Annotated in this window: 109 protein-coding genes, 1 tRNA gene and 4 pseudogenes (2 of these 114 running past the window's edge); 64 read left to right on the top strand and 50 right to left on the bottom strand. The window is 69.9% G+C overall.

Annotated features, from left to right (window positions below; all coding sequences use genetic code 11):
- Positions 1–459, top strand: the 3' portion of a protein-coding gene (locus tag JOE46_RS12930) for a GPP34 family phosphoprotein (RefSeq protein WP_097213899.1). Its footprint begins 219 nt before the window's first position; only the last 459 of its 678 coding nucleotides appear in the window; its start codon lies off the left edge, out of view; the stop codon is at positions 457–459.
- The gene (locus tag JOE46_RS12925; RefSeq protein ID WP_209927485.1) at positions 459–1,358 is read left to right on the top strand and encodes an SDR family oxidoreductase; all 900 of its coding nucleotides are present in this window, start codon (positions 459–461) and stop codon (positions 1,356–1,358) included. The genes JOE46_RS12930 and JOE46_RS12925 overlap by 1 nt, the downstream gene beginning before the upstream one ends.
- A gap of 4 nt (positions 1,359–1,362) precedes the next feature.
- Here the strand turns inward: JOE46_RS12925 and JOE46_RS12920 are convergent, their stop codons facing one another.
- From JOE46_RS12920 to JOE46_RS12900, 5 genes are read right to left on the bottom strand one after another with little or no spacing between them, the layout of a single operon-like run.
- A complete protein-coding gene (locus JOE46_RS12920; RefSeq protein ID WP_097213901.1) occupies positions 1,363–2,856 on the bottom strand; it encodes a carboxyl transferase domain-containing protein in 1,494 nt (497 codons plus the stop codon).
- A 9-nt stretch (positions 2,857–2,865) separates the two neighbouring features.
- A complete protein-coding gene (locus tag JOE46_RS12915; protein WP_097213902.1) occupies positions 2,866–4,050 on the bottom strand; it encodes an ABC transporter permease in 1,185 nt (394 codons plus the stop codon).
- The gene (locus JOE46_RS12910; RefSeq protein WP_097213903.1) at positions 4,047–4,949 is read right to left on the bottom strand and encodes an ABC transporter ATP-binding protein; all 903 of its coding nucleotides are present in this window, start codon (positions 4,947–4,949) and stop codon (positions 4,047–4,049) included. Before JOE46_RS12910 ends, JOE46_RS12915 begins: the two co-directional genes overlap by 4 nt.
- Positions 4,946–5,500: a hypothetical protein gene (locus JOE46_RS12905; RefSeq protein ID WP_097213904.1), complete on the bottom strand. Its 555-nt coding sequence runs from the start codon at positions 5,498–5,500 to the stop codon at positions 4,946–4,948. The genes JOE46_RS12910 and JOE46_RS12905 overlap by 4 nt, the downstream gene beginning before the upstream one ends.
- Complete coding sequence (locus JOE46_RS12900) at positions 5,493–5,780, bottom strand: helix-turn-helix transcriptional regulator (RefSeq protein WP_097213905.1); 288 nt, start codon at positions 5,778–5,780, stop codon at positions 5,493–5,495. Before JOE46_RS12900 ends, JOE46_RS12905 begins: the two co-directional genes overlap by 8 nt.
- 88 nt (positions 5,781–5,868) lie before the next feature.
- Between JOE46_RS12900 and JOE46_RS12895 the strand changes: the two genes are divergently transcribed.
- From JOE46_RS12895 to JOE46_RS12875, 5 genes are all read left to right on the top strand, one after another.
- The gene (locus tag JOE46_RS12895; RefSeq protein ID WP_209927483.1) at positions 5,869–6,423 is read left to right on the top strand and encodes a hypothetical protein; all 555 of its coding nucleotides are present in this window, start codon (positions 5,869–5,871) and stop codon (positions 6,421–6,423) included.
- Between the two features lie 108 nt (positions 6,424–6,531).
- Complete coding sequence (locus tag JOE46_RS12890; protein ID WP_209927481.1) at positions 6,532–7,935, top strand: PepSY domain-containing protein; 1,404 nt, start codon at positions 6,532–6,534, stop codon at positions 7,933–7,935.
- The gene (locus tag JOE46_RS12885; protein WP_209927478.1) at positions 7,932–8,504 is read left to right on the top strand and encodes a copper resistance CopC family protein; all 573 of its coding nucleotides are present in this window, start codon (positions 7,932–7,934) and stop codon (positions 8,502–8,504) included. Before JOE46_RS12890 ends, JOE46_RS12885 begins: the two co-directional genes overlap by 4 nt.
- Entirely contained in the window at positions 8,501–9,025 is a 525-nt protein-coding gene (locus tag JOE46_RS12880; protein WP_097213909.1) for a copper chaperone PCu(A)C, read from the top strand. Before JOE46_RS12885 ends, JOE46_RS12880 begins: the two co-directional genes overlap by 4 nt.
- Entirely contained in the window at positions 9,018–10,229 is a 1,212-nt protein-coding gene (locus JOE46_RS12875) for a Dyp-type peroxidase (protein WP_097213910.1), read from the top strand. Before JOE46_RS12880 ends, JOE46_RS12875 begins: the two co-directional genes overlap by 8 nt.
- On the opposite strand, the gene JOE46_RS12870 is transcribed toward JOE46_RS12875, so the two are convergent.
- On the bottom strand, positions 10,230–11,870 hold the full coding sequence (locus JOE46_RS12870; protein WP_097213911.1) for an ABC-F family ATP-binding cassette domain-containing protein: 1,641 nt from the start codon (positions 11,868–11,870) through the stop codon (positions 10,230–10,232).
- 60 nt (positions 11,871–11,930) lie between these two features.
- Between JOE46_RS12870 and JOE46_RS12865 the strand changes: the two genes are divergently transcribed.
- Complete coding sequence (locus JOE46_RS12865) at positions 11,931–12,779, top strand: aldo/keto reductase (RefSeq protein ID WP_179800696.1); 849 nt, start codon at positions 11,931–11,933, stop codon at positions 12,777–12,779.
- 31 nt (positions 12,780–12,810) lie between these two features.
- On the opposite strand, the pseudogene yidC reads toward JOE46_RS12865, so the two are convergent.
- The 3 genes and pseudogenes from yidC to JOE46_RS12855 all read right to left on the bottom strand — a co-directional run.
- Positions 12,811–13,677: pseudogene (yidC, locus tag JOE46_RS12860) on the bottom strand (membrane protein insertase YidC); the annotation flags it as partial.
- Positions 13,678–13,790: 113 nt separating this feature from the next.
- Positions 13,791–14,039, bottom strand: a complete 249-nt coding sequence (locus tag JOE46_RS26460; protein WP_245221715.1) for a DUF6412 domain-containing protein — start codon at positions 14,037–14,039, stop codon at positions 13,791–13,793.
- A gap of 122 nt (positions 14,040–14,161) precedes the next feature.
- Positions 14,162–14,527 (bottom strand): hypothetical protein, encoded by a 366-nt coding sequence (locus JOE46_RS12855; protein ID WP_097213914.1) that lies wholly within the window; start codon positions 14,525–14,527, stop codon positions 14,162–14,164.
- A gap of 221 nt (positions 14,528–14,748) precedes the next feature.
- Between JOE46_RS12855 and JOE46_RS12850 the strand changes: the two genes are divergently transcribed.
- The 3 genes from JOE46_RS12850 (at position 14,749) to JOE46_RS12840 (ending at position 18,280) form a co-directional block, all read left to right on the top strand.
- Entirely contained in the window at positions 14,749–16,485 is a 1,737-nt protein-coding gene (locus tag JOE46_RS12850) for a hypothetical protein (protein WP_097213993.1), read from the top strand.
- A gap of 106 nt (positions 16,486–16,591) precedes the next feature.
- Positions 16,592–17,227 carry a relaxase domain-containing protein gene (locus JOE46_RS12845; protein WP_179800697.1) on the top strand — a complete coding sequence of 212 codons (636 nt, stop codon included), beginning with the start codon at positions 16,592–16,594 and terminating at the stop codon, positions 17,225–17,227.
- A 150-nt stretch (positions 17,228–17,377) separates the two neighbouring features.
- Positions 17,378–18,280 (top strand): helix-turn-helix domain-containing protein, encoded by a 903-nt coding sequence (locus JOE46_RS12840; protein ID WP_209927474.1) that lies wholly within the window; start codon positions 17,378–17,380, stop codon positions 18,278–18,280.
- A gap of 18 nt (positions 18,281–18,298) precedes the next feature.
- On the opposite strand, the gene JOE46_RS12835 is transcribed toward JOE46_RS12840, so the two are convergent.
- On the bottom strand, positions 18,299–19,387 hold the full coding sequence (locus JOE46_RS12835; RefSeq protein WP_097213994.1) for an NAD(P)-binding domain-containing protein: 1,089 nt from the start codon (positions 19,385–19,387) through the stop codon (positions 18,299–18,301).
- Between the two features lie 39 nt (positions 19,388–19,426).
- Between JOE46_RS12835 and JOE46_RS12830 the strand changes: the two genes are divergently transcribed.
- The 15 genes from JOE46_RS12830 (at position 19,427) to JOE46_RS12760 (ending at position 34,644) form a co-directional block, all read left to right on the top strand.
- Positions 19,427–20,158 (top strand): enoyl-CoA hydratase, encoded by a 732-nt coding sequence (locus JOE46_RS12830; protein WP_097213917.1) that lies wholly within the window; start codon positions 19,427–19,429, stop codon positions 20,156–20,158.
- On the top strand, positions 20,155–21,273 hold the full coding sequence (locus JOE46_RS12825) for an MBL fold metallo-hydrolase (protein WP_097213918.1): 1,119 nt from the start codon (positions 20,155–20,157) through the stop codon (positions 21,271–21,273). Before JOE46_RS12830 ends, JOE46_RS12825 begins: the two co-directional genes overlap by 4 nt.
- Before the next feature lie 44 nt (positions 21,274–21,317).
- Positions 21,318–23,810, top strand: coding sequence for an HAD-IC family P-type ATPase (locus tag JOE46_RS12820; RefSeq protein WP_209927472.1), 2,493 nt, complete (start codon positions 21,318–21,320; stop codon positions 23,808–23,810).
- Between the two features lie 87 nt (positions 23,811–23,897).
- A complete protein-coding gene (locus JOE46_RS12815; protein WP_209927469.1) occupies positions 23,898–24,086 on the top strand; it encodes an antitoxin in 189 nt (62 codons plus the stop codon).
- A 22-nt stretch (positions 24,087–24,108) separates the two neighbouring features.
- A complete protein-coding gene (locus JOE46_RS12810) occupies positions 24,109–24,492 on the top strand; it encodes a thiol-disulfide oxidoreductase DCC family protein (protein WP_209927467.1) in 384 nt (127 codons plus the stop codon).
- A gap of 4 nt (positions 24,493–24,496) precedes the next feature.
- On the top strand, positions 24,497–26,086 hold the full coding sequence (locus JOE46_RS12805; protein WP_209927465.1) for a Na+/H+ antiporter: 1,590 nt from the start codon (positions 24,497–24,499) through the stop codon (positions 26,084–26,086).
- Positions 26,087–26,118: 32 nt separating this feature from the next.
- Entirely contained in the window at positions 26,119–27,339 is a 1,221-nt protein-coding gene (locus JOE46_RS12800) for a lipase family protein (protein ID WP_209927463.1), read from the top strand.
- 44 nt (positions 27,340–27,383) lie between these two features.
- Positions 27,384–27,758 (top strand): MmcQ/YjbR family DNA-binding protein, encoded by a 375-nt coding sequence (locus tag JOE46_RS12795; RefSeq protein ID WP_077042704.1) that lies wholly within the window; start codon positions 27,384–27,386, stop codon positions 27,756–27,758.
- The gene (locus JOE46_RS12790) at positions 27,755–28,957 is read left to right on the top strand and encodes a sensor histidine kinase (protein ID WP_097213923.1); all 1,203 of its coding nucleotides are present in this window, start codon (positions 27,755–27,757) and stop codon (positions 28,955–28,957) included. Before JOE46_RS12795 ends, JOE46_RS12790 begins: the two co-directional genes overlap by 4 nt.
- Before the next feature lie 43 nt (positions 28,958–29,000).
- A complete protein-coding gene (locus JOE46_RS12785; protein ID WP_209927461.1) occupies positions 29,001–29,819 on the top strand; it encodes a LytTR family DNA-binding domain-containing protein in 819 nt (272 codons plus the stop codon).
- Positions 29,816–30,190: a hypothetical protein gene (locus JOE46_RS12780; RefSeq protein ID WP_373560293.1), complete on the top strand. Its 375-nt coding sequence runs from the start codon at positions 29,816–29,818 to the stop codon at positions 30,188–30,190. The genes JOE46_RS12785 and JOE46_RS12780 overlap by 4 nt, the downstream gene beginning before the upstream one ends.
- 18 nt (positions 30,191–30,208) lie before the next feature.
- Entirely contained in the window at positions 30,209–31,975 is a 1,767-nt protein-coding gene (locus JOE46_RS12775) for a cation acetate symporter (protein ID WP_269588956.1), read from the top strand.
- Positions 31,976–32,178: 203 nt separating this feature from the next.
- Entirely contained in the window at positions 32,179–32,541 is a 363-nt protein-coding gene (locus tag JOE46_RS12770) for a DUF485 domain-containing protein (RefSeq protein WP_097213925.1), read from the top strand.
- The gene (locus JOE46_RS12765; protein WP_097213926.1) at positions 32,538–34,172 is read left to right on the top strand and encodes a cation acetate symporter; all 1,635 of its coding nucleotides are present in this window, start codon (positions 32,538–32,540) and stop codon (positions 34,170–34,172) included. Before JOE46_RS12770 ends, JOE46_RS12765 begins: the two co-directional genes overlap by 4 nt.
- A gap of 31 nt (positions 34,173–34,203) precedes the next feature.
- The gene (locus JOE46_RS12760; protein WP_097213927.1) at positions 34,204–34,644 is read left to right on the top strand and encodes an SRPBCC family protein; all 441 of its coding nucleotides are present in this window, start codon (positions 34,204–34,206) and stop codon (positions 34,642–34,644) included.
- Here the strand turns inward: JOE46_RS12760 and JOE46_RS12755 are convergent.
- From JOE46_RS12755 to JOE46_RS12745, 3 genes are all read right to left on the bottom strand, one after another.
- Positions 34,641–35,462: a tyrosine-protein phosphatase gene (locus JOE46_RS12755; RefSeq protein ID WP_097213928.1), complete on the bottom strand. Its 822-nt coding sequence runs from the start codon at positions 35,460–35,462 to the stop codon at positions 34,641–34,643. The genes JOE46_RS12760 and JOE46_RS12755 overlap by 4 nt on opposite strands.
- Positions 35,463–35,570: 108 nt before the next feature.
- The gene (locus tag JOE46_RS12750; RefSeq protein ID WP_373560294.1) at positions 35,571–36,467 is read right to left on the bottom strand and encodes a transporter substrate-binding domain-containing protein; all 897 of its coding nucleotides are present in this window, start codon (positions 36,465–36,467) and stop codon (positions 35,571–35,573) included.
- 62 nt (positions 36,468–36,529) lie between these two features.
- Positions 36,530–37,030, bottom strand: a complete 501-nt coding sequence (locus JOE46_RS12745) for an esterase-like activity of phytase family protein (RefSeq protein ID WP_269588955.1) — start codon at positions 37,028–37,030, stop codon at positions 36,530–36,532.
- Between the two features lie 61 nt (positions 37,031–37,091).
- Here JOE46_RS12745 and JOE46_RS12740 point away from each other — a divergent pair, with 61 nt between their 5' ends.
- Positions 37,092–38,237 carry a serine hydrolase gene (locus JOE46_RS12740; protein WP_209927459.1) on the top strand — a complete coding sequence of 382 codons (1,146 nt, stop codon included), beginning with the start codon at positions 37,092–37,094 and terminating at the stop codon, positions 38,235–38,237.
- Between the two features lie 19 nt (positions 38,238–38,256).
- Here JOE46_RS12740 and JOE46_RS12735 read toward each other — a convergent pair.
- Positions 38,257–39,403, bottom strand: a pseudogene (locus tag JOE46_RS12735) (lipase family protein).
- 187 nt (positions 39,404–39,590) lie between these two features.
- On the opposite strand from JOE46_RS12735, the gene JOE46_RS26975 reads away from it, so the two are divergent.
- On the top strand, positions 39,591–40,574 hold the full coding sequence (locus tag JOE46_RS26975) for a TIGR03086 family metal-binding protein (RefSeq protein WP_209927458.1): 984 nt from the start codon (positions 39,591–39,593) through the stop codon (positions 40,572–40,574).
- 24 nt (positions 40,575–40,598) lie between these two features.
- Here the strand turns inward: JOE46_RS26975 and JOE46_RS12725 are convergent.
- Positions 40,599–40,674, bottom strand: a tRNA-Arg gene (locus JOE46_RS12725).
- Between the two features lie 66 nt (positions 40,675–40,740).
- A complete protein-coding gene (locus JOE46_RS12720; protein ID WP_280923598.1) occupies positions 40,741–41,136 on the bottom strand; it encodes a DUF6069 family protein in 396 nt (131 codons plus the stop codon).
- 50 nt (positions 41,137–41,186) lie between these two features.
- Here JOE46_RS12720 and JOE46_RS12715 point away from each other — a divergent pair, with 50 nt between their 5' ends.
- Entirely contained in the window at positions 41,187–42,134 is a 948-nt protein-coding gene (locus tag JOE46_RS12715; RefSeq protein WP_209927456.1) for an NADP-dependent oxidoreductase, read from the top strand.
- On the opposite strand, the gene JOE46_RS12710 is transcribed toward JOE46_RS12715, so the two are convergent.
- A complete protein-coding gene (locus tag JOE46_RS12710) occupies positions 42,118–42,765 on the bottom strand; it encodes an SDR family NAD(P)-dependent oxidoreductase (RefSeq protein WP_209927454.1) in 648 nt (215 codons plus the stop codon). The genes JOE46_RS12715 and JOE46_RS12710 overlap by 17 nt on opposite strands.
- Before the next feature lie 115 nt (positions 42,766–42,880).
- On the opposite strand from JOE46_RS12710, the gene JOE46_RS12705 reads away from it, so the two are divergent.
- The 5 genes from JOE46_RS12705 (at position 42,881) to JOE46_RS12685 (ending at position 47,903) form a co-directional block, all read left to right on the top strand.
- Complete coding sequence (locus JOE46_RS12705) at positions 42,881–43,921, top strand: LLM class F420-dependent oxidoreductase (protein WP_097213933.1); 1,041 nt, start codon at positions 42,881–42,883, stop codon at positions 43,919–43,921.
- A 102-nt stretch (positions 43,922–44,023) separates the two neighbouring features.
- On the top strand, positions 44,024–44,809 hold the full coding sequence (locus tag JOE46_RS12700) for a hypothetical protein (protein ID WP_143548517.1): 786 nt from the start codon (positions 44,024–44,026) through the stop codon (positions 44,807–44,809).
- An 87-nt stretch (positions 44,810–44,896) separates the two neighbouring features.
- Complete coding sequence (locus tag JOE46_RS12695) at positions 44,897–46,411, top strand: multicopper oxidase family protein (protein ID WP_245221037.1); 1,515 nt, start codon at positions 44,897–44,899, stop codon at positions 46,409–46,411.
- Between the two features lie 105 nt (positions 46,412–46,516).
- Positions 46,517–46,891: a glyoxalase superfamily protein gene (locus JOE46_RS12690; protein WP_097213936.1), complete on the top strand. Its 375-nt coding sequence runs from the start codon at positions 46,517–46,519 to the stop codon at positions 46,889–46,891.
- 109 nt (positions 46,892–47,000) lie between these two features.
- Positions 47,001–47,903: a universal stress protein gene (locus JOE46_RS12685; protein ID WP_097213937.1), complete on the top strand. Its 903-nt coding sequence runs from the start codon at positions 47,001–47,003 to the stop codon at positions 47,901–47,903.
- A gap of 25 nt (positions 47,904–47,928) precedes the next feature.
- On the opposite strand, the gene JOE46_RS12680 is transcribed toward JOE46_RS12685, so the two are convergent.
- Complete coding sequence (locus JOE46_RS12680) at positions 47,929–48,165, bottom strand: hypothetical protein (protein ID WP_097213938.1); 237 nt, start codon at positions 48,163–48,165, stop codon at positions 47,929–47,931.
- The gene (locus tag JOE46_RS12675) at positions 48,162–49,118 is read right to left on the bottom strand and encodes an acyl-ACP desaturase (protein ID WP_097213939.1); all 957 of its coding nucleotides are present in this window, start codon (positions 49,116–49,118) and stop codon (positions 48,162–48,164) included. The genes JOE46_RS12680 and JOE46_RS12675 overlap by 4 nt, the downstream gene beginning before the upstream one ends.
- Before the next feature lie 102 nt (positions 49,119–49,220).
- Here JOE46_RS12675 and JOE46_RS12670 point away from each other — a divergent pair, with 102 nt between their 5' ends.
- Positions 49,221–49,871 (top strand): response regulator transcription factor, encoded by a 651-nt coding sequence (locus JOE46_RS12670; RefSeq protein WP_097213940.1) that lies wholly within the window; start codon positions 49,221–49,223, stop codon positions 49,869–49,871.
- Here the strand turns inward: JOE46_RS12670 and JOE46_RS12665 are convergent.
- Positions 49,868–51,496 (bottom strand): GAF domain-containing protein, encoded by a 1,629-nt coding sequence (locus tag JOE46_RS12665; protein ID WP_209927452.1) that lies wholly within the window; start codon positions 51,494–51,496, stop codon positions 49,868–49,870. The genes JOE46_RS12670 and JOE46_RS12665 overlap by 4 nt on opposite strands.
- Before the next feature lie 80 nt (positions 51,497–51,576).
- On the opposite strand from JOE46_RS12665, the gene JOE46_RS12660 reads away from it, so the two are divergent.
- A complete protein-coding gene (locus JOE46_RS12660) occupies positions 51,577–52,215 on the top strand; it encodes a Tat pathway signal protein (protein ID WP_097213942.1) in 639 nt (212 codons plus the stop codon).
- On the opposite strand, the gene JOE46_RS12655 is transcribed toward JOE46_RS12660, so the two are convergent.
- Positions 52,212–52,940 (bottom strand): SRPBCC domain-containing protein, encoded by a 729-nt coding sequence (locus JOE46_RS12655; RefSeq protein WP_097213943.1) that lies wholly within the window; start codon positions 52,938–52,940, stop codon positions 52,212–52,214. The two genes, JOE46_RS12660 and JOE46_RS12655, sit on opposite strands and share 4 nt — an antisense overlap.
- A 413-nt stretch (positions 52,941–53,353) precedes the next feature.
- Here JOE46_RS12655 and JOE46_RS12650 point away from each other — a divergent pair, with 413 nt between their 5' ends.
- On the top strand, positions 53,354–55,183 hold the full coding sequence (locus JOE46_RS12650) for a 1-deoxy-D-xylulose-5-phosphate synthase (RefSeq protein ID WP_209929095.1): 1,830 nt from the start codon (positions 53,354–53,356) through the stop codon (positions 55,181–55,183).
- Positions 55,176–55,723 (top strand): annotated as a pseudogene (locus JOE46_RS12645) (NUDIX domain-containing protein). The gene JOE46_RS12650 and the pseudogene JOE46_RS12645 overlap by 8 nt, the downstream one beginning before the upstream one ends.
- Positions 55,724–55,729: 6 nt before the next feature.
- Here JOE46_RS12645 and JOE46_RS12640 read toward each other — a convergent pair.
- The gene (locus tag JOE46_RS12640) at positions 55,730–56,365 is read right to left on the bottom strand and encodes an alpha/beta fold hydrolase (RefSeq protein WP_209927450.1); all 636 of its coding nucleotides are present in this window, start codon (positions 56,363–56,365) and stop codon (positions 55,730–55,732) included.
- A 167-nt stretch (positions 56,366–56,532) separates the two neighbouring features.
- Between JOE46_RS12640 and JOE46_RS12635 the strand changes: the two genes are divergently transcribed.
- Together JOE46_RS12635 and JOE46_RS12630 are read left to right on the top strand one after the other, a co-directional pair.
- Positions 56,533–57,999 carry an APC family permease gene (locus JOE46_RS12635; protein ID WP_209927448.1) on the top strand — a complete coding sequence of 489 codons (1,467 nt, stop codon included), beginning with the start codon at positions 56,533–56,535 and terminating at the stop codon, positions 57,997–57,999.
- A 14-nt stretch (positions 58,000–58,013) separates the two neighbouring features.
- Entirely contained in the window at positions 58,014–59,351 is a 1,338-nt protein-coding gene (locus JOE46_RS12630) for an FAD-binding oxidoreductase (RefSeq protein ID WP_209927446.1), read from the top strand.
- Here JOE46_RS12630 and JOE46_RS12625 read toward each other — a convergent pair.
- On the bottom strand, positions 59,294–60,211 hold the full coding sequence (locus JOE46_RS12625) for a DUF4873 domain-containing protein (protein WP_209927444.1): 918 nt from the start codon (positions 60,209–60,211) through the stop codon (positions 59,294–59,296). The two genes, JOE46_RS12630 and JOE46_RS12625, sit on opposite strands and share 58 nt — an antisense overlap.
- Entirely contained in the window at positions 60,211–61,107 is an 897-nt protein-coding gene (locus JOE46_RS12620) for a diiron oxygenase (protein WP_209927442.1), read from the bottom strand. The genes JOE46_RS12625 and JOE46_RS12620 overlap by 1 nt, the downstream gene beginning before the upstream one ends.
- Before the next feature lie 194 nt (positions 61,108–61,301).
- Here JOE46_RS12620 and JOE46_RS12615 point away from each other — a divergent pair, with 194 nt between their 5' ends.
- The gene (locus JOE46_RS12615; protein ID WP_373560296.1) at positions 61,302–61,919 is read left to right on the top strand and encodes a TetR/AcrR family transcriptional regulator; all 618 of its coding nucleotides are present in this window, start codon (positions 61,302–61,304) and stop codon (positions 61,917–61,919) included.
- 19 nt (positions 61,920–61,938) lie between these two features.
- Here the strand turns inward: JOE46_RS12615 and JOE46_RS12610 are convergent, their stop codons facing one another.
- The 3 genes from JOE46_RS12610 to JOE46_RS12600 all read right to left on the bottom strand — a co-directional run bounded on the left by JOE46_RS12610 (position 61,939) and on the right by JOE46_RS12600 (position 63,602).
- A complete protein-coding gene (locus tag JOE46_RS12610; RefSeq protein ID WP_027500871.1) occupies positions 61,939–62,271 on the bottom strand; it encodes a cupin domain-containing protein in 333 nt (110 codons plus the stop codon).
- Between the two features lie 87 nt (positions 62,272–62,358).
- Positions 62,359–62,844 (bottom strand): dihydrofolate reductase, encoded by a 486-nt coding sequence (locus tag JOE46_RS12605; RefSeq protein ID WP_097213949.1) that lies wholly within the window; start codon positions 62,842–62,844, stop codon positions 62,359–62,361.
- Positions 62,844–63,602: a thymidylate synthase gene (locus tag JOE46_RS12600; RefSeq protein WP_245221699.1), complete on the bottom strand. Its 759-nt coding sequence runs from the start codon at positions 63,600–63,602 to the stop codon at positions 62,844–62,846. Before JOE46_RS12600 ends, JOE46_RS12605 begins: the two co-directional genes overlap by 1 nt.
- A gap of 123 nt (positions 63,603–63,725) precedes the next feature.
- On the opposite strand from JOE46_RS12600, the gene cobF reads away from it, so the two are divergent.
- Positions 63,726–64,466: a precorrin-6A synthase (deacetylating) gene (cobF, locus tag JOE46_RS12595; protein WP_209927440.1), complete on the top strand. Its 741-nt coding sequence runs from the start codon at positions 63,726–63,728 to the stop codon at positions 64,464–64,466.
- Positions 64,467–64,530: 64 nt separating this feature from the next.
- On the top strand, positions 64,531–65,409 hold the full coding sequence (locus JOE46_RS12590; RefSeq protein ID WP_077042675.1) for an Fpg/Nei family DNA glycosylase: 879 nt from the start codon (positions 64,531–64,533) through the stop codon (positions 65,407–65,409).
- A 13-nt stretch (positions 65,410–65,422) separates the two neighbouring features.
- Here JOE46_RS12590 and JOE46_RS12585 read toward each other — a convergent pair whose 3' ends face one another.
- Positions 65,423–66,913 carry a carboxylesterase/lipase family protein gene (locus tag JOE46_RS12585; RefSeq protein ID WP_209927438.1) on the bottom strand — a complete coding sequence of 497 codons (1,491 nt, stop codon included), beginning with the start codon at positions 66,911–66,913 and terminating at the stop codon, positions 65,423–65,425.
- The gene (locus JOE46_RS12580) at positions 66,906–68,378 is read right to left on the bottom strand and encodes an NAD(P)/FAD-dependent oxidoreductase (RefSeq protein WP_097213953.1); all 1,473 of its coding nucleotides are present in this window, start codon (positions 68,376–68,378) and stop codon (positions 66,906–66,908) included. The genes JOE46_RS12585 and JOE46_RS12580 overlap by 8 nt, the downstream gene beginning before the upstream one ends.
- A gap of 153 nt (positions 68,379–68,531) precedes the next feature.
- Between JOE46_RS12580 and JOE46_RS12575 the strand changes: the two genes are divergently transcribed.
- Both JOE46_RS12575 and JOE46_RS12570 read left to right on the top strand, forming a co-directional pair.
- Positions 68,532–69,008, top strand: a complete 477-nt coding sequence (locus JOE46_RS12575; protein WP_097213954.1) for a nuclear transport factor 2 family protein — start codon at positions 68,532–68,534, stop codon at positions 69,006–69,008.
- A gap of 31 nt (positions 69,009–69,039) precedes the next feature.
- Entirely contained in the window at positions 69,040–69,774 is a 735-nt protein-coding gene (locus JOE46_RS12570) for a Clp protease N-terminal domain-containing protein (RefSeq protein WP_209927424.1), read from the top strand.
- Between the two features lie 30 nt (positions 69,775–69,804).
- On the opposite strand, the gene JOE46_RS26455 is transcribed toward JOE46_RS12570, so the two are convergent.
- Both JOE46_RS26455 and JOE46_RS26450 read right to left on the bottom strand, forming a co-directional pair.
- Complete coding sequence (locus tag JOE46_RS26455; RefSeq protein ID WP_245221696.1) at positions 69,805–70,431, bottom strand: bifunctional 2-polyprenyl-6-hydroxyphenol methylase/3-demethylubiquinol 3-O-methyltransferase UbiG; 627 nt, start codon at positions 70,429–70,431, stop codon at positions 69,805–69,807.
- Between the two features lie 42 nt (positions 70,432–70,473).
- Positions 70,474–71,409 (bottom strand): annotated as a pseudogene (locus JOE46_RS26450) (NAD(P)/FAD-dependent oxidoreductase); the annotation flags it as partial.
- Positions 71,410–71,504: 95 nt separating this feature from the next.
- On the opposite strand from JOE46_RS26450, the gene JOE46_RS12560 reads away from it, so the two are divergent.
- Positions 71,505–72,089: a helix-turn-helix domain-containing protein gene (locus tag JOE46_RS12560; RefSeq protein ID WP_209927420.1), complete on the top strand. Its 585-nt coding sequence runs from the start codon at positions 71,505–71,507 to the stop codon at positions 72,087–72,089.
- Between the two features lie 28 nt (positions 72,090–72,117).
- Positions 72,118–72,882 (top strand): SDR family oxidoreductase, encoded by a 765-nt coding sequence (locus JOE46_RS12555; RefSeq protein WP_209927418.1) that lies wholly within the window; start codon positions 72,118–72,120, stop codon positions 72,880–72,882.
- A gap of 18 nt (positions 72,883–72,900) precedes the next feature.
- Here JOE46_RS12555 and JOE46_RS12550 read toward each other — a convergent pair whose 3' ends face one another.
- The 3 genes from JOE46_RS12550 to JOE46_RS12540 form a co-directional block, all read right to left on the bottom strand.
- Positions 72,901–73,146, bottom strand: coding sequence for a DUF2630 family protein (locus JOE46_RS12550; protein ID WP_097213959.1), 246 nt, complete (start codon positions 73,144–73,146; stop codon positions 72,901–72,903).
- Between the two features lie 81 nt (positions 73,147–73,227).
- Positions 73,228–74,958, bottom strand: coding sequence for an FAD-dependent oxidoreductase (locus JOE46_RS12545; RefSeq protein ID WP_209927417.1), 1,731 nt, complete (start codon positions 74,956–74,958; stop codon positions 73,228–73,230).
- 30 nt (positions 74,959–74,988) lie between these two features.
- On the bottom strand, positions 74,989–75,975 hold the full coding sequence (locus tag JOE46_RS12540) for a diiron oxygenase (protein ID WP_097213961.1): 987 nt from the start codon (positions 75,973–75,975) through the stop codon (positions 74,989–74,991).
- A 244-nt stretch (positions 75,976–76,219) separates the two neighbouring features.
- On the opposite strand from JOE46_RS12540, the gene JOE46_RS12535 reads away from it, so the two are divergent.
- Complete coding sequence (locus JOE46_RS12535) at positions 76,220–77,029, top strand: FAD:protein FMN transferase (protein WP_209927415.1); 810 nt, start codon at positions 76,220–76,222, stop codon at positions 77,027–77,029.
- A gap of 16 nt (positions 77,030–77,045) precedes the next feature.
- Here the strand turns inward: JOE46_RS12535 and pgi are convergent, their stop codons facing one another.
- On the bottom strand, positions 77,046–78,695 hold the full coding sequence (gene pgi, locus JOE46_RS12530) for a glucose-6-phosphate isomerase (RefSeq protein ID WP_209927409.1): 1,650 nt from the start codon (positions 78,693–78,695) through the stop codon (positions 77,046–77,048).
- Between the two features lie 184 nt (positions 78,696–78,879).
- On the opposite strand from pgi, the gene JOE46_RS12525 reads away from it, so the two are divergent.
- Positions 78,880–80,331 carry an NAD-dependent succinate-semialdehyde dehydrogenase gene (locus tag JOE46_RS12525; protein ID WP_209927408.1) on the top strand — a complete coding sequence of 484 codons (1,452 nt, stop codon included), beginning with the start codon at positions 78,880–78,882 and terminating at the stop codon, positions 80,329–80,331.
- 38 nt (positions 80,332–80,369) lie between these two features.
- Here JOE46_RS12525 and JOE46_RS12520 read toward each other — a convergent pair whose 3' ends face one another.
- Entirely contained in the window at positions 80,370–80,663 is a 294-nt protein-coding gene (locus JOE46_RS12520; RefSeq protein ID WP_077042663.1) for a chorismate mutase, read from the bottom strand.
- A gap of 127 nt (positions 80,664–80,790) precedes the next feature.
- On the opposite strand from JOE46_RS12520, the gene pcrA reads away from it, so the two are divergent.
- Positions 80,791–83,247 (top strand): DNA helicase PcrA, encoded by a 2,457-nt coding sequence (gene pcrA, locus JOE46_RS12515; RefSeq protein WP_097213965.1) that lies wholly within the window; start codon positions 80,791–80,793, stop codon positions 83,245–83,247.
- A 33-nt stretch (positions 83,248–83,280) separates the two neighbouring features.
- On the opposite strand, the gene JOE46_RS12510 is transcribed toward pcrA, so the two are convergent.
- Together JOE46_RS12510 and JOE46_RS12505 are read right to left on the bottom strand one after the other, a co-directional pair.
- On the bottom strand, positions 83,281–83,679 hold the full coding sequence (locus tag JOE46_RS12510) for a hypothetical protein (protein ID WP_209927407.1): 399 nt from the start codon (positions 83,677–83,679) through the stop codon (positions 83,281–83,283).
- A 100-nt stretch (positions 83,680–83,779) separates the two neighbouring features.
- A complete protein-coding gene (locus JOE46_RS12505; protein WP_097213967.1) occupies positions 83,780–84,658 on the bottom strand; it encodes a M23 family metallopeptidase in 879 nt (292 codons plus the stop codon).
- Between the two features lie 426 nt (positions 84,659–85,084).
- Here JOE46_RS12505 and JOE46_RS12500 point away from each other — a divergent pair, with 426 nt between their 5' ends.
- From JOE46_RS12500 to purH, 7 genes are all read left to right on the top strand, one after another.
- Positions 85,085–86,974, top strand: coding sequence for a hypothetical protein (locus JOE46_RS12500; protein WP_307861285.1), 1,890 nt, complete (start codon positions 85,085–85,087; stop codon positions 86,972–86,974).
- Between the two features lie 145 nt (positions 86,975–87,119).
- On the top strand, positions 87,120–88,289 hold the full coding sequence (sucC, locus tag JOE46_RS12495; protein ID WP_027500848.1) for an ADP-forming succinate--CoA ligase subunit beta: 1,170 nt from the start codon (positions 87,120–87,122) through the stop codon (positions 88,287–88,289).
- A 13-nt stretch (positions 88,290–88,302) separates the two neighbouring features.
- Positions 88,303–89,217: a succinate--CoA ligase subunit alpha gene (gene sucD / locus JOE46_RS12490; protein ID WP_097213968.1), complete on the top strand. Its 915-nt coding sequence runs from the start codon at positions 88,303–88,305 to the stop codon at positions 89,215–89,217.
- A 196-nt stretch (positions 89,218–89,413) separates the two neighbouring features.
- On the top strand, positions 89,414–90,328 hold the full coding sequence (locus tag JOE46_RS12485) for a DUF5336 domain-containing protein (protein ID WP_097213969.1): 915 nt from the start codon (positions 89,414–89,416) through the stop codon (positions 90,326–90,328).
- 107 nt (positions 90,329–90,435) lie between these two features.
- Positions 90,436–91,944 (top strand): DUF6350 family protein, encoded by a 1,509-nt coding sequence (locus tag JOE46_RS12480; RefSeq protein ID WP_219912807.1) that lies wholly within the window; start codon positions 90,436–90,438, stop codon positions 91,942–91,944.
- A gap of 56 nt (positions 91,945–92,000) precedes the next feature.
- Positions 92,001–92,642 carry a phosphoribosylglycinamide formyltransferase gene (gene purN, locus JOE46_RS12475; protein ID WP_077042660.1) on the top strand — a complete coding sequence of 214 codons (642 nt, stop codon included), beginning with the start codon at positions 92,001–92,003 and terminating at the stop codon, positions 92,640–92,642.
- Positions 92,639–94,192, top strand: a complete 1,554-nt coding sequence (gene purH / locus JOE46_RS12470; protein WP_097213970.1) for a bifunctional phosphoribosylaminoimidazolecarboxamide formyltransferase/IMP cyclohydrolase — start codon at positions 92,639–92,641, stop codon at positions 94,190–94,192. The genes purN and purH overlap by 4 nt, the downstream gene beginning before the upstream one ends.
- Positions 94,193–94,310: 118 nt before the next feature.
- Here the strand turns inward: purH and JOE46_RS12465 are convergent, their stop codons facing one another.
- The gene (locus JOE46_RS12465; protein ID WP_027500842.1) at positions 94,311–94,502 is read right to left on the bottom strand and encodes a hypothetical protein; all 192 of its coding nucleotides are present in this window, start codon (positions 94,500–94,502) and stop codon (positions 94,311–94,313) included.
- 333 nt (positions 94,503–94,835) lie between these two features.
- Complete coding sequence (locus JOE46_RS12460; protein ID WP_209927406.1) at positions 94,836–95,705, bottom strand: endonuclease domain-containing protein; 870 nt, start codon at positions 95,703–95,705, stop codon at positions 94,836–94,838.
- 233 nt (positions 95,706–95,938) lie between these two features.
- On the opposite strand from JOE46_RS12460, the gene JOE46_RS12455 reads away from it, so the two are divergent.
- Positions 95,939–96,445, top strand: a complete 507-nt coding sequence (locus JOE46_RS12455) for a DUF2004 domain-containing protein (protein ID WP_209927404.1) — start codon at positions 95,939–95,941, stop codon at positions 96,443–96,445.
- A gap of 48 nt (positions 96,446–96,493) precedes the next feature.
- Here the strand turns inward: JOE46_RS12455 and JOE46_RS12450 are convergent, their stop codons facing one another.
- On the bottom strand, positions 96,494–97,459 hold the full coding sequence (locus JOE46_RS12450) for a S9 family peptidase (protein ID WP_209927402.1): 966 nt from the start codon (positions 97,457–97,459) through the stop codon (positions 96,494–96,496).
- Between the two features lie 130 nt (positions 97,460–97,589).
- Between JOE46_RS12450 and JOE46_RS12445 the strand changes: the two genes are divergently transcribed.
- Positions 97,590–98,786, top strand: coding sequence for a helix-turn-helix domain-containing protein (locus JOE46_RS12445; RefSeq protein WP_209927400.1), 1,197 nt, complete (start codon positions 97,590–97,592; stop codon positions 98,784–98,786).
- A 203-nt stretch (positions 98,787–98,989) separates the two neighbouring features.
- Positions 98,990–99,850 carry an acetylxylan esterase gene (locus JOE46_RS12440; RefSeq protein ID WP_209927398.1) on the top strand — a complete coding sequence of 287 codons (861 nt, stop codon included), beginning with the start codon at positions 98,990–98,992 and terminating at the stop codon, positions 99,848–99,850.
- A gap of 30 nt (positions 99,851–99,880) precedes the next feature.
- Here the strand turns inward: JOE46_RS12440 and JOE46_RS12435 are convergent, their stop codons facing one another.
- Genes JOE46_RS12435 through JOE46_RS12425 form a run of 3 tightly spaced genes read right to left on the bottom strand, consistent with a single transcriptional unit; the run spans position 99,881 to position 102,455 of the window.
- Positions 99,881–100,453, bottom strand: a complete 573-nt coding sequence (locus tag JOE46_RS12435; protein ID WP_209927396.1) for a DUF4126 domain-containing protein — start codon at positions 100,451–100,453, stop codon at positions 99,881–99,883.
- A 47-nt stretch (positions 100,454–100,500) separates the two neighbouring features.
- Positions 100,501–102,165 (bottom strand): monocarboxylate uptake permease MctP, encoded by a 1,665-nt coding sequence (gene mctP / locus JOE46_RS12430; RefSeq protein WP_307861284.1) that lies wholly within the window; start codon positions 102,163–102,165, stop codon positions 100,501–100,503.
- Complete coding sequence (locus JOE46_RS12425) at positions 102,162–102,455, bottom strand: DUF3311 domain-containing protein (protein WP_097213978.1); 294 nt, start codon at positions 102,453–102,455, stop codon at positions 102,162–102,164. The genes mctP and JOE46_RS12425 overlap by 4 nt, the downstream gene beginning before the upstream one ends.
- Positions 102,456–102,650: 195 nt before the next feature.
- On the opposite strand from JOE46_RS12425, the gene JOE46_RS12420 reads away from it, so the two are divergent.
- Positions 102,651–104,036, top strand: coding sequence for a sigma 54-interacting transcriptional regulator (locus tag JOE46_RS12420; RefSeq protein ID WP_097213979.1), 1,386 nt, complete (start codon positions 102,651–102,653; stop codon positions 104,034–104,036).
- The gene (locus JOE46_RS12415; RefSeq protein WP_245221036.1) at positions 104,033–106,045 is read left to right on the top strand and encodes a VWA domain-containing protein; all 2,013 of its coding nucleotides are present in this window, start codon (positions 104,033–104,035) and stop codon (positions 106,043–106,045) included. Before JOE46_RS12420 ends, JOE46_RS12415 begins: the two co-directional genes overlap by 4 nt.
- A 15-nt stretch (positions 106,046–106,060) precedes the next feature.
- Here the strand turns inward: JOE46_RS12415 and JOE46_RS12410 are convergent, their stop codons facing one another.
- Positions 106,061–106,522, bottom strand: a complete 462-nt coding sequence (locus JOE46_RS12410) for a hypothetical protein (RefSeq protein ID WP_097213980.1) — start codon at positions 106,520–106,522, stop codon at positions 106,061–106,063.
- A 57-nt stretch (positions 106,523–106,579) separates the two neighbouring features.
- Positions 106,580–107,506, bottom strand: a complete 927-nt coding sequence (locus JOE46_RS12405; protein WP_209927393.1) for an AEC family transporter — start codon at positions 107,504–107,506, stop codon at positions 106,580–106,582.
- A 122-nt stretch (positions 107,507–107,628) separates the two neighbouring features.
- Here JOE46_RS12405 and JOE46_RS12400 point away from each other — a divergent pair, with 122 nt between their 5' ends.
- The gene (locus JOE46_RS12400) at positions 107,629–108,417 is read left to right on the top strand and encodes an RsiV family protein (protein WP_097213982.1); all 789 of its coding nucleotides are present in this window, start codon (positions 107,629–107,631) and stop codon (positions 108,415–108,417) included.
- A gap of 130 nt (positions 108,418–108,547) precedes the next feature.
- Here JOE46_RS12400 and rpsR read toward each other — a convergent pair whose 3' ends face one another.
- The 4 genes from rpsR to rpmB are packed head-to-tail and all read right to left on the bottom strand — an operon-like array spanning position 108,548 to position 109,540.
- Positions 108,548–108,811 carry a 30S ribosomal protein S18 gene (gene rpsR / locus JOE46_RS12395; protein WP_027500792.1) on the bottom strand — a complete coding sequence of 88 codons (264 nt, stop codon included), beginning with the start codon at positions 108,809–108,811 and terminating at the stop codon, positions 108,548–108,550.
- A 20-nt stretch (positions 108,812–108,831) separates the two neighbouring features.
- The gene (gene rpsN, locus JOE46_RS12390) at positions 108,832–109,137 is read right to left on the bottom strand and encodes a 30S ribosomal protein S14 (RefSeq protein WP_209927391.1); all 306 of its coding nucleotides are present in this window, start codon (positions 109,135–109,137) and stop codon (positions 108,832–108,834) included.
- A 2-nt stretch (positions 109,138–109,139) separates the two neighbouring features.
- Complete coding sequence (gene rpmG / locus JOE46_RS12385) at positions 109,140–109,304, bottom strand: 50S ribosomal protein L33 (protein ID WP_027500790.1); 165 nt, start codon at positions 109,302–109,304, stop codon at positions 109,140–109,142.
- Complete coding sequence (gene rpmB, locus JOE46_RS12380) at positions 109,304–109,540, bottom strand: 50S ribosomal protein L28 (RefSeq protein WP_209927389.1); 237 nt, start codon at positions 109,538–109,540, stop codon at positions 109,304–109,306. The genes rpmG and rpmB overlap by 1 nt, the downstream gene beginning before the upstream one ends.
- Before the next feature lie 84 nt (positions 109,541–109,624).
- Here rpmB and mrf point away from each other — a divergent pair, with 84 nt between their 5' ends.
- Positions 109,625–110,710, top strand: partial view of a ribosome hibernation factor-recruiting GTPase MRF gene (mrf, locus tag JOE46_RS12375; protein ID WP_209927387.1) — the 5' portion only. The gene runs 228 nt beyond the window's last position; only the first 1,086 of its 1,314 coding nucleotides appear in the window; the start codon lies at positions 109,625–109,627; its stop codon lies off the right edge, out of view.

Here is a 110,710-nt window from a genome sequence, read left to right as displayed (position 1 = left end):
GGCGCGGTCGCACGGATCCGGGAATCGAAGCCGCTCAAGCCGGAGCGTGCGATCGAGAAGATCGACCAGCGGCTCCGCGAGGCCCTTCTCCAACGGATCGTGGACAGGGGTTGGGTTCGTGAGTCGAAGGGGCGCCTGCTCGGGATCTTCCCGACCACGGTGTGGCCCGCGGTCGACGAGAGCCACGAGCGTGCGGTCCGCGACGAGCTGCGCGCGGCACTGGTGGACGGCGCCGCCCCGACCGAGCGGACTGCCGCGCTGATCTCGCTGCTCTCCGCCGTCGACGCGGCGGCCAAGGTCGTCACGGACGGTGACCGACGCGCAATCAAGAAGCGGGCCAAGGAGATCGCCGACGGTGAGTGGGCGGGGGCGGCCGTCCGCAGGACGGTCGAGGCCGTGAACGCCGCAATCGTGGTGGCGGTGATCATCCCCGCGACCGCGGCGGGCGGAGCTTCCTGATGCGGGGGAAGGTGGCATTGGTCGCGGGCGCGACCAGGGGCGCGGGCCGGGGGATCGCCACCGAGCTCGGTGCGGCGGGCGCAACCGTCTACGTCACCGGCCGCACCAGCGGGTCGCTGCGATCGGAGATGGACCGGCCGGAGACGATCGAGGAGACCGCGGCCTTGGTGGACGCCGCGGGTGGTCACGGGATCCCGGTCCGGGTGGACCACCTGGTGCCCGAGGAGGTGCGCGCACTGGTGGCGCGGATCCGGGACGAGCAGGGCGCCCTGCACGTGTTGGTCAACGACATCTGGGGAGCCACCGAGATGGAGTGGGACAAGACGGTGTGGGAGTCCTCCCTCGACGTTGGCCTGCGGTACCTGCGGCTCGGCGTAGACACCCACGCCATCACAAGCCATTTCGCGATCCCGCTCCTCCTGGAGACCCCGGGTGGCCTGGTCGTCGAGGTGACCGACGGGACCGACGAGTACAACGCCGCCAACTATCGGGTGTCCTTCTTCTACGACCTGGCCAAGGCCGCGGTGAGCCGGATGGCGTTCGGGCTGGCCCACGAGCTGGGCCCGCGCGGTGCGACCGCGGTCCTGGTCACTCCGGGCTGGTTGCGCTCGGAGATGATGCTCGACAACTTCGGGGTCACCGAAGCGAACTGGCGCGATGCCACCGAGCGGATCCCGCATTTCGCCATCTCGGAGAGCCCCAGCTACGTGGGCCGGGGCGTCGCGGCCCTCGCTCAGGATCTCGATGTCGCGCGCTGGAACGGGAGGTCGCTCTCCAGCGGGCAGCTGGCGCGGGAGTACGGCTTCACCGATCTCGACGGCAGCAGGCCCGATGCGTGGCGATACCTGGTCGAGGTCCAGGATCCCGGAAAACCGGCCGACACCACCGGATATCGCTGACGGTTCAGCGCGGCACGCCCAGGTTCCGATAGCGCGCGATCCGGGCCGCGTACCGATCCGCCGCGGGTTGATCGACCAGGCCGGACAGCTCCCTGGCGATCGCCTCGCCGACCCGCTTGGAGAACCCGATCGGCTCGTCCGCCGCGTCGGGCAACTCCGGGATGATCGCGTCGATGATGCCGTCCCGCAACAGGTCCAGTGAGCGGATGCCCTGAGCGGCGGCCATCTGCGGCGCGTGCGTGGTGTCGCGGTGCACGATGGCGCTCGCGCCCTCCGGGGGAAGCGGTGCGAGCCAACCGTTCTGCGCGGACAACACCCGGTCCGCGGGCAGCAGTGCGAGGGCGCCGCCGCCGGTGCCCTGCCCGAGCAGCACCGAGACGGTGGCCGTGTCGAGGGTGACCAGGTCCGCGAGGCAGCGCGCGATCTCCGGGGCCAGCCCCTTCTCCTCGGCCTCCTTCGACAGCGAGGCGCCGAGCGTGTCTATGACCAGCACCAGCGGGATCCGCAGTTCCTCGGCGAGTTTCATCGCCCGCCTCGCCTCGCGGAGCGCGGCCGGTCCCATCGTGTGTTCCGGGGACTGACCGCTGCGGTCCTGGCCGAACAGCACGCACGGCGCCCCCCGGAATCGCGCAAGCGACACCAGCACGGTCTGGTCGGCCTCGCCCTGCCCGGTGCCGCTGAGCGGGATCTGCTCGGTGGCCGCGTACCGCAGCAGTTGCCGGATGCCGGGACGGTCGGCCCGGCGCGAGAGCATCACCGACTGCCAGGCGGGCACGTCCGGAATGTCGGCGGGCTCGGGATGCGGGTCCTGCCACCGCCCGGTCTCGCCGGTCATCACCCGCAACGCGCGATGAACCAGGTGCCGCAACCACTCCGGTGCCACGACACCGTCGATGACGCCGCTGTTGTAGAGGTTCTCGGCGGTCTGCACGCCCTCGGGGAACTTCTCGCCGTACAGCGCCTGGTAGACCCGAGGGCCCAGGAAACCGATCAGCGCCCCCGGCTCGGCGACCGTGACGTGCCCGAGTGAACCCCAGGACGCGAACACCCCGCCGGTCGTCGGGTTGCGCAGGTACACCAGGTACGGCAGGTGTGCGGCCTTGTGCACTGTGACCGCCGCCGCGATCTTCACCATCTGCACGAAGGCGAGGGTGCCCTCCTGCATCCGGGTGCCGCCCGACGTCGGGGACGCCAGCAGCGGCAGCCGCTCGGCGGTCGCCCGCTCGATCGCGGTGACGATCCGCTCGGCGGCCGCGACGCCGATGGACCCGGCGAGGAATCCGAACTCGCAGGCGATCACCGCGACCCGGCGACCCCGAACCGTCCCGACCCCGGTGATCACGGACTCGTCCAAGCCGGTCTTGGCGGCGGCCGCGTCGAGGTCGGCGCGGTAGGAGGCGTTCGCTTCGACCGGCACGGGCGGCCGGTCCCAGGATTCGAAGCTCCCGGAATCGAGTACCAGGTCCAGGATCTGCTGGGCCGACAGGCGCACGGTCATGGCCCGACCCTATCGGCCGAACGCCTCCCGCCAGGACACCGTCTTGCCGACCCGCAGGATCGAGCGCTGGTAGATCTTCGCGGCGACGAGCGAGAGCGCCACGGTGACCACGGTCATCAGCGCGATGGTGCCGATCACCTGCACCGGGCCGGTCACCCCGGCCGCCATCCGCAGCGGCATCAGGATCGCCGAGAACGGCGGGATCCAGCTCAGCACGTTGCTCAGGGTGCCGTCCGGGTTGCCGACCGCGGAGAAGGCGGAGAAGAACATCGCCATGATCAGCAGCATCAGGGGCATCGTGGTGGAGTTCACGTCCTCCTGGCGCGAGACCATCGAGCCGGCCGCGGCGTAGAGCACCGCGAAGAACGTGAAGCCGAGGACAAACCAGCCGAGGGTGCCCGCGAACACGCCGAGCGCGGTGCCGGTGACGGTCAGGACGCCGGTCGCGAGTCCGGCGCCGACTCCCGCGACACCGTACGCCGCCAGCTGCACCAGCCCGACCGCGCCGATGCCGATGACCTTGCCCCACAACAGTTGCAGCGGGCGCAGGGTGGACAGCAGCAGCTCGACCACCCGGCTGGACTTCTCCTCCACGACGCCCATCGCGACATACATGCCGAAGCCGAGGATCTGCATGTACAGCAGGGTCACCGCGGCGATGGACATCGCGATGCGCTGGCCCTCCTCAGGATCGGGCGGATCGATCGTCTCCACCGTGACCACGGCCGCGCCCATGTCCGCGCTCAGCTGCTCGACGTCGACGCCTTGGGCCGTCAGCGCCCGCTGCTGTGCCTGGCCGGTGACCGCGATGTCGACGACGGTGCGCAGCCCGGCGTCGATCTCGGATTCGGTGACCGCGGTGGCGGATCCGTCCGGGTTCGGGATCAGAGCCACGTCCAGGTCGCCGCTGCCGACGCGGTCCCGGGCGGTCTGTTCGTCGGGGATCTCGGACACCTCAACCGACGTGCCCACCTGCTCTCCGGCGGCCACCAGGGCAGGGGACAGCGACTGGTCCCCGACCAGTCCGATGGCGGCGCGGTCGGCGTCGTCGCCGCCCGAGAAGATCGAGTACCCGACGATGCCGCCGACGATGGCGATCAGGATGACCACGTTGCTGATCAGGAAGCTCTTCTTGCGGACCTGGGTGAGGAACTCGCGCCTGGCGACCAGGCGTACTGCGCGGGCGGTGTTCATGCCGCGACCACCTCTCGGAACAGTTCGGTGAGGGACGGGCGGTGCAACGAGAACTCGTGCACCGGTCCGGTCTTCATGGCGGCGGCGAGGATCTCCTGGTCGTCGGCTCCTGGGTCGAGCGTCAGCACGGTGCGACCGTCGGAGTGGCTCACGGTGCTCACCCCCGCCAGATGCCGTGCCCAGTCCGCGGTCGCGCCGGGGGCGTGCACGACGAGCTGGGCGCTCTCGCCGCCACGCAGTTCGTCGACGGTGCCGATCGCGCGCATCTTGCCGTGCTTGATGATGCCGACGCGGTCGCACAGTCGCTGTACCAGGTCGAGCTGGTGGCTGGAGAAGATCACCGGCACCCCGGTCCTCGCCTTCTCGATCAGCACGTCGCTCATCACGTCCACCGCGACCGGGTCGAGACCGGAGAACGGCTCGTCCAGGACCAGCACCGCCGGGTCGTGCACCAGCGCCGCGGCCAACTGGACCCGCTGCTGGTTGCCCAGGCTCAGCGAGTCGACGGTGTCACCGACGCGTTCGGCGATCCCGAGCCGCTCGGTCCAGCGGGTCACCGCCGATCTCGCCTCGGCGCGCGAGAGTCCGTGCAGTTCGGCGAGGTACGAGAGCTGGGCGCCGACCTTCATCTTCGGGTAGAGGCCGCGCTCCTCGGGCATGTACCCGATGGTGCGACGCACGTCCAGGTCGACGGGTCGGCCGCCGAGCCGCACCTCGCCGGAATCGGCGGACAGCACCCCGAGCGCGATCCGCATCGTGGTGGTCTTGCCCGCGCCGTTGCTGCCTACGAAACCGAAGATCTCGCCCTGGCGCACCTCGAAGCTGAGGTCGTCGAGCGCGACCACGTCGCCGTAGCGCTTGGAGATGCGGTCGATGGTGAGGGTGTGGCTGTCGGTCACGCTGCCTCCATGGGGAATTCATCGGACTCGGGATCGGGGTCGGGGCGGCTCCAGGCCAGGATCATCGCGGGCAGGCAACCGCCGATCATCAGCATGGTGAGGGTGAGCAGCCCGCCCGTGTAGGCCATGGTCGTGTGGGTGCCGCCGGTGACGGCACTGCCGTAGGTCAGGTAGATCACGGGGATCATCACCAGCCACTGGGTGATGCTCAGGGAGATCGAACGGGCGCTGTTCTGCTGCTGGACCTCCCACTCGTCCAGGGCTCCGGCGGGCGCGTCGCCCTGACGGCCCGAGACGATGGCCAGCGACGGCCAGACTAGGAAGAACAGCAGGCAGGCGGGCAGCCACAGCAGCGGGGCCTGCTCGAAGAAGTGGCACAGCACCCCGACCACGAGCATGAAGGCGAAGGTCACGGCGAGCGCGACCACGAGGATGCGGCGTCGGCGCTGGGTCCGCCAGCCGGGCAGTAGGTGCCGCCACTTGTCGGAGTTCGCGAGGAACCGGCGCACTCGGTGCGCCTGATAACGCTCGACGAGGTTCATCTCAGGCATCTCGGTTCACTCCTGACTCGCGTGATCGGTAGAGCTCGGTGGACAGCGGCGTGAACTCGTTCCGCGAGAACACCGCCTCGATCGGCAGGCCGAACACCTCGCAGATCCGCATCGCCAGGTCGAGGCTCGGGTAGTGGTCGCCGCGTTCGAGCGCGCCCACGGTCTGCGGGTTCACCTCGATCAGTTCGGCCAGCCGGACCCGACTCAGCGAGCGCTCGGCCCGCAGCACCGCGATGCGGTTGAAGATGTGGCGCGATTCGCCGCGCCGTACCGGGCTCATGCATCAGATTGTTGGGAAAACACAACAGTCTGTCAAGTAGTCCCCATGGCCGTCGAATGAGTCCTACTCGATGTAGTACCGTTCGCCCATGCGTGTCGGCCCAGGTGAGAAGCTCTCTCGCCGTGTGCGCTGTGCGTCCGTCGGCTCGACCACCGCGGCCGTGGCCGTCGCCGCGCACGGCGTGGGCGGCGGCGGACTGCCCGCCGGGTCCACCCTCATGCTTCTCGTCGGATTCTCCGCGGTGCTGGTCGCCGTGATGGCCGCCGTCCCCGTGCTTCGCCGCGGTGGCCCGGCGCTGGTCCCGATCTTGGCGGTCGGGCAGCTCGGCGCCCACACCACGCTGGCGTTCGGCGGCGGCGGTCACCACGCGGACATGGCCTCGGGTCCGATCGGCGGCATGGGCCCGCAGATGCTCGCCGCGCACGCCGTCGCGATCGGCGTCTGTGCCGCACTCATCGCGGCGGCCGAACGGATCGGCCCGCGCACGGAGGCCGCGCTGCGCGCGGTCGTCGCCGCGGTCGTCGTCGCCATCCCCGTCCTCGAACGACCCCGCAGCTGGCGACCCGTCACCGAGGCGCACCCGCTCGTGTCCGCGCTCTGCCGCGTGTCGGTATCGCGTCGCGGCCCACCGCTTTTCGTCTGATCACACCTCACCCCACCGCGTAACCACGGCCGCCTCGGCCCGGGCGCGGTCTCTCGCGGTTCCCATGGGGTCCCGCGCACCCACAGTCTGATCGACGAAAGCGATGTCATGACCATCACCACCGAACCCGGCGTGCCCAAATCCACGCCGCCGGGCACCGAATCCCAGGCGCTGCGCAAGCTCCTGCTGCGGTTGCACTTCTACGCGGGCGTGTTCGTCGGCCCGTTCCTCCTCGTCGCTGCCCTGACGGGATTCATCTACGCGTTCGCGCCGACGCTGGAGAAGCTCGCCTACGGGAACTACCTCGAGGCGCCCGCCACGGATAGTCCGCTGCCCGCCTCCGAGCAGCTCCAGGCCGCTCTCGACGGCCGCGACCCGTCCACGCTGCTGTCGCTGCAGACCGCCGAGGCAGGAGGGTCGACGCGGGTGGTGTTCGCCGACCCGAGCGTCGGCTCGGGGGAGACCACCGTCTTCGTCGACCCGGACAGCGGCAAGGTGCTCGGCGCACTGGCGACGGACTCCGGTGACCTGCCGCTGCGTGCCTGGCTGTCGGCGTTGCACAAGAACCTGCACCTGGGCGAGGTCGGCAACCTCTACAGCGAGTTGGCCGCATCCTGGCTCGGCGTGATCGCGCTTGCCGGTCTGTACCTGTGGTGGACCAAGTACCGCCGCGATCGCGCGAACGGCGACCGGGGCCGGTTGCTGACGGTGGACCGGTCGGTGACCGGGCGGCGGAGCACGCTGAACTGGCACGGTGTCGTCGGTGCCTGCGCGGCCCTCGGCCTGCTCTTCCTCTCGATCACCGGACTGACCTGGTCGGACCATGCCGGCAAGAACGTGAAGACGGTCCGCACCGAGATGAGCTGGACCACCCCGAAGCTGGACACCACGCTCGGGTCCGTCCAGGCTGCGCCCGCGGGCGAGCACGCGGGGCACGGCGCACCGGCCGTCCCGGTCGCCGACGGCGCTCCCACGGACCCGTCGGCCGTGGACGGCGTGCTGGCGGTGGCTCGCGATCAGGGGATGACCGGATCGCTGTCCGCGACGATCCCGGCCAGCGCCTCGAAGGCCTGGACGGTGAAGGAGACCGCGACCGGCGGCGATTCGATCGCGGTCGACGCCGCGACGATGCAGGTCACCGACGAGCAGCGGTTCGCGGACTGGCCGCTGGCGGCCAAGCTGAGCCAGTGGGGGATCGCCGGCCACATGGGCACGCTGTTCGGCTTCGCCAACCAGCTGCTGCTCGGGGCGCTCGCGCTGTCGCTGATCACGCTGATCGTGACCGGCTACCGGATGTGGTGGCAGCGGCGTCCCCGCCGGTCGGAGGGCTTCGCGCTCGGCACCGTGCCGCGCCGCGGCGCCCTGCGGCGGCTGCCCTGGCCCGCCATCGGTGGCATCGCGGTGATCGCGGTTGCCGTCGGCATCTTCGTGCCGCTGCTCGGCCTCTCGCTGCTCGGCTTCCTGATCGTGGACGTGCTGCTGGGGCTGCGTTCGAGGCGGCAACCGGCATGAGGCGGGCGGCGATCGCCCTGCTGCTGGCACTGGGCGCGGTCGTGCTGACCGCACCGGTGGCGTCGGCGCACTCAGAGCTGCTGTCCACGTCTCCCGCGCGGGACGGCGTGCTGGCTGCGGCGCCCACCGAGGTGGTGTTGACCTTCTCCACGGCGGTACAGAAGACGGGCGCCGCGATCGTGGTCACCACCGCGGACGGGACCCGGCTCGACGACGGCCCGGTCACGCGCGACGGCGCCAGGATGATCCAGCGGGTGAAGGCCGGCTCCGGGTCCGTCAACGTCCGCTGGCGGGCGGTGTCCGACGACGGGCACCCGCTCACCGGGACGTTCGGCTACCAGGTGGGCGCGCCCTCCGGGGATGCGGGCGCCGCGACGACGCCGGCGCCGGTCTCCGCTGCGCGGGCGCCCGCCGAGCGGCCGCCTACCACGGAATCATCGCCGCTGTACCGCCGCCTGCTCGGGCCGGTCGCCCTGGTGATCGCCGGGCTCGCGCTCGGGATCGCCGCGTGGCGCTCCGGAAAACACTCCAAGACAAACGAACTCGTATCGAAGGAACATCAATCATGAGCAACAACATCTTCTCTCGCCGGCGGATGCTGGCCGCAGGCGCCGCTCTGTCCATGGGACTCGCAATCGCGGGCTGCTCGTCGGACTCCGACAACTCTGCCGACGAAGCGCGTCCGGCCGCCGAATCGGTGACCCTGACCGAGTCCTGGGTGAAGGCGGCCGACAGCGGGATGACCGCGGCCTTCGGCACCCTCGTCAACGGATCCGGGACCGACGCGACCCTGGTCGCGGTGAGCAGCCCGATCTCGCCTGCCGTCGAGGTGCACGAGATGGCGATGGGCCCCGACGGGACCATGGTGATGCAGAAGAAGGAGGGCGGGGTGACCATCCCCGCCTCGGGCACGCACAAGCTCGAGCCCGGTGCGGATCACATCATGTTCCTCCGCCTGCCCGCCCCCGTGAAGGCGGGCACCGACGTGCCGCTGACCCTCACCTTCGGCGACGGGTCCACCGCCGAGACCACCGTCCAGGTACGGGATTTCACCGGAGCCAACGAGAGCTACGAAGGGAATCATGGCTGAGCTGAGCCGGCGCCGCCTGCTCAGCGCCGGTGCCGTCGTTCTCGGCGGCACCGGCCTGGCCTGGGGCGCACGCGAGGTCACGCTCGACCAGGAGCCGCAGTCGGCGGGGCCTCCGGTGCCCACCGTGTCGGAGGTCGAGCCGTTCTACGGCACGCATCAGGCGGGCATCGCCACGGCGCCGCAGGCGCACTCGACGTTCGTCGCGCTCGATCTCCGACCGGAGGTGGACCGGGCCGCGCTGATCCGGTTGCTGAAGGTGTGGACCGAGGACGCGGCCCGGCTCACCGAGGGCCGGGCGGCGCTGGCGGACACCGAACCGGACCTGGCCACCGAGCCGACCCGGCTCACGGTGACGGTCGGTTTCGGTCCGGGCGTCTTCCGGCTCGGGAACGCCGAGCACCTGCGCCCTGCGTGGCTGCGGCCGCTGCCCCCGTTCGCGGTGGACCGGCTCGAGGACCGGTGGAGCGGTGGGGATCTTCTGCTCCAGGTTGGCGCGGAGGACCCGGTCACCGTGGCGCACGCGCTGCGGGTGCTGCTCAAGGGGTCCGCGGGTGTCGGCTCGGTGCGCTGGACCCAGCGCGGTTTCCGCCGGGCCCGCGGCACGCAGGCCCCCGGCACCACGATGCGGAACCTGTTCGGTCAGGTGGACGGCACGGTGAACCCGTCGCCCGGTACCGCGGATTTCGCGGACCTGGTCTGGGACACCGGATCCGGACAGGCCTGGATGGCAGGCGGAACCTCGGTGGTGATCCGGCGCACCCACCTCGACCTCGACGAGTGGGACAAGGTCGACCGGCCGGGACGCGAGCAATCGGTGGGGCGCAGGCTGTCGGACGGGGCTCCGCTGACCGGCGACTCGGAACACGACGAGCCCGATTTCGCCGCGGTGGGCGCGACCGGGTTTCCGGTGATCCCGGAGTTCTCGCACATCGCCAGGGCCAGGTCGGCGGACCCGCGGCAGCGGATCCACCGGCGCGGGTACAACTACGACGAGGCGCCGGCCGGGGGCGAGATCTCGGACTCGGGTCTGATCTTCGTCTGCTACCAGGCCGACGTCGATGCCCAGTTCGTGCCCATCCAGCAACGACTTTCGGAGCTGGACATGCTGAACCAGTGGACGACGCCGATCGGGTCCGCGGTGTTCGCGATCCCGCCCGGCTGTGCCAAGGGTGGCTACATCGGCCAGCAGCTCTTCGGTAGCTGATCAGGCCTCCGTGAGTTGACCGCCATCCATCCGCCACCGGCGGGTGCTGCGCATCGTGTCCAGCATCCGCCGGTCGTGGGTGACGAGGAGCAGAGTGCCCTCGTACTCGTCCATCGCGCGCTCGAGTTGCTCGATGGCGGGCAGATCCAGGTGGTTGGTCGGCTCGTCGAGGACGAGCAGGTTCACCCCGCGGGCCTGGAGCAGAGCCAGTGCGGCCCTGGTGCGTTCGCCGGGGGAGAGCGAGCTCGCCGACCGCAGCACGTGCGCGCCGCGCAGGCCGAACTTGGCCAGCAGGGTGCGTACCTCGGCGTCGGGCCAGTCGGGGACCTGGGCGCCGAACGCCGCCGCCAGCGCCTCGTCGCCCTCGAACAGTCCGCGGGCCTGGTCGACCTCACCGACCGCGACGCCGGACCCGAGCGCCGTGGTGCCCTCGTCGGGAACGAGCTTGCCGAGGAGCAGCCGAAGCAGTGTCGTCTTGCCAGAACCGTTCGGCCCGGTGATGAGAACCCGGTCGCCCCATTCGATCTGGGCACTGATCGGTCCGAGCCGGAATGTTTCACGCTGAACAACCGCGCCACTGACGGTGGCCACCACGGTGCCGCTTCGCGGGGCGTCCGCGATCTGCATCCGAAGCTCCCACTCCTTGCGGGGCTCCTCGACGACCTCGAGCCGCTCGATGCGGCGCTGCGTCTGCCTGGCCTTCGCGGCCTGCTTCTCGGTGGACTCGGAGCGGGCCTTGCGTCCCATCTTGTCGGAGTCGGCGCCCTTGGCCTTCCGTCGGGCGTTGCGGACACCGTGCTCGAGCCAATTGCGCTGCATCTGAGCGCGATCCTCGAGACCGGACTTGGTGTCGGCGTAGTCCTCGTAGCGTTCCCGCGCGTGCTGGCGGGCGATGGCCCGCTCCGCGAGGTAGGCCTCGTAGCCGCCGTCGTAGACCGCGATCTGCTGCTGGGCGAGATCGAGCTCGACGATTCCGGTCACGGTCCGCGCCAGGAACTCTCGATCGTGGCTGACCACCACGATGCCGGTGCGGGCCTCCTCGACGAACCGTTCGAGCCGCTCGAGGCCGTCGAGATCCAGGTCGTTGGTCGGTTCGTCGAGCAGAAGCACGTCGTATCGGGAGAGCAGTAGCGAGGCCAGGCCGGCACGCGCGGCCTGGCCGCCGGACAGTGCGGTCATCTCCGCGTCGAGCCCGACGTCCAGGCCGAGGTCGCTCAGCACCTTCTCGGCGCGCTCGGACAGGTCGGCCCCGCCGAGGCCGAGCCACCGTTCGAGCGCGTGTGAGTACCGGTCGTCGCCGCCGTCCTCCGCGAGCGCCTCCGCGGCCGCGTTCATCTCCTCCTCCGCCCCGGTGACGCCCGTGCGCCTGCCGAGGAATCCCTCGACACTCTCGCCTGCGAGGCGTTCGGGTTCCTGAGTGAGATAGCCCACGGTGGAGTGCGGCGGGCTGAGCGTCACCGCGCCCTCGATGTCGGCGGTGGTGTGTCCGGACAGGATGGAGAGCAGGGTCGACTTGCCCGCGCCGTTGGCGCCTACCAGCCCGATCACGTCGCCGGGGGCCACGACGAGGTCGAGCCCGGAGAAGAGGGTGCGCTCGCCGCGGGATGCGGACAGCCCGTCGGCGTGCAGTGTTGCGGTCATGGCGACGATTGTCTCAGTCGCGCGGGGAACAAGGCTCCGACGGCCGGAGTTGTGGGTTGCATGACCTCTCTGAGCCCTGTCCCGAATGTGACGTTGAACGACGGCAACACCATCCCGCAGCTCGGCTTCGGCGTGTGGCAGGTGCCCGACGACGAGAGCTATTCGGCCGTCATCAGCGCGTTGAGCATCGGTTACCGGAGCATCGACACCGCGGCCATCTATCGCAACGAGGTGGGCACCGGCCGGGCGATCGCGGACTCCGGGGTGGCTCGGGACGAGTTGTTCATCACCACCAAGCTGTGGAACGGCGCGGGGGAGACCTGGACGGCGGACTCGGTTCGCCGCGAGTTCGACGCCTCCCTCGAGCGGCTCGGCCTCGACTACCTCGACCTGTACCTGATCCACTGGCCTCGCGCGGCGCGCGAGGACTACATCGCGATCTGGCGTGCCTTCGCCGAGCTGAAGGCGGAGGGGCGGGTGCGCTCCATCGGGGTCTCCAACTTCCAGCCCGCTCAGCTGAGCCGCATCATCGACGAAACGTCCGTGATCCCTGCCGTCAACCAGATCGAGCTGCATCCCGACTTCGCGCAGCCGGAGCTGCGCGCGTTCCATGCCGAACACGGCATCGTCACCGAGGCATGGTCGCCCCTCGGCCAGGGCGGTGCGCTGCTCGACGACCCGGTGCTGGCCCGGATCGCCGAGAAGCATCAGCGGTCCACCGCGCAGGTGGTGCTGCGGTGGCACCTGCAGATCGGCAACGTCGTCATCCCGAAGTCCGTGACGCCGTACCGGATTCGGCAGAACATCGACGTCTTCGAATTCGCGCTCGACGCGGATGACCTCGTCGCGATCGCCGGCCTGGACGCCGGCAACCGGCTGGGACCGGACCCGGACGAGTTCGACATGTGAGTCACCCCGAGGCGGCCCGGCGTCAGCGACGGCGTTTGGGCCGCCCTGCGTCTTGCTTGGCATTCTCCTCGGCGTCGATCCGGCGGAAGATGAGATGCTGCTGCCCGTAGGTCCAGAGGTTGTTGCTCACCCAATAGATCAGGATCGCGATGGGTAGGAATGGCCCGCCGACGAGGACACCGAGCGGAAAAACCCAGAGCATCAATCTGTTCATGATCGCGGCCTGCGGGTTCTCCTGTGCCGCCTGGCTCTGTCGCCGAATCGAGGCGCGGGCATTCGCATGGGTGGCGATGCATGCAGCGACCATCAGCGGGATCGCTACTGCCGCGATGCTCGCGATGGATGGGATCCCGCCGAACGGAGCGAACGCCTCGAGAGCTTCTCTCGGCTGGGTGATCCATGCCGAGATCGGGGCCCCGAACACGCGTGCCGAGAGGAACGACTGAACCTCGTCGACGCTGAAGAAATAGTTCGGGGTGCTCGCATTGGCCTCGGGCGACATACCGAGTTGCCCGAATCCGTCGCCGGTCCGATTGAACGACCGGAGGACGTGGAGAAGGCCGATGAAGACCGGTGCCTGCACCAGGATCGGCAGGCAACCCATGAGTGGGTTGAACCCGTGTTCTTTCTGTAGCTTCTGGATTTCGAGGGCTTGCCGCTGGCGATCACCCTGATACTTCTTCTGAAGGGCCTTGATCTGCGGCTGTAATTCCTGCATTTGCCGCGCGGTGCGTATTTGTCTGACCGCGGGCGCGTACAGCAGTGCGCGCAGGGTGAAGACGAGAAACGTGACGGCAAGGACCCAGGTGAGTCCGCTGTCCGGGCCGAAAGCGAACCCGAAGACGGCGTGCCAGATCCACAGGATTCCCGACACCGGGTAGTAGATGAAATCGAGCATGAGTGAACACCTCACTGCGAGGCGCGCTCTACGAGTGCAGGTGGGAATTGCGGCGCTTGGCCGTCGATTGCTCAACGCTGCACTGGAGCGCGCAGGGAAAGGGCAAGAAAGAGCTACGCGAGTGAGAGGTGAGTTCCGGGAGCCCGGGGCTGCGGCTTCCCCGGTGTATCGGGGCTGCTCTGGCGGCGGAATGAGCCACGCCGGCGTTGTTCATCGCGCGCGGGCCCTGTCGAGGGCGCGAAAAGGAGGCAAAGCGGTTCGATCGCGCTGCGACCGGCAATCGCGAGAAGGGCGAGAACCGTCACTGTCGCGCCGATTGCGGTCGCGGGGCCGTTCGGGGCGAAGGCCGGGGCGATCAGCATCGCAATGGTGGAAATGAGGAGCAGGTGCCGGAGATGCAGCGACCGCATCGGCCCGACCTCATTCCACGTCACCCGCCCGACGATACCCGGCGGTCAGAAGGGTGGGGGTTGGTGCCGGACGGTCAGTAGTTCATTGTCAGGTTGTGTCGACCGGATTTCACCCAGCCGGTGACGACGGCCCGCTCCGCCTGCTCGGCTGTTCCCCCGCACCCGACGACGAGTCGGAATCGCTCGGCGTCATAGGCCGTGTACGAATACTCGCGCACCGATCCGCGGGCGCCGACTGGGTTGTCGAGTTCCGCCCACCCGGATTCGCCCTTCTCGGCGACCACCCACACCGCCACCGGTGGCGAACTCCGCGGACCCTGTTTGCAGGTCACCGTCCCGAAGACGGTCCGAGGGGTCAGGGCCTGTGCGGCTGGTGCCGCGAGGGCGGCGGGCACGGCGATGAGTGCGGCGGCAGTGGCGGCAAGCTTGAGGAAACGCATTCGGGTCCTCTCGGTCGCACGGGACTCTCGGCAACACCGAACACTGATCCTAGCCAGCGTCCGCACGAATGCGGGCTCAATCGACTCGAGCCACTAGGGTCGGTGCAACCATGCGCGCAGAAATGCTCGTCCCCGCGGACCCGGCGTCCGCCTCGGGGTCGGCCACCGACGGGCGGCCGGCCAGGGCGCCTCGCTGGTGGCAACTGTGCGGCCGTCGCGTCATGCAGATCGCGCTGGCGCTGATCGCGCTGCAGCTGGTGGTGCGGGGCCTGGTCCTGAGTCGCGGCTACTTCTACTGGGACGACCTGATCCTGACCGGCCGGTCCGGATCGATGTCGCTGCTGTCGTCGCAGTTTCTGTTCTACGACCACGACGGTCACTTCATGCCTGCGGCATTCCTCGTCGCCGGGATCGCGACGAGGCTGGCGCCGTACAACTGGCCGGTGGCGGCGCTGATGCTGCTGGTGCTCCAGGCGCTGGCCTCGTTGGCCGTACTGCGGCTGCTCCGTCTGATCCTCGGTCGCCGCCCGGCCATCCTGATCCCGTTGGTGTTCTACCTCTTCTCGCCGCTGACCCTGCCCGCCTTCGCCTGGTGGGCCGCTGGGCTCAATGCGTTGCCGCTGCAGATCGGCCTCGCCTGGGTGGCGGGGGACGCGATTCGGTTGTGCCGCACCGGCAGTGCGCGCTACGCGATCTCCGGGTTCCTGGTGTTCGCGGTGTCGCTGCAGTTCTTCGAGAAGGCGGTGCTGGTGCCGCTGGTGGCCTTCGCCGCGGTCGCACTGATCTACCGGGTCGACGGTCGGGCGCAACCGATTCGCGCCGCGACCGCCAGGGGGGCGCTCCTCTGGGCGCCCACGCTGCTCCTGGCGGTCGTGTGGTCGCTCATCTACCGACTCACCGTCACCGTGGATTTCGCGGAATACGACGGTGCGTCGGCGGTCGAGATGGTCAAGCACGCGACGTCGAAAGGGCTGCTGCCGACGCTCTTCGGCGGGCCTTGGACCTGGGACCGCTGGCCACCGAGTCCGCCGTGGGCGGAGCCACCCGGGGTGCTCATCGCCGCGAGCGGGGTCCTCGCCGCCGCGGTTGTCGTCGCCACGATTGTCTGGAAGCGGCGGGTCGCGTGGGTGTGGATCGCGGTGGGGGCCTATGTGTTCGCCTCGGTCGCGGCGATGGTCGTCACCAGATCGGGCGCGGAGACGACCTTCGAGCTCGGGCAGACGCTGCGTTACCTGACCGACAGCGCCGTCATCATCGCCATCGCGCTTGCCGTCATCCTGCGTGCCCCCGCCCGAACCGCGGGGGCGGGTTCCGTGCGCGGACCGGCGGTGGCGGTGGCACTGATGTCCGCGTTCGTCGCGGGCAGTCTCGTCTCGACCGCGACCTTTGCCGACAGCTGGCGGGACGACACGACACGTGACTACCTGGCCAACGCGCGGTCGGCGCTCGCGGCGCATCCCGATGTGCCGCTGTTGGAGCAGCCGGCGTCGATCTGGGTGCTGCTGCCGGTCGCTCACCCCCACAACCTGGTCAGTCACGTCCTAGGGCCGCTGCCGGATCGCCCGGAGTTCGCGGCGTCCACCCCGGAGCTGCGCATGCTCGACGATGACGGCCGACTTGTCGACGCGCAGGTGACATGGGTTCGGGCCATCGATCCGGGCCCGGAGCCGGGCTGCGGGCACCGCATCGGAACGGACGTCTCCGAGCTGCCGCTCGACGGACCGCTGGCCGGCTGGGAGTGGACCGTTCGGCTGAACTATCTGGCCTCGGCTGACGGCGAGATCACGGTGTCGCTCCAGCAAGGGGAGCCGGTGACGGTTCCGGTTCGGCGCGGCGCGAACAGTGTTTTCGTGCGCCTGACGGGTGGCGGTGGGTTGCTCGAGGTGCGCGCGGTCGAACCGGACCTCACGCTGTGCGTGGGATCAGGACCCGTCGGCGTGGTGGTGCCGAGTCCGTGACCGGACTGGGTGATCCGCGCATGGGGATTCGACGATTCGCGCATCAGGGTCACAATTGGGTATTCGGTCCGGTCTGAACAGTTGTCCGGATGTCATCATGCCCGCTATGACGTGGGTTATCGCACACGCGGATTCGGTTCCGCCGCTCCAGTGTCCCGACATCTCCCGGCTGCGTTGGGTCGGGTCCTCCACCGCTGGACCGGAGTTCGCGCACCCGCCCGAGATGCGCGTCGCCGAGTGGCTGTTCGGGGACGGTTGTGGTGTGCGGCGCGAGAGCGCATCGGTGTCGGCGCTCGAGGTGACCTTCACCCCGCCGCGATCGGTTCTGCGTGCGGCATTCGGGGGAAGGCTGCGGGACCGCCTGGACGCGGTGCTGTCGGCCCACGAGCATGCGGTCGAGGAGACGTTGGCGACCTGGGAGCGGCATGCGACGGCCGTCAGGTTCGACACCTGTGCGGGCGTCGAGTGGTGTCCCGCGGTGGGTCTGGCCGGGCTGTCGGAAACCGAGATCTGCGCCGAGCGACAGCTGATCTGCACCCGTTTGCACGTGTCCACCGTTGCGCTGACCCTGGACGATGCACAGTGGCGCACGCTCGTGGTCGAGCGGTTCCTGGACTGGCAGTCGCAGGCCTGGTCCCAGTATCAGCGGCTGCTCACCTTGGGCGTGCGGCGGTCGCTCGGTTGGGGATTCGAGTTCGCTCCGCTGACGCAGACGCGCCAGGTGGTCGCCGACGCGGGCTGACCGACTGACCACGGCGTCCGTTGCGTTGCGTTACAGTGCGTTCTGAAACTCATGTCGGGGGGCACGGGCGACACTGGGGGCGAATTGAACGCTGGCACGGCAACTCTGCAGACCGCTGGTCTGACGCAACGGTTCCTCGGCGGTCTCCACATGCGCGGGGCCGATGGGATCGACATGATCTCCGGGATCTGCCGATTCAGGGCCGAACAACCGTCGCAGTTCAGGGCGACGATGGGATCCACGGACTTCGGGACGATCCGCGTGAATCGGATGAAGTCGACCGCCGTCACGGCGGTTCGCACCCGCACCATGCTGGACGATGAGATGGGTGACTACGTCTCCGTGGCGACCATCCGGTCGGGCACCGTTGGCGTGGAACAGGATCGGTCCTCGGGTCGGGGCGCGGCCGGCGACATCACGTTCGTCGATTTCGGGCGCGAGTTCGAACTCGATGTCGCAGCAGGCAGCGAGGTCGTCTTCGTCTACCTCCCCCGCCGGCTGCTCGCGGAGAGGTCGATCGACACCCGAAAGCTCACCGGCGCCGTCATTCCGGGATCGCCCGTCGGGAGCGCGCTGGCGGGAATGCTGGAGCCGCTCACCCGCCACCACCCGAACACCCTCGCGGAACAGTCGCTGATCGAGCACGCGATCGTGGATCTGGCGCTTGCCGTGATCCAGTCGTCGGCCGACGAGGCGCGCACGCCGGAGGAGATGGCCGTCGGCAACCGGGCCCGGGTGTACGACTTCATCGAACGCAACTTCACGGACCCGACCCTCAATGTCGATCGCGTCGCCGCGGGGATCAACGTCAGCCCCCGCTACCTCCACAAACTCATGGAGGGCGACGGCCATTCGGTCTACGGCATGATCCGCAGGCGACGGGTCAGGCATGGCATCGACCTGCTCTCGGATCCGGGCGCCGCGCACTTGTCGGTCGGCCAGATCGCGAGCCGGAGCGGTTTCACCGGGTTGAGCCAGTTCGGTCGCGCCGTCAGGGACCTCGCCGGTGAGTCCCCGCGGCAGATCCGGCAACGGGCAGCGGCCTCGGTCTGACGGGCCGGGTGCGGTCCGCTACCGAGCGGTCGCGCCCAGATGCTCGATCAGCTCCGCCGCGGCCGCTCGTCCACCCCGGTTTGCGCCGATCGTGCTCGCGGACGGGCCGTATCCGAGCAGGTGGATCCGCGGGTCGGACGCAACCTGCGTGGCCAGCCGCCCGGTCATGGCGATCCCGCCGCCTGGCCCGCGCAGCCGGAGCGGGGCCAGATGATCGAGCGAGCTACGGAAGCCGGTGCACCACAGGATCACGTCGGCGCGACGGTGCGTGCCGTCCGCCCAGCGCACCCCGTCCGCGGTGATCTCGCTGAACATCGGCAGTCGCGCGAGGGCGCCGCGGGCCCGGGCTGCCCGGATCGCCTGGGTGACCGGGAGCCCGGTCACCGACACCACCGAACCGGGCGGCAGGCCGCGCCGCACCCGGTCCTCGACCACCGCGACCGCGGCCCTGCCCTCCTCCGCGGTGAACGGTTCGTCCCGGAACTGCGGGACGCTGCGGGTCACCCAGGTGGTGGAGGTGACCAGGGAGATCTCGTCGAGCAGTTGCACGGCGGAGATGCCGCCACCCACGACGACGACGTGACGGCCCTCGAACTCGGCGGCGCTCTGGTAGTCCCTGGTGTGCAGCTGACGCCCCAGGAACAGCTCGGCGCCGGGGTAGCGCGGGATGAACGGGCGCTCCCAGGTGCCGGTGGCGTTGATGATCCCGCGGGCGGTGACCGCTCCGGAGTCGGTCTCCAGGGTGAGCAGGCCGTCGCCCGCCTGATCACACACCACCCGGGTGTGCACCGGCCGGTGCACCGGCAGGTCGAAGCGGCGCTCGTACTCGGCGAAGTAGCGCGGTACCGCCTCGGCGGCGTGCACCTCGGCGGGCGCGGTGTCGTCCAGGACATCGGTGAACGGCATGCCGGGTAGGTCGTGCACGCGATTGACGGTGCTCAATGTCAGTGAGGGCCAACGGAACTGCCAAGCGCCTCCCGCGCCGGGGGAGTGGTCGAGGATCACGAATCCCGCACCGGGCTCGAGCCCGAACCGGCGCAGGTAGTAGCCCGCGGACAGGCCTGCCTGCCCGGCGCCGATGACCACGACGTCCGACCGTGTCTGCATGGTGGCAACCTCCCGGGTGTGAACGGTACGGTCATTCACATGATCGGGACCAGCCGCGACGGTGATGTGGTGACCATCGAGCTCCAGCGAGAGGAGCGGCGGAACGCTCTGAACACCGAGCAATGCGTACTCCTGCGCGATGCCGTCGACGAGGCCGTTGGCCTGGGTGCGCGGGCGATCGTGCTGACCGGGCAGGGCTCCGCGTTCTGCGCGGGCGCCGACCTGTCCGGTGACGTGTACGCCGACGGCTTCACCGACACCCTGCTCGAGATGCTGCACACCATCGACTCGACGCCGATCCCGGTGATCGCGGCGGTGAACGGCCCGGCGGTCGGTGCGGGCACCCAGTTGGCCCTGGCCTCGGACCTGCGCGTCGTCGCCCCCGACGCCCATTTCGCGATCCCCGCCGCCAAGCTCGGCATCTCCGTCGACACCTGGACCGTGAAGCGGTTGGTGTCCCTCGCGGGCGGCGGACCGGCCCGCACCATGCTGCTCGGAGCGGAGTCGTTGACCGCCGACGAGGCGCTGACCGCGGGCCTGGCGAACAAGATCGGCGACCTCGCGGCCGCGCAGGACTGGGCCAAGCGCATCGCGGCGCTGGCCCCGCTGTCGCTGCGGCACCTCAAGATGGTGTTCAACGACGACGGCACCCAGGACGACCCGACCCCCGAACAGCTCAGCGCGCTGCAGGCGGCCTGGCGCAGCGAGGACATGGACGAGGCCCGCCAGGCGCGGTGGGAGAAGCGGCAGCCGGAGTTCAAGGGCCGATGAGACTCGGGATCAAGGGCGCCATCGCGGCCGCGGCCGGGCTTGCAGGGGTCGCGGCGCTGGTGCGGGTCGGCACGGACCTGTCCTCGGCGATGGGCGCCTCGACCACGGCGATCGTGCCGCACGCGAAGGGTTCCGCCCGGTATCGCGGCAAGCGGTTCCACAACACCGAACCCAGCAGCCAGTTCGTGACCACGCGCTCGAGCATCGTGACGTCGCTGCTCACCCGCGGTCGGCTGGGACGCCCGCGGAGCCCGATCCCGCTCGCCACCCCGCTCGCACCCGCGCAGCCCGCGGAACTCGCCGTCACCTGGTACGGACACTCCAGCGCGCTGATCGAGATCGACGGGCACCGGGTGCTCACCGACCCCGTCTGGAGCCATCGGGTCTCGCCCTCCCGGCTGGTGGGGCCCGCCCGGCTGCACCCGACCCCGGTCGGGATCGACGCGCTGCCGCAGATCGATGCCGTCGTCGTCTCGCACGACCACTACGACCACCTCGACAAGGCCACTGTCATGGCACTGGTGCGCACCCAGCGCGCCCCGTTCGTGGTGCCGAAGGGCATCGGCGCGCACCTGCGGCACTGGGGGGTGCCGGACGATCGGATCATCGAGCTCGACTGGGACGAGCAGACGACGGTCGGCGCCCTGACCCTCACCTGCACCGAGGCGCGGCACTTCTCCGGCCGCGGGCTGGTACGCAACCCGACGCTCTGGTCGTCCTGGGTGATCGCCGGACCGCAGCGCACGGTGTTCTTCGGTGGTGACACTGGTTACACCCCGAGGTTCGCGGAGATCGGCAGGCGGCACGGCCCGTTCGACCTGACGCTGCTGCCGGTCGGCGCCTACGACGAGCACTGGCCGGACATCCACATGAACCCGGAGGAGGCGGTCCGGATGCACGCCGATCTCAACCAGGGCGAGTCAGGGTCCGGCGTGCTGGTGCCGGTGCACTGGGCAACCTTCAATCTTGCGTTCCATCCGTGGGCGGAGCCGGTGACACGGCTGTTGGCTGCGGCGGGCGAGGTGGACACGAAGGTGAGCGTGCCGATGCCGGGACAGCGGATCGACGTGCTGCGCCCGGCCTCGCAGCGGCAGTGGTGGCTGCGGCTCGCGTGAGCGCGAGGCGGCGGGTGTCCCCGGGTCTGGCATAGCCTGGCGGCATGGCCCCCGAGGAGAATTCCGGCGACGGTGTGACGGTCGCGACACTGACGGCAAGCGAGGTCGACGTCTCGACCGGATTGACCGCGGCGCAGGTCTCGCGCCGGGTTGCGGACGGGCAGACCAATGACGTGCCCGGTCGCGCGAGCCGGTCGGTCAAGGAGATCGTCCGCGCCAACGTGTTCACCCGGATCAACGCGATCCTCGGCGTGCTGCTGATCATCGTGCTGGCCACGGGTTCGGTGATCGACGGCATGTTCGGCCTGCTGATCATCGCGAACAGCGCGATCGGCATCATCCAGGAGGTCAGGGCCAAGCAGACCCTCGACAAGCTGGCGATCGTCAGCCAGGCCAAGCCCCAGGTCCGACGCGACGGCGTAGCGGTGTCGGTGGCGCCGAACGAGGTGGTTCTCGACGAGATCATCGAACTGGGCGCGGGCGACCAGATCGTGGTCGACGGCGCCGTGGTCGAGGGCGAGGTCCTCGAGGTCGACGAATCGCTGCTGACCGGCGAGGCCGACCCCGTTCACAAGCGGCCGGGCGAGCAGGTGCTCTCGGGTAGTTTCGTGGTGTCCGGCAGCGGTGCCTACCAGGCCACGAAGGTCGGCAAGGATGCCTACGCGGCGAAGTTGGCGGCGGAGGCGAGCAAGTTCACACTGGTGCACTCCGAGCTGCGCAGCGGCGTCGACAAGATCCTCAAGTTCATCACGTACCTGATGATCCCGGCGGGCCTGCTGATCATCTACAACCAGCTGTTCGTCAGTGAGCAGGATCTGCCCGCGGCGCTCAACGGCATGGTCGCGGCACTGGTCCCGATGGTGCCGGAGGGCCTGGTGCTGATGACCTCACTGGCCTTCGCGGTTGGCGTGGTCCGGCTCGGGCGCAGGCAGTGCCTGGTGCAGGAACTGCCCGCGATCGAGGGGCTCGCCCGCGTCGACGTGGTGTGCGCGGACAAGACCGGCACGCTCACCGAGAACGGCATGCGGCTGTCGGAGTTGCGTTCCCTCGACGGGGACGAGGCCTCGGCCCGCGATGCGCTGGCGGCGATGGCGGGCAGCGACCCCCGTCCGAACGCGAGCATGCTGGCGATCGCGGAATCCTGTGACGGCGATCCCGGCTGGACCAGCACGGGCATCGCACCGTTCACCTCCGCCAAGAAATGGAGCGGTATCTCCTACGGCGACAACGGGAACTGGGTGCTCGGCGCACCCGACGTGCTGCTCGACCCGGAGACCGACACCGCCCGTGAGGCCGAGGAGCTCGGTTCGAAGGGCCTGCGAGTGCTCATGCTCGGCAGCAGTGACCTGCCGGTGGACGACTCCGCTGCACCGGGTCGGGTGACACCTGCGGCGCTGGTGGTGCTCGAGCAGCGGGTGCGGCCCGACGCCAGGGAGACCCTCGAGTACTTCGCGGATCAGCGCGTGGCGGTCAAGGTGATCTCCGGGGACAATGCGGTTTCCGTTGGCGCGGTTGCCGATTCGCTCGGGTTGCCCGGCGGTGACCGTCCGATCGACGCGAGGGAGCTGCCGACCGATCGGGAGGCGCTGGCCGACACCCTGGACACGGCCACCACCTTCGGCCGGGTGCGGCCGGACCAGAAGCGCGAGATGGTCGGGGCGCTGCAGTCACGTGGTCACACGGTGGCCATGACCGGCGACGGCGTCAACGACGTGCTTGCGCTCAAGGACGCCGACATCGGGGTGTCGATGGGCTCGGGCAGCCCCGCGACCAGGGCGGTCGCCCAGATCGTGCTGCTGGACAACAAGTTCGCCACCCTGCCGTACGTGGTCGCCGAGGGACGCCGGGTGATCGGCAACATCGAGCGCGTCTCGAACCTGTTCCTCACCAAGACCGTGTACTCGGTGTTGCTGGCGCTGCTCGTCGGGCTGTCGGGGGTGCTCTCGGAGTTCTTCGACTTCGAGCCGATGCCCTACCCGTTCCTGCCGCGGCACGTCACGATCGCGGCCTGGTTCACGATCGGTATCCCGGCGTTCATCCTGTCGCTGGCGCCCAACAACGAGCGGGCGCGCAGCGGATTCGTCCCGCGGGTCATGCGGCTCGCGGTGCCGTCCGGCCTGGTCATCGGCGTGGCCACGTTTGTCTCGTATGCCCTGGTGTACGCGGGGCCGGAGGCCACGGAGACGCAGCGGGTGCAGGCCGGGACCACGGCCCTGATCACCCTGATCATGATCGCGCTCTGGGTGCTGGCCATCGTGGCGCGGCCGTACACGTGGTGGAAGGTGCTGCTGATCGCCGGGTCGGTGGGCGGATATCTCGTCCTGTTCGCGCTGCCCTTCACCCGTGAGTTCTTCAAACTCGATCCATCGGACGTGGCGGCCACCACCACCGCGCTCGTCTGCGGCGCGGTTGGCATCGTCCTGGTGGAGGTGGCGTGGTGGGTCTCCGGTGCGATCCACGGCGAGAAGCGGCGGCTGTTCGCAGCGCCGGATGTCGGCGGCGTGACCGGCTCGAATGGCCCGGATCCTGTGGCGTGACCACGGGATCTCTGTGAGACTGGGGTCGAAGCGGGGGAACGCCCCGGCGACCCAAGGTGCCTGGTCGGCACCGGAAGAGGAGACGCTATGAGCTTCATGGAGACCCTCAAGGGGCTGTTCGGCAAGGGCAAGCAGGCCGCCGCCCAGCACTCCGACAAGATCGAGGACGCCGTCGACAAGGCAGGCGATTTCATCGACGAGAAGACCGGTGGCAAGTACGCCCAGCACGTCGACAAGGCCCAGGATGCGGCCAAGAAGATCATCCCGAACGAATAGCCGATCGCGAACAGGAGCCGCAATGCCCGATCATTCCCCGTACACGGTGGAGCTGCTGTTCGATCGGGATTGCGGCTTCTGTGTACGTAGCGCGAACTTCCTCGACCGCATCGACCGCCGCGGTCGGGTCAGCGCCGTCGCGCTGCAGCAGCGGGGCGCGCCGGAGAGATTCGGAGTGAACACCGAGGCCGCGCTCGAGCAGGCCTGGGCGGTGGATTCGCGCGGTGACCGATACGCGGGTGCGGGCGCGATCAACGCCGCGCTCTCGGGGGTGCTCGGCACCCGAATCCCCTTGTTCGTCTACAGGATCTGGGGCATTCGCCAACTCCAGGACCTCCTGTACCGCTGGGTGGCGGCCAACAGGCATCGGCTGCCGGGTAAGGGCGGAAGCTGCGCGGTGAACTAGGCCGATGACGGTCACTTGGCTGTTCCTCGTCGTGATCGTCGCCATGGCCGTGACGGGCTTCGCCAAGCGGTTCGATCTCCAGGTCCCCCTGGTGCTCGTCGCCATCGGAGGCGCCGCCTCGTTCATCCCCGGACTCCCGCGCCTCGAGCTCTCGCCGGAGCTGATGCTCGGCGTCGTCCTGCCGCCGCTGCTCTACTCGGCGGCACTCGACTTCTCGTTCAGCACCTTTCGGCGCAATCTCGCCCCGATCCTGCGGCTCGGCATCGGCATGGTCGTCGTCACCACCTTCGCTGTCGGATGGTTCGCCAACTGGCTGGTGCCGGAGCTGACCCTGGGGGCCGCGCTCGTTCTCGGTGCCGTGGTGGCACCGCCCGATGCCGTGGCCGCGGTCGCGGTGGGCCGGAAGCTCGGGCTGCCTCGTCGCATGATGGCGATCCTCAAGGGCGAGTCCCTGGTCAATGATGCTGCGGCGCTGACCCTGTTCGCCCTTGCGACCGCGGCGGTCACCGGCAGGAAGATCGCGATCGGCTCGCCGGTGTTGTACTTCCTGTACGAGGTCGTGGGCGGAGTCCTTGTCGGGCTTGTTCTTTCGTTCGCGGTCCGGTTCGTCCGCGCGCGGATCGTGGACCCGCCGATGGAGACCGTGCTGGGGTTGTTGCTGCCGTTCGCCGCGTACTTCGCGGCAGAGGAGATCCACGCCTCCGGGGTGCTGGCCGTCGTCACGGCGGGATTCGTCCTCGGGCGCGATGTAGGGGACGAGTCCGTCTCCACCCGCCTCCAGGAGAGCGCGGTGTGGCCGACGATCGACCTGGTGATGGAGACCTTCGTCTTCGCCTACATGGGATTGCAGTTGCGGTTCGTCATCGAGGACGTCCGGGACGAGGGGCTCCCCGTCCACCACATCTTCGCCTACGGGTTGGCGATCCTCGCCCTGGTGATCCTGATCCGCCCCGTGTGGATCTTCGCCACCCAGGCGAGGAGTGAGGGCTGGCGTCAGAACCTGGTGATCTCCTGGGCGGGGATGCGCGGCGTCGTCACCCTCGCGGCCGCGTCCGGTGTGCCGCTGACGACCCTGGCGGGTGATCCGTTCCCCGGACGAGGCGTCATCGTGGCGGTCGCCTTCACCGTGGCGGTGGGGACACTGCTGATCCAGGGCCTGACGCTGCCACTGCTGATCCGGCGGCTCGACGTGGCCGATCCGGGTGAGGACCGGCGCCAGGGCGAGCAGATGATGCTCGCGCGGAGGATCTCTCACGATGCGGCCGCACAGTTCCTCGAGGAGGCGCTGCGGGATCCGCCTGCCGGGATGCCGACCGCGGAGCTGTCGGCGCTGGTGCAGCGGGTGCAGCGGGTGTCCGAGGCAAGGGCGAACGTGGATCGGGCCGAGGAGGTCAGCGAACACGAGGCCAAGACACTACGGGCGAGTGCAGTGTTCAACCGGCTGCGCCGCGGGGTTCTCCAGGACCAGCGGGCGGCGTTGATCGCGGCCAGGAATGCGGGCGAACTCGACGACGAGGTGCTGAGGTACGTGCTCGACGGGCTCGACATCGAAGAGGTCGCGGCGGAGTCGAGGGTGCGGCGGTCGCGGTGGTGAGCACACGGGCGCAGCTCGGGCACAATCGGATCGTGAACCGGACCAAGGTGATCCTCGCCGCGATCGCGTGTGTGGCGCTCGCCGCCGGCTGCTCCGATGCCCCCGCCGAGTCCGTGCGCGACGCCACGACCTCGGCCGCGGATGCCGCGATCGCGTCGGCCCCTGCGCCCGTCGGCGACGAGCGAGGGGCGCTGATCGAGGACCAGTCGCTCGCCGAGACCGCGGCGGTGAGTCCGCACGGCCCGGTCACCGCCCGCAAGCTCGTCTACCGCTCCACCTCGGGCCTGGACGGCGGCGGAACCGAGGTGTCCGGCACGGTCTTCGTCCCGCCTGGCGCCGCGCCGGAGCGCGGGTGGCCGATCGTCACCGTCGGGCACGGCACCACCGGCGTCACCGACGAGTGTGCGCCCTCGCAGTATCCCGACCTGCTCGGGGCCGTCGGTATGGTCACCGCGCTGCTCGAGCGGGGCTATGTCGTCGTCGCGTCCGACTACCAGGGGCTCGGTACACCGGGACCGCACCCGTACCTGGAGCCGAAGTCCGCCGCCTACAACCTGATCGACGGGGTCCGGGCGGCTCGGGCGGCGGTGCCGAGCACCTCGAACCGCTGGGCGGCGCTCGGCCTCTCGCAGTGTGGTCAGGCGTCGTGGTCCGCGGCCGAACACGCGGTCGGATACGGCGACGGGCTCGAGTTCGTCGGCGCGGCAAACCTGTCCCCGGCAGCGGACCTGTCGCATATCGCCGACGATCTCGGTGGAATCTCGCTGACGCTGCCGCAACAGATCTTCCTGCCGATGCTGCTCGCGGGCGGCGAGGCGCAGCACGCCGGCCTCGATCCGGCGAACTACATCCGGGGCGCACTGGCCGACAGCCGCGAGACCTCGATGTCGTGCGCCCCGCAGGCGGCCGAGCGGAAATGGGATGCGGCGGTGCAGATCACCCGGGCCGACAGCCTCCCGCTGACCACCGCCGACACCGATCGGATGCGGGCGTGGCTGGAGCGGATCGCGCTGCCTCAGCAACGTACCGAGGCGCCGATGCTGGTGGTGGTCGGGGACACCGACGATCTGATCCCTGCGGACTGGACAAGGGCGGCAGTGACGAAGGCCTGTGCCCTCGGCGACGTGATCGCGCTGGAGTCGCGGCCGGGTGAGGGGCATGCCGATCCGCGGGCCACCCCGGGGGCGGTGGCCTGGATCGCGGACCGGTTCGCCGGGGTGTCCGCGCCGAACAGCTGTCCGGGCACCCCGTGAGCGTCTCGCGGTCGGCGACCGCCCGGCTGTCGTAGCGTTTACCCATGACCGCGACCAGCCCGCTCGACCGGCTCCGCGAGCTGTGCCTGCGGATGCCCGAGGCGACGGAGCGGATCAGCCACGGCGAACCGGCCTGGTTCGTCCGCAAGGCCCCGCAGTTCGCGACCCTGTCCGACCACCATCACGACGACCGGCTGGCCTTCTGGGCGGCGGCGCCCGCCGGGGCGCAGTCGGACTGGGTGGCCCGTGACCCGGAGCGCTTCTTCGTGCCGCCCTACGTGGGCGGGCGCGGCTGGATCGGCGTGTACCTCGACCGTCCGCAGGAGTGGGACGACATCGCGGACATCGTCGAGGACGCGTACCGCACGGTCGCCCCGCGGAAGCTGCTCGCCCTGCTCGACGAGAGCCGGGACCGGTGACCGGCACCACCGCCGCGGTTCTGCTGGTCATCGTCGCCGCGGCCCTCGCACTCGGCGCGTGGTGGCTGCGCGGCCGCAGAACACTCACCACGCCTGCGGAGCGAGCCGTGCACGCCACCCTGCACACGGCCGCCCTCGCCGCGAAACCGCTGCGCCGCGGCCTCGACGCCACGTCCGCCACCGAGGCCGCCCCTCACCTGCAGGCACTGACCGGTGCGGATGCGGTGGCGCTGGCCTCCGCGGACGGGGCGCTGCTGGCCTGGCACGGACCACACGCGGGCCTGGCCGAGCGGTTCCGGGAGGCCGGGCTCCGGGCCGTCGCCGGTGAGCGACGGGTACTGGTCGAATCGGCCGAACTCGGCAAGCCCGAGGTCGGGGCGTTGATCGCCCAACCGCTGCTCATCGAGGATTCCGGGGTGGTCGGGGTGATGGGCGTGGTGACCGCGGGTGCGCCCGGCCCCGGCCTGCTGGGTGCGATCACGGAGGTTGCCCGATACGCGTGCAGCCAGATCGAGCTGGCCGAGCTCGACACGTCCAGGGCGCGGTTGGACCGGGCCGAGGTGCGCGCCCTGCGCGCGCAGATCAGCCCACACTTCATCTACAACGCGCTCAACACGGTGGCGTCCTTCGTCCGCACCGATCCGGACCGGGCGAGGGAGCTGATCCTCGAGTTCGCCGACTTCACCCGGTATTCGTTCCGGTCCGCGGGCGAGTACACCCTGCTGGCCGACGAACTGCGCAATATCGACAGGTATCTGACCCTCGAGCGGGCCCGGTTCGGCAAGGCCCTCGAGGTACGCCTGCAGGTCGCCCCGGAGGTGCTCGGCGTCGTGCTGCCGTTCCTTGCATTGCAACCCCTGGTGGAAAACGCCGTGCGGCACGGGATCTCGAGTAAGCCTCAGGGTGGAACCGTGAGCATCGTCGCGGCGGACGAGGGCACCGACTGCGTGATCAGCGTGGAGGACGACGGCGTCGGCATGGATCCCGAACTGTTGCGCTCGGGCTCGCTGGACGCGATCGAGTCCGGCGGCGACCGGCCGAGTGCCAGGGAATCGGCGCACGTCGGCCTGGCGAACGTGGACGACCGACTGCGCGCCGCGTTCGGGAACGACTACGGGCTGGTGGTGGAGACGGCGCCGGGCGCGGGCACCAAGGTGAGCATGCGGGTGCCGAAGTTCCGTCCGGGAATCCGGGCCTGAGTGTGACGGCGGGGGGATTCACCCATGGCACGATGGTTCCGTTGTGACGCAGAACTCCGATGGGCCGACGATCGCCCCGCTGACCGTGCTTGCCGTCGACGATGAGCGCCCCGCCCTCGACGAGCTGGCCTACTTGTTGCGCGCCCAGGAGGCGGTCGGCGACATCCTCACCGCGGGCGATGCCACCACCGCGCTGCGGGTGATCAAGGATCGTCTCGGCAGGTCAGCGGCCATCGACGCGGTGTTCCTCGACATCAACATGCCCGGCCTCGACGGGCTGGAGCTGGCCGGGGTGCTCGCCGCATTCGCCGACCCGCCCGCGGTGGTGTTCGTGACCGCGCACGACGATCGCGCGGTCGCGGCCTTCGACCTCGGGGCCGTCGACTACCTGCTCAAGCCGTTGCGTGAGGAACGGCTGGCGGAATCGGTCCGCAGGATCGTCGCGCTCAAACAGCAACACGAGCGTGCGGGCGCGGGCAGGCCCGAACCGGACGCGGATGAGGTGATCCCGGTCGAACTGGGCGGCCACACGACCCTGGTCCCCCGGTCCGCGGTGGCCTGGGTGGAGGCCGACGGCGACTACGCCAGGCTGCACACGGCGACCGGGTCGCATCTGGTGCGGATCCCGATCTCGGCCCTGGAGAGCCGCTGGGAACAGGCCGGATTCCTGCGGGTGCACCGCTCGTACCTGGTGTCGCTGCAACTGGTCACGGGGATCCGCAGCGTCGGTAACGGCACGGTGGTGTGTCTGCGGGCCGTCGGCGACGGACCGGCCGTCGAGCTGCCGGTGAGCAGGCGGCACACCAGGGAGCTCAAGGATCGGTTGGTGCGCGCGCCGCGGCAGAGCTGGACCGCCCGGTGACCGCGCCAGGGGGAGCGCCGAGGGCGAGGGAGCGGGTGGTGCTGGCCAAAAGGCACGGCGCCAGGATCGTGCGCACCCGGGTGGAGGTCCAGGAGCAGACCGAGGTCGGCGACGCGATGATCCGCGGGCTGGTCCGCGCCCAGCTGGGGCTGGCCCTGCGGCTCGCCCTGCTCGCCGCCGGGCTGCTGTCCGCGGTGCCGCTGCTGATCATCGCGTTCCCCGGGCTCGCGGAGGCGGAGGTGCTCGGGATCCGGTTGCCCTGGCTGGTCCTCGGGGTCCTGGTGTACCCGGTGCTGCTGATCGTCGGCAAGCTCTACATCGGGCGCGCGGAGCGCAACGAGCAAGAGTTCGTCGACCTGGCCGACGACTGAGCGCGGTTGGTGGCCACGGTGTCCGGAGAGCCCATCCCGGTGGCAACGGTGCTCGGCCTGCTGGCCGCGGCGGTGGTGACGGTGGCCATCGGCATCTACGGGGTCCGGCTGGCGCGCACCACCTCGGACTTCCTGGTCGCCTCCCGCAGCGTCGGTCCACGCTGGAACGCCGCCGCGATCTCCGGTGAATACCTTTCGGCGGCATCCTTTCTGGGTGTCGCCGGGTTGATCGCCAAGTACGGTGCGGACGCCCTCTGGTATCCGGTCGGTTTCACGGCGGGCTACCTGGGGTTGCTGCTGTTCGTGGCCGCGCCCCTGCGCAGATCCGGCGCCTACACGGTCCCCGACTTCGCCGAGTTCCGTTTGGGCTCAACGCGACTGCGCAAACTCGCCATGGTGGTCGTGGCGGTGATCTGCATCCTGTACATGGTCCCGCAGTTCCAGGGCGCGGGCCTGACGGTCGGCATCCTGCTGGGCATTCCCACCTGGGTCGGCGCGGTCGCGGTCGCGCTGATCGTCATCGCCAACGTGGTCGGCGGCGGGATGCGCTCGATCACCTTCGTGCAGGCATTCCAGTACTGGCTCAAGCTCACGGCGGTCGCGGTGCCCGCCCTGGTGCTCGCGGTGCACTTCCTCGGTGAGGAGCACGATCTCGGTGCACCCGCGCCGCCCACCGTGGGGGAGCGCACCACGGTGGAGATCACCACCGATGTCGTCGTCCAGGTGTCGGGGCCGATCGCCGCAGGCGTCGACGGAACCCTCGACGGCGCGGACGTGGACGGCATCGTCACCCTGGGGCCGGGTGAACACGAACTGGGCGCGGGCACCGCGCTGGTCCTCGAGGCGGGCTCGCCGGTGCCGGTGGTCGCGGGTGCCCCCGCCACGGACGCCGACTGGCTCGAGCCCGGTTCGGGGCTCGGCGGCGAGCACCCGCTCTTCCAGGTGTATTCGCTGATGATCGGGATCTTCCTCGGCACGGTGGGGCTGCCGCACGTGCTGGTCCGCTTCTACACCAACCCGGACGGCCGGACGGCCAGGAGGACCTCGCTGGCGGTGATCGGGCTGCTCGGCGTGTTCTACCTGTTCCCGACCCTGCTCGGGGTGTTCGCGAGGTTGTGGGTGCCGCAGCTGCTCATCACCGGCACCTCGGATGCGGCGGTGTTGTTGCTGCCCGGGTCGGTCTTGTCCGGTCCCGGCGGCCAGTTGCTGGCCGCACTCGTCGCGGCCGGGGCGATCGCCGCGTTCCTGTCGACCTCCTCGGGGCTGCTGGTCAGCGTCGCGGGCGTGCTGAGCACCGATGTGTTGCGCGGCCGGGTCCGCGACTTCCGGGTGGCGGCGGTGCTGGCGGGCGTCGTGCCGCTGTTGCTCGCGCTCGGCATGGTGTCCGTCGACCTGTCCCGGACCGTCGGGCTGGTGTTCGCCGTCGCGGCGTCCACCCTGTGCCCGCTGCTGGTGCTGGGCATCTGGTGGCGTGGGCTGACGGCGGTCGGGGCGGCGGCAGGCATGGTCACCGGTGGCCTGGTGGCCGGGGCCGCCGCCCTGCTGACCGCGGTCGGAGGGGCGCCGGGCGGCTGGGCGGACTGGACGCATACCGGTTGGCCCGGTGCTGTTGTCGGCTATCCGGCGGCGGTGAGCGTGCCGCTGGCGTTCCTGGTCATGGTGCTCGTCAGCCGGGTCACCCGCGGCCGGGTGCCCCAGGACGTCGGCCGGACCTTCGCCCGCATGCACGCGCCGGAACGGCTCGGCGTCGGCAGGGACCGGGAAGGGGACCTCCGGTCCCTGTGAGCGGTTGACGAGTCTCTGGACTCGTCAACCGCGCACGGGCGGCGCAGCCGCCGTTCGTCGTGTGGTGACGACCGTCCGGCGCGAGATCCGACGGTTCGGCGTGTGACCGTCGCCACAGGCTGTCTCTGTGACCTGTGTCTCATTAACGTCTGTGACCTGCCGGTCCTCACGGGATCTGGCCACCACTGACCGAGGAGTCCGCAGTGACCACAGCCGACCTGATCCCGGAGAGGTCGCCCGAGCGGCCGACCCCGGACGCGCAGGCCTTCATCGACATGCAGGCCAGTCCCGAGTTCCAGGAGTTGCGGAGCAGGCTGCGGCGCTTCGTCTTCCCGATGACCGCGTTCTTCCTGACCTGGTACGCGACCTACGTGCTGCTGGCCACCTACGCGACCGACTTTATGGCAACCAAGGTGATCGGCAACGTCAATCTCGGTGTCATCCTCGGGCTCGGCCAGTTCGTGTCGACCTTCGTCATCACCGCGCTCTATGTGAGGTTCGCGAACCGCGAGCTCGATCCCCGCGCCACCGCGATCCGCGAAGAGCTGGAAGGACCGGCCAAGTGACCACTCTGGCAGCGGGTACGGCCTCGGTCGGCAACCCGGCACTGAACATCGCGATCTTCGTGGCGTTCGTCGTGATCACCATGACCATCGTGATCCGCGCGAGCCGCACCACCAAGAAGGCGTCCGACTTCTACACCGGCGGCGCCCAGTTCTCCGGCCCGCAGAACGGCTTCGCCATCGCGGGCGACTACCTGTCCGCCGCCTCCTTCCTCGGTATCGCGGGGGCCATCGCCGTCTACGGCTACGACGGGTTCCTCTACTCGGTGGGATTCCTGGTCGCCTGGCTGGTGGCACTGCTGCTGGTCGCCGAATTGCTCCGCAACACCGGCAGATTCACGATGGCCGACGTGCTCAGCTTCCGGCTGCGGGAGCGCCCGGTCCGGATGGCCGCCGCGCTGTCCACGCTGGTGGTCTCGCTGTTCTACCTGCTCGCCCAGATGGCGGGCGCGGGCGGACTCGTGGCCCTGCTGCTGAACATCAACGGCAAGGTCGGCCAGGCCGTCGTCGTGGCGGTGGTCGGGGTGCTGATGATCGTCTACGTGCTCATCGGTGGCATGAAGGGCACCACCTACGTGCAGATGGTCAAGGCCGTGCTGCTCATCCTGGGCGCCGGGATCATGTTCGTGCTGGTGCTCTTCGCGGTGAAGGGCAACTTCTCGCAGCTGCTCGCGGACGCGCAGACGATGGTCAACGGCTCCGCCAACGAGGCGGTCGCGGGCCGCGACATCCTGGCGCCCGGCGCGAAGTACGGCATCAGCTCCATGTCGCGGCTGGACTTCATCTCCCTCGGCATCGCGCTGGTGCTCGGCACCGCAGGACTGCCGCATGTGCTGATGCGCTTCTACACCGTGCCCACCTCGAAGGAGGCCCGTCGGTCGGTGACCTGGGCGATCGGCCTGATCGGGGCGTTCTACCTGTTCACCCTGGTGCTCGGATACGGCGCCGCCCGGATGGTCGGGCCCGACAAGATCCTCGCGGCGCCGGGCAAGGAGAACTCCGCCGCGCCGCTGCTCGCGTTCGAACTCGGCGGCACCATCTTCCTCGCGGTCATCTCGGCGGTGGCCTTCGCGACCATCCTCGCCGTCGTGGCCGGCCTGGCGATCACCGCCTCGGCCTCCTTCGCCCACGACATCTACGCCAGTGTCATCAAGCGGGGCAAGGCTTCCGAGGAGCAGCAGGTCCGGGTCTCGAGGATCACCGTGGTGGTCATCGGAATGGTCTCGATCGTCCTCGGCATCCTCGCCATGGGGCAGAACATCGCCTTCTTGGTCGCGCTCGCCTTCGCCGTCGCGGCCTCCGCGAACTTGCCGACGCTGCTGTACTCGCTGTTCTGGAAGAAGTTCAACACCACCGGTGCACTGTGGAGCATCTACGGCGGCCTGATCAGCTGCCTCGTGCTGATCGTGTTCTCGCCCGCGGTGTCCGGCAAGGCCTCGTCGATGTTCCCGAGCGCCGACTTCGACTTCTTCCCGCTGGCGAACCCCGGCATCGTCTCCATCCCGCTCGCCTTCGTGCTCGGCATCGTCGGCACCCACGTCGGCCGGGCCAAGCAGGAGAACGCGGCCAAGCAGGCCGAGATGGAGGTCCGCTCCCTGACCGGGGTGGGCGTCGAGAAGGCCGTCGCCCACTAGCAGACCGTTGACTGTTCGCTACGATTCGTCAATGGCTAAGCTGAAGGTGTCGATCGATGTGCCGTTGTCCCCGCAGGAAGCGTGGGAGAAGGCAAGCGCTCTGGAGGAATTCGAGAAGTGGCTCTCGATTCACGACGGGTGGCGCTCGGAGATCCCCGAGCAGCTGACGGCCGGGACCACCGCCGAGTCGGTGGTCTCGGTCAAGGGGATGCGGAATCGGATCAAGTGGGTCATCAAGGAGTACAACCCGCCCAAGACCCTGCTCCTGAAGGGCGACGGCAAGGGCGGCGTCAAGGTGAACCTCACGCTCTCGGTGACGCCAAAGGGTGACGGCGCCGAGGTCGGTCTGAACATCGACCTCGGCGGGGCGCCGCTGTTCGGCCCGATCGGGTCCGGCGTCGCCCGCGCCCTCAAGGGCGACATCGAGGGCTCGCTGCGCACGTTCGTCACCCTCTACGCCCAGGTCGACTAGACCAGGAGCTTGGCCCGCAACGTGTTCACCGTGTGCTGATCCAGTCGGAGCCCGTCGCGCACGTAGCGGTCGAAGCTGCCGTACAGCCGGTTGACCTGATCGAACGCGGCGTCGAGCCAGGACTGCTCGACGGCGTCGCTGCGGCCGAGGAAGGTGTTGCTGGCCAGGAAGTCCGCGTTCACCGTCGCGCGGGGGACGCCGAGGATGGTCAGCAGGACGGCGGTCGCCCATCCGGTACGGTCCTTGCCCGCGCTGCAGTGGTAGACGACCGCGCCGCTCTGTTGCTGCGCGATCGCGGTGAGAAGGTCGCGGAACGCGACGTCGGAGCCCTGGAAGCTGACCATGAACGGGTAGCCGATGCTCTGGCCGATATCGGAGGAACCCTTGACGGCCGCGTCGATGATGGCCCGCCCCAGGGTGATCGGCACGAATTCGTGGAACCCGAGCCCGTTGTTCAGGCTCACCACATCCGCGACCTTGTACTCGACGCCTGCGGGCAGCCGGTCCGGTTCGTCCTTGCGCTCCACGGCGTTGCGCAGGTCCACGTCGAGGGTGACGTTCGCCGCGGTGAGCTTCGCCTGGTCGGAGTCGGTGAGCTTGCTCAGCCTGTTCGACCGGTACACCAGGTCCTCGCGCACCCGGCGGCCGTCGGCGGTCAGGTAGCCGCCGATGTCCCGGAAGTTCTTGGCGCCCTCGAGCTGGACGTCGGGGGCGGCGGGCTGGGCCGAGGCGGCCGCCGGGACCAGCAGGCCGGGCGTGAGCGCGACCGTCGCCGCCAGCAGTGAACCGATCAACCGTGCCCGAACTCCGCGTGTCATCGCCGTTCGCCCCCTCGTGATTGCGCACCCGGTCGTCCCGCCGGGATCCGAGGGGAGGCTACGACAGATCGACGACCGGCACCGGCGTTCGATCGGAATCCGCCTGCGTCAGCTCAGGACCGGGACCCCGGCCGTGTCGGTCAGCCAGGTCTGGGCGAGCCGGTCGAGCGTGCCGTCGGCGTAGAGCGCGTCGACCGCCGCGGAGGCGCATGCCGTCATCGGGCTGTTCTTCTCGAGCACCAGGCCGAAGAACTCGGTGACCGTGTTCGGCCGCGGGAACTGGCCGATCAGTGTGCTGTTCGGCAGGTCGGTTGCGGTGATCTGGAATCCGGTCGAGATGTCGACGACCAGGGCGTCGATCGTGCCGGCCGCCAGTGCGGCCTTCGCCTCGTCGTTGGTGGCGAACTCGACGGGCGGCTGGGACGGCCGGATCGTCCCGGTGATCGAGGCCAGGCTGGTGGAGCCGCTCTGTGCGCCGAGCCGGAAGGGGGCGAGCCCGTCGAGGGAATCGATCGCCGCGGCCGGGGTGCCCCCCATCGCGACGATGGACTGTGCCACCGCGTAGTACGGCGACGAGAAGTCGACGGCGTCGCGCCGGTCGCCCACGATGGTGACCTGGTTGATGTCGAAATCGAAGTTCTTCTCACCGGGCGCGATCGCGTCGCCCCATGGCACCCGGATGAACTCGACCTGATCCGGTCGGTACCCGAGCTTCTCGGACACCGAGCGGGCCACCGCGCCCTCGAAGCCCTTGCCGTTCGACGGGTCGTTGCCGACGATCCAGGGCTCGTAGGCCGGTGAATCGGTGGCGATGGTGAGGGCGCCGTCGGTCACGGTGGCACCGCTGCCCGGGCCGCAGTTGCCGACCGCCGTGGTGGTGGGCAGCTTGGTGTACGCCTCGGGAATCGACGTCGGCCCCGACTCGGACTCGGCCCCGGCGGAACACCCGCCGAGGATCAGCGCGGACACCGCGGCGAGTGCGACGAGGACGGGGCGATGGCCGATTCTGGACACCCGGTCATAGTGCCCAGGATCAGGGACCAAGAGCAATAGGAACGGTCGGTATGTCAGCGGCCGACGGTCAGCAGGTGGAACGTGGTCTTTCCCGCGATGCCGAAGTTGTCGTCGGCCACGTGACGTTCTCGGGCACCGTGGATGCTGGTCCGATACAGCTTCCCCGAGAATCCACCTGCCGCCGAGACGTTGTGCTCCACGGTGAGATAGTCGGAGTCGTCGATCGCCAGGATCTCGCCGATCCCGTTCGCCGACGACACGGGAGTGAACGCCTCGCCGGGCGCGAGGCGTACCGGGTCGACCTCGTAGACGAACTCGCCGAGGTCGGCGCCGGTGGCCCGGTCCAGGCGCAGGACGCGGGACGCGGGACGCGGGACGAGCTGCCCACCTGATCCGAGATGGCCGGGCCGTCCTGGGCCAGGGCGTTCTCGCTCGCGGCGGTGACTGTGGTGCCCGCGCGGTCGACGGTCATGGCCTCGAAGCCGGGCAGGCCGATGCGAGCGGATTGCGGATCCGAAGTCGGGATCGGCGCTTGCGGACGGTGGTGCCAGCACCACCCGAGATTCGGGTGGTGGCTGTCTGATCACAGACGGCCGTTCTTCGTAGCTTGATGGTGTGAAGGTGAAACTTGCGGTGCTGGTGGCGGCGATGGTGACGGCGACGTCCTGCGGTGTGGACGATGCGCCCGAAGTGCGGGAAGTGGGGAAGGAGCAGGTCACGGCGGCTCTGAATGATGCCGTCCAGCTGGGATATCCGGGTGCGGAGGCGGTGATCGACGACAGGGGGCACAGTTGGCGGGTCACCGCGGGTGTCGGCGATCTGGCTACCGGTGAGCCGTTCGCTGCCAATGCCCGGGTCCGGATCGGCAGCAACACGAAGACATTCGTGGCGACGGTCATGTTGCAGTTGGTGGCCGAGGGCAAGGTCGAACTGGATGCCCCGGTGGAGCGGTATCTGCCAGGAGTGGTGCATGGGCCGGGTATCGACGGGAACCGGATCACGATCCGAAATCTGCTGCAGCACACCAGCGGGCTCCCCGAGTATGCGGCGGAGTTCGGAGCGACGCCGATGCCTTGGCAAATGGAGATCCTCAGCGAACAGGCGCGGTGGCAGACCGCGGATATGGCCGCTGTCCTGCGCGCCGCGCTGACCGGTCCCGCCGCATTCGAGCCCGGCGCGAAGTGGGAATACTCCAACACGAATTACGCCATCGTCGGGATGGTGATCGAGAGGATCACCGGCGCTTCTGTTGGCGCGGAGATCACCCGTCGCATCGTCGAGCCACTCGGCCTCCACGACACCTACTACCCGGCACCGGACGAAACCGATATGCGTGGCCCGCATCCCATCGGCTACACCGAGGTCGGCGGCAGGCGGACCGACTACACCAGCCAGAACGTGTCCGCGGCCGGTGCGGCGGGCGCGATGGTCGCCAGCGGCGCGGACCTCAACCGCTTCTTCGCCGCCCTCCTGGACGGCAAACTGCTTCCGCCAGCCCAATTGGCCGAGATGCAAGATGTCCGGTCCATCAGCGAAAGCGGCACGATGGCATACGGTCTCGGGTTGATGCGCCTATCGATGCCCTGCGGACAGTTCTTCTGGGGCCACAGCGGAGGCATCTCCGGGTCGATCACCTATGCCGGTGTGGTTCCGGCGACCGGGCGGGCCGTAACCATCTCGCTGAACCAGGATTTCACCGATGAAGCGCGGTCTCCCGCCGCCAGTCGCGCACTCACTGCCGCGGTGTGCCCGGCGCCGTGAGCATCGCGTGCGGACCACCTCAGCAGCGCGTGGGAGCCGGCTCCCCGCGGAAGCGTGCCTCGACGTAGTTCCAGGCGTCGCCGAAGCCGGCCGCAGCGGTGGTCATGTGCTCGGCGATGTCGTACGGCACGAAGGTCAGGGGTGCTCCGGCCGCGCAATACCGGTGCGCGACATCGGCTACCGCGTCATAGGGGGTGAGCCCGTCGTACATGCCGTGCCAGATAGATGGGCATGGTCGGGATCGTCGGGTAGTAGCGGAGGCTGTTCTCCCGCAGGACGCCGAGTGCCTCCGGACTTCCCAACAGGCTGGTCGACGCGGCGAGCTGCTCCGCGTTGCGGAACACGCCGTGGAAGAACAGGAATCGCCTGCACTCGTTGGTCACCCAGTCGCGGAACCACAGGCCAGTCGGGTTCAGCTGCGCCGAGACCGGCAGCCGGTCGGGATACTCGCGCTCGAGTCCCATAGCCGCGGCGAAGGCGAGGCCGAAGCCCGGATGCGGGTTGAGGCCGAGGCCCTGCACCATTTCCCAGAGGTCCGCCGGGATCCCGCCCGCGGCCACCCCGGCGAGCTTCAGCTCGGGTGCGTAAGTCGGTTGCAGCGCCGCCGCCCATGCACTCGCCATGCCGCCGCCGGAGTACCCGGCCAGCGCGACCGGGCTGTTCGCGAGACCGAGCTCGGCCACTTTCTGCACGGCACGGACGCTGTCGAGCGCGATCAGGCCGCCGAGCTTGGCGGCACCGTAGGCGCCGGTCGGCCCGATGTGGTCGGGCACCGACACCGCCCAACCGCGGTTGATCGGCAGATACATGCCGGGGGCATCGTTCAGCTCGCCGTTGAACAGCGCCCGCGAGGGGTTGCACTTGGTGCCCAGAGAATTGATGATCGCCTGGTAGGACACGAGCGGCGGATTCTTGATGCCGCGGGGCAGGAACACCGTGGTCATGCCAAGGATGGGCTTGCCGGTGGAGTTCGTCGAGCGGAACGCCACCTGCCAGCCGTCGCTGTTCGCGTACAGCGAGGCGTCGATGGGGCGGACCCGGACCACATCGCCCGGACGCAGATTCGCGAGGTCGGGAGGGGCCAGATAGAACGGGTCCGGATCGGGCGTGGGGTAGAGGGGTCCCGCCGGTGTGGCGGTCGCGGGCAGGGCCAGTCCCGCAAGCAGGTTTCCCGGGTAGACGCGTAACACGCTAACCCAAGGAGCCCGTGTGGGCAGCGCGTAGCGGCGAAAAAACCCGCCCTGATCACCTTGTCTGCCGTCCAGGTGGTAACCAGTCGGGTGGTCGGTTTCGGGGTCGATCCGGGCGCATCGGCGATATATTCATAGATGGGGGTCGCCTGGAAGGAGACCCGTGACGCAATTCGACAGGACCGTCGAGGTTGCGCTCGAGCCCGACGCGGCGTTCGAGCTGATCAGCCGTCCGGAACGGCTGCGACGATGGTTGACCGTGGCCGCGAGGGTCGATCTGCGCCAGGGCGGGCGGTACCGATGGACGGTGGTGCCCGGCCACTCCGCTTCCGGCACGTTCGAAGAGGTCGTGCCCGGTCAGCGACTCAAGCTCCGGTGGTGGTGGGAGGACAGCGACGACCTGCCGCCGGGTGGCTCGACGGTCGCGATGACCCTGACCCCACATGACGGTTCGACCGAGATCCGGTGGGTCCACGACGGCCTGACCGACGCGCAGGCGCCGAGCCATGCCGAGGTGTGGAATCACTACCTCGACCGGCTGGCCGTCGCCGCCCGCAGCGGCGACGCGGGACCAGACGACTGGGCGGTCGCCCTCGAACCGACGGACGAACTCACCTGCGCCGAAGCCACGCTCGTGGTGCTGCAGGAAGTGCTGCGCGGTCTCACCGCCGACGACATGCCCCGTCGGACCCCGTGCCGCGACTTCACGGTCGCCGCGCTGGCCGAGCACCTGCTCGGGTCGATCGCGAGCCTCGGGTCGGCGGGGGGTGCGACGATGCCGGTCGCTGACGAGAACGATGATGTGGAGGTGCGGGTGGCCGACGCCGCCGCGGCGGCTACGGAAGGTTGGCACCGCCGTGGTCTCCACGGCACCGTGTCGCCTGGCTCGACCCCGATGGCCGCGACAACGGCCGTGAGCATCCTGTCGATCGAATTCCTGGTCCACGCATGGGATTTCGCGGTGGCGACGGGGCAGGGGATCGAGGTGCCCGACCAGCTCGCGAGCTATGTGCTGGGACTGGCGAACACGGCCATCGGGCCGCCGCAGCGCGAGAGTGGGGACTTCGGGGACCCGGTGCCGGTCGAGGAAGGTGCGGGGCCGCTCGAGCAGCTCATCGCGTTCACGGGTCGGCGGCAGCCGGCCTGATCGAGCGTCGCTGTCGGTCCGCTGTGGTGCCCTCGGCAGGATTCGAACCTGCGACCTACCCTTTAGGAGAGGGTTGCTCTATCCCCTGAGCTACGAGGGCATCCAACCCGCAGAGCACCTGCGGGCCGTATTGCACGGTAGGAGTGTAGCGGGTACGGGTTGATTCCTAGCCGTTCGCCCGGCCGACGACTCGGCGGTGGAGCAGTTCGAGGCTCGCCACGATCACCGCCGCCATCAGCACGTGCATCAGGATCAGGGCGGTCTTCGTGACGCCGTCGGTGTCGACCATCGCGGCGAGCGCGATGGTGAGCAGGGGCAGCGCCGCGCCGACCACCTGGCCGAGCCTGACCACGGCGGGCCACCGCAGTGACAGCAGTGCGACCGGTCCCATGCCGATCGCGGTCGGCACCGCCGAGATCATCACGATGCTGCCTGAGGGGATCGGGTTGACGGTCCCCTTGTCGAGGACCTCCAGTGACCCGCCTGCGATCACTGCGACCAGGTAGATCGCCAGATTGCCCACCACAGCCGCCGCCGTCGCGGCGAGGACCGAATTGTTCAGGTCAAGCGGGTGTCGGGAATCACTCGCCGCGGCCGATGGTTACCGTGATCATGACCACCACCGAGTCCGTAGTTGCGAACGCGTTCGGAGGACCCGAGGTCCTCACGGTGATCGAGGAGGCGCTGCCCGATCCAGGCCCGGGGCAGGTGCTTCTCGAGTTGCGCGCGGTGGGCGTGAATCCCATCGACCACAAGCTCTACAGCGGCGCCTTCGGCGCCGACGCATCCAGGTTGCCGATCCGGCCGGGAATCGAGGCCTCGGGGGTGGTGCTCGCGGTCAGTCCGGGTGCGGCCGGCCCCACCGGCCCGGTCGCTGTCGGCGACGAGGTGATCACCTATGCGGGCGAGGGCGCCTACACCCGGCGGCTCGTGGTCGGGGCCGAGTCCGTGTACCCGCGGCCGCAGGCTCTGACCTGGGAGCAGTCCGCGGGGCTGCTGGTGACGGGCGGCACCGCGTCCGAAGCGATCGTCGTGACCGGGGTAGTGGAGGGCGAGACCCTGCTGATCCACGGGGCGGCGGGCGGCGTCGGCTCGCTGGCCGTGCAGCTGGCGGTGGCCAAGGGCGTCACGGTGATCGGAACCGCGGCGGCGGACAATCACGAATACCTGCGTGGCCTCGGGGCGATCCCGGTGACCTACGGGGACGGGCTGGAAGCACGGGTCCGCGAGCTGGCCCCGAACGGGGTCGACGCTGCCTTCGACACCGCCGGAACCGATGAGGCGGTGGACGTCTCGCTCGCGTTGGTCGCCGACCGCAAGCGCATCGTCACCATCGTCGCGTTCGGACGGGCACAGGGGGAGGGCTTCGTCGCGATCGGCGGAGGAAATCCCGACAGCGCCGGGATCCGGGAGGCCGCCTGGCCCCGGCTGATCGAGACGGCCGCGCGCGGTGACCTCGATGTCGTTGTCGCCAAGACCTTTCCGCTCACGGAGGCGGCTCGCGCGCACGCCGAGCTCCAGCGGCCGCATCCACGCGGCAAGTTCATCCTGATTCCCTAGCCCTCCGGATCGTGCGGGCCAGGATCGGGCGCAGTATGGGCTCTGCGATCCCGCCTGCCCGCACGAGCACCCGGGTGAGCGGGTCGATCGCGCCCGACACGGCCGCGGTCTCCGGGGGTTTGCGGGTGTTCTCCGCCGCGAAACCGGGGGTGTCGGTGTCCGGGGGATACAACACGGCGACCGTGACGCCCGCGGGCTCGACCTCGTAGCGCAGACAGTGCGCGAGCTGGTGCACCGCGGCCTTGGTCGGCCCGTAGCCGGAATATCCGACGACTCCGACCACCCCCGCCGTGGAACTGGTCAGCACGAGGTGGCCGCGCCCACGGGACACCATCCCGGGCAGGACCGCGCGCGCGGCGTGCACCGCGCCCAGGTAGTTCAGCCGCATCTGCGACTCGAATTCGTCGATCGGTACGTCGAGGAATCGCCCCGGCAATGCGGTCCCGGCGCAGGCCCAGGCCGCGCCGATCGGCTCGGCGGTGGCCAGGAGCTGCTCCTCGCCGCGGGCGATGACCGATACCGCCGCGCCCCTGGCCCTCGCGGCGCGGGCGACCGCGGCACCGATGCCCTGCGAGCCGCCGGTCACGATGACGTGCGAGCGCTGCCAGTCGAACCGGGATCTCTTCACCACCGCGCGATCGTAGAACTTCGGTCACAAATGCCGGTCGGTTCTGTCATTCGGTTTCGCGGCGGTACTGCGTAGGGTGCGAGGTGATATTCACATCGAATCGATTAGAGGTGTCCGGGTGCGAGTCGGAATGCAGATCACCTACAGCGGCGGGTTCGCCGAGACCGTCGCGGAGGTCGCCGACCTCGAGCGCGCCGGCCTCGACATCGCGTTCATCGCGGAGGCGTACTCCTACGACGCGGTCAGCCAGCTCGGCTTCCTCGCGGCGAGGACCTCGACGATCGAGCTGGCGTCGGGCATCTTCCAGATCTACACCCGGACGCCGTCGCTGATGGCGATGACCGCGGCCGGACTCGACTTCGTCTCCGACGGCCGGTTCGTGCTCGGCCTCGGCGCCTCCGGACCGCAGGTGATCGAGGGCTTCCACGGCGTGCCGTACACCGCCCCGCTCGGCCGGACCCGCGAGATCGTCGACATCTGCCGTCAGGTGTGGCGGCGCGAGAAGGTCCAGTACGACGGCAAGTACTACCAGATCCCGCTGCCCGCGGAGAAGGGCACCGGACTCGGCAAGCCGCTCAAGCTGATCAACCACCCCGTGCGCGATCGCATCCCGATCGTCATCGCCGCGCTCGGCCCGAAGAACGTCGCGCTGACCGCCGAGATCGCCGAGGGCTGGCAGCCGATCTTCTTCGATCCCGAGCGCGCGAACGACGTGTGGGGCGAGTCCCTCGCGCAGGGCAAGGCCAAGCGCGACCCCAGCCTTGGCGAGCTGCAGATCTACGCGGGCCCCGCGCTGGCGATCGGCGACGACGTCGACCACCTGCTGGAGTGGGTCAAGCCGAGCCTGGCGCTGTACATCGGCGGCATGGGCGCCAAGGGCAAGAACTTCTACAACGACCTGGCCTGCCGGTACGGCTACGAGGCCGAGGCCGCCACGATCCAGGAGCTGTACCTGTCCGGCAAGAAGGCGGAGGCCGTCGCGGCCGTTCCGGACGAGCTCGTGCGCGCGATCTCCCTCATCGGCCCCGCCGGCTACGTCAAGGAGCGGGTCGCGGCGTTCGCCGAGGCGGGCGTCACCACGCTGACCGTGAGCCCGCTGGCGGGCGATTCCGCCGGCCGCGTCGCGCTGATCGACCAGTTCCGCAAGCTCGTCGACTGACCGCCGAGTGTGCAGCTCCCGTCGCGGCCACTCGGGCGACGCGACGGGAGCTGCACACTCGACGCGCCTGCACGGCCGGCCGCGGGTGCCTATTGTCGGGGGATGCGCCCCTTGATGGTCGCGACCGTTCGTTCGGAGTGGGTGCGAGCGTGGCGGTGGCCCGCACAGGTGCCGATGACGGTGCTGGGTAATGCGGCGCTCGTCTGCGTCGCCTGGTTCGTCATCCCGCGCAGCTGGCTGTTCGACTTCACCGGCGCGTGGGGCCTCCCGATCGCCCTGGCCGGATGGATGTACGCGGACGTGTCCGCGACCAATGTGCTGGGACAGGACCCGGCCGACGCGCTGACCGTGCTGTCCGACGGTGCCGCGCTCGAACGGCTGCTGCGGGCCAAGACCATCGTGCTGTGGCTGATGGTGGCACCGGCCTGCACGGCGGTCGCCCTCGCCCTCGGGGTCCTCGAACACGACCTGACGCTCGCCTTGCTGATGATGGTCGGGCTGTGCGTGATCCCGCTCGGTCCGCTGGCGCTGTCCGGCTGGGTCGGCGTCGTCTTCCCCTATCATCAGCGTTCCCTGCGTTGGCGGTGGGCGAACCGGCACCGGTTCCGGTCGGTCGTCGCGCGCTGGCTGATCCTGGTGGTGCTGCCGTATGGGGTGTTCCCGGCCGCGATCGTGGTGGTCCTCGCGGTGCCCCTGTTGATGTTCCACCTGCTGCCGCCGTTCGACGTCGGGGCGGTGCTGACTGCGGACGGACGGGTCGGGTTCGTGGTGTCGGCGAGCGTGGTGTCGGTGCTCGCCTGGTTCGCGGCGATCCGGGGCACGGCCTTCCTGGCGGGTCGACGGGCGGGCCGCCTGACCGACTACCTCGGCGACGCCGAGCGGGGCTGAGGTCGGCTCCACTCGGGGTTTCTCGGGGTGCGAATCTGGGTGCCTTCCTGGATGTGTCGGCACGGCGGACCGGCGAGCATCGGTGGCATGGAGAAAACACGCGTTCGGTGGCTGCGGGTGATCGGTGGCCTGTTCGCCGCCGCCGCCATCGTGATCGGTGTCGTGGCGGGCGGTGTCGTCTACGCGTGGCAGAGCGCCCGGGTTGACACCACCGGTCAGGTGCGGTTCGACCGCCCGCTCGCGATCCCGCCGCTCGCCGCGTCCACGACCGCCGCGGACGGGACCAGGGAGTTCGATCTCGAACTGCGCAGCGGCACCACCGACCTCGGGCACGGCCGCGGCACCGAGACCTGGGGCGTGAACGGCTCCTACCTCGGCCCGACGGTGCGCGCGGAGCGTGGCGAGCCGGTCCGGATGAACGTGCGAAACGGCCTGGACGAGGCCAGCACGCTGCACTGGCACGGCATGCACCTGCCCGCGGCCATGGACGGCGGGCCGCATCAGATGGTCGAGCCCGGCACCACCTGGTCACCGCAGTGGACGGTCGATCAGCCCGCGGCCACGCTCTGGTACCACCCGCACCTGCACGGGGCGACCGCCGAGCACGTCTACCGCGGCGTCGCGGGCATGTTCCTCATCGACGACCCGGCCGGGCCCGTACTGCCGGACCGATACGGCATCGACGACGTCCCGGTGATCGTGCAGGACAAGAAGTTCGACGGGGACCGACTCGACGACGGTGCGGCGATGTTCAGCGACACCGGGGTGCTCGGCGACGAGGTGCTCGTCAACGGCACCCCAGGACCCTACCTCGACGTCACCACCGAGCGGCTGCGGCTGCGGTTGCTCAACGCGTCCAACGCGCGGGTGTACCGGTTCGGGTTCGACACCGGTCTCGGGTTCTCGCTCATCGGCACCGACGGCGGTCTGTTGCCGAAACCCGTTGAGATGACCAGCCTTCAGCTCTCGCCCGGTGAACGAGCGGAGATCGTGGTCGCCGTTCCGGCGGGCACCTCGCCGGTGTTGCGCAGTACCCCGCCCGACCTCGGCGCCGACTTCTGGGGCACCCGGTTCGCAGGCGGGTCGGACACCATGGACATCCTGCAACTGCGCGCGGCCGACCGGCTCGAGTCGAATGCCGACGTCCCGAGTTCGCTTGCCGCGCAAGCCGATCTGGGGGTGCCGAGCGTGACCCGAAAGTTCGACCTGACCAGCTCGACGCAGATCAACGGGAAGTCGATGGACATGGGACGGATCGACGAGGTGGTCACCATCGGGACGACGGAGGTCTGGGAGGTGCGCAACGTGAGCGGGGGAGTGCACAACTTCCACGTCCACGACGTGCAGTTCCAGGTTCTTGACACCGACGATCCCGCGCTGACCGGGCCGAAGGACACCGTCTATCTGCCGCCAGGGCGGACCCTGCGGCTGTTGATGCGGTTCACCGACTTCTCCGATCCGTCGACCCCGTACATGTTCCATTGCCACCTGCTCCGGCACGAGGACAACGGGCTGATGGGGCAGTTCGTGGTGGTCGAACCGGGTCAGCTGCCGGTGCAACCGCCATCGCCGCCATCGGACGCCGCGCGTGGTCACCACTGAACATTTGCGAAACGCCCGGGTCGAAAACGAATGAGGACCGTTCCTGACCGCGATTCGCGCGACACTCGATGGGTCGCTCAGTCAATTCGAAACGAAGGACAGGTCATGGACATCAAGCTCGAACTGGTCGCGATCCCCGTCACCGACATCGACCGCGCCAAGGAGTTCTACGTCCGGCTCGGCTTCAACGCGGACCACGATCACACCGTCAACGAGGACCTCCGCTTCGTCCAGCTCACGCCGCCCGGGTCGGCCTGCTCGATCTGCATCGGCAAGGGCGTCACCGATGCCGAGCCCGGCTCGGTCGTCGGCATGCAGGTGGTGGTCAAGGACATCGAGGAAGCCGAGCGCGAGTTCAAGAGCCGCGGCATCGACATCAGCCCGATCGACCGCCAGCCGTGGGGCAACTTCGTGTACTTCAGCGATCCCGACGGGAACAAATGGGCGGTCCAGGAAATCGTGATCCCGTCGGCCGGGTGACCAGCGCAACAGCGATCGGTCCGCAAGAGTGACCTTCGACCCTGACAGGGCGCAGGCAAATTCAGGACAATGGTCCGGGCAGACCAATCGTGATCGTGAAGGGAGAACCATGAGCGCAGGAAAGCCCATCGTGGTGGGTGTGGACGGATCGGAATCCTCGACGGCGGCGGTGGCATGGGCTGCACGCACCGCGGCGATGAGGAAGACGCCGCTGGTCCTCGTGTCGGTGGTGCACGTCCCTGCGTACTACTACTCCGAGCCGTACCTCGCAAGGGGCTACGGAGACGACCTCATGAACGCGGGCCGCGCCCACCTGGACTCCGCTGCGGTGCTCGCCGCGCAGGCCGTGGACGGTCTCGCGTCCGTCGACATCAGCACGAAGCTGCACGAGGGGCAGATCGCGGACACGCTGCTGCAGTACTCGGACGGCGCGACCATGATCGTGCTCGGGTCGCGTGGTCTCGGGGAGTTCACCGGAGCGCTGATGGGGTCGGTCACCGTCGCGGTGTCCTCGCACTCGACGGCCCCGGTCGCGGTCGTCCGCGGCCGCACCCTCGACGGCAGGCCGCCGACCGAGGGCCCCGTCGTCGTCGGGGTCGACGGCTCGGCGGTGAGTGAGGCGGCCGTCGCGGTCGCGTTCGAGGAGGCCGCGGCCCGGCACGCCACGCTGGTCGCGGTGCACGTCTGGAGCGATGTGTCGGTCCAGCCCTCGCTGGGCGCGACCGCCGACGACCCGCACTGGAGCGGGATCCAGTCGTTCGAGGAGGCGGTGTTGTCCGAGCGGCTCGCCGGCTGGACCGAGCGCTACCCCGACGTCTCCGTGCAGCGGGTCGTGGCGAGGGATCGCCCGGTGCGGGTGCTCAGCGAGTACGCCGAGCGCGCGCAGTTGCTGGTGGTCGGCAGCCACGGCCGCGGCGGTTTCAAGGGCATGCTGCTCGGCTCGACCAGCAACGCGCTGATGCGCACCGCGGACTGCCCGGTGCTCATCGTCCGCCCGACGGACAAGGCCTAGCCGCCGGCCGCGGGCGGTCGGGGCTTCAGCCGAAGTCCGCCAGACCGCCCGCGCGCAGCTGGGCCCACGCGTCGGCGGGGTGCACCCCGCGACGGACGGCGTCGTTCTCGATGAGCACGCCGAGCAGCACCGAGTTCATGAACGCGAGACCCTCCGACTGGTGCTGGGTGGTCTTCGCCTCCGTCCACCGCATGATGTTGCCGCGCTTGGCGGCCGCGGCCATCTCCAGCACCGCATCGAACATCGCCGACGTCTCGCTCATCGCACGGACTCCTTCCCCTCGTCGCGGGCGGCCGCGCGCGCGAGCGCACGATCGCGGGCATCCTCGAATCGCTCCGCGTCGGCCTGCAGACCGACGAGGAACCGCTCCAGCTGTTCGCGCTGTTCCTCGCCCTCCGCGGTGAAGTCGTTGCGCTCGAAGATCTTCCAGGTGCGGAGCACGGGCATGACCACGTCGTCGAGGTGCTGGCGGAGGTCGTAGATGCCGCCCTTCGCGATCAGCACCGCATTGCGGCGGAAGCCGGGCATGCCGGATCCGGGCATCTGGAAGTTGGTCAGCACCTTGGTGATCGCGCGGATGGTCTGATCGGGGGACACATCGAGCGCGGCCCCGCAGATGTTGCGATAGAACATCATGTGCAGGTTCTCGTCGGCCGCGACGCGGGCGAGCATGCGGTCCGCGATCGGGTCACCGCAGGCCTTGCCGGTGTTGCGGTGCGAGACCCGGGTCGCCAGCTCCTGGAATGTCACGTACGAAACCGAATCGAGCAGTCCTGCGTTCCCGCCTGGCGCGAATCCGTTGGTCATGTGGGCCATCCGGGCGTTCTCCAGCGCCACCGGGTCGACGCCCCTTGTGACCACCAGGTAGTCCCGCATGACGATCGAGTGCTTGTTCTCCTCCGCCGTCCACCGGCCCACCCAGGTGCCCCAGGCCCCGTCGAGGGAGAAGTGCTCGGCGATCTCGCGGTGGTACGAGGGCAGGTTGTCCTCGGTGAGCAGGTTCGTGATCATCGCCGCCTTGGCGGTGTCGCTGAGGGTGGACTGGCCGGGGTCCCAGTCGATCCCACCCAGCGCGGCGAAGTTCCGCCCGTCGTCCCACGGCACGTAGTCGTGCGGGTGCCAGTCCTTGGTCATCGACAGGTGTCGATGCATGTTCTCCTCGGCCACGGCCTCCAATTCGTGCAGCAATTCGAGCTCGGTCAGTTCGCGGGTCACGGTCGATCCCCATTCGCAGTGCCGGTGGTCCGCGTCAAGGATTCCCGGGGCCGGGCGGACCGGGCTAGGGCCGAAGGTCCCCGATGTGCTGGGATCGGTGCCATGAGCATGCGGATCTTCCTGGTCGACGACCACGAGATCGTCCGCCGCGGTCTGGTCGACCTGCTCGCGGGTGTCCCCGACTTCACCGTCGTCGGCGAGGCGGCCTCGGTGGGTGAGGCGCTGGTGGCGGTGCCGAAGGCGGAGGTCGACGTCGCGGTCCTCGACGTGCGGTTGCCCGACGGCAGCGGCGTCGAGCTGTGCCGGGACCTGCGCTCGGCGCAGCCGGACCTGCGCTGCCTGATGCTCACCTCCTACTCGGACGACGAGGCGCTGTTCGACGCGGTGATGGCGGGTGCCTCGGGGTACCTGCTCAAGCAGATCCTCGGCACGGACCTGGTCGCGGCCATCCGGACGGTCGGGGCGGGCGTCTCCCTGATCGACGCCGACGCCACAGCGGCGGTGCTGGGCCGGATCCGCGCCCAACGCGATCAGGGCGCCGCGGTGTCCGGGCTGTCGGAGCAGGAGCGGGCCGTGTTCGAGCTCATCGGTGAGGGGCTGACGAACCGGGAGATCGGCGGGCGCCTGTTCCTGGCCGAGAAGACGGTGAAGAACTACGTGTCCAGGATTCTCGCGAAGCTCGGTATGCAGCGCCGGACCCAGGCCGCGGTGCTGGCCACCGAGCTGCGGGGCCGGCCGGGACGGGACCGCTAGCCCGCCGCGCCCATCGGTACCCGCCAGGTCAGGACGGTTCCGCCGCCGACGGCCGCGGTCACCTCACACCGACCGGCGCACGTGGCCGCGCGACGGTCCAGGTTGGCAAGTCCGCTGCGTGGCTCGTCGCCGGACATGCCGACCCCGTCATCGGTGATCGCGATCGTGAATTCTTTTGCCGCGGTGATGGATACGGCTATCGACGAGGCGCTCGCATGCCGTCGGGCGTTGCTCAGTCCCTCCCGCAGCACCGCCTCGGCGTGTGGGTGGACCGGCGCCGGGACCAGGGTGTCGATCGGCCCCGAGAACTGGACCGTGGGGGTGATCGCGGACTGCGGGGTGACCTCGCCGATCACATCGAGCAGCCGCCTGCGCAGGCTCGCAGGGGTGGCGGTGTCGCCGGTCTGTAGGTCGAAGATGGTGGTGCGGATCTCCCGCACGGTCCGGTCGAGCTGCTCGACCGACCTGGCCAGCACCTCGCCGTCGGGCGCGGGCAGGGCGATGCTCTGCAGGCTCATGCCGGTGGCGAACAGGCGCTGGATGACGTTGTCGTGCAGGTCTCTGGCGATGCGGTCGCGGTCGGCGAGCACGTCGAGCAGTCGTTGCTGACGCTGCCGGTGCGCGAACTCCAGCGCGACCGCGGCCAGGTCCGCCATCGAGGCCAGCCTGCTGAGCTCGTCGGGCTTCCAGGGGTGCGCGCCCGCTCCAAGGGCCACCACCAGCGCGCCCTCGATGTGCTGCGGCCCGGACACGGGGAGGACCGCCGCCGGGCCCGAGCCCGAGCCGGGCTCGGTGAGCTGGGCCCGGCCGGTCCGGAGCGCCTCCTCGACCGGCGAGCCCGCGAGGTCCGCCACCAGGTTGTCGCGCGGGTGGTCGGTGGTGGCCGCGACGATCGCCCTGCCGGACGAGGCATCGAGCAGCGTGACCGACTCCGCCGAGGTCAGCTCCCGGACGCGCCGCACCAGCAGGTCGAGGGTCTCCGGGACGGATCCGCCGATCAGCAGGCTCGAGTTGATTGCCGCCACCGCGCGCAGCCAGCGTTCCCTGGTGCGGGACTCCTCGAACAGCCGCGCGTTGTCGACGGCGAGCGCGGCGGACTCGGCGAGCACGGTGAGGATCACCTCGTCCTCGTCGGTGAACTCCGGCGCGTCCCGTTTCTCTGTGAGGTAGATGCTGCCGAACGCCCGGCCCCTGACGATGATCGGGACGCCGAGGAAGCTGCTCATCGGCGGGTGGTTCGGCGGGAACCCGACCGAGGCCGCGTGCCGGTCGAGTTCGCGGATGCGAACGGGCCGGGGGTCGTCGATGAGCAGTCCGAGTAGCCCACGGCCCTCGGGCAGATGTCCCATCGTCGCGCGTTCGCCCGCGTCGATCCCCTCGTAGACGAACTCCGACAGCCCGCCGCCGGGTGCCCGGACCCCGAGTGCGCCGTACCGGGCGCCGAGGAGCTGAGTGGCCGCCTGCACGATCCGCTGCAGGGTGGGGTCGAGCTCGAGCCCCGCCCCCACCACGAGGGTCGCGCGGAGCAGATCGCGCAGTTTCTCGGGCGACGTGACGACCTCACTCAGCCGTTCGTGGACGTCGCTGAGCAGGGCATTCAGGCCGTCGGCTGGAAGTTCGACCATGAGCGGCAGCGTAGTCGCTGTAACGGAAACAGACCGGTTCCGATGCTTTTGATAGCTAACCCTTCGGTAAAGGAGCCTCAATGAAGCAGCGATTCACCGTCCGCCGCCGGATTGCCGTGGCCCTCACGTCCGCAGCAGCCGCGACCGCTCTGTTCACCGGGACGGCCACCGCCGCACCCACAGCCCAGCCCGCCGACCCCGGCGCGGCCGCCTCCGGGCTGCGCGCCGCCGCCGCGGGCAACGCCGACGCGGAGGCGGCGATCGAGCGGCTCATCGCCTCGCCGCAGGACGTGGCGAAGGGGCTCGGCAAGCCCGTCCTCACCCTGCCAGGGCAGATCTTCCCGGTGCCCGCCTACTCCGACACCGGACAGGGCGGCGAGGTCCTCGGCCAGCTCTACGGCTCGGGGGTGGCCACCAACACGAACAACGAGTTCCGCTTCGGCTTCTTCGGCGGACCGGGGAACATCGCCGACAACCAGACGGGCGCCGAGCTGAACGTGGTCTGGTACAGCCTGGCCAACGGAACGAGCGGTATCACCCGGCTCGATCAGAACAACAAGGTCGTCCCCACCGTCATCTCCACCGCCCCGCTGAACGTCGGCAAGGGCATGGTCGTCGGCGCGGTCTACGGTTCGCTCTGGCACAAGGTCGGCCCGAAGCCGGAGGACGTCGTCAAGAGCACCATCTGGATGCCGAGCATGGGCATGGTGATGGGCTAGCAGCAGGTCCCGGGACTCTCCCTGGTGTCCCACCAGTGGGTCCACCGGTCCGCGAGGGACTCGAACTCCTCGGCGCCCCGGCCGTAGCCGCTCAGGATGATCTGGGCGCCGCCGCCGGGGCGCTGCTCGTTCTGCGGCTGGATCGCGAGGATCAGGAGCCCAGGGCCGAGGGCGTCGACGGTCAGCCCGAGCTGCTTGGGCGAGCGGAACCACACCGTGCCGCTGAGGGCATCGCCGGTCGCGACGAGGGCGGTGTACGCGGAGCCGGGCGGTCCGGTGATCCCCGCCACGCCCAGCAGCTCCATCGCGGTGGCCCCAGAGGTCGGGCCGTCGAGGTACAGGGTGTGCCGCTCGGCGAGATCGTGCCGCTCCAGCCCGAACTTCAGTTGCTGGAGGAACGTCGTCCACCCCTCGGTGACGTCCTCGTACCAGTCGTCCCACTCCGGGTGGGATCCCTTGGCGGGGCGGGTGATCCGTACGACGGTGCCCTCGACGGCGGGCCTCAGGGCAAACCGGTCGCCGCCCTGGAACGTCAGCGTCAACGCCTCGGCATCCGCGTCGGCGCCGTCGATGTAGATCTCGCGGATCTCGTCATCGAGGCCGCCTGGACCTTCGTATTCCCAGCCGTGCCAGCGCCGGATGAGGGCGGGATCGCGCAACGCCCGCCAGACGCGTTCCGGCTCGGCCGCGATGGTGGTCTCGATGACGATCTCGGGTTCGGTCATGGTGTCGATTTTGCTGCATCGGGCGCGCCGGGACCAGGCCGAACCGACAGAAGATGTTGAAGATCAAATGATTTCGTGGACCGGCTGTGCGCCCCGGACGATCGGGTCCCGTGCGATAGGTGTGCAATCGGGGAAACTCTGAAATAGGGTCGTGCCAGGCCGTCGGGTGAGTCGGCCGCCTGTCGGGGGTGTGGGCGGGCAGTTAGTGAGCACATGCGTACTGAAGGAAATGTGAGAACACTTCGATTCAGGGGGCGTTGCCGTGACCACCAGTTCTGTTCTGTCCGGAGCGCTCGTACGAGACCGGGATTCGAGGCTGGGCCGCTGAGGTGGCCGTCGTCGGCTTGTCGGCCGGCGCGCCGGCGCTAGCCAGGGACACCGCGGTGGATGCGGGTGATCTCGGTGCATGGCCGTTGCTCGCGAAGCTCACCGGTCCCGCTGACATCCGGGGCCTCGATCCCGATGAGGTCGCCGAGCTGTGCGCGCAGATCCGGGACTTCCTGATCCAGAAGGTGTGCGCCACCGGCGGGCATCTCGGTGGGAACCTCGGGGTCGTCGAGCTGACGGTCGCCCTGCACCGGGCCTTCGACTCGCCGCGCGACGTCCTGATCTTCGACACCGGACACCAGACCTACGTCCACAAGATCCTGACCGGCCGCGGTGCCGACTTCGGCGGGCTGCGCCAGGCGGGCGGACTGTCCGGCTACCCGAGCCGGGGTGAGTCCCCGCACGACACGGTGGAGAACTCCCACGCGTCGACCGCGCTCTCCTACGCCGACGGACTGGCCAAGGCGTTCCAGCTGCGGGGCGAGGAGGGGCGCCGGGTCGTCGCGGTGATCGGGGACGGCGGGATGACCGGCGGACTCGCCTGGGAAGGACTCAACAACCTGTCCGTCCCGGGATCGGGAAGGCCCGTGGTGGTGCTCAACGACAACGGCCGCTCCTATGACGCCACGATCGGGGGCCTGGCGGCGCACCTGGCCGCGCTGCGGAGAACGCGCCCCGAGGACTCCTCCGCCGCCGGGCCGTCGCCTGCTCCCCGGTGGGTCGCGAACACCGTGTTCGAGCACCTCGGTCTCGCCTACATCGGGCCCGTCGACGGCCACGACGTCGCGGCCCTCGAGTCCGCGTTCGACCACGCCTGCTCGCTGGGTCGACCGGTCCTCGTGCACGTTGTCACGGCCAAGGGCAAAGGCTATGGTCCCGCGGAAACCGACGCCGCCGATCGGATGCACGGCATCGGGGTGCTCGACCCCGCGACGGGTGCCGCGGCGCCGGGGAAGCCGACGTGGACAGATGTTTTCGGCGACGAGATCGTGCGGATCGGCGAGCGCCGTCCCGACGTGGTCTGCGTGACCGCTGCGATGACGAACCCGGTCGGCCTCGGCCCCTTCGCCCGGACGTTCCCCGATCGGGTCTTCGACGTGGGAATCGCCGAACAGCATGCCGTGTGCTCGGCCGCGGGCCTGGCGATGGGAGGACTGCACCCCGTGGTGTGCCTCTACGCCACCTTCCTCAACCGGGCCTTCGACCAGGTGCTGATGGACGTCGCGCTGCAGCGGCAGCCGGTCACCTTCGTGCTGGACCGGGCAGGCATCACCGGTCCCGACGGCGCCTCCCACCACGGCATGTGGGACACCGGGATCCTGAGCGTGGTGCCGGGGCTGCGCGTCGCGGCGCCGCGTGATCCCGCCTCCCTGCGCGAGCTCCTCGACGAGGCCGTCGCCGACGATGGTGGGCCGACGGTGATCCGCTATCCGAAAGCGACTGCGGGGAGCGATATCCCGGCGATCGCCCGGGTGGACGGTCTGGACATCGTGTACTCGTCCGGGACGACATCGCCGGAGGTGCTGCTGGTCGCCGCCGGAGCTATGGCCGGACCGTGCCTCGCCGCCGCGGCACTCCTGCACGGCTCCGGGATCGAAACCACGGTGGTGGATCCGCGCTGGATCACCCCGATCAGCCAGGCCCTGATCGAGCTGGCCGCGCGTCACCGCGTCGTCGTCACGGTCGAGGATGCCGCCCGCTCCGGGGGGATGGGGGCACTTCTCGTGGAGGCCTGCGCCGACGTAGACGTGCCGACGCCCGTTCTGTCACTCGGCCTCCCGCGCGCCTTCATCGATCACGGCGGGCGCGGGGACCTGCTGGCCCAGCACGGGCTCACGGCGGAGCGGATCGCGGCCGCCGCGGCGCGACTGCTCGCCCGGCCCTCGGCCGAGGCGGGTGATCCCGCGCATGAGTGAGCGCACCGAACTGCGGTCCAGGGACGAGGAGCTGGCGATCTTCGACGACGCGGGCCGCGAGATCGGTACCGCGCCCAGGCCAAAGGTGTTCGCGGAAGGACTGTGGCTGGCCAGCGCGGGGTCCTGCTGAGGTCCCTCGACGGCAGGTGGATCTACGTGCACCGCCGCTCGCACAGCAAGGAGGTGTTCGCGGGATTGCACGACTGCATCGCGGGCGGTGGGGTCGACCCGGGGGAGAGTCCCGAGCGGACCGCCCGCCGCGAGCTGGGGGAGGAGCTTGGGGTCACCGGCGTCAGGCTGTCGCCGATGGCGCGCATCTCCTGGGACGGGAGCTGGGCGGGGCGACCGCTGCGGTGCCACCTCCACGCGTTCGAGGGGCAGTACGACGGGCCGATTCGGCATCAGGACAAGGAGATTGCCGACGGCGGGTGGTGGACCGAGGCGAGCCTGCGGCGACGCCTCGCGGACCCGGCGTGGCCGTTCGCGCCGCACAGCCGGGCCCTGCTCGGTGCCTCGCTCGGGTGCGCGATGGGTCGCTAGGTCAGCTCAGAAGCCGAACAGGTCGGCGGCGGCCTCGACCGCAAGCGGAGCAGCCGCGCTCTTGTCAGGGGCGAGGTCGTGGCCGGTGCCCTCGACCAGCACCAGTCGCGTCGGCGTCGGCACCAGCTTGAGGGCGGCGCGCATCTCCTCCGGGGTCCCGAACGGGTCCCGGGTGCCGTGCACGAAAACGCACGGAACGCGCAGGTCCGGCAGGTGGGCGGTCCTCGCCTTCTCCGGCTTTCCCGGCGGGTGCAGCGGATACGAGAACAGCATCAGTCCGTCGCAGGATTCGGGATGCTCCGCCGCCAACATCGTGGACTGCCGGCCACCGTAGGAGTGTCCGCCGAGAATGATTGGGCCCGAGCAGAGTTCGCGCACCGCGGCCGCGGCTGCCGCGATGCCCTCGCGATCGCCGCCCGCGGTGGACGGGCTCGGCGGTCCTTTCGGCCTGCGCTGGCGGAACGGCAGGTCGTAGCGGAGCACGAGCAGTCCGTGCCCCGCGAATTCCGTTGCCGCCCGCTGCAGCATCTTGGCGTCGCGGTTACCACCTGCGCCGTGTGCGAGCAGAAGGGCACCGACCGGATCCCCGGCGGGCCGATGGAGAACGCCGCTCACGTCCTCGCGTTCGAACAGATCGGTCATGACCTCGACGCTATCGCGTACCGGACCAGAGTGTTTAGGAGCCCGAACCAACGCTGACATCCGTACCCCATCGGAGGACGATGAAACGGACCGGTCTCGCTTCTGACCTCCCGGAGACCTGTCACGACAGCTCCCGCGGGTTTCCGACGGAAGGTGGGGTGGCCGAGATGGTCGAAGCTGCGGCAGGCGCGGTGGACGCCGAGAGTTCTGTCGAGAGTGGTGGCTACCACCAGGAACTGAAGCGGACGCTCGGTTCCTTTCAGGTGTTCGCGATCTCGTTCGCCTTCATCTCGGTCGCGGTCGGCATCTTCGGGACCTACGACGACGTGCTGCAGAATTCGGGGCCGGTCGGGATCTGGCTCTGGGTGCTGGCGGTGGTCGGGCAGATCCTGGTGGCGTTGGTGTATGCGCAGTTCGCGGCCCGCATCCCGCTCAGCGGCTCCACCTACCAATGGGCCTCGCGCCTGGCCAACCCGAAGATCGGCTGGGGGTTCGGGTGGCTGACCGTCTGCTATCTGTCGTTCGGTGTCGTGGCTACCGACAATGCCCTTGCCAGCCAGGCCTTCATGCCGCTCTTCGGCATGGAGCCGGACGAAGACACCGCGCGCGTGATCACGCTGGTGATGATGCTCGTCCAGGCATTCCTCGTAGTGTTCTCGACACGAATCGTCGCCATGATCAACGCGAGCGCGGTGGGGCTCGAGCTGGTGATCGTCGTGTTGCTGGCAATTGCGCTCATCGTCGCCGTCCTGATCACGGGCGACGGCGGGGCGAGCAACCTCACCTCGCGCGGAGTCACCGAGAACGCACCCGACTATTTCGCCGTCGGCGGCGGGTTGATGGCCGCGATGATCATGGGCCTGGCCACGCTCGTGGGCTTCGACGCCGCGGCGAACCTGGCCGAGGAGGCCAAGGACCCGTTTCGTAGCGTCCCGCGCGCGATCGTGGGATCGGTCGTGGCGGCCGGGGCGCTGGGAATGGTGTTCGTGATCGCACTCACCGTCGCGATCGACGACATCCCTCGGATCAGCAAGAGCGAGTCGCCGGTCGCCGCGATCATGCGCGATCAGCTCGGTCCCGTGATGGAGCGAACACTCCTGGTCGCGATCGCGTTCGCGTTCTTCGCCGCCGGGATGGTGACGATGGCCGCGTGTTCGAGGATCGTCTTCGCGATGGCCCGCGACGCCCGGTTCCCCGCGTACCGGCAGATGCGGCGGATCAACCCGCGGACGCAGACACCGATCCAGGCGACGATCCTGATCCTCGTCATCGGGGTCGTCCTGATGGTCGCGCTTCCTGGCGATGCGCTGCTGAAGCTGATCGTGGCGGGGACGCTCCTCACGGCCATCGTCTACGCGGCGACCGTTGTCCTCTACCTGGCGGTGCGCAAGCGGTTGGACCGCAAGGAGGGCGGATTCAACCTCGGGCGGTTCGAATTACCCGTCGCGATCGGGGCGCTGGTGTGGATGGCTTTCGTGCTGTTCGTGCTGATATCCCCAGGGGAGGCGTTCGTCCCCGTCCTGATCGTGGGGGGTCTGCTCGTCCTGGGCGGGCTGTTCTTCCTCGCCATGTGGTTCTTCGACCGCGAGGTGCTCGAGACCGAGCCAGGAGACATCAGCGTCTACGAGCATTGACAGGAGGTGACCGAGTGAGTGCTACCGCCAGGCTGACGGGTGAGGTGGTGCGTCCGGGCGATCCGGGCTACGAGGCGGCGCGGGTCGGCTGGAACCGCCTGTACTCCCGCTATCCCGAGGCGATCGTGTTCTGCTGCGACGCGCACGAGGTGATCAATGCGGTCGAGTGGGCCCGGGAGGAGGGCATCGCCCTGCGCGCCCGCAGCGGCCGCCACAGCCTCGAGGGCTGGTCCTCGCTCGACGGCGGCCTGGTCGTCGACGTCAGCCGGATGAAGGACGTCGAGATCGACGAGACGGCGCGTACGGCGACCGTGGGGACGGGGCTCACCCAGACGGAGGTGGTCGCGGCGCTCGGGCAGCGCGGATATGTCGTTCCGACCGGCTCCGAGGGCGGCGTCGGCCTCGGCGGCGTGATCCTCGGCGGCGGTTTCGGATTGCTCACCCGCCGCATGGGTATGGCCAGCGACAACCTGCTCGCCGCCGAGGTCGTGGTGGCGGACGGCGCGCGCTCGGCGAAGGTTGTCGAGGCCACCGAGACCACCAACTCCGACCTGCTCTGGGCGTGCCGCGGCGGGGGCGGCGGCAACTTCGGGATCGCGACGTCCTACACATTGCGGCTGCACGAGCTCTCCGATGTCACCTTCCTGATCGCCAGGTGGACAGGGCACGGCGAGCTGGGCGCGCTGCTGCGCACGTGGCAGCGGGACGCGCCGGTCGCCGACGAGCGGCTGACCAGCACGCTCGAGGTGGATTCCAGCGCGGTCGAGCTCTCCGCGTTGCTCTACGACGGCTCGCGCCGGGAGCTGACCGACCAGCTGCGCCCGCTGCTGACGATCGGCGACCCCGAGGTGACCGTCATGGAGGACGCCTGGCCCGCGGTGTACGGCAGCGTCGACCGGGGTCCGGACGACGTGGCCAACTGGAAGTTCTACTCCCACTTCGTCACCCGTCCGTTCCCCGACGAGGCGATCGATCTGGTGGTCCGCTACATGGCCGACGCGCCCAGCGCACCGAGCAACTTCTTCTGCTCGAGCTTCGGTGGTGCCGTGCGGCACGCCCCGCCGGGCGGGTCGGCGTTCCCGCACCGCGACGCGCTCTTCTACTGCGAGCCGGGCGCGGCCTGGAACGATCCCGAGCTGAACTCGAAGGCTCTCGGCTGGGCGGCCGGCTTCTGGCGCGCGCTGCGCCCGTACAGCGGCGGTGCCTACGTCAACGTGCCCAACGCCTCCGCGTCGGATTGGGAGCGCGACTATTACGGGCCCAACCGCGAGCGCCTGCGGCAGGTCAAGGCAGCCTATGACCCGGAGAACGTGTTCCGTTTCGAACAGAGCGTGCCCCCCGTGCCCTGCTGAGGACGGACCTCCACGATCTCGACCGGCTCGAGCGGGAACGGGGGAGCGCCGACCCCGGTGATCCGGTAGTTGCCCCACGGGTCCTGTTCGGCCAGCGTCGCGGGCGTCTCGGGTCCGCCGGGAATGGTGAGGTGCATCGCGGATCGGCCCCGCTGCTTGAGCTCGGTCAGTTTGTCGCCCGCGATCCGGCCGTACCAGTGGTAGTTCCCGTCGAGTGGTTCGAAGTGGCCGCTCAGATGCACCCGCACCGACAGGGTGACCTCGTCGGTCGTCAGCGCCGCAGACCCGGCGTAGGCGTTGTCCTCCTCGCGTTCGTCGATATTGCTGAGTTCGAAGGCGCTCCGCTGGGGTCCGCGCGCGGCCGCCGGTCTCGGCCTCCACAGCGACCGGGCGGGCGTGCGGTGGAGGATCCGGTTGAACTCGCGCTGGGCCCCCGCGCGCACCTCGATCCGGGTCGCCTCCTCGGCCGTCATCATCGTCAGGCAGGTGCGGATGTGACCGCCCTCGTCCGCGGCGTGCGTGCCGGTGACGAGGAAGAGGTTGGGGAAGCCGGTGTGCGCAATGCCGAGATAGGCCGCCTGCTCACCGCGCAGGGCGTCCTCGAGGCTCGCCCCGCCCCGGCCGGCGATCGGGGCTGTGGTCCCTGGACCGGCCACCAGGATCCGCGGGCGATGGACCTCGCCCGACTCGGTCCGCACCCGCCACCGGTCGGTCGCCTCGTCGAAGTCGCAGGAGACCGGCTCCGGCAGGCCGGACAGGTCGAGGACGACGTGGCCGTGTCGCCCGGAGTCCTCGAGCGTGCGTGCGATGCCCCGTCCCGCGGATCCGGCGCCGACGATCAGGACCCCGGTCTCGGGCATCACAGGAAACCGCCGCGCCGCCACATCGCCCGGGAACTCGCCCGCATCAGGCCGTTCTCCTCCAGGAACGCGGCCAGCGATTCGAAGCCGCGGCGCTGGTTCTCCCGGAAGTAGGGGTTCACCAGCGCCTGCCTGCGGGCCTCCTTGGGGTCGAGCCCAGCCCGCGAGTACATCACCGGGTTGGTGAACAACCGCTGGAACAGCGGACCGCCGATGCCCTGCACCGTGCCGACCCACAGCTGCTCGATCCGATGACTCTGCGCCACCCGGCGGCGCACGCCCTCGCGGGCGAAGCGGATGTGCCGCGATTCCTCGGTGACGTGAATCTTCATCAGTCGCGAGATCATCGGCTGCAGTTGCGGGTCATCGAGTACGCGGCGCTGGGTTGCGTCGAAGATCTCCTCGCCGATCAGGGCGGCCACCCACAGCATGGTGCCGCGGAACGTCTTGGGCAGGAGGTTCACCACCAGGGCCTGGTGTCGTCGGAGCTGATACGGCTTGGCGCCCATCCGCTCGATCGCCCGGCCGAACATGGTCATGTGCCTGCACTCGTCGCCCATCTCGGTGAGCATGTACCGGGTGTGCAGCGAGGCCGGGTCGTTGTGCAGCAACGCCCGCAGCAGGGCCTGGTTGAGGATGTTCTCGAACCAGATTCCGACGCTGAGGATGTTCGCGGATTCTTGCCGGGAGAGCTCGATCCGCTGCGCCTCGGTCATCGATTCCCACAGTGGCGTCCCGTACAGGGACAGCACGTGCGGGGGCAGGAAGTACTTGTCCTCCTCGAGCGGTGCGTCCCAGTCGATGTCCACGACGGGTGCGTAGGAGCGCTTGACCGAGCCCTTGAGCAGTCGATCCGCGACCGTCTCCCGGTCGAGCGGTGTGGCGGCCTGCGACATGGCTGTCCTCCGTGACTGATCACTGTGTGGTGCCGGGGATTTCGCGTGCATGTTTCCGTTCTCTGTAAAAACGTAAACCGCTCGACGGGTGAGGTCAATAGATACCTGTGAACCGAATTAACATTCTTTTGGGGTTCCGGGCGTCGGCGTCGACCGGGGCGGCCGCGCCATAGAATCGGCCGGTGAGGCCTTCAGTGAGACCAGTGGATCCGGACGCTATCCGGGAGCAGATCCTGGACGCGGCCAAGGAGTGCGTCATCGAACTGGGGTTCACCTCCCGGCTGCACGCGGCCATCGCGCAACGCGCGGGGCTGTCGCGGCCCACCGTCTACAAGTACGTCGGCGACCAGGACGCGATCTTCGGCGCCTTGTTCCAGCGGGAGATCACCCAATTCTTCGTCGTGCTCGATCCCGTGTTGCGTGGGCAAGAGCGGGACCTGCGGGTCGGGTTCGTCGACGCGATCGTGTTCGCCGTGCAGTACGCGCGTGCGCACCCGCTACTGCAGAAGGGCCTGCGCGACGATCCGCAGGTGGTGCTGCCGTGGTTCACGGTGCAGGCCAAGCCGTTCGTCGAGCTCGGTGCGAACCTGCTCACCCCGCACTTTCAGCGCCTGTTCACCCCCGAGCAGCTCGCGGAGGTCAGCCCGAAGGCGATCTCCGAGTGGGCCTTTCGGATCATCGGGTCGCTGATCGTCACCGAGGGCATCGTGGACACCGCGAAGGAGCAGTCGCTGCGCGAGTTCGTCAGCTCGCTGCTGTCGATCGCGTTCATCCCCGCGCCGGATCCGGAGTTGGTGCGCGGCGCGGGGTGATTCCCGCTCGGCCTCGCCGCTACTTGGGCACGGCCACCGTCAGCAGGAACGCGACGTCCTCGAGTGCCTCGACGCTGTGCCGGGCCGCCGGGATGACCAGCATGTCGCCGGTCGAGCCCTTCCAGGAGTCCTCGCCGCTGATCAGGGCGAGCTTGCCGCTGAGCACCAGCAGGGTGGCCTCGCCGGGGCTGTCGTGCTCGGCCATCACTTCGCCCGCGCTCAGTCCGACGACCGTCTGCCGGAGACTGCGCTGATGGCCCCCGTAGATGGTCTGCGAGCTGCGCCCGCTGGTGGCCGCGGCGGCGAGCTTGAGCTGCTGCCGGGCGACGGCTGTCAATGACTTCTTGTCCATGAAGCGCCTCTCCTCGGGCTTGGAGAATGACCTGCCCTTGGATTATGACGCACCACCGCACCCATAGGGCGTTAGTGACGGAACCGATCAGCCACGGATGTAGGTGCGGAACCGGAACCGCAGTCCGTCCCGCTCCGAGGCCAGCCAGTCGCCGGTCGTCGCGGGCGTCCATTCCTCGCCGATCCTCGGCGCGTAGGCGTCGCCCTCGGTGTCCAGGTCTACCTCGGTCACGAACAGTCGGTCGGCGAACGGCATTGCCGCGGTGTAGATCTCACCGCCGCCCATCACCCAGGTCTCGCCGGGTCCGGCCAGGGCGATGGCGGACTCGACCGAGTGCGCGGCCTCGGCGCCCTCGGCCCGCCAGTCCGGGTCGCGTGTCACCACGATGTTGCGCCTGTCCGTGAGCGGCCGGAACCTGGGTGGCAACGAGTCCCAGGTCTTTCGGCCCATCACCACGGGGTGTCCCGAGGTGACGTCCTTGAAGTAGGCCATGTCCTCGGGAATCCGCCACGGGATCGCGCCGTCGCGGCCGATGACGCCTGCCGGGTTCTGCGCCCAGATCAGTCCGAGCACTAGATCGCCACCGGTGCCTTGATGGCGGGGTGATGGCGGTAGCCGACGATCTCGACGTCCTCGAACTCGTAGTCGAAGATGGAATCGCGGGGCGCGAGCACGAGCTTGGGGTACTCGTACGGCTCGCGGCCGAGCTGCTCGGTCACCTGGTCCACGTGGTTGTCGTAGATGTGGCAGTCGCCGCCGGTCCAGATGAACTCGCCCACCTCGAGCCCGGTCTGCGCGGCGACCATGTGGGTGAGCAACGCATAGCTGGCGATGTTGAACGGCACGCCGAGGAACAGGTCCGCGCTGCGCTGGTACAGCTGGCAGCTGAGCCTGCCGTCGGCGACGTAGAACTGGAAGAAGGCGTGGCACGGCGCGAGCGCCATCTGCGGGATCTCGCCCACGTTCCACGCCGAGACGATCATCCGCCGTGAGTCGGGATCGGTCGTGAGGGTCTCGATGACCTGGGCGATCTGGTCGATGTGCTCGCCGCTGGGCGTGGGCCAGTTCCGCCACTGCACGCCGTACACCGGGCCGAGCTCGCCCTCGGGGGAGGCCCACTCGTCCCAGATCGTGACGCCGCGGTCCTGCAGCCACTTCACGTTCGACTCGCCGCGCAGGAACCAGAGCAGCTCGTAGACGATGGACTTGAGGTGCACCTTCTTGGTGGTGATCAGCGGGAAGCCCTCGGACAGGTCGAACCGCATCTGGTGCCCGAACACGCTGCGGGTGCCGGTGCCGGTGCGGTCCGCCTTCGGGGTACCGGTCTCCATGACGAGTCGCAGCAGGTCTTCGTAGGGCGTGTGCACGGCCGCCAGTTTAGGCGGCTCCGCCACCCGTGAGTCCTTTCGGCCCGCGGGGGGACCGGAAAGACTCACGGGCGATAGCCTGCCGTCATGCGTGAACTCCTCGTGATCGGCATCGGCGCCGGCGACCCCGACCAGGTGACCGTGCAGGCGATCAAGGCGATGAACCGTGCCGAGGTGTTCTTCGTCATCGGCAAGGGCGCCGAGAAGCAGGACCTCGTCGACCTGCGCACCGGCATTCTCGACGAGCACATGCGCGGGCCCTACCGGATCGTCGACATCGTGGACCCGCCCCGGGACCGGACCCCCGCGGATTACGGCACCGTGGTCGACGACTGGCACGACCGGCGGGCCGCGATCTTCGAGGAGCAGTTCGGCGCCGTCGAGGGCGTCGGCGCGATCCTGGTGTGGGGCGATCCGTCGCTCTACGACAGCACCCTGCGGATTGTCGAGCGGGTGCTCGCGCGGGGCATCGAGACGTTCGAGTACTCGGTGATCCCCGGCGTCACGAGCGTGCAGTCGCTGGCGGCGCAGCACCGCATCGTGCTGAACCGGATCGGCGAGCCCGTCCACATCACGACCGGCCGACGCCTGCGCGACGGCCTGCCCGAGGGCGTGCGGGACGCGGTGGTGATGCTCGACGCCGACTGCAGCTTCACCGAGGTGCCCGGCGACGACGTGCAGATCTGGTGGGGCGCGTACCTGGGCACCGAGGACGAGGTGCTGATCTCCGGGAATCTGCGCGAGGTCGAGGCCGAGATCGTCCGGGTGCGGGCCGAGCTGCGCGAGCGCAAGGGCTGGATCATGGACACCTACCTGCTGCGACTGTGAGCGATTTTCACCCCCGCCGGGGTTAATCGCGCGCACGGGCGGCGTACCCGCCTACCCTGGTCTCATGCCCGAACTGCCCGAGGTAGAGGCCCTGGCACAGTTCCTGCGCACGCATGCCGTCGGCTCCGTGGTGGGCCGGATCGACATCGCGGCGCTGAGCGTGCTCAAGACGTTCGACCCGCCGATCACCGACCTGCAGGGCAAGGACGTGGTCGGAGCCGCCCGGTTCGGCAAGCACCTGGGGATCCGGTGCGGCGACGAGGACGGGCTGTGGCTGATCACCCACCTCTCCCGCGCCGGCTGGCTGCGCTGGGCCGACAACCCGAGTGCGACGCCGCCGAAGCCCGGCGGCAAGAGCCCGCTGGCGTTGCGGGTGCACCTGTTCACCCCCGACGGCGGGACGCCCGCCTTCGACCTCACCGAGGCGGGCACCAAGAAGCGGCTCGCGGTCTGGGTGGTGCGCACCCCCGCCGAGGTGCCGGGGATCGCGAAGCTCGGACCCGACGCGCTCGACATCACCGAGCCGGCCTTCGCCGAGCTGCTGGGCAAGAGCTCGCAGCGGATCAAGACCGTGCTCACCGACCAGTCCGTGCTGGCCGGGATCGGCAACGCGTATTCCGACGAGATCCTGCACCTGGCCAAGCTGTCGCCGTTCGCCACCGCGAACAAGCTGACCGCGGAGGAGGTGGCCACCCTGCACGCCGCGATGCGGGCGGAGCTGACCGACGCCGTTGACCGCTCGGTCGGCCAGGACGCCGCGCGGCTCAAGGGTGAGAAGCGCTCCGGGTTGCGGGTGCACGCCAGGACCGGGATGCCCTGCCCGGTGTGCGGCGACACCGTCCGTGAGGTGTCCTTCGCGGAGCGGTCATTTCAGTACTGCGCGACCTGCCAGACCGGTGGCAAGATCCTCGCCGACCGGCGACTGTCGAGGTTGCTGAAATAGGTTCGTGGCTCCCTCAGCGCCGGTGCCGGTACCCGATCCAGGCCCGGCGCAGGTCGCCCTGCGGGTCGTTCTCGATCCGCGCGGTGGTGTCCGCGATCAGCGTCTCGCGCCGCGCCAGGGTGTAGGCGGGCCAGGTGGACCGGGGCGCCCCGTACCGCGCGAAATGCAACCAGTGCGACTGCATGATGGCCGTGGCCTCCCGCAGCCCACGGCGCCCGCCCATCGCGGTGGCCGCCCGGCCGAGCATCGCCTCGCCTGCCCCGAACACCGCGAGCAGTTCGGTCGCGTGGGTGGCGCCGAAGCCGGCGACGTTCAGCAGCCGCGGGGCGAAGTCGTAGCGATAGCCGAAGGTCGGTGCGGTGGCCGTGTGGGCCTGCGCGACCAGGATCGACGGCTCCCAGAAGGTGGCGTCACCGCCGATCCGCACGGCGGCCCGGCGATCCGGGTAGCCCGGGTAGGCAGCCAGGATGCGGGCCTTGAGCTCGGGGTCCGTCTCGGAGAACATCTTCTCGATCCGGACCGGGTCGGTGGGGATGATGTCGAGGAACCGCGGGAACATCGTGCCCTCACGGGCATTGGTGCCGATGATCAGCGGGACGGCATGCGCGAGGCCCTCGGCGAATGCGTCGAGTGGGTGTCGCGGCAGGAGGTCGCCGTCGACGAGCGGGGCGAACGCCCTGGTGCCGGGCGCCTCGTCGGCGCCGCGCGCTGTGAGGGCGTCGCCCGCGCGGACCAGGGCGTCGGGGTCGGCGGTGGCGAGCGCGAGGGCCGGGTCGTCGGCGGCGCCCAGGATCTCGAGAAACTCGGCCGCCCAGGCCTTGGCGCGGCCGGGTCCGTACGCGGAGGCGGCGGGCGGGCTCTGCGCGATGGCGCGGGCGAACAGGCCCTCGGCCGCGGGCACGCACATCAGGGTGGTCACCGCGTTGGCTCCGGAGGATTCCCCGAACAGCGTGACGTTGTCCGGATCGCCGCCGAACGCGGCGATGTTGCTGCGCACCCACCGCAGCGCCGCGAGTTGATCGCGCAGACCGAGGTTGGAATCGAAAGTTCGCTCGGGGGTGGAGTATTCGCTGAAGTCGAGATAGCCGAGCGCGCCGAGCCGGTAGTTCAGCGACACGTACACGATGTCGCCACGCCGGACCAGCGTGTCGCCCCGGTAGAGCCCGGTGGCCGTGGATCCGCCGCTGTACGCGCCGCCGTGGATGAACACCATCACGGGCCGCGGGGCGGAACTCCGCGCGGCGGGCGCGAGCACGTTCATGGTCAGGCAGTCCTCGTCGGTGCGGGTCCCGAGCCGCTCGGCTCGCCCGGACTGGGGAGCGGCCGGGCCGAAGTCCAGCGCGTCGCGCACCCCTGGCCACGGCGCGACAGGCCGCGGGGCCCGCAGCCGGAGGTCGCCCACCGGTGGTGCGGCGTAGGGGATCGCCCGCCAGGACCTGAGCCCGTCGTGTTCCCGGCCGCGGACCGGACCCGCGTCGGTGGAGACGGTCAACGGGTCAGCCACGCCGGGCCTCGAGCAGCCGCAGCCATACCTCGCTGACCGTCGGGTACGACGGCACTGCGTGCCACAGTGACTCCATCGGCACCGCGCCGACCACCGCGACGGTGGCCGCGTGGACCAACTCCGCCACCTCTGTTCCCACGAACGTCGCGCCAACAAGGATGTCGGTGCCGCGATCGATCACCAGCTTCGCCCGACCGGCGAAATCGTCTCGCGCCAGCGATGATCCGGCCACCGCGATGTCGACCTCGACGGTCTCGACATCGATGCCGTCCGCGCGGGCTGCGCGTTCGGTGCGGCCGACGGACGCGACCTCGGGGGAGGTGAACACCACCTGTGGCACCTGGGCGTGGTCCGCGCTCGCGGTGAACCTCGCCCCGTCCAGCGCCCGGCCCTCCGCCCGCGCGGAGATCACGTCGCCGCACACCCGGCCCTGGTACTTGCCCATGTGCGTGAGCGCAGCGCGGCCGTTGACGTCGCCGACCGCGTAGAGCCATCCGCCGGGCACGCCCACGACGGCGAGATGGTCGTCGGTGGGCGTGCGCCCGTCCGTCAGCCCCACCGAGGCGAGGCCGAGACCGGAGGTGGCGGGGTGCCGTCCGGCCGCGACGATCACCTCGTCGACGGTGATCTCGCCCCGTTCCCGGCCGTCGAGGGTGATGGTCACCTGTCCGCCGTGGATCCGGCCGACGCCGGTGTCGCGCGGCTGCTCGCGGCGCACGGCGCCGGGGCTGGTGCCGAACAGCACGCTGGCACCCGACGCCCGCAGGGACTCGGCGACGAGGTCGCCCGCGAACGGCTCGGCGGACGCGAGCAGCGCCGATCCGCGGACGATCACGGTCAGCTCGCGTACCCCGAGGGCCAGCAGCCACGTCGCGCATTCGGTGGCGACCACCCCGCCACCGATGATGGCGACCCGCTCGGGCACCTCCCGAAGGTTGGTGGCGTCCCGGGAGATCCACGGCAGCGCCTCGCGCAGCCCGGGCACGGGCGGTATCGAGGCGAGGGTGCCGGTGGCGAGCACCACCGCGTGCCGCGCCCGCAACGTCCGGGTCGGGGGATCGCCGTGGCCGCCGGTCGAGAGTTCGACGGTGCGTTCGCCGGTGAGGGCGGCGGACCCGTGGATCACGTCGACGCCCACCGACGCTGCCCACTTCCGCTGGCCGGAATCGTCGTGGTGACTGGTGAATTCGTCGCGACGGGCGAACACAGCGCGGCGGTCCAGCGTCGCCTCGCCGATGGTCTCGCGGACGCCGGGCATGGCGCGGGCCGCCCCCAGCACCTCGGCCGGCCGCAGCAGGGCCTTGCTGGGCATGCAGGCCCAGTAGGAGCATTCGCCGCCCAGCAGTTCGTGTTCGATGATCGCGGCGCTCCGATCCGAACCTGCGATGGCATAGGCGGCGGCGTTCTCGCCCGCCGGCCCACCGCCGATCACGATGACGTCGTATTCGTCCGTCGATGTGGCCATGGTTCCCACCGTAGAGCGGTCAGCGGCGGCGGGCGAGACATTCGCGGGGCGGCGCATCACGGTTCCGCAATGCTTGCGCTGCGCATTTCGACCGGCCGATACTCCAAGGTGGGATTTTTCGTTCGAGAGACACCCTCGGGCAGGAGGGGCGCTATGAGCACCGAACCCGGCGCCGCCGCCGCTGACCATGCGGCGACGGTCGGCGCCCTCTACGCCGCGTTCGCGCGTGGCGACATCCGTGCGGTCCTCGGCATGCTCGCCGAGGACGTGCGCTGGGAGGACTGGGCCGACAACTTCGCGCAACGCGCCGACGTGCCGTGGCTGCGTCGGCGGGGCGGCCGCGAGGGCGCGGCCGAGTTCTTCGGGATCGTGGGCGGATTCGACATCGGCGAGTTCGCGGTCCTGTCGATCATGGCGGGCGAGAGCCAGGTGGCCGCGGAGATCAGCATCGACGCCGTGGTTCCTGGTGGGGGCCACTACCGCGACGAGGAGTTGCATCTGTGGTCCTTCGACGGGACGGGGAAGATCTCGCGGATGCGGCACTACGTGGACACCGCGAAGCACATCGCGGCCGCGGGCGGCGTCGACACCACGTCGCGTGTGGTGAACGGATCGTCAACCGAGGGTTGACGACCGAAGGTTGTCAACCTAGGGTTGACGCATGGCGAATCCGACGAAGATGACGAACTCCGTCCGCCTCGACGACCTGATCGAGGGAATCAAGAAGGCGCACACCGATGCGCTCGACCAGTTGTCCGACGCGGTCATCGCGGCCGACCACCTCGGGGAGGTGGCCGACCACCTGATCGGTCACTTCGTCGACCAGGCTCGCCGGTCCGGGGCGTCCTGGAAGGACATCGGCGCCAGCATGGGCGTCAGCAAGCAGGCCGCGCAGAAGCGCTTCGTGCCGAAGGGCGAATCGCCGGACCTGGATCCGAGTCAGGGCTTCAGCCGGTTCACCCCCCGGGCCAAGAACGTGGTGATGGCGGCGCAGAACGAGGCCCGCGCCGCGGGAAACGGCCAGATCTGTCCCGCGCACCTGGTGCTCGGTCTGCTCACCGAGCCCGAGGGCATCGGTGCGGCGCAGATCGTCGCGCAGGGCGTCACGCTCGATGCGGCCCGTGCCGCCGCGACGGCGTCCCTGCCCGCGCCTGCCGGGGAGTTGCCTGAACTCATCCCGTTCGACGCGCAGGCCAAGAAGGCGCTCGAGCTCACCTTCCGGGCGGCACTCCGATTGGGGCACAACTACATCGGCACCGAGCACATCCTGCTCGCCCTACTCGAACTCGAGGACGGCTCGGGTGTGCTCACCGGCCTCGGCCTCGACAGGGCGACCATCGAGGCCGAGGTCGGTGCCGCGGTGGCCGCGATGGCCGCCGCAGCTGAGCGGGAGTGACCGCCGGATAGTGGCCCGGTGGGCGACGGGTCAGGGGCGCCTGCGGGCGCGCAGGACCGCGTCGTGGATGGTGACCTCGCGGCCGTCGGGATCCGTCGTCGTGCGTGCCCTGGCCTCGGCCGCGACGATGTCCCACTTGTCGGGGTCGAGCGAGCCAGCGAGCTCCTCCGCGGTGAAGAACAGCTCCGGCACCGGCGGCCGCGGCACGGTGGTCTGCAGGTCGGACGGGTGGTGCCCGACGATGAGCAGGCTCCCGCCCGGCGCGACGGCCGCCGCCAGCCGGGCGTACAGGACCGTGCGCTGCGGCTCCGGCAGGTGCATGAAGTGTGCGGTGACGAGGTCGAAGCGGCCCTCGACCGGCTCGGCGGTCAGATCGGCGTGCACCCAGTTCAGCCGGTGCACCACGTCCGCGCCGAGGGCCTCGGCGCGTGCGGCCGCCCGCTCCAGCGCCGTGGTCGAGAAGTCCACCGCGGTCACCCGCCAGCCGCGTTCGGCCAGCCAATGTGCGTCGGCCCCCTCGCCCGCGCCGACGTCGAGTGCGGTACCCGGCGTCAGCTCGGCGGCCTCGGTGACGAGGTGGGGGTTCGGGCTACCGCTCCAGACCCCGGACCTCGAGCGGTATCGCTCCTCCCAGGCCCGCTCGTCGAATCCGTTCATCGGGCCACCCGGCGCCGGGTCCTCCGAGTGCGCGTGGGCGGTCACCGCGAGACGGGTGTCCTCCGCGATGAGATCGGCATTGATGGCCGCGCCCGCGTTCAGCCCCGCAGCGGCCGCCACGATCACCTGGGCCTTGAGGTCGGAGACGTTGCCCGCCGCCCAGACCCCCTTGACCGCGGTGGCGCCCATCGGATCGGCGGCGATGTAGCTGCCGATCACGTGCCCGGCCATCTCCTGCTCGGTGGGCTCGAGGCCGAGCTCGCCCAGGAATCCGGCACGGGCCTCGAAGCGCGGGGCGACCACGATCGCGTCGCGCGACACGAGCTCGCCGGTGCGCAGGCGGACCCCGGTGAACCGGTCGTCGTCGACCTCCAGGCAGGCGACCTCGCCGCGGACGACCACGATGCCGCGGGCGTCGAACTGCTCGAGCTCCTCGGCGCCGGGCTCGGCCGCGGTGTGCAGGAACACGGTGATGTCCGCGCTCCACTGCCGCCACATCAGCGCCTGGTGCACGGCCATCGGGCCGGTGGCCAGGATCCCGATCGCCCGGTCGCGGACCTCCCAGCCGTGGCAGTACGGGCAGTGCAGCACCTCGCGACCCCAGCGCTCGGCGACGCCAGGCACGTCCGGCAGTTCGTCCACCAGGCCCGTGGCCACCAGCAGCCTGCGGGCCGACACGCCCGCGCCGTCGGCGAGTTCCACGCGGAAGCCCTCTCCGTCCGCCGCCCGGGCCGAGGACACGGTGCCGCTGACGAAATCGGCGCCGTACCCCTGGGCCTCGGCCCGGCCGGCCGCCAGCAGCTCGGCGGGCGGAGTGCCCTCGCGGGTCAGGTAGTTGTGCGCGTGTGCCGCGGGAGCGTTGCGGGGCTCGCCCGCATCGATCACCAGTACCGAGCGCCGCGCGCGGGCCAGCGCCACCGCCCCGCTGAGCCCGGCCGCACCGCCGCCGACGATCACCACGTCGTACTTCTTCTCCACCGTCGTCTCCTCCGTTTCGTTCGCCTCGTCCTCGCACTCTCCGTCCCGAGGGACGAATCCCGCAAGCTGTGTTGCGAAAGTGGCAAAATGGGTGCATGGCCGACGACCCGCACGCCCTCGACGACGTCCTCGACGCGGTCGGACCGCGGCTGCGGGCGATTCGCAAGCAGCGGGGCGCGACGCTGGCGCAGCTCGCCGAGAGCACCGGGATCTCGGTGAGCACGCTCTCGCGGCTCGAATCCGGGCAGCGCAGGCCAACCCTCGAATTGCTGCTCCCGCTGGCCCGCGCGCACCAGCTGCCCCTCGACGAACTCGTCGACGCGCCCGCGACCGGCGACCCGCGGATCCACCCCCGCCCGATCAGCCGCAACGGCGTCACGATCATCCCGCTGACCCGCAGGCCGGGCGGGATCCAGGCCTTCAAACACGTCTTCCCGCCGGGCACTCCGTCCGTGGAGCCCCGGCTGCTGACGCACGAGGGCTACGAGTGGCTCTACGTCCTGTCCGGTCGGGTGCGGATGGTGCTCGGCGAGCACGACGTGACCCTGATGCCGGGCGAGGTGGCGGAGTTCGACACCCGCGTCCCGCACTGGTTCGGCAACCCCGGTCCCGAGCCCGCTGAGATCCTGAGCCTGTTCGGGCCGCAGGGGGAGCGGGCGCACGTGCGCACCCGGCGATGACCCCGACGCGGCGCTAGGCTCGTCCGCTGTGACCTCCACGGCGAAGACGCGAACCACGATCCTGATCACCGGCGCCAGTTCCGGGCTGGGCGCGGAGATGGCGCGCCAGTTCGCTTCCAAGGGGCGCGATCTCGCGCTGTGTGCCCGCCGCCTCGATCGGCTCGAGGAACTGCGCGCGGAACTGCTCGCCGCGCACCCGTCGATCAGGGTCGCGGTCCGGACCCTCGACGTCAACGATCACCGCGCGGTGTCCCGCGTGTTCGGCGAACTCGACGATGAGCTGGGCGGGCTCGATCGGATCGTCGTCAACGCCGGGCTCGGCAAGGGCGCACCGATCGGCACCGGCAAGCCCGAGGCGAATCTGGAGACCGCGCAGACGAACTTCCTCGGTGCGCTCGCGCAGGCGGAGGCCGCGATGGAGTTGTTCCGCGCCCGCGGCGCAGGCCATCTGGTGCTGGTGTCCTCGATGAGCGCGGTGCGGGGACTGCCGAAGGCGCAGACCGCCTACTCGGCGAGCAAGGCGGCGGTGTCCGCGATCGGGGAGGGGCTCGCCGCGGAACTCTCGCGCAGCCCGATCGCCGTCACCACCATCCTGCCCGGCTACATCCGGACCCCGATCAACGAGAAGGTGGCCAAGACGCCGCTGATGGCGGACACCGTCGCCGGCGTGCGGTCGATGGTGAAGGCGATCGAGCGGGAGCCGCGGCGGGCCGTTGTTCCCGGCTGGCCGTGGCGTCCGATCGACCTGGCGTTGCGGGTCCTGCCGCAGCGGCTGACCGGCCGGTTCCTGTGATCGCTACGGTGCCGGTGGCTACTGCAGATAGCCCTCGACCTGGCCTGCGGGGCTGACCGGCACCTCGTCCGGCGGGAGGCCGGCGTCTATGCGGGCCCGGCGCTGGCGCAACAGGTCCCAGCACTGGTCGAGGGTCTCCTCGATGGCGGCGAGCTGCTTCTGCTCCTGCTCGGGATCGAGGTCGCCCGCCTCGGTCTTCGCGCGCAGTTGGTGCTCGGTGTCGACGAGTCGGCGGATGCTCGCGAGGATGTCCTGTTCGCTCATCAGTGAACTCCACTCCTAGGGGACTGCGGGTTCCGCGATCCACCATAGGCCGGTTCCGTGTCCACTGTCCGGGCCCGGAGACTAGCGGCGCCGACGGAGCCGCCCGAGCACGGACGTCTCGGTGCCCCGTCCCGCCGCCCCTGCGATGAGCGCGAGCTCGGCCTGGTCGGTGATCTTCTCGCGGATGCGGCCCCGTTCGGTGCCGCGGCTGCGTTCGGCTTCGTCGATCAGCTTCCAGCCCTCGCGGTCGATCACCGCAGACTGCCGCTCCCGCACCAGTCGGTTCAGCGCGGTCGCGTTCGACCTGGGCTCGCGCAGCCGACCCGAGTTGAAATCGTCGACGAGCCGGGTCACGGTCTCCTGTGCGCAGGACTTGTTCGTGCCGATGAACCCGGTCGGCCCGCGCTTGATCCAGCCGGTGGCGTACGCGCCCGCGAGCACGGATCCGCCCGGGCCGTCGAGGACACGTCCGTCGGTATTGGGGATCACTCCGGCCGAATGATCGAACGGCACCCCCGCGATCGGCACCCCGCGATAGCCGATCGAGGTGAGGAGGAGTCCGGCCTCGAGTCGTTCCGTCTCGCCGGTCGGTTCGACCCGCACGCTGCCGTCCTCCCCGACGGTCAGCGCGTTGCGGGCGAACTCGACGCCGGTGACCCGGTCGTCGCCGCTGATCGCGGTCGGGGACAACAGGTACCGCAGCGAGATCCGCCGCCGATCCTGACCCGGCTCGCCCTCGCGGCGGGCGGACCGGAGCAGCGCCAGCTTCTGCGCCACTGCGTGCGAGAGCTCGCCGTCGCTGGCGAGGCGCTCGGTGATCGGGTCGAGCACCATCTCGTCGGGGCGGACCACCACGTCGGCGGCGGGGGCGTCGAGAAGGCCGGTGAACTCGGGAACCGTGAAGGCGGACTGGGCGATTCCGCGGCGCGCGACGATCACGACCTCCTCGATCCGGCTGCCGCGCAGCGCCTCGAGGGCGGTGGGGGCGATGTCGGTGGCGGCCAGGCGGTCGGGGTCCGCGGTCAGTATCCGCGCGACATCGAGCGCGACATTGCCGTTTCCGATGATCACGGCCCGTCGGTGGGACAGGTCGAAGCGATCGTCGGCGTGGTCGGGATGGCCGTTGTACCAGGCCACCAGGTTCGTCGCGGAGGTCGAGCCGGGGAGGTCCTCGCCGGGGATCTCGAGGCCGCGGTCGGTCGAGGCGCCGACCGCGTAGATCACGGCGTGGTGATGCGCGAGCAGTTCGTCGTGGGTCAGGTGTTCGCCGATCTCCACGTTCAGGAAGTACTCGAATCCCGGCTGGGCGGCGATCTTGTCGTACAACCGGGAGACCTGCTTGGTCTTCTGGTGATCGGGTGCGACACCCGCGCGGACCAGGCCGTGCGGCACAGGAAGTCGGTCGAAGACGTTGACGTGCACCCCGGGCTGGGTGAGCAGCTCGTCGGCGGCGTACATCGCGGCCGGGCCCGCCCCGACGATCGCCACCCGCAGCGGGCCCCGGTCGCGGCGGACCTCCGGCGCGGGCACCACGGGCGCAAGCACCGGCCGGGGGCGCGGCTCCTTGTAGAAGTCCGCGTTGATCGTCAGGAACGGCTGCTGGGACTCCGTGAGCTTCGAGTGCGGGACGATCGCGTCCACCGGGCACGCGGAGATGCAGGCACCGCAGTCGACGCACGAGGCCGGGTCGATGTGCAGCATCTCCGCGGTCAGGAAGTCGGGCTCGTCCGGTGTCGGGTGGATGCAGTTGACGGGGCAGGCGTACACGCAGGACGCGTCGCTGCAGCAGGATTGGGTGACGACATGGGGCATCGCGAAACAGCTTCCGATCTGGGGGTCTGGTCAGGCGGCGCTGCGGACCGGCTCGCTGCGGTAGCGCGAGCTCTTGCCGTCGATCTTCAGGCCCTTCCAGACCAGGCGCGACGCGGGATTCATCAGCCCGCTGTCGGTGGCCAGCATCCGCACGTCCGCGAAGTAGTCACGCAGGGTCTGGCGCGCCTCGGGGGTGCCCCAGAACAGGTCCTTCTTGACCTGCTTCGGGATGTCGAACTCGCGCCAGAACTGCTTCGGCGGGATGACGATGACGTCGCACAGGATGCGCATGATGATCGGCATCGCGAGCGAGGCGAAGAACCGCCCCACCTTCGACATCTTCGGGACGCGCCGACGCAGGAACTGGTGCGCGAAGGAGATGTGCCTGGCCTCCTCGGCGACATGAATCGCCATGACACCCTTCATGATCGGGTGGATGACGCCGTCCTCGCGCAGCACGGCCTTCTGGATGTGGTCGATCGGCTCCTCGCCCGCGAGGACGCCCATGAAGAAGATCACCGGCAGCGTCGAACCGGCCAGCGGGAGGAACGGCGAGACGAAGCGCATCAGCGGCCCCATGCCGGGGGTGTCCTTGCCGATCCGGTTGACCATCTCCTGGAACATCAGGGTGTGGTTGCACTCCTCGATGGTCTCGTGGGTGCAGTAGCGGGCCTCGGGGGAGCCGTTCTCCAGCGAGAACACGTACTGCATCATCCCGCGGATCAGGATGTTCTCGAACTGCAGGCCGACCTTGGCGACATTGGCCTGCCGCCACATGCCGATCTCGATCTGCTTCTCCAGGGGCAGCGCCTGGTACCACGGATGGCTGCCGAGGGGGTCGCTCTCCTTCTGGAGGACCCACCGGGGATCGTTCGGGATCACCGCGAACTCGGGGGAATCCCAGTCGATGTCCTCGAAGGGATCGAAGTGCTTGTGCACCGAGGCTTCCGACAGCATCGTCAGGGACTCGTCGTACCGGGCCTGATCGGATCGATCGGTCGCTGTCGTCAGTGTCATGGCTACTCCCGCTGTCGCTGTCGTTGCTGAGGCGATCGCGCACGGCATCGTCTCTTCGGTGCGGCGTTCCGGCCGCGGTGTCTCGATGTTCAGGTAACTGTAACCGCGAGTCGCATGCAAATCCAGGACTTGGGCCAATTCGATCGCGGCGGCAGGAAAAATCGCTCAGTCCCAGCTCAGAAACCTGGCGCATACTGGTTTCAGCAGACCCGCCACATCGGCGGCCCATCCGTGGAGCACCATCATGGTTCCGAGCATGCAGTGGCACACCTGGGGTAGTGAGGTGGAAATCCAGGTGACCGAGGGGGCCGCGCTCGGCGCTGCGGCCGACATCGCCGCGGCCACGCTCGATGAGGTCCGCGCGGCCTGCGACCTCACCCGTGGCGATGCCGAGATCCATGCCGTCAACCTCTCCCAGGGCATGCCGGTCAAGATCAGCCGACGCCTCACCGCACTGATCCGGGCGGCGCTGTGGGCGGCCCGGATGACCGGTGGCGCCGTCGATCCGCTCTCCCGCGACGCGGCGGACCCGTGCCGGGTGCCTCCCATTCATCCCGAGAGCACGTTCGAGGACATTCGACTGGACGGTGACACGGTTTTCGCCCCGTTCGGGGTCTACCTCGACCTCACCGACACCGCGAAGGCGGGCATCGCGGATCGGGTTGCCCAAACCGCCGCGGGCACACTCGAGTGCGGAGTCCTGGTCCGGATCGGTGACACCATCTCGACCGCAGGGCACTGCCCGATCGGGGGATGGCAGGTGGAGATCGGGGCAGGCGCGCCGATCGAGGTGCTCACCGGGAAGGCGCTGTCCTCAGCACGTTCCGCGGTCCTCGCGGAGTGGGACGCCGACGGCGGACTGGACGGTGTCACGGTGATCACCGAGGACAGTCTCTGGGCCTATGCGGCGGCCGCCGCCGCCGTGAGCCGGGGAGTGGCCGCGCTGCGCTGGCTCGACGAGAACGAACTCGCCGCCCGCGTCGCGTACCGACGGGGCACGGTGCGCATCACCGACGCATGGACGCACCTGCTGCCCCACGGTCACGTCGCCTAGGCGAGCGCGGGGGAACTCAGACCGCGCGTCCCCTCCTGCTGCGGTACCACCGCACCAGGGTGTCGGTGGACGAATCGGCTTGCTCCGCAGGGGCTTCGGGGTTGGTGAGGATCGGGCCGAGTTCGAGTGCCTGGGTCTTGCCCAGTTCGACGCCCCACTGGTCGAAGGAATCGATGCCGAACACGACACCCTCGACGAAGACCTGGTGCTCGTACAGTGCGATCAGCTGGCCGAGCGCCGAGGGGGTGATCCGGGGCGCGAGGATCGTCGTCGACGGCCGGTTGCCGGGCATCACCTTGTGCGGCACCAGTTCCGGTGCGGTGCCCTCCGCCGCGATCTCCTCCGCGGTCTTTCCGAACGCCAGGACCTTGGTCTGCGCGAACAGATTGCTCATCAGGATGTCGTGCATGCTGCCGGTGCCGTCGAGCGTCGGCAGATCATCGGTTGGCTCGGCGAATCCGATGAAGTCGGCGGGGGAGAGCCTCGTGCCCTGGTGCAGCAACTGGTAGAAGGCGTGCTGGCCGTTGGTGCCCGGCTCGCCCCAGAAGATCTCCCCGGTCGGGGTGGTCACGGGGGACCCGTCGGCGCGCACCGACTTGCCGTTCGACTCCATGGTGAGCTGCTGCAGGTAGGCCGCGAACCGGCCGAGATCGTTCGAGTAGGGCAGCACCGCACGTGAATCCGAGTCGAAGAAGCTCGAGTACCAGAGTCCGATGAGGCCGAGTAGCACCGGCGCGTTGCTCTCGAGCGGGGCGGTCGCGAAATGCCGGTCGATGGTGTGGAAGCCCTCGAGGAACTCGCCGAATCCTTCCTTGCCGATCACACACATCAGCGACAGCCCGATGGCCGAGTCCACGGAATAGCGTCCGCCGACCCAGTCCCAGAAGCCGAACATGTTGTCGGTGTCGATGCCGAACTCGGACACCCGCTCGGCGTGGGTGGACACGGCGACGAAATGCTTGGCGACGGCGTCCTCGCCGAGCGCCGCGGTGAGCCAGCGCCTGGCCGCCGTTGCGTTGGTGAGGGTCTCGAGGGTGGAGAAGGTCTTCGAGGCGACGATGAACAGCGTGGTCGCCGGGTCGAGACCGGCCAGCTTGCTCACCAGATCGGCGGGATCGATGTTGGAGACGAACCGGGCCGCGATGCCGGCGTCCGCGTAGTGCCGCAGCGCCCGGTACGCCATCACCGGACCCAGATCGGATCCGCCGATGCCGATGTTGACCACGGTCGTGATGCGTTCGCCGGTGGCGCCACGCCAGTCGCCCGAGCGCAGCCGATCGGTGAAGCGCCCCATCCGTTCGAGCACCTCGTGGACGTCGGCGACCACGTCCTGGCCGTCGACCACAAGGGCAGCGTCGGCGGGTAGTCGCAGTGCCGTGTGCAGTACGGCGCGGTCCTCGGAGGTGTTGATGTGCTCGCCCCGGAACATCGCGTCCCGACGCTCCTCGACCCCGGCCGCGCGGGCCAGTTCGATCAGCAATCGCAGGGTCTCGCGTTCGACGCGGTGCTTGCTGTAGTCGATGTAGAGATCGCCTGCCGTCACCGTGAGCTCGCTGCCGCGCTTGGGGTCCTCGACGAAGATCTCGCGCAGGTGTCGCGTCCCGACCTCGTCGTGGTGCGCGCGAAGCTCCTGCCAGGCGGCCGTGGCGGTGATGTCGAGACTCATACGTCGAGACTAGTGGGGGAGAACCTGCGGCGCTCAGCGCTTCCCGGTGCGGGTGCTCCTTGATCGATCGTGTCCGGCGGTTCGCCGAGTGTGCACCTACAGTCGGGACCACTCGGCCGACGCAACGGGATCTGCACACTCGACGGGGCCTTCCAATAGTCGCGCGGGCGGGCAGTATGGAGCCATGGACGAGCGAACTCTGATCGAGTCGATTCCCACGAAGCTCTGGATCGGCGGCAAACAGGTGGACGCGGCCGGCGGCGCGACGTTCACGGTGGTCAACCCCGCGACCGGCGAGCCCCTCACCGAGGTTGCGGACGCCAGCCCAGCCGACGGCCTGCTTGCTCTCGACGCGGCGGCGGCCGCCCAGCGCGAGTGGGCGGCCACCCCGGCGCGCAAGCGCGGCGAGATCCTGCGGGCCGTGTTCGAGGCGATCACCGCCCGCGCCGACGACTTCGCCCTGTTGATGACGCTGGAGATGGGTAAGGTGCTGGCCGAGAGCAAGGGCGAGGTGGCCTACGGCGCCGAATTCTTCCGTTGGTTCAGCGAGGAGGCGGTGCGGATCGCCGGCCGCTACACCCACGCGCCCGCGGGCACCGGCCGGATCCTGGTAGGCAAGGCCCCGGTCGGGCCGTGCCTGGCGATCACCCCGTGGAACTTCCCGCTGGCGATGGGGACCCGCAAGATCGGGCCCGCCCTCGCCGCAGGCTGCACGATGATCGTCAAGCCCGCCGCCGAGACGCCGCTGACCATGCTGTTGCTCGGACAGCTCATCGCCGACGCCGGGCTGCCCGACGGCGTGCTGTCGGTGCTGCCGACCTCGAACGCGGGCGCGCTGACCGGGCCGCTGATCGACGATCCGCGGCTGCGCAAGCTCACCTTCACCGGGTCCACCGGAGTCGGGCGCAAGCTGATCGAGCAGTCCGCGAAGGGGCTGCTGCGCACCTCGATGGAGCTCGGCGGGAACGCGCCCTTCGTCGTGTTCGACGACGCCGATCTGGACGCCGCGGTGGACGGGGCGATGCTGGCCAAGCTGCGCAACGGCGGCGAGGCCTGCACCGCGGCGAACCGGTTCCACGTGCAGAACTCCGTCCGCGAGGAGTTCAGTGCCAGGCTGACCGAGCGGATGCGGTCGATGACCCTCGGGCCGGGCACGGACCCGGATTCGAAGCTCGGACCCCTGATCAACCCCGCCCAGCTCGACACCGTCAGCGAGCTGGTGCGGGACGCGATCGCGGTGGGGGCGCAGGTGCGACTCGGCGGTCAGGCGCCGGGCGGGCCCGGCTACTTCTACCCGGCGACGGTGCTGGCGGACGTGCCCGTCGAGGCCCGAATCCTGCGCGAAGAGGTGTTCGGTCCGGTCGCCGCGATCGCCGGGTTCGACACCGAGGAGGAGGGCATCGCCGCCGCCAACGACACCGAATACGGGCTGGCCGCCTACATCTACACGCAGAGCCTGGATCGGGCGCTGCGGGTGGCGGAGGCGCTCGAGACCGGGATGGTCGGCGTGAACAGGGGAGTGATCTCCGACGCCGCCGCGCCGTTCGGGGGCGTCAAGTCCTCCGGGTTCGGACGCGAGGGCGGCAGCGAGGGCATCGAGGAGTACCTGGAGACCAAGTACATCGCCCTGCAGTAGCGGCGGGCTCGGGTCCTACCGGCAGAGCCGGCCGGGTCCTACTGGCCGAGCCGGCCGCGGCCGAGGCGCAGCAGCAGCATCGCCAGGGTGTGACCCTCCTGGCCGAGGTCGCTGAAGCGCTCGAGGACCTTCATCTCGCGGCTGTGCACGAGGCGCGGGCCGCCGGAGGCCATCCTGGTGCGGCCGATGATCTGGGAGACCTCGCTGCGGCGCTTGATCGCGGCGAGGATCTCGGCGTCCAGTCGGTCGATCTCCAGTCGGAGCTCCTCGATCTCGGCCTCGCTGGTGGGGAGGTCGGGGTCGGTGGCATCCGATGGAACTGAGCCGCCCATGTGTATTTCTCCTCGTGTCAGATCAGGAATCACAGTTTGCCACGGGTGTGAGGGGCTGACCATCGGCGGGGGCGCGGGCCGGTCCGGGGGCGCCGCTGTCGGTGCGCGGCGGTAGCGTTGACAGACGATGAACACTTTCTCAGCAGCAGCTCAAGCGGGTACCCGCACCCCTTCGGCGGCCCTCCTCGAGGGGCTCAACCCGCAGCAGCGCGAGGCAGTGGTGCACGCCGGTTCGCCGCTGCTGATCGTGGCGGGCGCGGGCTCGGGGAAGACCGCGGTGCTGACCCGTCGGATCGCGTACCTGCTCGCCGAGCGGGACGTCGCGCCCGGTCAGGTCCTTGCCATCACGTTCACCAACAAGGCCGCCGCGGAGATGCGCGAGCGCGTGGCGCACCTCGTCGGGCCCAGGGCCAACAACATGTGGGTCTCGACGTTCCATTCGAGCTGCGTGCGGATCCTGCGGATGCAGGCCGCGCTGCTGCCGGGACTGAACTCCAACTTCACCATCTACGACGCGGACGATTCGCGCCGGCTGCTGACGATGATCTCGAAGGACCTGGAGATCGACGCGAAGCGGTACTCCGCGCGGCTGCTGGCCACGCACATCTCGAACCTCAAGAACGAGCTGATCGACCCGGAGCGGGCCGCGGCGGACGCCGACAAGGATCCGAACGAGCTGGTCCGGCTGGTCGCGAAGGTGTACGGCCACTACCAGGCTCGACTGCGCGCGGCCAACGCGATGGACTTCGACGACCTGATCGGCGAGACCGTCGCGCTGCTGCAGAACTTCCCGCAGGTGGCCGAGTACTACCGGCGCCGGTTCCGGCACGTGCTGGTCGACGAGTACCAGGACACCAACCATGCGCAGTACGTGCTGGTGCGCGAGCTGGTCGGAGGGATCGCGGACAACGGGTCCCTGGTCCCGCCAGCCGAGCTGTGCGTGGTCGGCGACGCGGACCAGTCGATCTATGCGTTCCGCGGCGCCACCATCCGCAACATCGAGGAGTTCGAGCGCGACTACCCCGACGCCAGGACCATCCTGCTCGAACAGAACTACCGATCCACCCAGAACATCCTGTCGGCAGCGAACGCGGTGATCTCCCGCAACACGGGCAGGCGCGAGAAGCGGCTGTGGACCGAGTCCGGCGAGGGCGAGCTGATCACCGGCTACGTTGCCGACAACGAGCATGACGAGGCCTACTTCGTCGCCTCCGAGATCGACAAGCTGGTGGACGCGGGCGACGCGAAGTTCGGTGAGGTCGCGGTGTTCTACCGCACCAACAACTCGTCCCGGGCGCTGGAGGAGATCTTCATCCGCCTCGGCCTGCCGTACAAGGTGGTCGGCGGCGTCCGGTTCTACGAGCGCAAGGAGGTTCGCGACGTGGTCGCGTACCTGCGGGTGCTGCAGAACCCCGACGACACGGTCAGCCTGCGCCGGATCCTCAACACCCCGCGCCGCGGCATCGGCGACCGGGCCGAGGCATGCGTGGCCGTGCACTCGGAGCAGCGCGGCGTCGGCTTCGCGCAGGCACTGCGGGACGCGGCGGACGGCGTGGTGCCGCTGCTGAACACCCGCTCGCAGAAGGCGATCTCGGCGTTCCTCGAGATGATGGACGACATCCGCGAGACGTTGCAGCCCGACGACACCGGGCTGATCGACATCGGCGAGGTGGTCGAGGCCGTGCTCGACCGGACCCGCTACCGGGCGGAGCTCGAGGCGAGCAGCGATCCGCAGGACGGCGCGCGACTGGACAACCTCAACGAGTTGGTCAGCGTGGCGCAGGAATTCAGCTCCGACGCGCGCAACGCCGCGGGCGTGGAGACGGAGATCGACGAGAGCCTCGAGGGCGCGCTTGCGGCCGCGGCCGACGGGGATCTCGACCCCACCGAGGGCGAGCCGGACCCGGGCTCGCTCGCCGCGTTCCTCGAACGGGTTTCGCTGGTGGCCGATTCCGACCAGCTGCCCGACAACGGCGACGGCGTGGTGACCCTGATGACCCTGCACACCGCGAAGGGCCTCGAATTCCCGGTGGTCTTCGTGACCGGCTGGGAGGACGGCCAGTTTCCGCACATGCGCGCGCTCGGCGACCCCGCGGAGCTGTCCGAGGAACGCAGGCTGGCCTACGTCGGCATCACCAGGGCCCGCCATCGGCTGTACCTCACCCGCGCGATCATGCGCTCGGCGTGGGGGCAGCCGATCACCAACCCGGAATCACGATTCCTGCAGGAGATCCCGTCCGACCTGCTGCACTGGCGGCGGGAGGATCCGGGTACCGGCGCAGGCGGCGCGATCGGGGGCGGGCGTCCCCGCGGCGGTCAGGGCTACGGCGGTGGCGGCGGCTTCGGCGGCGGTCAGGGTTACGGCGGGTCGGGCAACGCCACACCGAGCTTCGGTGCCGCCCGGTCGCGCAACAACCATCTGGTGCTCGCCGTCGGCGATCGCGTCAGCCACGACAAGTACGGTCTCGGAACGGTTTTGGAGACCAAGGGCAGCGGGCCGACGGCGACGGTCACCGTCGACTTCGGCTCCGCGGGCAAGGTGCGCCTGATGCTCATCGGAGGCGTCCCGATGGTCAAGCTCTAGTCCCAAGGGGCAAGCCCCGAGCGGACAGCGGCGCTAGGAGGAACTCCCCAACGGCGACGGGATGGCGTCGAACTGCAGTGTGGTCGTGGCCGGGTCGCCGCCGGGCGCGTCGAAGGTGAAGACCGCGACGTACCGTCCGGGTTCGTTGACCCGGGTGGCCACGGTCGCCCCGCCGAGGGTCAGGGGGACGGTGAGGGTCCGGTCGTCGCCGTCCGGTTCGGTGATGTGGACCAGGACCGGGGTTGTCGCGTCCGCGCCTGCCGGGACGGGGCTGACGGCCATGGCGAGCGTCACCAGGTTGTCCGAGTACACGGTTCCGATCGGTGGCATGGCGGTGATCTGATAGGTGGCGGCCGCTGCGGTGGGCGCCAGTGCGAGCGAGACTGCGCCGGTGAGAGCGGCGGCGGCGACGGATCCTCGGGTGTAGTTCACGCGAACCCCTTGCTACGTAGACGTCAACGGAGTCTGGCGCACCGAAGGCTAATGCAGGCAGCGCCGTTCCGCCGGACGAATGCCGGGGTGAGGGTCGTTCCTAGTCGCGCTCGACGCCGAGGCTGATGCCGCGGGTCGCGAGCCAGGGGAGCGGATCGATCTTGTTCTCGCCGCCCAGGTGCACCTCGAAGTGCAGGTGCGGTCCGGTGGAGAAGCCGCGGTTGCCCATCCGTGCGATCTGATCGCCCGCCATGACCTTCTGGCCGACCGAGACGTTGGACGAGTCGATGTGGCCGTAGACGGTGACGGTGCCGTCGGCGTGCCGCAGTCGCACCCACATGCCGAAGCCCTGCGCGGGCCCGGAGTCGATGACCTCGCCGTCGGCGACCGCGTAGATCGGGGTGCCGATGGCGTTCGCGATGTCGACGCCTGCGTGCAGTGTGCCCCACCGGGCGCCGTAGCCGGAGGTGTAGGAGCCGACGGCGGGCAGTACGAAGAGGGGGCGACGGGCGGCGGCCTCGCGGGCGGCACGCTCCTCGCTGAACCGCTGGCCCTTGGCGAGCAGGTTCGAGAACTGGCTGAGGTCCGTCGGGGCTGCGATGTTGAGGACCTGCGGAGCCTGGGAGCCCGTGTTCGCGGCCGTGTCGGCGGCGAACTGGGCGGCCTGCGGCTCGGCGGTGGCGGCGGTGCCCGTGGAGCTCTCGTCCGCGGCCAGATTGAGCTCGGCGGTATCGGTGCTGCTGGGGCCGCTCAGGCCGGCCTGGCCCGCGGCGACGACGGCGCCTGCTGCGACCGCGATGACTGCGGCGCGGCCTTTGAGGGCGGTGGGGGGAGCGGGGATCCGGTGTGCTCCACCGCGGCGAGCGGGAGCTGCGAGGTCCGAATCGAAAGAGGTGTCGAGCTGGTCCAGCGGGGCGGAGCGGTAGTTCGTGGAGCGCGGTGTTCCGAGATTCGCGGAGCCGATGTAACGATCCGGCACGCGATGCGAATAAGTCTGCGTGGTCTCGTTGTCGCCTGCGTATTCGAAGCTCGATCTACTGGGTTCAACCGGGGCCTCGTAGCGAGGCTCTACGGCGTGACCTGCGGAAATCGAATAAACCGTCGTTGCGGCCTCGGTGGCCTGCTCCTGCGGGGCGAAGCGGCTGGATTGGAAGGGTGCGCGATGCCTGGACACTTGCCGCCTTCCTGTTCGTGATCTGTCTGTGACTTTGACCCAAGCGACGGTAACGAAACGGTTGCGAGCGCCGCAACTCCTAGCGCCAACTCGTTGGGATATGTGAGATGCATCACAGGGTGATTACGGCCGGGCCTGGGAATACGCCGGAAGGCGGCTGTAACGGGGCGAGCTGGATTCTTGTGAAGTTCGGTCGAGACCGACGCCGATGACCAACTAGCGTCTGACCGCGTGGCGCCCTCACCCGATCTCAGAACCAGTTCTCGGGCCAAGCCCGAACGCATCGACGCCCAGGACGGGTTCGGCTCGCCCGAGCCGTCCCGCGGCCCGGGTCCGGTCGCGATCGCGGCGGTCGTGCTCGCCCTGCTCGGTGTCGCCGCGACGGCGGTCGCCCCGGTGCTCGGCGTCATCCGCCAGGAGACCGGGCCCGCCGTCGCCGCTGCCGCCGTCACCGCCCTCGTCTGCGCGGCCCTGGCGCCTGCCTTGGCCGTGCTGGCACTGGTGGGCCGCAGGCCTGCCGTCGCGGGGACGGTGCTGGCCGGCGCAGGCGGCGTTTCGGTCGGGCTGGTGGTGCTCGACCTCCAGCTCCTCGACGACCCGATCAACGCGAACCGGCTCGAGCTGTTCCGTCCGCTGACCGCCGCGTCGCTCAGCGCGGGTCCCGGTGCCTACGCGATCCTGGCGGGGCACGTCCTCGTGGTGCTGGCCGGGTTGCTCGGACTCGTCGCGGCGGCGAGGGCCTCGAACGCCGACGGCTACGGACACTCCGACTACCCGGATCACGACGGGGCGGGCGTCGGCCGCCGGATCGGCGCCGGACTCTCGGTACTCGCGGTGGCGGCCGCGGTGGTCCTCGCCGCGGCGCTCTTCGCGCCGCCGCTGAGATCCACCGACCCGGTGCTGCTGGTGCCTGCCGTCATCGAGTCCGCGGCCCCGATGTCGTTGGGCGCGGGGCTGGTCGGGGTTGCGGTGCTGATCGTGGTCGCCGCGGCACTGGCCGCGATCTCGCCACTCGGTGCGGCGGGCGCCATCGTCGGGGCCGCGGTGGCGGCGCTCGGTCTGGTCGGCGTGCGACTGGTCGCGGGCCTGCTGGCGGGTGACGGTGTCTCGGTCGGTCCCGGCTCGGTGGTGGCGATCGCGGCGTGCGCGGTGCTCATCGCGGTCGGCTGCGTGATCCCGGCCGCGGCGGCCGCCCGGGCGCGCCGCGGGCTGGCGCAACTCCTGGCGCAGTCCACCGCCGCGGCCACGGCGGCGCCCGCGGCAGCGAGCACCACCAAGTCCGCCGCCCGCGCGAGGGCGGCCGCGGCCGAACGGGCCCGGGTCGGGCGCTGGCACGTCGCCACCGCGGTTGCCGGGATCGTGGCCGGGCTGCTCGGCGCGGTCGGTGCGCTCCTTCCCGTGCTGTCGGTTCCGGACGGGGTGCCGGAGCCGCGGATCCTGGCGACCAGGGTGGTGCTGCTGGCGGGGGTGGTGCTGGTGGTCGCCTGCGTCTGGCTGCTGCTCTCGGAGTTCGCGGGCCTGGTGCGCCCCGCGGTCGGGGTGCTGTGGGCCGCTCAGGTGATGGCGGTCGCCGCGGCGCTGCAGGCGGTGGTGGTCGCGGGCGACCTGCCGGGGTTCGGGCCCGGCCCCGGCGCGGCGTTGCTCGCCCTGTCCGCGGTCGCGGCGGCCGCGACCGGACTCCTCGCGCTCTGCGCGGGGTCGGCGGAGCGCGACGGCATCGACACCTCGGTCGACGTGCCTGTCCAGCTGCCGGTGCTGATCGTCGGCTCGGTCGCGGCGCTCGTATCGGTGGCCGCCCTCGGTTTGCCGCTGTATCGCGGTCGCGACTTCGGCCCGGACTCGTTCGCACAGTGGCCGTGGGGCTGGGACCTGTGGGGTCGCGCACTCCTCGCGGTCGTGATCGCGGCGGCGGTGCTCGTCGCGGCGCGGTCAAGAGCGGCAAGGGGTGCGTCCCTGATGATCGGCGCGGTGACCGGAATGTCCGTATACCTGATGGGGTGGCCGTTGACACGCGCCCGGGTGGCGGAGCCCGCGATGGGCGCGGGGGCGGTCTGCGGGCTCGTCGCGGTGGCGTTGCTGGCGGTGACCGCTTTCATGGTGGTTCGTCGAAATCGCCGGTGAGCTGACGCTCACGCCCCCTTGTGCCGTGAGATATGCCACATAGCATCAATGCGGTCGATAGACGATTGATTCAACTAGATAAAGTCCGGGACGGACCCGCTCTTACCCCTCGAGCGGGCGTCAACACTGACGAGACGGTGAGCAGATGGATCTCTTCGAATACCAGGCGAAGGAACTCTTCGCCAAGCACGGCGTGCCCACGTCGGCAGGACGTGTTACCGACACTGTCGCCGGCGCACGTGAGATTGCCGAGGAAATCGGCAAGCCCGTGATGATCAAGGCGCAGGTCAAGGTCGGAGGCCGTGGCAAGGCCGGCGGCGTGAAGTACTCCGCCGACGTCGACGCGGCTGTCGCGAACGCCGAGTCCATCCTCGGGCTCGACATCAAGGGACACGTCGTCAAGAAGCTGCTGGTCGCAGAGGCGAGTGACATCGCCGAGGAGTACTACATCTCCTTCCTGCTCGACCGCACGAACCGCACCTACCTGGCCATGTGCTCGGTCGAGGGTGGCGTCGAGATCGAGGTCACCGCCGAGGAGAACCCCGACGCCCTCGCGAAGATCCCGGTGGACGCCGTCAAGGGTGTCGACCTCGCGTTCGCGCGCAGCATCGCCGAGGCGGGCAAGCTCCCGGCCGAGGTACTCGACGCCGCGGCCGTGACCATCCAGAAGCTCTGGGAGGTCTTCATCAAGGAGGACGCGCTCCTCGTCGAGGTCAACCCCCTCGTGCGCACCCCCGATGACCAGATCCTGGCCCTCGACGGCAAGGTCACCCTTGACGAGAACGCCGGCTTCCGTCAGCCCGGCCACGAGGCCTTCGAGGACCGGGACGCCACCGATCCCCTCGAGCTCAAGGCCAAGGAGAACGACCTCAACTACGTCAAGCTCGACGGCTCCGTCGGCATCATCGGCAACGGCGCGGGTCTGGTCATGTCCACCCTCGACGTGGTCGCGTACGCGGGGGAGAAGCACGGCAACGTCAAGCCGGCCAACTTCCTCGACATCGGTGGCGGCGCCTCGGCGGCCGTCATGGCCGCCGGCCTCGACGTCATCCTGAACGACGCCCAGGTCAAGAGCGTCTTCGTCAACGTCTTCGGCGGCATCACCGCCTGTGACGCGGTCGCCAACGGCATCGTCGGCGCCCTGCAGACCCTGGGCGACGAGGCCAACAAGCCGCTCGTCGTGCGCCTGGACGGCAACAACGTCGAAGAGGGTCGTCGCATCCTCGCCGAGGCCAACCACCCGCTGGTGACCGTCGTCGCCACCATGGACGAGGCCGCCGACAAGGCCGCCGAACTCGCCTTCGCAGCGAAGTAAAGGGACTAGAACAATGGCAATCTTCCTGACCAAGGACTCCAAGGTCATCGTCCAGGGCATCACCGGCGGCGAGGGCACCAAGCACACCGCCCTGATGCTCAAGGCGGGCACCCAGGTCGTCGGCGGCGTCAACGCCCGCAAGGCCGGCACCACCGTCTCGCACACCGCCGCCGACGGTTCCGCCGTCGAGCTGCCGGTCTACGCGACCGTCGCCGAGGCCATGGAGAAGACCGGTGCGGACGTCTCCATCGCGTTCGTCCCCCCTGCCTTCTCCAAGGACGCCATCGTCGAGGCCATCGATGCGGAGATCCCGCTCCTCGTGGTCATCACCGAGGGCATCCCGGTGCAGGACTCCGCGTTCGCGTGGGCCTACAACGTCGAGAAGGGCAACAAGACCCGGATCATCGGCCCCAACTGCCCCGGCATCATCACTCCGGGGGAGGCGCTGGTCGGCATCACCCCGGCCAACATCTCCGGCAAGGGCCCGGTCGGCCTGGTGTCCAAGTCCGGCACCCTGACCTACCAGATGATGTTCGAGCTCCGTGAGTACGGCTTCTCGACCGCCATCGGCATCGGCGGCGACCCGGTCATCGGCACCACTCACATCGACGCCATCGAGGCGTTCGAGAAGGACCCCGAGACCAAGATCATCGTGATGATCGGCGAGATCGGCGGCGACGCCGAGGAGCGTGCGGCCGACTACATCAAGGCCAACGTCACCAAGCCGGTCGTCGGCTACGTCGCGGGCTTCACCGCCCCCGAGGGCAAGACCATGGGCCACGCAGGCGCCATCGTCTCCGGCTCCTCGGGCACCGCGCAGGCCAAGAAGGACGCCCTCGAGGCGGCAGGCGTCAAGGTCGGCAAGACGCCGTCCGAGACCGCCGCTCTCGCGCGCGAGATCCTGCAGAGCCTGGTCGTCGAGGCCTGAGTGAACTGAGCGGCTGACGCCGCTCCGGTCTCACCGAACGAGGGGCACCTGCCCGCGCTCACCGCGCGGGAAGGTGCCCCTCGTTCTTTCGTCCGACGGGCGGGCGCCGCGGGCTCAGGGTTCACACAGAGAAATGCGCTAGCGTTCATTGAGGAATTGACCAGTCGCACAATGCAGACCCTCCCTAGGAGATGTCATGACTTTCACGCCTGCGGGGTCCGGTTACGGTCCGGGCGAGCCGCCGTCCGGGGGACTCGGGTCGAAGGGCCTGCCCTATCTGCTCACCCTCGGCGTCCTTGGGCTCGCCATCATCAACTTCCTGCTGGGGTTCGCCCCGTTCGCGAAGGTGACCACCTTCGGTGACGAGACCCTGACGCAGAGCTCCTTCGAGGCCGGCTACCCGATCCTGGCGCTGGCCTTCCTGCTCTTCGGTGGGCTGCTGGCCGGCCTGTCGCTGCTGCCCGAGCAGCCGTACAAGGGCGCGGCGGCGGCCGCGTCGGTGGTGGGATTCCTCATCGCGTTGTTCTTCATGTTCAGCCTGTCCGAGGGCGTCTCGCTGGCCGTCGGCGGTATCACCGGCCTGATCCTGGCGTTCGTCCAGGCCGCGGTCGCGGTGGCGGTGCTGCTGTTCTCGCTCGGCATGCTCAAGGTGCCCGCCCCGAAGCCGGCCGGCTACGCGCCCCAGGGTTACCCGCAGGGCTACGGCCAGCCGCCGCAGGGGTACGGCCAGCAGCAGGCGCCCGGCCAGCCATACGGCCAGGCGCCCCAGGGCTACGGACAGCCGCAGGCACCCGGTCAGCCGCAGCCGCAGGGCCAGCCGCAGGCGCAGCCCGGCTACGGACAGCCGCAGCCCGGTTACGGCCAGCCGCAGCCGTATCCCGGTGGCTACGGTCAGCAGGGCTACGCGCAGCCGACGAACCCGTACGCACCGCCCGCGCCGCAGCAGGGCTACGGCCAGGCGCCGCAGGGCTACGGCCAGCCGCAGCAGTCCGGTCCGCAGGATGCCGCCACCGGCCCGGCACCGCAGTCGCCCGAGACCGCGGCTACGGACGAAGGCACCGCCGCCCCAACCCAGGCCTTCGGATCGGCCCCGAAACGGGACGCGGACTAGCGACACCCGCGCTCGACGCCCCCCGGTGAGCCGGGGGGCGTCGTCGTGTCCGGACCTGTCGGCGCGCCTGGCAGACCGTCCCCAAGACAGATGTCACCCTCGAGGAGATGAGTTCCTTGCGCAGCAGCGACACCCTCCGCCGTCCGAGCAGACGGCGGACACCGGCGGCACCGAGGCCGACGCCGAACCCCGAGCAGATCCGCACCCTGCTCGCGGTGGCATTGCGGCCCGCGCTGGTCGCGCTGGCGCTGATCGCCGCGTGCATCCTCGTGACGCTGGTCGCGGCGAACAGCGATCTCACCGGGACAAGCGGCGCCATCGCGGCGAGCTGGCTGGCCGTGCACCAGGTGCAGCTCACCATCGGCGGCGCCTCGCTCGGCGTGCTGCCGTTGGTCCCGACCATCCTGATGATCTGGTCGGTCGCGCGCGGCTGCGCGCACGCAGTCACAGAGCAGACCCCGCGACACGAACAACTCTGGGTACTCGGCGCCGCGCTCGCCGGTCCGTTGCTGGTCACCGCGCTGGCGCTGGCCGTGATCAAGGACGCGTCGTCGGTGATCGCGCTGGCCCCGCCCAACGCGCTGGCCGCCTTCGGCTGGGTGCTGGGCGTGCACCTGATCGGCGCGGGCATCGGGATGGGCAGCAAGCTGTGGCGCCCGATCTGTGCCCGGCTCGGCGTACCGGAGTGGGTGCGCGCGTCCGCCAGGCCCGCGCTGCGGGTCGGGTTGGCGCTGCTGGCGTCCGGTGCGGCCCTGACCGCGGTGGCGCTGATCTCGTCGTGGGCCGAGGTGGGCGAGCTGCTCGAGGCCGGTGACGGCTTCGGCGGCGCGCTCGGCCTCACCCTGCTCTCGATCCTGTATCTGCCGAACCTCGCGGTCGGCAGCGCGGCGATGCTGGTCGGGTCGACCGCGCACCTCGGCGACGCGTCGCTGAGCGTGTTCACCGTCGTCGGCGGGCCGCTGCCTGCGCTGCCCCTGCTCGGGGCGGTGCCCGCGGGGCCGAGCGGTGGCGGCTGGCCGGCCCTGTTGCTGATCCCCGCGGTCCTCGGCATCCAGCTCGGACGGGACTGCGCGCACCGCGCGGGCGGTCCGGCGGTGGCGGTGCGCAAGGTGCTGGTCGCGGCCGCCGCGGCGGCCCTGGCGCTGGGTCTGCTCGGGTTCGCCGCGGGCGGGGAGCTCGGTTCCTTCGGGACGGTCGGGGTGGACCTCGTGACGTTCACCGGGCTGTCCTTCGCCTGGTTCGCGGTGTTCGGTTCGCTGACCGCGCTGGTCGTGGCCAAGCGCGGGGGTGCAGTCCGGGAGCCGTCGAAGCCCGCCGAACAGCCCGATCCGCCGCGGACCTACACACTGGCCGCTCGAATGCTCGACCGCCCGGTGCCGGAACCGGTGAAGGAGCTGCCGGGTGCCTCGTACATCGAGGGCGAGGTGGTGGTCGAGGCCGAGGTGGTCGACCCCGGTGGCGACCCGGTCGCGGCCGCGAGCGATCCGGTGGTCGCGTCCACCGACGCGGTCGATGCCGAGATCGACGAGGCGGTGGTGGACGCCGAGGTGGCGGACGTCACGTCCGATGCGGCCGAAGCAGACCTGCCCGACAGCACCCGGACCAGCAGCGACTAGGATTCTTCCCGGCCGGGGCACACTCCGGTCGCCGGCCCGCACACAGGAGTAGAGCGCTGACTGCCTCGCGTGAGTACTTCCGCCCCGGCTCGACCGAGCCGGTCCGAGTCGTGGTCCTCGCTTCCGGTACCGGGAGCCTGCTGCAGTCGCTGATCGCGGCCGCCGTCGACGACTACCCCGCCCGCATCGTCGCGGTCGGGGTCGACCGCGACTGCGACGCTGCCGGGCACGCGGAGGCCGCTGGCATCCCCGCCTTCCGGGTGGGACTGCGCGACCACGCCGACAGGGCCGCATGGGACCGGGCGCTGACCAAGGCGACGGATGCGCACCAGCCGGACCTCATCGTCTCGGCCGGGTTCATGAAGATCCTCGGCCCCGAGTTCCTCGACCGCTTCGGCGGCCGCATCATCAATACCCATCCCGCCCTGCTGCCCTCGTTCCCCGGCGCGCACGCGGTGCCCGATGCCCTGGCCTACGGCGTGAAGATCACCGGTTCGACCGTGCACCTGGTCGATGCCGGGGTCGACACCGGACCGATCCTGGCCCAGGAGCCCGTGCCCGTGCTCGAGTCCGACGACGAGTCGAGCCTGCACGAGCGGATCAAAACGGTGGAACGGCGACTGCTGGCGGAGGTTCTCGCCGCCGTCGCCACCCGAGGTGTTATTTCCGATGGACGAAAGGCCGTGATCCCGAAGTGACCGAACGTAAGGCTGTGCGCCGCGCATTGGTGAGCGTCTACGACAAGACCGGCCTCGTGGAACTGGCCACCGGGCTGCACCAGGCCGGGGTCGAGCTGGTCTCCACCGGCTCAACGGCCTCGAAGATCGCCGATGCCGGCATCCCGGTCACCAAGGTCGAGGACCTGACCGGCTTCCCGGAGACGCTCGACGGTCGCGTCAAGACCCTGCACCCGCGCGTGCACGCCGGCATCCTCGCCGACACCCGCAAGGACGAGCACCTCGATCAGCTGGTCGAGCTGGGCGTCGAGGCGTTCCAGCTGGTGGTCGTGAACCTGTACCCGTTCACCGCCACCGTCGCATCCGGCGCCACCCCGGACGAGTGCGTCGAGCAGATCGACATCGGCGGTCCGTCGATGGTGCGCGCCGCGGCCAAGAACCACCCTTCGGTCGCGGTCGTCGTGGACCCGGGCAAGTACGAGGACGTGCTCGCCGCGATCTCGGCGGGCGGGTTCACCATGGCCGAGCGCACTTCCCTTGCCGCGCAGGCGTTCCAGCACACCGCGTCCTACGACGTCGCGGTCGCCGGCTGGATGACCTCGACCCTCGTCGAGTCCGATTCGCAGTTCCCCGAGTGGGCAGGCGCGAGCTGGAACCGCACCGCGGTCCTGCGTTACGGCGAGAACCCGCACCAGGCCGCGGCGCTGTACGAGGACCCGGCTGCCCCCGCCGGACTCGCACAGGCGAAGCAGTTGCACGGCAAGGAGATGTCGTACAACAACTACACCGACGGTGACGCCGCGTGGCGCGCCGCCTTCGACCACGCCGAGCCCGCGGTCGCGATCATCAAGCACGCCAACCCCTGCGGCATCGCCGTGGGTGCGGACATCGCCGAGGCGCACCGCAAGGCGCACGCCTGCGATCCGGTCAGCGCGTTCGGTGGCGTCATCGCCGCGAACCGCGAGGTGACCGTCGAGATGGCCGAGCAGGTCGCCGAGATCTTCACCGAGGTCGTGATCGCGCCCTCCTACGCCCCCGGTGCAGTCGAGGTGCTGGCCCGCAAGAAGAACGTGCGGGTGCTCGAGGCCGCGGTTCCGAACGCGACCGGCGTGGAGCTGCGTCCGATCTCCGGCGGCGCGCTGCTGCAGGAGCGGGACGTGCTCGACGCCGAGGGCGACGACTCGGCCAACTGGACCCTGGTCACCGGTGACGCGGCCGACGCCGCGACCATGAAGGATCTCGAATTCGCTTGGCGCGCATGCCGCGCCGTCAAGTCGAACGCGATCCTGCTCGCCCACGACGGCGCTTCGGTCGGCGTCGGCATGGGTCAGGTCAACCGCGTCGACTCGGCGCACCTGGCCGTGCAGCGCGCGGGGGACCGGGTCGCCGGTTCGGTGGGCGCCTCCGACGCGTTCTTCCCGTTCCCGGACGGCTTCCAGGTGCTCGCGACCGCTGGCGTCAAGGCGGTCGTGCAGCCGGGCGGTTCGGTTCGCGACAACGAGGTGATCGAGGCCGCTCGCGAGGCAGGCGTCACGATGTACCTGACCGGGGCGCGCCACTTCGCGCACTGAGGTTCTTCTCGCGCACTGAGGTTCTGACGAAAGGTGCACGCTCGCTTCCCGCCGAGTGTGCACCTTTCGTCGTTCCTACCCGGGCGATGCCCCGGTAGCTGCACACTCGACGCGGTCGTCAGGCGGCCGACCCGGAGATCACGATCCGGGCGGCGCCGCGGTCGAGCAGCTCGCGGGCCAGGTCGGTCGCGGCCGCGCGCTGGGCGGCGTCGGTGTGGGACAGGTCGAGGGTGACCGCGTGGCCGGTGAGGTCGGCGGGAAGGGAGGTCAGCGGCGGTGCCGTGGACAGTTGGCTGATACGAAGCTTCATGGGATTTCCTTGCTGTTGAAATGCTGGGGGTAGTAAAAGAAACGGCACCCGGGCGTGTGCCCTGGGTGCCGAGAACGGATCCGCTACGTCAGGATCGTTCTCGGGATACGCGCTTGGCCGACATGTGGCACTGCCACGCGGGTACGGCGCTGAGGTGCGCGTAATGCGTCATTGTGGCCGTCCCTTCGGTCTAGGCGTCGTTGGTTAGGCGAGAACGCTACAGCACGCCGGCGGCCAGCGCATCTCGGATTCCCGCGCCTGGGCCGCCGAGAGTGCATCTGCCGGTGCATCGGCCGAGATGGGACGACGGAATCTGCACACTCGACGGGGTGGTCAGACCGGGGCGCCCGCCTCCCACAGCGCGGCACGGGCGCGCTTGGCGACCGTGTGCGGACGCAGTCGCAGCTGCGCGGAACCGACGCGGACCACCCGCCACCCGAGGTTCGCCAGCAGTTCGAGTCGCTCGACATCCCACGCGCGTTGGCTCTCGTCGGTCCAGTGCTGCTCGCCGTCGTATTCCACGAGAACCTTCCAGCGTTCCCATCCCATGTCCGACCGCGCGACGACGCGGCCTCGCCCGTCCCGGACGACGATCTGCGTCGACGGGCGCGGCAACCCGCCGTCGATCAGCAGCAGCCGGGTTCGGGTCTCCTGCGGCGACTCCGCGCCGCCGTCGACGAGTTCGAGGACATGACGGAGCTGGATGATTCCCCTTGCCCCGCTGTGATTCTCGGCGACCGCACGGATCTCCTCGGGCTTCGTGTCGGTGGCGTTGCAGAGTGCGTCGAGCATCTCGACCGCGCGGTCGAACGGCAGCCGACGGCCGAGGTCGTAGCCGGTGCGGGCCGGGGTCGACGCGAGCCACCCACCGGCGAGGCAGATCTCGTCCGGACCCAGTGCGTCACCGTGGATCAGCACTCCCGACGTGCTGCGCCTGCTGCCCGTCCGGAACAGCTCCGCGCGGGTGCCCGGGTCGATCCATTTGGTGCCGTGCACCGCCGCGGCGGACATCCCGGCGAGGATCCCGTCCTCGCCGGCCCAGAGCGCCGCGGCCCGCGCGCGGAGGATCGCGTCGATCCCGATTCCCTTGGCGATGTACACATCTCGGTGGATCCGGTGGAAGTTCAGGCGTAGTTGCCGGTCGGTCACAGTGCCGACCGCCACGGCCTCGCTGCCCGAGAACGGTTCGTCGAATTCCCCCATCCGTCGAGACTGGCCGATGGGTCACGGCTCCGACAGGGTCCGCGGCGATCTGTGGAGAACCGATTCGGTTGTCCACAGATCGGCCGAGAGTGCAGTTGTCGGGACATCGCTCGGGTAGGCGCGACGGCAGCTGCACGCTCGGCGACGGCCGCGGGCCCGAGACGGCCGCGGGCCCGAGACGGCCGCGGGCCCGGGACGCCCGCTGCCCGGGACAACTAGGGCATGCTTGCGGGATGCAGGTGACAATTCATTCGGAGTCGGTGGGTCCGCTGTCGTTGGACACCGAAACCGGATTTGCTGACGAGGTCACCATTCGAACGCCGAACGGTGCTGTGCCCGTGTGGTTGAGCATCTTCGAGAGTGTCTCTCGGAACGGCGAGCTCCTGGGTGAGACGGGTGTCCTCATCGACGCGTTCCCCGAGTTGGTCGGCAAGGCGCGCAAGCTCCTCGTGGAGGATCTCGGCACGGGGACGCAGGTCGCCCAGTTCGTGGAGTTCCACACGGACGAGCTCGACCTTCCCGAGGTTCGGAAAGCGCACGAGGCGTATCGAGGTCAACGCGCGACGGCGGACGAGCTGGTGGCTCTCCTGGACCCGAAGGCGTTCGTCTTGTCTGTGGGCGAGGGTGGCGGACTGGTGAGCTGGATCGACTTCACGCTGTCGCCGGATGATTCCGATCAACTCCTGGTCGTTCGCTTCGATTCGGACCGGCATGCCACGAACATCTCGTGGGAGAGCTGACGAGATCGATCTCGCGTCCAACCAGTCGAACAGGTCGGGAGACGTGGCCTAGAGCCCGGCGAGCCAGTTCCGGAACCCGGCGGTGAACTCCGCTGAGTAGGGCAGGTCCTCGATGTAGTCGGCGCCGGTCGAGTCCCGCTCGCCGATCTCCTTGAGCACGTGATTGGCCGTGGTCATCCGCACCGATGTCAACGCTGCGGCGGCCAGCGCCACGTCCAGCGCGTCCACGTCGGCGTCCGCGACCTGGGTGTCCCGCGCCGAGCAACTGGTCAGCACCCGCAGTCCCGCGGGCAGCGCGCCCGCCAGCACGCGCGGGTCGAGCGCGTCCTCCTCGGCGAGCGCCTTGGCGTTGACCGGCACGAACCCGGCCATCCGCAGCGGCTCGGGCAGGTCGTCGGGGAGGGTACCGTCGGCGCGCAACGACTCGACGGCCTCGGTCAGCGCGGTGCGCAGCTCGTCGGCCAGCTCGAGCGGGAGCGCCCCGGCGCCGAGGGCGCCGTCCACCTGCGCGTTGATCTGCCGGGTCAGCAGGTCCAGCAGCCGGACCGCGAGCGGCTCGAGCAGGCCGAGTCCGGCGAGGGCAGGGGCGTCGTCCGCGACGGCGAGGGCGAGCCCGACCAGAGCGCCCTCGCTGTGCCCGACCACCAGCAGCCGGTCCGCATCGACATCTGGTTGCGCCGCAAGGTAATCCAGCCCGTCGGCGGCCGCGTCCACGAAGGTGGAGAAGCCGAGCCCCGCGACGTCCTCGACCTCGTACGGCCCCAGTCCGGTCTCCCCGCTGCCGAGCTTGTCGTAGCGCAGGCTCGCGAAGCCGGCGTCCGCCATCGTGTCGGCCAGGAAGCGGAGGGTGCCGATGGACCCGGGCATCAGGGCGCTGTCCCCGTTGCGGTCGGTCGGCCCGCTGCCGGCGAGGAGCAGCGCCGCGGGCACCGGGCCCGACACGCCGTCGGGGAGCCGCAGGCTGCCGTGCAGGGTGACGTCGCCGCTGGCAAAGGTGATCTCGGTGTCGGCCATGGCCCACTGTCTACCAGAGCGGGGGGCCGGGGAACGAGCCCGTCGGCGCCGCCCCGCGGGCTACCATCCTGCTCATCGCGCACCGTGCCTGCGGCCGCGGGATGGTCTCGCGGAGAAGGGCGGCGGCTGGGTGCGCGACGGGGACAACGCCTCACACATCCTGACCGCGGTGGCGCGACCGCTCTCGGGGCGACTGCCCGCGATCGCCGCGGGGCTGGCCGAGCAGATCCTCGCCGAGGACGGCGCCTACGCCGCGTTGGTCGCCCCCGCGGAGCTGCGGGACACGATCCTGCACAACCTCGGCCAGGCCATGACCTCGATGCTGGATCGCTCCGAGGATCGTCCCGTCGACCTCTCCGACGCCGCCTGGACCGGCCGGACCCGGGCCGAGCAGGGCCTGCCGCTGTCCTCGCTGCAGGACGCGTACCGACGCGGCTGCCGGCTGCTCTGGCAGGCCATGATCGAGACGGTGGCCGAGGAGTATCCGGCCTCGCTGCCCGACCTCCTGCCGTGCGTGGGCGACCTGTGGGACATCGTCGACCTCCTCGTCGGCGCGGTCGCCGATGCCTACCATGAGGCGGAATCCGAGCGCCTGGCGCGGGACGGCGAGCGGCGGAACGCCGTGCTCGACGTCCTGCTCGGCGGGCCGGGAGCCGACTTCCCCGTCGGCGGGGGAGCGGGCCTCGTCGCGGAGGCGTCGGCGTTTCTTGGGCTGGCCGAGCGCGGCCGCTACGCGGTGGCCGTGGTGCGGTCGGTCGGGCGGGGTGCCGGTCTGCCCCGGGACCGGGGCTACTCGGCGACCGGGGGCTTCCACATCCTGTGGCGGATCCGCGCGGATCACGAGGTGGGGCTGATCTCGCTCGGGTCGGACGAGGTGGCCGAGCCCGCCAGGCTGCTGGAGGAACAGGGCGTGGCCGCCGGGATCAGCCCGGTGGTGGGTTCGCTGGCCGAGCTGGCCAGGGCCCGTTGGCTCGCCGAGATCGCGTTGCAGACCTGCGGGCCCGACACCGACGAGGTGGTGGTGCTCGATCGGCGGCTGCCGATCGCACTGGTCGCCGCCCAGCCGGATCTCGCGGAGCGACTCCGAACGGTGGTGCTGGGCCCGGTGCTCCGGTTGCCGCCGGTGGAACGCGACCTGCTGCTCGACACCGTCACCGCCTGGCTGGACGCGGGCGGCTCGGCTGCGGGCGCGGCCACGACGCTGTTCTGTCACCGCAACACCGTCCTGAACCGGTTGCGGCGGATCGAGGACCTCACCGCCCGATCCATCACCGACCCGCGCGCGATGATCGAGCTGGCGCTGGCTGTCGAGGCCGCTCGCCGATAGCCCGATCTGGGCAGCCGAGCCAGTGCAGGGGCCGCCCGATTGTGCTCGGGCACAAGGCCCGCGCGGAGATCGGATTTCGGCTGCACGTGTCGAGGGCGCGGCATAGCTTTCACGCCAGGAACTCCCCGTCACCGGCCCGGAGTCATGCTGTGCCGGTGCGCAACCCGCCCTCGGGCGACTATCGAAAGGGAAGGTGTTCGCGCATGCGCACTCGCACCTCCATCCTCCGCGCCTGGCTGGCCGCCGCCGTCACGGCCGCGGTCACCGCGGTGACACTGACGGCCGTCGCCGCGCCCGCGCAGGCCGAGGGCATCCCGAGCGTCGGGCGGAACTGGGCCGCGCCCGGTCCCTATACGCCGGAGGTCAGCATCGGTGCGGTGCACACGCTGTACTACCCGCAGAACATGGGGGCGCGCGGCGAGAAGCATCCCGTGGTCATCTGGGGCAACGGCACCGGGGTGCTCCCCGGCGCCTACACCCTGCTGCTGCGGCACTACGCAAGCCACGGCTTCATCGTGGTCGCGGCCAACACGCCCGCGAGCAACTTCGCGATCACCATGCGCAGCGGCATCGACCTCATCGAGAACCTCAACGCCGACCCCGCCAGCGTCTTCCACGGCAAGGTGGACCTGGACCGGGTCGGATCCGCGGGACACTCCCAGGGCGGATCGGGCGCGATCAACGCCGCCGTCGACCCCCGGGTGGACACCGTCGTCGCGATCCAGCCGGGACCGCTCAACGACGTCGATCTGATAGACGAGCCCGTGCTGTTCCTCGCCGGGCAGTTCGACGCGATCGTGTGGCCGATCCTGGTGAAGGGCATGTACAACGACGCCGACCACGTCCCGGCGGAGTACGCGGAACTGCGCGGCGCCACCCACTTCGGCACCGGCATCTCGGGCGGGGACATGCGCGCACCGTCCACGGCCTGGCTCCGGTACTGGCTGATGGACGACGCGAACGCCCGCGCCGAGTTCTTCGGTCCGAGCTGCGGCTTCTGCTCGGACAGCCGCCAGTTCTCCGACTTCAAGCGGAACGCGCTGGCCGGCCAGATCCCGGGCTGAGCCCCGGTGCGCCGGGTGCTGGGTACTGCCCTAAGAACGCAGCGCCCGCACCCGGCGCGCGCCGCCCTTCCATGCGAACCACAGCATCAGGCCCAGCACCAGCGGGGTGAGCAGGGGCAGCAGGAAGGCCACCAGCACCATGCCGAACGAGACGCCGTCCTCGATCACCGACAGCGCGGGGTTCGCGAGACCTCCGGTGGTCGCGGTGCTCACCGCGCGGGTTCCGGTCTGCGCCGCGCTGAACGCGAGCGCGGTGGGCGCGCCGACGATGATGCCCGCGATCACCGCGGTCGACGGGTCGAGGTCGGTGAACACCGCGCCCGCCGCGATGGCCGCCGCGATCGGCCTCGAGATGGTGCCGAACACCCCGAGTGCGTTGTCCACCAACGGGATCAGATCGGCGAGCAGCTCAGCGGCGGTGGCGGCGGCAAGGGCGACCAACGCGCCGGTCGACCCGACCCACGCGAAGCTCTCGCCGAGGGAGATGCCGAACAGCTCGAAGTGTGCGGCCGCGCTGAGCATCAGCAGCGGCAGGAAGGTGCGCAGGCCGGTGGCGGCGGCCAGTCCGAGTCCGAGCAGGGCGGGCAGCAGCCAGGTCTCCATGGGCAGAGTCTAGGAGTCTTCCGCGGCGTGCCCACCGGATTCATCCGTCACGGGCTGGGGGTGGCCTCCGTCGGGGTCGGCGGCAGCGGCGCGACCCGGGGATCGCCCGCGTCCGCGAAGTAGTCGCCCCTGATGGTCGCGTCCACCCCGTCCGGGGCCTTGACCGCCCGCATGACCAGCGTGAGCACCGCCGCGACGATGATGTTGACCACGAACGCCGTCAACGCGATGTAGCCCATCTGCGCGATGCCGGGGATCGAGGCTAGCGATCCGGCGAAATGCGCCGCGGTGGCGGACGAGACGTTGTACGCCGCGATCGTGCCGTACACCATGCCGACCGCCCATCCCGCGAGCAGCGCCCACCGATGGAACCAGCGGGTGTAGAGCCCGAACACGATGGCGGGGAACGTCTGCAGGATCCAGATGCCGCCAAGCAGCTGGAAGTTGATGGCGTTCTGCTTGTCGAGGGTCAGCACGAAGATCAGCGCGACGAACTTGACGAACAACGAGGTCAGTTTGCTGACCTTGGCCTCCTGCGCGGGTGTCGCGCCGGGCCTGAACCATTCGCGGTACACGTTGCGGGTGAACAGATTTGCGGCCGCGATGGACATGATCGCCGCGGGCACCAGCGCGCCGATCGCGATCGCCGAGAACGCGACCCCGGCGAACCAGGCGGGGAAGGCGTCCTCGAACAGCTGCGGGACCACCAGCTGCGCATTGGGTTTGCCGTCCAGCCCGATCGGCTTGGTGCCCGCGGCGATCGCCACCCAGCCGAGCAGGGCGAGCAGGCCCAGCAGGAACGTGTAGGCGGGCAGGATCGCGGCGTTGCGCCGAATGGTGTTGCGGGACTTCGACGACAGGGTGGCTGTGATCGAGTGCGGGTACATGAACAGTGCCAGGGCCGAGCCGAGCGCCAGTGTCGCGTAGGCCCAGTACTGCTGGCTGTTCGGGATGAATGTCCCGGTCGGTTTACCGGTGGCGGGATTCGGGGTGGCCATCTTCGCCTCGGCGGCGTCGAAGATGTGGCCCCAGCCGCCGTAGCGGGACGGCAGGTAGATCACAGCCACGATGATGACCAGGTAGATCAGCGTGTCCTTGACGAACGCGATGATCGCGGGCGCGCGCAGGCCCGACGAGTAGGTGTAGGCGGCCAGTACCGCGAACGCGATGAGCAGGGGCAGGTCTTTGGCGATCACGTTGTCCGCGCCGCCGATGCCGATGACCTCGAGCACGGCCTGGATGCCCACCAGCTGCAGCGCGATGTACGGCATGGTCGCGAGGATGCCGGTCAGCGCCATCGCCAGCGAGAGCCAGCGGGAGCCGTACCGGCCGCCGACGAAGTCTGCGGTGGTGACGTACCCGTGCCGGTGGCTCACCGACCACAGTCGCGACATGAAGACGAAGATGATCGGGTACACCACGATCGCGTACGGGATCGCGAAGAAGCCGCTCACCGAGCCGAGCGCGAACATCGCGGCAGGCACCGCGATGAAGGTGTACGCGGTGTAGATGTCGCCGCCGATCAGGAACCACGTCACCCAGGTGCCGAAGCTTCGGCCGCCGAGCCCCCACTCGTCGAGGGTCTGCAGGTTCGACGCCCGGCGCCAGCGCGAGGCCAGGAATCCCATCACCGTGACGAGCGTGAACAGGGCGATCAGGACGGCCAGGGCCACGCCGTTGACGCCGGTGTCGCTCGCGGCCAGCGTGGTCACCGGTCGGACCCGCCGTCGGTGACCTCGGGCGCGGGCCCCTCGGTCATCGGCCGGTGCGGGCGGGCCTTCAGCACGATCTTGTAGGCCGACCAGGTGGCGCCTGCGCAGAGGAACACCCACAGGAACTGGTACCAGAAGAAGAAGGGCACGCCGCCCAGTTCGGGGCCACTGCGCGCGTAGGTCGAGACCCACAGGATGGCGACGATCGGCAGCAGCAGCAGGACCACGGCGAGGGCCAGCAGGCGCTTGTTCGCAGGTGGGGTGGTGTCGTGATCGTGCTCCGCAGTCATGATGGGTACTCCGCATCTCGACGCGGCGGACTGCCGAGTGCAACCCGCACCCGCGGAAAACTACCCCTCGGTGTGCCGCGATGTCCGCGATCCGAGGTCTCGAATCGGCCACGCGGCACGCGGCGCGGTAGATGCCGATTTGGCCACACGCGTGCCGAATTCGCCGAACGCTCGTAGCGTGAAGTGGTGACTGCCATGGCCCCCGATGGTTTTCCGCGCACGGTCGGCGAACTTCGCGCGTCCGGACACGTGCTGCGACCGGTCCGGGACGAGATGCGAGAGAACCTGCTCGCGGCGCTGCGCGACGGCCGCGAGCCGTGGCCGGGGATCGTCGGTTTCGGCGACACGGTGCTGCCGCAGCTCGAGCGGGCCCTGATCGCCGGCCACGACGTCGTGCTGCTCGGCGAGCGTGGCCAGGGCAAGACCCGGCTGCTGCGGACCCTGCCGCTGCTGCTCGACGAGTGGACCCCGGTGATCGAGGGCTCGGAGCTGGGCGAGCACCCGTACGAGCCGATCACGCCCGCCTCGATCCGCCGCGCGGCCGCCATGGGGGACGAGCTGCCGGTGGCCTGGCGGCACCGCGACGAGCGCTACTCGGAGAAGCTCGCGACCCCGGACACCTCGGTGGCGGACCTGGTCGGCGACGTGGATCCGGTGAAGGTCGCCGAGGGCCGCAGCCTTGGCGACCCGGAGACCATCCACTTCGGGTTGGTCCCGCGCGCGCATCGCGGCATCGTCGGCATCAACGAGCTGCCCGACCTGGCCGAACGGATCCAGGTCTCGCTGCTGAACGTGATGGAGGAGCGCGACATCCAGGTGCGCGGATACACCCTGCGGCTGCCGCTGGACGTGGTCCTGGTGGCCAGCGCGAACCCGGAGGACTACACGAACCGCGGCCGCATCATCACCCCGCTGAAGGACCGCTTCGGCGCCGAGATCCGCACCCACTACCCGGCCGCGCTCGAGGACGAGATCGCGGTCATCGAGCAGGAGGCGCACCTGCGCGCCGAGGTGCCCGACCACCTCCTGGAGATCCTGGCCCGGTTCACCCGGCTGCTGCGCGAGTCCTCCTCCGTGGACCAGCGTTCGGGGGTGTCCGCCCGATTCGCGGTGGCAGGCGCCGAGACCGTCAGCGCGGCCGCGGTGCACCGCGGAGCGGTGCTCGGTGAGTCAGATCCGGTGGCGCGGCCGGTCGATCTGGGCACGGTGATCGAGGTGCTGCGCGGCAAGGTGGAGTTCGAGTCCGGCGAGGAGGGCCGCGAGTTGGACGTGCTCGAGCACCTGCTGCGCCGGGCGACCGCGGACACGGTGCGCGAGCGGCTCGGTGGCGTGGACCTGGCGCCCCTGGTGGCGGCGGTCGAGGCGGGCGGACCGGTGGTCACCGGCGACCGCGTTACCGCGAAGGACCTGCTCGGCGAGCTGCCCGAGATCGATGTGCTGGACGAGGTGGCCGAGCGCTTCGGTGCCGAGAGCACGGGGGCGCGGGCGTCCGCGGTGGAGCTGGCGTTGGAGGGGCTGTACCTGGCCCGCCGCATCGCGAAGTTCCCCGACGAAGACGGACAGCTGGTGTACAGCGGATGACCGAGCCGCCGCGGCCCGGTTCCCGGCGTCCCCGGTCAGGGGGCCGGGGTGATCCGCACCGGGCGCGGTACGGGCCGTACCAGGGTGGACCGGATCCGCTGCTCCCGCCGGTGGATCTCCGGGAGGCGCTGGAGGCGATCGGCAACGACGTGCTCGAGGGCGCGTCTCCCCGACGGGCGCTGCGGGAGCTGATGCGACGCGGCACCGCGGACACCCGCGGGCTCGACGACCTCGCGGCGCGGGCGAATCGGCGCAGGCGAGAGCTGTTGGAGCGCAATCATCTCGGTGGCACCCTCGACGAGGTCCGCGAGCTGTTGGAGCGTGCGCTGCTGGCCGAGCGCAAGGAGCTGGCGCGCGCGCTGGACGACGACGCCCGGTTCTCCGAACTGCAGCTCGACGAGCTGCCCTCGTCGACGGCCCAGGCCGTCCGGGACCTGTCGGAGTACCGCTGGCGCGACGCGTCGGCCCGCGAGGACTACGAGAAGATCCGCGAGCTGCTCGGGCGGGAGTTGCTCGATCAGCGGTTCGCGGGGATGAAGGAGGCCCTCGCCGGCGCGACCGACGAGGATCGTGACCGCATCGACGCGATGCTCCGCGACCTGAACGACCTGCTGGACAAGCACTCTCGCGGCGAGGACACCCAGTCCGACTTCGACGAGTTCATGGCGGAGCACGGCGACTACTTCCCGGAGAACCCGCGCAACACCGAGGAGCTGCTCGATTCGCTGGCGCGACGGGCCGCGGCTGCTCAGCGGCTGCGCAACTCGCTCACCACCGAGCAGCGTGCCGAGCTGGACGCGTTGGCGCAGCAGGCGTTCGGCAGCCCCAGCCTGATCGATCAGCTGGACCGCCTGGACGCGAACCTGCGGTCGGCTCGTCCCGGCGAGGACTGGGACGGCACCCAGCGCTTCCGCGGTGACGACGGGATGGGACTGGGGGAGGGGACGGGGGCCCTGGCGGACATTGCGGAGCTGGAGCAGCTCGCCGAGCAGCTCTCCCAGCAATACGCGGGCGCGCAGCTCGACGACATCGACCCGGAGGCCCTGGCCCGACAGCTCGGTGACGGCGCGGCGGCCGACGCCCGCACGCTGGCCGAGCTGGAGCAGGCGCTGCAGCGGCAGGGCTTCCTCGCCCGCGGGGCGGACGGCCAGTGGCGGCTCTCGCCGAAGGCCATGCGCGAGCTCGGGCAGTCGGCGTTCCGGGATGTGGCGCAGCGACTCTCGGGTCGGAGCGGCGAGCGCGACACCCAGCGGGCAGGCGCGACGGGGGAGCCGACGGGGGCCAGCCGGGGCTGGGAGTTCGGCGACACCGAGCCGTGGGACGTGACGCGGACGGTGACGAACGCGGTGCTCCGTGCGGCGCAGCAGGGGAATCCGCTGACTTCGGATCGGATTCAGCTGCAGGTCTCGGACGTCGAGATCGCCGAGACCGAGCAGCGCGTGCACGCCGCGGTCGCGCTGCTCGTCGACACCTCGTTCTCGATGGTGATGGACGGCAGGTGGGTGCCGATGAAGCGCACGGCCCTGGCGTTGAACCACCTGATCACCACGCGCTTTCGCGGCGACGACCTCCAGCTGATCGCGTTCGGCCGACTGGCGCAGCAGCTCACCCCGGCCGAGCTGGCGGGGCTCGACGGCGCCTGGGACCAGGGCACCAACCTCCACCACGCGTTGTTGCTCGCGGGCAGGCACCTACGGCGCAATCCGAACGCGCAACCAGTCGTCCTCATCGTCACGGATGGGGAACCGACGGCACACCTCGAACCGGACGGGCACGCTTTCTTCGACTATCCGCCGCACCCGAAGACGTTGGGGCTCACCGTCCGTGAGTTCGACAACCTCGCGCGGCTCGGCGCTGCGGTGACGATATTCCGGCTCGGCGACGATTCGGGACTGGCCAGGGTGGTCGACAAGATGGCGCAGCGGGTCGGCGGCCGGGTGGTGGCCCCGGACCTGGACGGGCTCGGTGCGGCGGTGGTCAGCGACTACATGCGCCTGCGTCGGCGCTGAACGGGTCGGTTGGCGCTAGCCGCTGATCACCTGTCGGTTGCCGAGAGGCGCGGCGAGCTGCACCTCGAGGGTGGCCTGCACCGCGATCATGACGCAGACCCGGTCCACCGCGTCCGCCCTGGTGCCGGTGCGCAACGCGATGGTGACGCCGGCGGCGGACTCGGTGACGGTGGCATCGGCGCCGTAGCACTCGGGGGCCCCGGCGGTGAAGTGCACGGCCACGCGGTCGCCTGCCTCGCCCACCACGGTGTAGGACTCGAAGGGGGTGGGGTGCGCATCGACGATGGTCGGGTCGGCCGTGAACATCATGCCGGGCTCGGCGTCGGGGTCGTTCACCGGCGCCGGCGCCGGGCTCGTCCCCTCGACGATCGGTGCCTGCGTGGTCACCGCGGGTGAGCTCGGGGCGGTTTCCGGGTCCGAGGAGGCGCAACCGGCCAGGGCCAGGCTCAGCAGGGCCGCGACGACGAGGGTGCGCATGAGCTCACCGTAACGCGCCGAGCGCGCTGGGCGGCCGTCCCCGCGAGTGTCGGCGGGTCAGGCCAGCGCCCAGGCGACGAGCGCGATGGCGGGGATAGAGGCCAGGGTGGTGACCAGGGCGGTGTCGCGGGCGAGCACCGTGCCGCGCTGGTAGCGGCTGGCGTAGACGAACACGTTCTGCGCGGTCGGCAGCGCGGAGACGACCACAACTGCGAACAGGTCGTGGCCGTCGAGGCCGAGCAGGAACCGGGCCATCAGGTAGGCCAACATCGGCTGGACCAGGATCTTGAGCACCGAGGCGAGCGCGATCTCGCGGCGGGGACTGACGCCGCGTTGCAGCACGCGGACCCCGTACAGCGACAACCCGAAGGCCAGCAGCGCCCCGGGCACGGAGGCGCCGCCGATGAGCCGGAACGGCTGGATCAGCGATTCCGGCAGCGTCCAGCCGGCGATGGCAACCACGAGTCCGGCGATTCCGGCGACCACGATGGGGTTGAGGAACGGGGTGATGAGGGTGTCGCGGATCGAGGTGCCCTTGCGGGTGGTCGCCAGGTCGAGCGCGGTCAGCGCGATCGGGGAGTACACCACGATCTGGAACAGCAGCAGCGGTGCCACGAACGATGCGTCGCCGAGCACGAACACCGAGATCGGGATGCCCAGGTTGGCGGAGTTCACGTAGGAGGCGGCCAGCGCCCCGATCGTGGATTCGGGCAGGGGCCTGCGCAGCCAGCCGAGCGCGATCGCCAGGTACACGCCGCCGACCGCGAAGGCCGTGGCCGCGGCGACCGCGAGGGTGGGGGAGAAGACCGTCGCCAGGTCGGCGGTGGCGAGGGTGTCGAAGAGCAGCGCTGGGGTGGCGACGAAGAACACCAACCGCCCGAGCACGAATTCGCCGTGCTCGCCGAGCACCCGTGTCCGGCCGAGGATGTAGCCGATGGCGATGACGACGAAGATGACCGTGAAGCCCGCGAACACACCTGACACCCCGCGGACCTCCTCATAGAACCCGCAAGAGTCTAGTCGTCCGCCACGCGGAGAACTCCGGAGCGCCTCGCGGGACCGGCGCTGGGCGCATCATGGATCCACCCGTCGAGAGGAGTGCACCCATGCGAGCGTCCCGCATCCTGCGCCGAGGAGCCGTGGCGCTCGTGCTCGTCGCCGGCCTTGCGGCCTGTTCCTCGGGCGGCGGTGGGACCGCGGTGCCCGAGCCGTCAGCGGTGCAGTCGTCCGCGCCGGCGGTGACGTCGGAGGTGACGCCCTCCACGGCCGACGGTCCGCAGGCCTCCGGGCCGTACATCGCGACCACCAGCCGGTCGACCGGCGACACCGGGCGCGTTCGTTACGACGTCACGCTCCCGCGGATCGAGGGCGGCAATCCCGCGGTGGCCGCCGAGTTCAACGAGTCCGTCGCGGCGGCCTTGCAGGACCAGATCGACGGCCCCGGCGATGAACGGTTCACGTTGGAGGGCCGGGAGGCGTTCGCCCGGATCGGGGGTCGGGTGGTCAGCGGCCTGCTGGTGACCTCGTGGAATGCCAACCCGCCCGGGGCGCACCCCACCCCGCTGGTCGCCACGGTGGTGGTGGGCGTCGACGATGCTCAGCCGATCACGCTGGCGGCGTTGTTTCCCGACCTGCAGGCCGGGCTGAACCGGCTCTCCGAGGAGTCCGCTCGGTTGCTGCCCGCCACCGCGGCCGGTGAGGAATTCGAGCGCGAGGGGATCGCGCCAACCGAGCTCAACTTCGCGAACTGGCTGCCGACGCCCGCCGGGATGGAGGTCCACTTCTCGGACTACCAGGTGGGTCCGCACGCGATCGGGTTGGTGGTGATCACGGTGCCGTGGGACCGCCTGGCCGATGTCGTCGACCCCGCGCTGCTCGACGTGGTCCGCAGCTGACGGTCGAGTGTGCAGTTGTCGGGGCAAATGCCGGGAGGGCGCGTGGGTAGCTGCACACTCGGCGAGGCGCCCGGGAACGCAGAAGGCCGCGCAGTCCTTGCGGACTGCGCGGCCTCGGGTTCTGCGCTGACTACCGGCTGGTGCTGGTGAACGGCAGCAGGGCCATCTCGCGGGCGTTCTTCACCGCGACGGCAACCTGACGCTGCTGCTGCGGGGTCAGGCCAGTGACGCGACGGCTACGGATCTTGCCGCGGTCGGAGATGAACGTGCGGAGCAGGTTCACGTCCTTGTAGTCGACGTGCGTGATCTTCGCCGCGAAAAGCGGGTTCTTCTTGGGCTTGCGGCCCGCGTCAGCGCCGCGCGGCTTCTTGGACGGGGCTCTCTTGACTGCCATTGCTTCCCTTACGGCTCGAATTACCAGCTGGACTTGCGGACGCCTGGCAGTTCCCCACGATGGGCCATCTCGCGCACACGCACACGAGACAGGCCGAATTTCCGTAGGTGACCTCGCGGACGTCCGTCCGCAGCGTCACGATTTCGCAATCGTACCGGACTCGCATCGCGCGGCAGACGCTGCAGGGCGGTGCGGGCGCTCGCATGCTCCTCGTCGGTGCTCGACGGTCGCCGGATGACCTCCTTCAGTTCGGCCCGGCGCTCGGCGAACCGGGCGACCACGAGCTTGCGTTGCTCGTTCTTGGCGATCTTGGACTTCTTGGCCATGCCTAGCGCTCTTCCCTGAAATCGACGTGCCTGCGGACCACCGGGTCGTACTTGCGGAGCACCATCCGGTCCGGGTCGTTGCGGCGGTTCTTGCGGGTGACGTAGGTGTACCCGGTGCCCGCTGTGGACTTGAGCTTCACGATCGGACGGATCTCGTTGCGCGCCATCAGACCTTTCCTCCCCGTGCGCGGATCCGGGCCACGACGGCCTCGATGCCGTCCCGGTCGATGGTCTTGATGCCCTTCGCGGACACGGTGAGCGTGATGCGTCGGCCCTCGCCGGCCAGGTAGTAGGTCCTCTTCTGGATGTTCGGGTCCCACCGGCGGTTGGTCCGCGTGTGGGAGTGGGACACGGATTTACCGAATCCCGGTTTGCGTCCGGTCACCTGGCAGTGCGCCGACATGGTGTTCCTCCTGAGCCCTCTCGCATAGAGATGACAATCATTTTCGACAACAGCGTGAGTTCACTGTAGCGTTGCTATCAGCTAATGACAATCGTTATCGAAAGAGGTGTTGAGGTGAGTGATCCGCGGACGCCGCTGGTTCTGGTGTCGGGGTGGACGGACGCCGTCGACGCCACCGCGCGGGCCCTACTCGGCGACGGAACCGTGCTGGTGCATCACGATCTCGGTCACCTGGGGGAGGGCGTCCTGCGCCGCACGGTCACCGGGACCGACGGCATCGTGCGGACCCACATTCTCGAGCTCGCCCACGGCTGCGTCTCCTGCACGCTCCGCGAGGACCTGCTGCCCCTGCTGCGCCGCCTGCACGCGCGCAGCTCGGTCCGGCGGATCGTGCTGCACCTGGACCGGGCGCTCGAACCCGAGGCGCTGTGCTGGGCGATCGAGCACGTCGCGGTCGCGGGAGTGGTCGGGCAGATCGACGGTCCGGCATCGCGCGACGTGCGGGTCGAGGCCGTTGTCACCTGCATCGACGCCGCGACCTGGCTCGACGACGCGACCGGCGACGACGGGTTGGACGATCGGGGACTGACGGCGGGCGGCGACGACGAGCGCACGGTCGCGCAGCTGGTCGTCGGGCAGGTCGACTACGCCGACGCCCTCGTGGTCTCCGGTCGCGCGGCCGACGGCTGGGCGCAGGCGAAGCTGCACGCGGTGCTGACCCGGCTGGCGCCGTCGGCGCCGATCGACTGGGTGGCCGAGGGCGGCGCGGTCGAGGCCGAGCGGCTGCTAGCGCGGATTCCCGCGGGCGCCAGGCGAGGCGAGGTCGGCGACGCACACTCGGCCCTGCTGCGTGGGCAACCGCCGCTCGACGAGGACTGTGGCGTCTCGATCATCGAGTTCACCGCCGATCGTCCCTTCCATCCGGAGCGCCTGCACGAGGCCGTCGACGTGCTGCTGGACGGCGTGGTCACCGCGCGCGGCCGACTGTGGTTGGCCACCCAGCCCGAGCACGTGTGCTGGCTCGAATCCGCGGGCGGCGGGCTGCGGGTCGCCGCCGCCGGACGCTGGCTCGCGGCGATGACCGCGGCGGAGCAGGAGTCGGTGTCGACCGCACGCCGGGCCATGGCGGCGCTGCGCTGGGACGAGCGGTTCGGCGACCGCGACACCTCG

Origin of the sequence: Rhodococcus sp. PvR099, from assembly GCF_017833315.1 — a bacterium.
Classification (GTDB): domain Bacteria; phylum Actinomycetota; class Actinomycetes; order Mycobacteriales; family Mycobacteriaceae; genus Rhodococcus_G; species Rhodococcus_G oryzae.
This window is presented reverse-complemented; position numbering and strand designations above follow the sequence as displayed.

What these genes read in the sequence shown, in the direction of transcription:
- JOE46_RS12525 (WP_209927408.1), top strand. Translation starts at nt 78,880, where the DNA reads ATGGACGAGCGAACTCTGATCGAGTCGATTCCCACGAAGCTCTGGATC.
- JOE46_RS12890 (WP_209927481.1), top strand. Translation starts at nt 6,532, where the DNA reads ATGACCATCACCACCGAACCCGGCGTGCCCAAATCCACGCCGCCGGGC.
- JOE46_RS12550 (WP_097213959.1), bottom strand. Translation starts at nt 73,146, where the DNA reads ATGAGCGAACAGGACATCCTCGCGAGCATCCGCCGACTCGTCGACACC.
- JOE46_RS12435 (WP_209927396.1), bottom strand. Translation starts at nt 100,453, where the DNA reads ATGGAGACCTGGCTGCTGCCCGCCCTGCTCGGACTCGGACTGGCCGCC.
- JOE46_RS12850 (WP_097213993.1), top strand. Translation starts at nt 14,749, where the DNA reads ATGCAGATCGCGCTGGCGCTGATCGCGCTGCAGCTGGTGGTGCGGGGC.
- JOE46_RS12540 (WP_097213961.1), bottom strand. Translation starts at nt 75,975, where the DNA reads ATGACACTGACGACAGCGACCGATCGATCCGATCAGGCCCGGTACGAC.
- JOE46_RS12830 (WP_097213917.1), top strand. Translation starts at nt 19,427, where the DNA reads ATGATCGGGACCAGCCGCGACGGTGATGTGGTGACCATCGAGCTCCAG.
- JOE46_RS12815 (WP_209927469.1), top strand. Translation starts at nt 23,898, where the DNA reads ATGAGCTTCATGGAGACCCTCAAGGGGCTGTTCGGCAAGGGCAAGCAG.
- JOE46_RS12795 (WP_077042704.1), top strand. Translation starts at nt 27,384, where the DNA reads ATGACCGCGACCAGCCCGCTCGACCGGCTCCGCGAGCTGTGCCTGCGG.
- JOE46_RS12400 (WP_097213982.1), top strand. Translation starts at nt 107,629, where the DNA reads ATGCGAGCGTCCCGCATCCTGCGCCGAGGAGCCGTGGCGCTCGTGCTC.
- JOE46_RS12465 (WP_027500842.1), bottom strand. Translation starts at nt 94,502, where the DNA reads ATGAAGCTTCGTATCAGCCAACTGTCCACGGCACCGCCGCTGACCTCC.
- JOE46_RS12570 (WP_209927424.1), top strand. Translation starts at nt 69,040, where the DNA reads ATGGCGAATCCGACGAAGATGACGAACTCCGTCCGCCTCGACGACCTG.
- JOE46_RS12870 (WP_097213911.1), bottom strand. Translation starts at nt 11,870, where the DNA reads ATGACCGCAACACTGCACGCCGACGGGCTGTCCGCATCCCGCGGCGAG.
- cobF (WP_209927440.1), top strand. Translation starts at nt 63,726, where the DNA reads ATGCGTGAACTCCTCGTGATCGGCATCGGCGCCGGCGACCCCGACCAG.
- JOE46_RS12690 (WP_097213936.1), top strand. Translation starts at nt 46,517, where the DNA reads ATGGACATCAAGCTCGAACTGGTCGCGATCCCCGTCACCGACATCGAC.
- JOE46_RS12760 (WP_097213927.1), top strand. Translation starts at nt 34,204, where the DNA reads ATGGCTAAGCTGAAGGTGTCGATCGATGTGCCGTTGTCCCCGCAGGAA.
- JOE46_RS12865 (WP_179800696.1), top strand. Translation starts at nt 11,931, where the DNA reads ATGACCTCTCTGAGCCCTGTCCCGAATGTGACGTTGAACGACGGCAAC.
- JOE46_RS12825 (WP_097213918.1), top strand. Translation starts at nt 20,155, where the DNA reads ATGAGACTCGGGATCAAGGGCGCCATCGCGGCCGCGGCCGGGCTTGCA.
- JOE46_RS12915 (WP_097213902.1), bottom strand. Translation starts at nt 4,050, where the DNA reads ATGAACACCGCCCGCGCAGTACGCCTGGTCGCCAGGCGCGAGTTCCTC.
- JOE46_RS26460 (WP_245221715.1), bottom strand. Translation starts at nt 14,039, where the DNA reads ATGCTGATCGCCCCGGCCTTCGCCCCGAACGGCCCCGCGACCGCAATC.
- JOE46_RS12670 (WP_097213940.1), top strand. Translation starts at nt 49,221, where the DNA reads ATGAGCATGCGGATCTTCCTGGTCGACGACCACGAGATCGTCCGCCGC.
- JOE46_RS12855 (WP_097213914.1), bottom strand. Translation starts at nt 14,527, where the DNA reads ATGCGTTTCCTCAAGCTTGCCGCCACTGCCGCCGCACTCATCGCCGTG.
- JOE46_RS12640 (WP_209927450.1), bottom strand. Translation starts at nt 56,365, where the DNA reads ATGACCGATCTGTTCGAACGCGAGGACGTGAGCGGCGTTCTCCATCGG.
- JOE46_RS12450 (WP_209927402.1), bottom strand. Translation starts at nt 97,459, where the DNA reads ATGGCCGACACCGAGATCACCTTTGCCAGCGGCGACGTCACCCTGCAC.
- JOE46_RS12685 (WP_097213937.1), top strand. Translation starts at nt 47,001, where the DNA reads ATGAGCGCAGGAAAGCCCATCGTGGTGGGTGTGGACGGATCGGAATCC.
- JOE46_RS12410 (WP_097213980.1), bottom strand. Translation starts at nt 106,522, where the DNA reads ATGCGCACCCTCGTCGTCGCGGCCCTGCTGAGCCTGGCCCTGGCCGGT.
- sucC (WP_027500848.1), top strand. Translation starts at nt 87,120, where the DNA reads ATGGATCTCTTCGAATACCAGGCGAAGGAACTCTTCGCCAAGCACGGC.
- JOE46_RS12895 (WP_209927483.1), top strand. Translation starts at nt 5,869, where the DNA reads ATGCGTGTCGGCCCAGGTGAGAAGCTCTCTCGCCGTGTGCGCTGTGCG.
- JOE46_RS12820 (WP_209927472.1), top strand. Translation starts at nt 21,318, where the DNA reads ATGGCCCCCGAGGAGAATTCCGGCGACGGTGTGACGGTCGCGACACTG.
- JOE46_RS12840 (WP_209927474.1), top strand. Translation starts at nt 17,378, where the DNA reads ATGCGCGGGGCCGATGGGATCGACATGATCTCCGGGATCTGCCGATTC.
- pcrA (WP_097213965.1), top strand. Translation starts at nt 80,791, where the DNA reads ATGAACACTTTCTCAGCAGCAGCTCAAGCGGGTACCCGCACCCCTTCG.
- rpsR (WP_027500792.1), bottom strand. Translation starts at nt 108,811, where the DNA reads ATGGCAGTCAAGAGAGCCCCGTCCAAGAAGCCGCGCGGCGCTGACGCG.
- JOE46_RS12620 (WP_209927442.1), bottom strand. Translation starts at nt 61,107, where the DNA reads ATGTCGCAGGCCGCCACACCGCTCGACCGGGAGACGGTCGCGGATCGA.
- JOE46_RS12415 (WP_245221036.1), top strand. Translation starts at nt 104,033, where the DNA reads ATGACCGAGCCGCCGCGGCCCGGTTCCCGGCGTCCCCGGTCAGGGGGC.
- JOE46_RS12715 (WP_209927456.1), top strand. Translation starts at nt 41,187, where the DNA reads ATGACCACCACCGAGTCCGTAGTTGCGAACGCGTTCGGAGGACCCGAG.
- JOE46_RS12905 (WP_097213904.1), bottom strand. Translation starts at nt 5,500, where the DNA reads ATGCCTGAGATGAACCTCGTCGAGCGTTATCAGGCGCACCGAGTGCGC.
- JOE46_RS12635 (WP_209927448.1), top strand. Translation starts at nt 56,533, where the DNA reads ATGGTCGAAGCTGCGGCAGGCGCGGTGGACGCCGAGAGTTCTGTCGAG.
- JOE46_RS12485 (WP_097213969.1), top strand. Translation starts at nt 89,414, where the DNA reads ATGACTTTCACGCCTGCGGGGTCCGGTTACGGTCCGGGCGAGCCGCCG.
- JOE46_RS12580 (WP_097213953.1), bottom strand. Translation starts at nt 68,378, where the DNA reads ATGGCCACATCGACGGACGAATACGACGTCATCGTGATCGGCGGTGGG.
- JOE46_RS12460 (WP_209927406.1), bottom strand. Translation starts at nt 95,705, where the DNA reads ATGGGGGAATTCGACGAACCGTTCTCGGGCAGCGAGGCCGTGGCGGTC.
- JOE46_RS12425 (WP_097213978.1), bottom strand. Translation starts at nt 102,455, where the DNA reads ATGACTGCGGAGCACGATCACGACACCACCCCACCTGCGAACAAGCGC.
- JOE46_RS12835 (WP_097213994.1), bottom strand. Translation starts at nt 19,387, where the DNA reads ATGCAGACACGGTCGGACGTCGTGGTCATCGGCGCCGGGCAGGCAGGC.
- JOE46_RS12520 (WP_077042663.1), bottom strand. Translation starts at nt 80,663, where the DNA reads ATGGGCGGCTCAGTTCCATCGGATGCCACCGACCCCGACCTCCCCACC.
- JOE46_RS12655 (WP_097213943.1), bottom strand. Translation starts at nt 52,940, where the DNA reads ATGACCGAACCCGAGATCGTCATCGAGACCACCATCGCGGCCGAGCCG.
- JOE46_RS12600 (WP_245221699.1), bottom strand. Translation starts at nt 63,602, where the DNA reads ATGGAGACCGGTACCCCGAAGGCGGACCGCACCGGCACCGGCACCCGC.
- JOE46_RS12455 (WP_209927404.1), top strand. Translation starts at nt 95,939, where the DNA reads ATGCAGGTGACAATTCATTCGGAGTCGGTGGGTCCGCTGTCGTTGGAC.
- JOE46_RS26455 (WP_245221696.1), bottom strand. Translation starts at nt 70,431, where the DNA reads ATGAACGGATTCGACGAGCGGGCCTGGGAGGAGCGATACCGCTCGAGG.
- JOE46_RS12680 (WP_097213938.1), bottom strand. Translation starts at nt 48,165, where the DNA reads ATGAGCGAGACGTCGGCGATGTTCGATGCGGTGCTGGAGATGGCCGCG.
- JOE46_RS12880 (WP_097213909.1), top strand. Translation starts at nt 8,501, where the DNA reads ATGAGCAACAACATCTTCTCTCGCCGGCGGATGCTGGCCGCAGGCGCC.
- JOE46_RS12665 (WP_209927452.1), bottom strand. Translation starts at nt 51,496, where the DNA reads ATGGTCGAACTTCCAGCCGACGGCCTGAATGCCCTGCTCAGCGACGTC.
- JOE46_RS12885 (WP_209927478.1), top strand. Translation starts at nt 7,932, where the DNA reads ATGAGGCGGGCGGCGATCGCCCTGCTGCTGGCACTGGGCGCGGTCGTG.
- rpsN (WP_209927391.1), bottom strand. Translation starts at nt 109,137, where the DNA reads ATGGCCAAGAAGTCCAAGATCGCCAAGAACGAGCAACGCAAGCTCGTG.
- JOE46_RS12875 (WP_097213910.1), top strand. Translation starts at nt 9,018, where the DNA reads ATGGCTGAGCTGAGCCGGCGCCGCCTGCTCAGCGCCGGTGCCGTCGTT.
- JOE46_RS12900 (WP_097213905.1), bottom strand. Translation starts at nt 5,780, where the DNA reads ATGAGCCCGGTACGGCGCGGCGAATCGCGCCACATCTTCAACCGCATC.
- rpmB (WP_209927389.1), bottom strand. Translation starts at nt 109,540, where the DNA reads ATGTCGGCGCACTGCCAGGTGACCGGACGCAAACCGGGATTCGGTAAA.
- JOE46_RS12535 (WP_209927415.1), top strand. Translation starts at nt 76,220, where the DNA reads ATGGTTCCGAGCATGCAGTGGCACACCTGGGGTAGTGAGGTGGAAATC.
- JOE46_RS12545 (WP_209927417.1), bottom strand. Translation starts at nt 74,958, where the DNA reads ATGCCCCATGTCGTCACCCAATCCTGCTGCAGCGACGCGTCCTGCGTG.
- JOE46_RS12610 (WP_027500871.1), bottom strand. Translation starts at nt 62,271, where the DNA reads ATGGACAAGAAGTCATTGACAGCCGTCGCCCGGCAGCAGCTCAAGCTC.
- JOE46_RS12920 (WP_097213901.1), bottom strand. Translation starts at nt 2,856, where the DNA reads ATGACCGTGCGCCTGTCGGCCCAGCAGATCCTGGACCTGGTACTCGAT.
- JOE46_RS12590 (WP_077042675.1), top strand. Translation starts at nt 64,531, where the DNA reads ATGCCCGAACTGCCCGAGGTAGAGGCCCTGGCACAGTTCCTGCGCACG.
- JOE46_RS12660 (WP_097213942.1), top strand. Translation starts at nt 51,577, where the DNA reads ATGAAGCAGCGATTCACCGTCCGCCGCCGGATTGCCGTGGCCCTCACG.
- JOE46_RS12810 (WP_209927467.1), top strand. Translation starts at nt 24,109, where the DNA reads ATGCCCGATCATTCCCCGTACACGGTGGAGCTGCTGTTCGATCGGGAT.
- JOE46_RS12625 (WP_209927444.1), bottom strand. Translation starts at nt 60,211, where the DNA reads ATGCCCGAGACCGGGGTCCTGATCGTCGGCGCCGGATCCGCGGGACGG.
- JOE46_RS12420 (WP_097213979.1), top strand. Translation starts at nt 102,651, where the DNA reads ATGGCCCCCGATGGTTTTCCGCGCACGGTCGGCGAACTTCGCGCGTCC.
- JOE46_RS12755 (WP_097213928.1), bottom strand. Translation starts at nt 35,462, where the DNA reads ATGACACGCGGAGTTCGGGCACGGTTGATCGGTTCACTGCTGGCGGCG.
- JOE46_RS12700 (WP_143548517.1), top strand. Translation starts at nt 44,024, where the DNA reads ATGCGCCCCTTGATGGTCGCGACCGTTCGTTCGGAGTGGGTGCGAGCG.
- JOE46_RS12805 (WP_209927465.1), top strand. Translation starts at nt 24,497, where the DNA reads ATGACGGTCACTTGGCTGTTCCTCGTCGTGATCGTCGCCATGGCCGTG.
- JOE46_RS12845 (WP_179800697.1), top strand. Translation starts at nt 16,592, where the DNA reads ATGACGTGGGTTATCGCACACGCGGATTCGGTTCCGCCGCTCCAGTGT.
- sucD (WP_097213968.1), top strand. Translation starts at nt 88,303, where the DNA reads ATGGCAATCTTCCTGACCAAGGACTCCAAGGTCATCGTCCAGGGCATC.
- JOE46_RS12575 (WP_097213954.1), top strand. Translation starts at nt 68,532, where the DNA reads ATGAGCACCGAACCCGGCGCCGCCGCCGCTGACCATGCGGCGACGGTC.
- pgi (WP_209927409.1), bottom strand. Translation starts at nt 78,695, where the DNA reads ATGAGTCTCGACATCACCGCCACGGCCGCCTGGCAGGAGCTTCGCGCG.
- JOE46_RS12695 (WP_245221037.1), top strand. Translation starts at nt 44,897, where the DNA reads ATGGAGAAAACACGCGTTCGGTGGCTGCGGGTGATCGGTGGCCTGTTC.
- JOE46_RS12480 (WP_219912807.1), top strand. Translation starts at nt 90,436, where the DNA reads ATGAGTTCCTTGCGCAGCAGCGACACCCTCCGCCGTCCGAGCAGACGG.
- rpmG (WP_027500790.1), bottom strand. Translation starts at nt 109,304, where the DNA reads ATGGCGCGCAACGAGATCCGTCCGATCGTGAAGCTCAAGTCCACAGCG.
- JOE46_RS12440 (WP_209927398.1), top strand. Translation starts at nt 98,990, where the DNA reads ATGCGCACTCGCACCTCCATCCTCCGCGCCTGGCTGGCCGCCGCCGTC.
- JOE46_RS12925 (WP_209927485.1), top strand. Translation starts at nt 459, where the DNA reads ATGCGGGGGAAGGTGGCATTGGTCGCGGGCGCGACCAGGGGCGCGGGC.
- JOE46_RS12560 (WP_209927420.1), top strand. Translation starts at nt 71,505, where the DNA reads ATGGCCGACGACCCGCACGCCCTCGACGACGTCCTCGACGCGGTCGGA.